We start from the raw sequence: 112,420 nt of genomic DNA on the forward strand, positions 1-112,420 counted from the left end.
GCTTCGTCAACGTCAACCTCCGCCCCTACTACGGGGAGGGCTCCAAGACGCTCGCGTACGAGATCTGCGAGCAGCTCGGCTGGCGCCTGCCGGACAACCTGGTCATCCCGATCGCCTCCGGCTCCCAGCTGACGAAGATCGACAAGGGGCTGCAGGAGCTGATCAAGCTCGGCCTGGTGGAGGACAAGCCGTACCGCATCTACGGCGCCCAGGCCGAGGGGTGCTCCCCGGTCTCCACCGCCTACAAGGCCGGGCAGGACGTCGTGCGCCCGCAGAAGCCCAACACCATCGCCAAGTCGCTCGCCATCGGCAACCCCGCCGACGGCCCCTACGTGCTGGACATCGCCCGGCGCACCGGCGGCGCGGTCGAGGACGTCACCGACGAGCAGATCGTGGACGCCATCAAGCTGCTGGCCCGCACCGAGGGCATCTTCGCGGAGACGGCGGGCGGTGTGACCGTCGGCGTCCTGAAGAAGCTGATCGAGAGCGGGCAGTTGGACCCGGCCGCCGAGACGGTCGTCCTCAACACCGGTGACGGGCTCAAGACCCTGGACGCCGTCGCCGCGACCTCCCGCCCCACGGCCACCATCCGCCCGAGCCTCGACGCGTTCCGCGCCGCCGGCCTGGCCGGCTGACCCCGACCGCCGACCGCCGACCGTCCCAGAACGAAGGTGAACCCCGCATCATGAGCGCGAACGTCCGCATCCCCACCATCCTTCGCCCCTACACCGGCGGCCGGGCCGAGGTGCCCGCCGCCGGCGGCACGCTGGCCGAGGTCATCGAGTCGCTGGAGAAGGACCACCCCGGTATCTCGGCCCGCGTCCTGGACGACACGGGCAAGCTGCGCCGCTTCGTGAACGTCTACGTCAACGACGACGACGTCCGCTTCTCCGAGGGCCTGCAGACCGTGGTGGCCGACGGCGCGTCCGTCTCGATCATCCCGGCGGTCGCCGGGGGCTGTTGAGCCGCGAGCGCCGCGGAACGGCCAGGGGTGCCGGGAGTTGCTCCCGGCACCCCTGTGTGCGTGAGGGGTAGTTGAAGGGCTGTACAGTTGCTCCGGAGGCTCGCAACCCCCTGCAACGCTCTGCGCAAACCCTCTTCACGGGGCGCCCTTGTCGGCGATTTATCGCCAAATTCCAGCGGTGATTGTCGTGTTGGCGACATATGTCCCGCCCGAGTTGCCCCGGATTGTTGGCCGTTCGAGCCGTTCTTCCCTTTTTCCGTGCCCGGATTTCTCGTCCGATTGACCTGTTGCAGACAGCGTCCGTGCAGATACATTCAGCCGCGGTCGACGCGTTCCGGCGCACGCCCCCTTGGCTGTAGGGGGTGAGGTCTGACCCGGGTCCGCGAGGTGCGGGTCTGTGAAGGGCCAGCAATAGGGGAGTTAGGAATGGCTCAGGGCACCGTCAAGTGGTTCAACGCGGAGAAGGGCTACGGCTTCATCGCGGTCGACGGTGGTGCGGACGTCTTCGTGCACTACAGCGCGATACAGATGGACGGCTACCGCACCCTCGAGGAAGGCCAGCGGGTCGAGTTCGAGATCTCGCAGGGCCAGAAGGGGCCGCAGGCGGACATGGTCCGCCTTGCCGCCGGCTGACGCCGCGCATCGGCCACGGAGCGCCACGTACGAACGCGCTCGAACATCACTGTCAAGGCCCGCCCCCTCCACAGGGGCGGGCCTTCGCGCGTTCCCCGGGCGCCGGCGGACGCCGGGGGATCTTCGGCGGCCCCGCGGGAGACCGGCCGAGCGGCTTGCACTCTCCTAGGGCGAGTGCTAATCATTGGCGTTAGCACTCTGACGTTGAGAGTGACAAAGGACCGAGTGGGTGAGGCCCGTTCGACCGCCGGAAAGGAACCGGCGGGAGGCAGGCCGTCCGTCGCGGGCGCCGGCGCGGTCCTGGAGTAATCCTTCCCCGCAGCCGTGTGCCGCGGGGGGACCCCAAGTCCGGGAGGACCACTTCACATGGCCAAGATCATCGCGTTCGACGAGGAGGCACGGCGCGGTCTCGAGCGCGGGATGAACCAGCTCGCCGACGCCGTCAAGGTCACCCTCGGCCCCAAGGGCCGCAACGTCGTCCTCGAGAAGAAGTGGGGCGCCCCCACGATCACCAACGATGGTGTGTCCATCGCCAAGGAGATCGAGCTCGAGGACCCGTACGAGAAGATCGGCGCCGAGCTGGTCAAGGAGGTCGCGAAGAAGACGGACGACGTCGCCGGTGACGGCACGACGACCGCGACCGTCCTCGCCCAGGCGCTGGTCCGCGAGGGCCTGCGCAACGTGGCCGCGGGTGCCAACCCGATGGCCCTGAAGCGTGGCATCGAGGCGGCCGTCGAGGCCGTTTCCGCCGCCCTGCTCGAGCAGGCGAAGGACGTGGAGACCAAGGAGCAGATCGCCTCCACCGCCTCCATCTCCGCCGCTGACCCCCAGATCGGCGAGCTCATCGCCGAGGCGATGGACAAGGTCGGCAAGGAAGGCGTCATCACCGTCGAGGAGTCCCAGACCTTCGGTCTGGAGCTGGAGCTCACCGAGGGTATGCGCTTCGACAAGGGCTACATCTCGGCGTACTTCGCCACCGACCTGGAGCGTATGGAGACCGTCTTCGACGACCCGTACATCCTGATCGTCAACTCCAAGATCTCCGCGGTCAAGGACCTGCTGCCGCTCCTGGAGAAGGTCATGCAGGGCGGCAAGCCGCTGCTGATCATCGCCGAGGACGTGGACGGCGAGGCCCTGTCGACCCTGGTCGTCAACAAGATCCGCGGCACCTTCAAGTCCGTTGCCGTCAAGGCCCCGGGCTTCGGCGACCGCCGCAAGGCCATGCTCCAGGACATCGCCATCCTCACCGGTGGCACCGTGGTGTCCGAGGAGGTCGGCCTCAAGCTGGAGAACGCCGGTCTGGAGCTGCTGGGCCGCGCCCGCAAGGTCGTCGTCACCAAGGACGAGACCACCATCGTGGACGGCTCCGGCGACGCCGACCAGATCCAGGGCCGGGTCAACCAGATCCGTGCCGAGATCGAGAACAGCGACTCGGACTACGACCGCGAGAAGCTCCAGGAGCGCCTCGCCAAGCTGGCCGGCGGCGTGGCCGTCATCAAGGCCGGCGCGGCCACCGAGGTCGAGCTCAAGGAGCGCAAGCACCGCATCGAGGACGCGGTGCGCAACGCCAAGGCCGCCGTCGAGGAGGGCATCGTCGCCGGTGGTGGCGTGGCCCTGCTCCAGGCGTCCAACGTCTTCGAGAAGCTCGAGCTCGACGGCGACGAGGCCACCGGTGCGGCGATCGTGAGGCTGGCCCTGGAGGCCCCGCTGAAGCAGATCGCGGTCAACGCCGGCCTCGAGGGCGGCGTCGTGGTGGAGAAGGTCCGCAACCTCACCCCGGGTCACGGCCTCAACGCCGCGACCGGCGAGTACGTCGACCTGATCGCCGAGGGCATCATCGACCCGGCCAAGGTGACGCGCTCCGCGCTGCAGAACGCGGCCTCCATCGCCGCGCTCTTCCTCACCACCGAGGCCGTCATCGCCGACAAGCCGGAGAAGGCCGCGGCCCCGGCCGGCGGCGGCATGCCGGGCGGTGACATGGACTTCTGATCCCGCGAGGGTTCAGCGGTACACGATCGAGGGCGGCACCCCGCACGGGGTGCCGCCCTCGGGCGTTCCCGGGAACCGGGGCTAGCCGACGGCGACCGGCGCGTCGAGCAGATCGCGCCAGGTCCGTACGGCCTCCGCGTCGACGGGGCCCGCCCAGCCGCCGGGGCGGACCGCGCCGCCGACGTGGAAGGCGTCGATGCCCGCGGCGAGCAGCCGGGGCAGGTGCTCGGCGCGCAGGCCACCGCCGACCATCAGCTGCGGATCGCCGGGCACGCCCTCGGCCGCCTCCGCGACCAGGACGCCCAGGCCGGCGTCGACGCCGCGGGCCGATCCCGCCGTGAGGTACGTGTCGTGCCCGGGCAGTCCGCGCAGCGCCGCGCGCAGCCCGGTGCGGTCCGCGCAGTGGTCGATGGCACGGTGGAACGTCCAGCGCGCCCCCGGGCCGACGGCGTCGGCCAGCAGCCGCACCGCCCCCAGGTCGGGCCCGCCGCCCGCGTCCAGGAAGCCGAGCACGAACTCGTCGGCGCCCTCGGTGCGCAGGGCGGCCGCCGCCGCGCACAGCGCGTCGACCTCCCGGGCGTCGCCCGCCGCGAAGTCGGCCCGGCCGCGCAGCATCACCCGCACCGGTACGTCCACCGCGGCACGCACGGCCGCGAAGACCTCCCGGCGCGGGGTGAGGCCGTCGGCGGACATGTCGGTGACCAGTTCGAGGCGGTCCGCGCCCCCCGTCTGGGCCGCGCGTGCGTCGTCGACGTCGAGCGCGATCACTTCGAAAATTGGTCTAGACATATATCCAGGATCCCACATGCCTCCGCCGGCCCGCGACCCCCGTACTCCACAATGGCCAGATGGCCGCCACCGATCCCGAGCTGCTGACGCACTGGAGCGCGCTGCTGCGCCGCTGCCAGACCGAGTCCGTCGACCCGAGGCCCTACGGCGAGGACCTGCTCGCCCGCTGGGCCGAGCCGCAGCGCCGCTACCACACCACCGACCACCTGGCCGCGGTGCTCGTCCACGTCGACTCCCTGGCCGAGTACGCCGAGGACATCGACGCGGTGCTGCTCGCCGCGTGGTTCCACGACGCCGTCTACCGCCCCGACCGCTCGGAGAACGAGGAGCGCAGCGCCCGCCTCGCCGAACGCGCGCTCCCCGAGGCGGGCGTCCCCGACACCATCACCGCCGAGGTCGTGCGCCTCGTCCGGCTCACCGTCACCCACCACCCCGGCGACGGCGACCGCAACGGCCAGGTGCTGTGCGACGCCGACCTCGCGGTCCTGGCCGGCGACCCCGTCGCGTACGCCGCCTACGCCGCCGCGGTCCGCGACGAGTACGGCTTCGTCCCCGACGACGCCTTCCGGGCCGGCCGCGCCGGTGTGCTGCGCCAGCTCCTCGCGCTGCCACGGCTGTTCCGCACCACCATCGGCTACGAACGGTGGGAGGACACCGCCCGCCGCAACCTCACCACCGAACTGGAACTCCTGCTCTCCGCCGATGACTCCGCGCCGCGGGACCGGTCTGCCCCTTGAGACGTGCCGTTCACCGCACCCACCGGAAGGCAGCACCGCCATGACCGATGACGCCGCACTGCGCACCGCCGTCACCGCCGCGTACCTCTCCCTCGCCGACCTCCTCGACACGGCGGGCGAGCAGCGGTGGGACACGCCGTCACTGTGCGAGGGCTGGCGGGTGCGCGAGGTCGTCGCCCACATGACCATGGCCGCGCGGTACACCGAGGACGAGTTCATGGCCGAACTGCGCGCCTGCGACTACGACTTCACCCGGCTGTCCGACGCCGTCGCCGCCCGCGACGCCGCGCTGCCGCAGGACGTGCTCGTCGCCGGGCTGCGCTCGCAGGTCATGCACCACTGGACCCCGCCGGGCGGCGGGGTCCGCGGTGCCCTCAACCACGTGGTGATCCACGGCCTCGACATCACCGTGCCGCTCGGCGGGGAGCGCACCGCCTCGGAGCCGGCCGCCACCGCCGTCCTGAACGACCTGACGTACGGCGGCGGCCACGCCCACTTCGGGGTGGCGATCGACGGCCGCGCGCTGCGGGCCACCGACCTGGACTGGTCCTACGGCTCCGGCCCCGGCCTGAGCGGTGCGGCCGGCGACCTGGCGTCCGCGCTGTGCGGGCGCACGCTCCCCGCGGGGCGCCTCACGGGCGATCCGCTCTGAGCGGCGCGGCGGCGGACCGGTCAGGATTCGAGAAGCCCCGGCCGCGGGGTCACGACTAGCGTGGCCGGGAGAGCGACGGCGGCACCGCCGCCGCCCCGGCAGGACCCACGACCTCAGGAGTGAGCCACCATGAGCGGATCTTCCACCCAGGGCATCAAGACCGTGCTGCACCCCGTATCGGACCTGGCGAAGGCCAAGGGGGTGTACGCCGCCCTGCTCGGCACGGCGCCGCAGCACGACGGGGAGTACTACGTCGGTTTCGAGGCCGAGGGCCAGCACATCGGCCTGGTGCCGAACGGCGGACCGCAGAGCATGACCTCGCCGGTGACCTACTGGCACGTGGCCGACATCGAGGCGAAGCTCGCCGAGGTGACGGCCGCGGGCGGCACGGTGAAGGAGCCGGTGCACGACGTCGGCGGCGGCCGCCTGGTGGCCACCTTCACCGACCCCGACGGCAACGTCCTCGGGCTGCTCCAGGACAGCTGAGCGACGTACTGTTCGATGTCGGCGGGCACCCGGCCCGAGGACCAGAGGGAGACCAGACACGATGAGCACGGACACGAGGATGGCCCCCTCCGTGCGTGGGCCGGCCGCGCCGCACGGTGCCGACAGCCATGATCTGATCCGCGTGCTCGGCGCGCGGGTGAACAACCTCAAGGACGTCAGCGTCGAGATCCCGAAGCGCCGGCTGACCGTGTTCACCGGCGTCTCCGGCTCGGGCAAGAGCTCGCTGGTCTTCGGCACGGTCGCCGCGGAGTCGCAGCGCCTGATCAACGAGACCTACAGCTCGTTCGTGCAGGGCTTCATGCCGACGCTGGCCCGGCCCGAGGTCGACGTCCTCGAGGGGCTGACGACCGCGATCATCGTCGACCAGCAGCGGCTGGGCGCCGACCCCCGCTCCACGGTCGGCACCGCCACCGACGCCAACGCGATGCTGCGGATCCTCTTCAGCCGGCTCGGGCAGCCGCACATCGGCTCGCCCAACGCGTTCTCCTTCAACGTCGCCTCGGTCCGCGCCAGCGGCGCGATCACCGTCGAGCGCGGCGCCAAGAAGACGGTGAAGGCGACCTTCAACCGCCTCGGCGGCATGTGCCCGCGCTGCGAGGGCCGGGGCACGGTCACCGACATCGACCTGGCCCAGCTCTACGACGACAGCAAGTCGCTCGCCGAGGGCGCGCTCACGGTCCCCGGCTACAGCATGGACGGCTGGTACGGCCGGATCTTCAAGGGCAGCGGCTTCTTCGACCCGGACAAGCCGATCCGCAAGTACACCAAGAAGGAGCTCCACGACCTCCTCCACAAGGAGCCGACCAAGATCAAGGTCGAGGGGATCAACCTGACGTACGAGGGGCTGATCCCGAAGATCCAGAAGTCGATGCTCTCCAAGGACGTCGACGCGCTGCAGCCGCACGTCCGGGCGTTCGTGGAGCGGGCGATGACCTTCACCGTCTGCCCCGAGTGCGACGGCACCCGGCTGAGCGAGTCGGCCCGGTCCTCGAAGATCGCCGGGATCAGCATCGCCGACGCCTGCGCGATGCAGGTCAGCGACCTCGCCGAGTGGGTCAGGGGGCTGGACGAGCCGTCCGTCGCTCCCCTGCTCACGGCCCTGGTGGACACGTTCGACTCGTTCGCCGAGATCGGTCTCGGCTACCTCTCGCTGGACCGGCCGTCGGGCACGCTGTCCGGCGGCGAGGCGCAGCGCGTCAAGATGATCCGCCACCTCGGCTCCTCGCTCACCGACGTCACCTACGTCTTCGACGAGCCCACCGTCGGCCTGCACCCGCACGACATCCAGCGCATGAACGGCCTGCTGCTGCGGCTTCGGGACAAGGGCAACACGGTCCTCGTCGTGGAGCACAAGCCCGAGGTGATCGCGATCGCCGACCACGTCGTCGACCTCGGCCCCGGCGCCGGCACGGCGGGCGGCACCGTCTGCTTCGAGGGCACGGTCGACGGACTGCGGACGGCCGGCACCGTCACCGGACGCCACTTCGACGACCGGGCCACGCTCAAGGAGAGCGTGCGCAAGCCCACCGGCACGCTGGAGATCCGCGGCGCGACGGCGCACAACCTGCAGAGCGTCGACGTCGACATCCCGCTCGGGGTGCTGGCCGTGGTCACCGGTGTCGCCGGCTCCGGCAAGAGCTCGCTCGTGCACGGGTCGATCCCGGCCGGTGAGGGCGTGGTCTCGGTCGACCAGGGCGCGATCCGCGGCTCGCGGCGCAGCAACCCGGCGACCTACACCGGGCTGCTCGAGCCGATCCGCAAGGCGTTCGCCAAGGCCAACGGCGTGAAACCGGCACTGTTCAGCGCCAACTCCGAGGGCGCCTGCCCGGTCTGCAACGGCGCCGGTGTCGTTTACACCGACCTCGCGATGATGGCGGGCGTCGCCACGACCTGCGAGGAGTGCGAGGGCAGGCGGTTCCAGGCGGCGGTGCTGGAGTACCGCCTCGGGGGCCGTGACATCAGCGAGGTGCTCGCCATGTCGGTGACCGAGGCGGAGGAGTTCTTCGGCGCGGGCGAGGCCCGCATCCCGGCCGCGCACGCCATCCTCGGCCGCCTCGCCGACGTCGGCCTCGGCTACCTCAGCCTCGGCCAGCCGCTCACCACGCTGTCCGGCGGCGAGCGCCAGCGGCTCAAGCTGGCCACGCACATGGCGGACAAGGGCGGCGTGTACGTCCTGGACGAGCCGACCGCCGGCCTGCACCTCGCCGACGTCGAGCAACTGCTCGGCCTGCTCGACCGGCTCGTCGACTCCGGCAAGTCGGTCATCGTGGTCGAGCACCACCAGGCGGTCATGGCCCACGCCGACTGGATCATCGACCTCGGCCCGGGCGCCGGCCACGACGGCGGCCGCATCGTCTTCGAGGGCACCCCCGCCGACCTCGTCGCCTCCGGCACCACCCTCACCGCCACCCACCTCGCCGCCTACGTCAGCGCCTGACCCCCCGTGCCCCCTGGGGCGCGGCATACGGCGCACCCGCACCGGGCCCCTCGGGGGCGCGGGGAACTGCGCGCCCAGCCACGGCGCACCCGCACGGGACCCGCGACGGTCAGGCCCCCGAGGGGCGCGGGGAACTGCGCGCCCCGCCACGGCGCACCCGCACGGGACCTGCGACGGTCAGGCCCCCGAGGGGCGCGGGGAACCGCGGGCCCAGCCACGACGCACCCGCACCGCACCCCCCCCCGCAAAAAAACCTACGCACCCGCGTCCGGAGGACGCCGCCGCTTGGGCCTGCGCAGCCCCGCCTCCGTCAGCCTGCGCAGCAACTCCTTGCTGCCGACCTCGACCGCCCCCGCGGCCACCGCGGACGCGTACCGCTCGCTCGGCAGGTCGTAGTGGTCCCCGTCGAACGCCCGACGCGGTGATCCGATCGCCGCGGCGAACGCGTGCAGCTCCTCGTACGAGGCGTCGCTGACCAGGTGCGACCACAGCCTGCCGTGACCCGCCCAGGTCGGCGGGTCGATGTAGAGGGTCACGGTCAGCGGGCCCCGCCCAGCGCGGCGGCCAGCGAGCCGACCGGGGCCACGACCTCGCCCAGCGATTCGCAGACCCAGTGCGGGTCGGGCCCCAGCTCGGGCTCGACGTCCAGGGCGTGCGGGTCCGCGCAGCGCGGGCACAGCGGCCACCGGCCCATCCGTTCCAGCAGGGCGTCCTTGACGTCCTGGGCGACCAGGCCCGCGACGAACGCGGCACCGTCCGGCCACTGCTCCACCCACCACCGGCGCTGCGCGACGGTGTCCTCGACGAGGGAGACGATCCCGGCGTCGGTCACGTCGGTGGCGGTGAGGTCGGCGAGGATGAGCGCGCGGGCGCTGTGCAGCGCGGCTTCCAGTGCGGCGGGGGCGTCGGGGGCGCCGGCGGAGCCGGGGACGTCGGAATCCATGCCCCTTATTGTCGCCCAGCGGCCGTCCGGACGTCCTTGACGCCGTCCGGCCCCGAAAATAGCTTTCGCGGTGTGGCCGAGAAGACGAAAGAAACCTTCAGCACCGGGGGGCTGGCCGCCAAGGTCCGGACCCTGGCTCCTTCCATGACCCGCTCGATGCTGCGCGTCGCGGAGGCCGTCGCCGCCGACCCGGCGGGCTGCTCCCGGCTCACCGTCACCGCGCTGGCCGTCCGTACCGGGACCAGCGAGGCCACCGTCGTCCGCACGGCACGGCTGCTCGGCTACCCCGGCTACCGCGATCTGCGCCTCGCCCTGGCCGCCTTCGCCGCCCGCGAGGAGGCCGGCGGCCGGCCCGCCGTCACCCCGGACATCGCCGTCGGCGACCCGCTGTCCGACGTCGTCGCCAAGCTCGCGGAGGACGAGCAGCGCTGCCTCGCCGACACCGCCGCGCAACTGGACGTCGCCCAACTGGAGGCCGCGGTCGGCGCGCTGGCCGCCGCCCGTCGCATCGACGTCTACGGCATAGGGGCCTCCAGCCTGGTCGCCCAGGACCTGGTGCAGAAGCTGCTGCGGATCGGCCTCATCGCGCACGCCCTGAGCGACCCGCACCTCGCCGTCACCAACGCCGTGCAGCTCCGGCAGGGCGACGTGGCCGTGGCCGTCACCCACTCCGGGCACACCCACGACGTGGTCGAACCGCTGCGTGCCGCCTTCGACCGGGGCGCCACCACGATCGCGATCACCGGCCGCGCCGACGGCACGGCCAGCCAGTACGCCGACCACGTGCTCCTCACCTCCAGTGGCAGGGAGAGCGAGTTCCGTCCGGCCGCGATGTCCAGCCGCACCAGTCAACTGCTGGTCGTGGACTGCCTGTTCATCGGCGTCGCGCAACGCACCTACGACGCCGCGGGACCGGCCCTGGCCGCCTCGTACGAAGCCCTGGCCCATCGCCACAGCCCCCGAAGGAACCACCCGTCATGACGCACCGCGAGCTCCGCCGCGAACTGGACCGGTTGACCACCGAGGCCTTCCGCCCCGACCTCGCCGACATCGACCGGCTCCCGACCCTCGACATCGCCCGCCTGATGAACACCGAGGACGGCACCGTCCCGGCCGCCGTCGCCGCCCGACTCCCCGCCATCGCCGCCGCGATCGACGGCATCGCCGCCCGGATGGGCCGCGGCGGCCGCCTCGTCTACGCGGGCGCGGGCACCGCCGGGCGCCTCGGCGTCCTGGACGCCAGCGAGTGCCCGCCGACCTTCAACACCACGCCCGGCCAGGTCATCGGGCTCATCGCGGGCGGCCCGCGCGCGATGTCCGACGCCGTCGAGGGCGCGGAGGACAACCGCGAGACGGCCGCAGCGGACCTCGACGCACTCGGGCTCGGCCCGGACGACGCGGTCGTCGGCATCTCCGCCTCCGGCCGCACCCCCTACGCGGTCGGCGCCGTCGAGCACGCCCGCGCCCGCGGCGCGCTGACGGTCGGACTGTCCTGCAACGCCGGCTCCCCGCTCGCCGCCGCCGCCGAACACGGCATCGAGGTCGTCACGGGCCCGGAGTTCCTCACCGGCTCCACCCGGCTCAAGGCGGGCACCGCCCAGAAGCTCGTCCTCAACATGCTCTCGACCATCACGATGATCAGGCTGGGCAAGACCTACGGAAACCTGATGGTCGACGTCCGGGCCTCCAACGAGAAGCTCCGCGCCCGGTCCCGCAGCATCGTGGCCCAGGCCACCGGCGCCCCCGACGACGAGATCGAGGCCGCCCTCACCGCCACCGGCGGCGAGGTGAAGCACGCGGTCCTCGTCCTGCTCGCCGGGGTCGACGCGGCGACGGCCGCCCGCCTCCTCACGGACGCGGACGGCCACCTGCGGGCGGCCCTCCTCGCGGCGGCACCCTCGAAGTAGCGCCGCCCGGGGCCTACCGCAGCGCCTCCGGCAGCGGGGCGGAGTGCAGGACGGCGAGGCCGGAGACGGCCCGGGTGAGGGAGACGTACAGGCGGCGCAGGCCCGTGCGCTCGTCGGGCTCGCCGTCGACGACGGCGGCGGGCTCGTCGAGGACGACGTAGTCGTACTCCAGGCCCTTGGCCAGGGAGGCGGGGACGAGAGTGAGCCGGACGTCCGGGGTGGTCTCCTCACCGGGGGAGAGGCAGGGCAGCCCGGCCGCCGACAGCGCCTCGGCCAGCACCGGGATGCGGGCGTCGGCGGCGATGAGGCCGGTGGAGCCCTCGCGGTCCAGGGCCTCGCGGCAGGCGGTGACCACGGCGGCGGTCAGTCCGTCCGCGGGCACCTGGGTGACGGAGAAGGCGCCGGGGTTGTCGCGGACGGACGTGGCCTCGGTCAGGCCGGGGGCGATGGCGGGCAGCAGCCGGGAGGCATAGGCGATGACCTCCAGCGGCACGCGGAAGCCCTGGGTCAGCTCCTCGACCCGGGAGCCCGGTTTGCCGAGGTGCGTCAGCGCCTCCTCCCAGGTGGCGGTGGCCCAGGGCGTGGTGCCCTGGGCCAGGTCCCCCAGGACGGTGGCGGAACCGGTGGAGCAGCGCCGCCCGACCGCCCGGTACTGCATGGGGGACAGGTCCTGGGCCTCGTCCACGACGACGTGGCCGAGCGAACCGGTGCGCTGCACCAGGTCGTGGGCCTCGTCGATCAGCACGGCGTCGGCCGCCGACCACTTCGCGGAGGCGACCCCCCGCGCCGGCTTCGCCCAGAGGATCTCCTTCTGCTCCTCCTCCGTGAGCAGGCCCTCCGCGCACCGCGCCAGGAACTCCGGCTCGGACAGCAGCCGCAGCACCGTCTTCGCCGGGTCCACCGGCGGCCAGACCTCCTTCACGGCCGCCTTGACCGCCGCGTTGCGCGCCACCGCGTCCTGCACGCGGTCGTCCGGCGCCTCGCCGGCCGCCTCCATCTGCACCAGCACGGCGTGCGCGATCCGCTGCGGCAGGGCCTCGCGGGCGGCGCCGTAGCGGATGTCGCGGTCCATCAGCTCACGGACCAGCTCCTCCAGCGCGTAGGCGGGAACCCGCCAGCGCCGCGAGCCGCGCACCACCACGACGGGCTCGGTGGGCATCCGGATGCCCGAGCGGACCGCCCGGCGCAGCACCTCCGCCATGCGCGCGTCGCCCTTCACCCCGGCGGCCGCCGCGCTGTCGGTGCCCCGGACGGGGACGTGCGCGACCAGGTCGTCGACCGTGGCCTGCTTGACGCTGAGCTCGCCGAGCGCGGGCAGCACCTGCTCGATGTAGTGCAGGAAGGAGGCGTTCGGGCCGATGACGAGCGTGCCCGTGCGGGCGAGGCGTTCGCGGTGCGCGTACAGCAGGTACGCCACCCGGTGCAGGCCGACGGCGGTCTTCCCGGTGCCGGGCGCGCCCTGCACGCAGACCGTGCCGCCGATCCCGGCGCGGACGATCTCGTCCTGCTCGGGCTGGATCGTGGCGACGATGTCCCGCATCGGTCCGACGCGGGGCCGCTCGATCTCCTGCTGGAGCAGCCTGCTGGAGGTCTGCGCCTCGCGGGGGTCGGTGAGGTGCTCGTCCTCGTACGCGGTCAGGTCGCCGGCGGTGTAGCCGAAGCGGCGGCGCAGCGCGACGTCCTGCGGGTCCTTGCGCGAGGCGCGGTAGAAGGGCTGGGAGACCGGCGCCCGCCAGTCGATGACCATCGGGTCGCCGTCGGCGTCGTGGACGTGGCGGCGGCCGATGTAGAAGCGGTGCTCGGCCTCCTCGCCGTCCGCGTCGTCCTTGGTGCCGTCGAGGTAGTCGAGACGGCCGAAGAAGAGCGGGGTGTGGGCGAGGTCCGCGAGGGCCTTGATGCGCGTGTCGATCTCCGCCTGGAGCACTTCGGCGTTCACCCAGTTGGCGGTGACGTCCTTGATGTCGAGCGCCTCGACGTCGGCGCGCATGGCGCGCAGGGCGGTGCGGGACGCGGCCAGGTGGGCGCGTTCGCGGTCGAGCGGATTGTCGGTCGTGAGGGATTGTTCCCCGGGCACGGGTTGCCTCCGGCGGCACGTAGGGCATGGCTCAGCCGGCCCCGGACCGGCGCGCGCGGGGGCGCGGGGGGCGGGGCGCTGTCCTGATACGAATGCGAGTAACACCATGACCCGGCCGGTTTCCGTCCGGCCGGCGGCACCGTCCCCAGGGGGGGCGGGCGGCAAGAGGAGGGATCCTACGCCGCCGGGACGGAGGGCGCGAACGGGTTTCCCGCCGCACCCGGGCACAGCTCTCCCCAAAGCATCACTTGTGCGTACATTGGGGGCATGGCACGAGCCCGCACATCCCGCGTCCGGGGCAGCACCGCCCTGACGGCGGACGCGGCGCACCGCCCCCCGCGGTACCTCCTCGGCAACGCGCTGCGTGCCGCCAAGGTCTACCTGACGAGCGCTGTCCGCATCGTCCTGCTGGGCCCCGACGGCACGCGCTACTGACGGCGGCCGTCAGAGCAGCTCGTCCGCGTCGACGATGCGGTACGCGTACCCCTGCTCGGCCAGGAAGCGCTGCCGGTGGGCGGCGAAGTCCTGGTCGATCGTGTCGCGCGCGACCACCGAGTAGAAGCGGGCCTCGTGACCGTCCGCCTTCGGCCGCAGCACCCGGCCGAGGCGCTGCGCCTCCTCCTGACGGGACCCGAAGGTGCCCGAGACCTGGATGGCGACCGTCGCCTCCGGCAGGTCGATGGAGAAGTTGGCGACCTTCGAGACCACCAGCACCGAGATCTCGCCCTGCCGGAAGGCCTCGAAGAGCTTCTCGCGCTGCGTGTTGGTCGTCTCGCCCTTGATGACCGGGGCGTTCAGGTGCTCGCCCAGCTCGTCCAGCTGGTCGATGTACTGCCCGATGACCAGCGTCTGCTCGCCCTGGTGCTTGGCCACCAGCGCCTCGGTGACCTTGCGCTTGGTCGCGGTGGTGGCGCAGTAGCGGTACTTCTCCTCGGCCTCGGCGGTGGCGTACGCCAGGCGCTCGGAGTCGGTGAGGTTGACCCGCACCTCCACGCAGTCCGCGGGCGCGATGTAGCCCTGCGCCTCGATCTCCTTCCACGGCGCGTCGAAGCGCTTGGGGCCGATCAGCGAGAAGACGTCCGACTCCCGGCCGTCCTCGCGCACCAGCGTCGCGGTCAGGCCGAGCCGGCGGCGGGCCTGCAGATCGGCGGTGAACTTGAAGACCGGCGCGGGCAGCAGGTGCACCTCGTCGTAGACGATCAGGCCCCAGTCCCGGGAGTCGAAGAGCTCCAGGTGCGGGTAGACGCCCTTCCGCCTGGTCGTCAGCACCTGGTACGTGGCGATGGTGACCGGGCGGATCTCCTTGCGCGTGCCGCTGTACTCGCCGATCTCGTCCTCGGTCAGCGAGGTCCGCTTCACCAGCTCGTGCTTCCACTGCCGGGCCGAGACGGTGTTCGTCACCAGGATCAGCGTCGTGGCCTTCGCCTCGGCCATCGCGCCCGCCCCGACCAGCGTCTTCCCGGCGCCGCAGGGCAGGACGACCACGCCCGAGCCGCCGTGCCAGAAGCCCTCGACGGCCTGCTTCTGGTACGGGCGCAGCGCCCAGCCGTTCTCCGCCAGCTCGATCGGGTGCGCCTCGCCGTCCACGTAGCCGGCCAGGTCCTCGGCGGGCCAGCCCAGCTTCAGCAGCACCTGCTTGATCTGGCCGCGCTCGGAGGGGTGCACGACCACGGTGTCCGGGTCGATCCGGGCGCCCACCAGGGGGGCCACCTTCTTCGAGCGCAGGATCTCCTCCAGCACCGGCCGGTCCGTGGAGGTCAGCACCAGGCCGTGCGCCGGGTGCTTGCTCAGCGTCAGCCGGCCGTACCGGTCCATGGTCTCGGCGATGTCCACGAGCAGCGCGTGCGGCACGGGGTAGCGGGAGAACTTCACCAGCGCGTCCACCACCTGCTCCGCGTCGTGCCCGGCGGCCCGCGCGTTCCACAGGCCGAGCGGCGTCAGGCGGTAGGTGTGGATGTGCTCCGGCGCGCGCTCCAGCTCGGCGAACGGGGCGATGGCCCGGCGGCACTCGTCGGCCAGCTCGTGGTCGACCTCCAGGAGCAGGGTCTTGTCGCTCTGGACGATCAGACAGGACACACAAACCTCCGCATAGGGGCGGGCCGGGGCCGGAACCGGGGCCGGGCTGAACTACCCATGGTCCCTCATCGCCCCGCGTTAACGCTCCGGTCCCCGTTTTCCATGCCCCTGCGGCCTGCGGCCGCCGTGACCGCGTCCGGGGTCCGTCCGGCTGCGGTCGGGCGTTCCGCCCCGGCGGACGGCTGCGCCGGGCCGTCGGGCTCGCGGGTCGCCGCGGGTTCCTCGCGCCCCTGGGGGGGGCTGGTGTCGCGGGTCGGGTGCGGGTGCGTCGTGGCTGGGCGCGCGGTTCCTCGCGCCCGTGCGGGGCTTGCCGCGGACGGGGGGCGCGAGCAGGGCGGTGGTGGGGCTGCCTACGCCAAGTCGTCGGCGAGTTCGGAGACGCCCGTGATGCGGTGCAGGGCGAACGTGCGGACCTCGTCCGCGGTGTGGTCGTAGGCGGTGACGAAGCCGCCCTCGACGCGGAGGGGGCCGATCACGCGCTGGCTGGCCGCGCCGTCCGCGTTGACGTAGCCGATCCACACGGATTCGCCGGTGAGCACGGCGGCCTGCATCGTGGCCAGGGTCTCCGCCGCGGCCGTGCGGGGCAGTCCCCGGTCGCCGCCCGCGGCGGGGCGCGGCACGCTCTCCCGGCGCACCGCCGTGGAGGCGCGGTCGCCTGCCCTGATCGCCTTCACCGCGGCCATGAGCAGCGTGCCGTCCGGGACCGGAGGGCCGTCGGTCACGGGGACGGGGGCGCTCCGCGGCGGCGTCCTGCGGGCGTCGGCGCGAGTGATCAGCACGTCCCCCTCGGCGGACTCCGCCGCCGGGGCCAGCCCCATCGCCCGCAGGCGTTCCAGCAGAGTGCCCGGGTCGGCCTGGGCGGCCAGTACGGTCGGTGCGAGGCGGCGCAGCCCGAGGCCCGCCGCCCGGCGATCCGCCAGCACCTCGCTGAGCAGGGCGTCGTCGTCGCAGCGCAGGTACGCCGAGGCCGCGCCCACCCGCAGCCGCCCGTGGCGGCGGGCCACGTCGTCGACGAGGTAGCTGAGCGGCTGAGGCACGGGGGTGCGCGAGTGCGCCGCCAGGAAGGCGTGCAGCTCGGCCGCCGTGCGCCCGGCGTCCAGGGCGCGCCGCACGGATTCGGGCGTGAAGCGGTAGACGGTCGCGCCGCCCTTGGACTCGATGTCCGCCAGCACGTGCAGCGTCTCCGCCAGGTGCGGCTGCAGCGGGCCCGGCGCGACAGCGGTCAGGTCGGCCTGCAGCAGTACGTGGTCCAGCGGTTCGGGCAGCAGCGGCCGCAGCAGCGCGGCGGCGCGCGCGGCCCGGTCGCCGGCCGCGGACAGCAGCGCCCGGCCGTGCGCCGCCAGCGCGCCGCGTCCCGTCACCCCCAGCAGTTCGGCCTCCGACGCCGTCCACCGCACGAGGTCGGCGCGCAGCCCGTCCATCGACGCACCGCCGCGCAGCGGCCGCTCCCAGCGCAGCCGCGCCAGCAGGGCGTCGGGTGTGGCGGAGGCGCCGGCCGGCAGTGCGGCGAGGAAGTCCAGCACCTGGCGGCGGACCTCGGGCGCGAGCGAGCGGTCCAGGTCGGGGCCGAGCGCTGCCAGGGCGCGGCCCTTGGCGTCCCGGGTGCCCACCACACCGGAGGTGCGGGTGGCCGTCAGCCAGGCCGTGACCAGCACGGCCCAGCGCTGCTCGGCCGGGAGCGGCAGCCATTCGTCGTACTCGGGCGTGGGCGCGTACGCCTCGTCCAGCTCGCCGTCCGAGGCGATCAGGCCTGCGGCGTAGGCGAGTTCCAGCCAGAACGCGGCGACCGGCTCCGCCACGTCCAGGGCCGTCGCCACCCGCTTCAGGTCGCGCACGCTCAGCCCGCCCGCGCGCAGTATCTGCGGGCCGCCGGTCTCCCACTGCTTGACCAGTTCCTCGACCGTGCGGATGGCCGTGAACGCCTGGCCGGCGGCGGTCGCGTCCACAGCCTGTGGATCGTGTGCCCGCGGTTCCACCGCCGGCGGCACCGGTTCGGGCGTGCGGTGCGCACGCCCGTCCCGCAGATGCAGGGCGACCTCACGGGGGAGGACGACGTTGCGGGCACCGGCCGGCAGCAGCAGCCCCCGCTCCAGCAGCCACCGCACGGGCGCGGGCGGGGTGCCGACGTCCGCGACCTCGCCGTACGGCGGGCCCCAGGTCAGCCTGCCCAGCACCGCGACGGCCTCCGACGGCGCCGCTTCCAGCAGCGCGGTCATCCGCGGCCGGTCCGCGAACAGCGCGGTCAGCGCGTCCACCGCGCTCACCGGGTCGTGGGTCGGCGGCAGCCCGGCCGTCTCCAGGATCTGCTGCAGGCGCCCCGGCGACATCCCCGACGTCGCCTCGGCCACGCTCGGGCCCAGCCCGGTCGGCGAAACGCTCCCCGCGGCCGGCGCCAGGATGTCCCGCGCGGTCCGCACCAGCCGCAGCCGGTCGTCCCCGCCCCACAGGAGCGCCTGCGTCCGCAGCGTCTCCAGCGCCCTGGGCAGCGCGTCGGCGGCTTCCGGTCCCATCAGCGACAGCAGCGTTCCGAGCGGCGCGCCGTCCGGTGCGACCGCGAGCGCCTCCGCCGCCTGCAGCGTGAAGCGGTCCAGCCGCTCCAGCGCCCGCACCACCGATGCCCGCGTCCCGGCGCGGGTCGCCAGCTGCGACAGGTCGTTCGGTACGGGACTCAGCAGGTCCGGACGCGCCCGGAGCAGCGCGGACAACGCCCCGTCGCCCCGGGCGCGGAGATCCTCCGCCAGCGTGCGCGGCGCAGCCGCGGGCCCTTCGGTGGTCATCTCACCCACATTAGCCGCGCCGCCCCCGTGCGTAATCCCCCAGCCGGTCCCGGCGGCCCTCCCTGACGCGGTCCATATCCCCTTCCCTCGCCTCCCGGGGATCCGCTGCGCGAGGTGTCGGGCGGGGGCGAGGCGGTAGTTTCGGGGGCATGGGTGCGGAGGGCGACCGGTTGGTGCTGGATTACCTGAGCAGGGTGGGGGACCTGGCGCAGACGGCGCTGCCCGCGGCCCGCCGGGCGGAGCTGGTGGCGCGGCTGCGGGAGGACATCGACCGCGAGCGCGGCCGCGGCGACAGTTCCGCGGCGGTCCGGCGGATCCTGAAGCGGCTGGGGTCGCCGGACGAGGTGGTGCGGGACGCCGCGGCGCTGCCGCATCAGCGCAGTGAGCCGCAGCCGCAGCCGGCGTCGCAGTCGGCGCCGCAGCCCGCCGTGGAGCCGGACTGGTGGCGGCTGGCGGAGGCGCGGCAGCCGGCGTTGCGTCCGGTGGTGCCGGGGGACGAACTGGCGGGGCTGCCCGGGATGACGGGCGGGGTGACGATCCCGATGACGCCCCCCGAGCCCGCATCCGAGCCGGAGCCGGACGAGGAGCAGGAGCAGGAGCAGGAGGAGGAACCGGGGAAGTCCGGCCGGGCCGGGGCGCCGCGGAGGCGGTCGTGGCGGCCGTCGGCGTGGCTGGAGACGCTGGCCGCGCTGCTGCTGCTCGCCGGGGCGGTGCTCGGTTCCTGGATCGCCCTGCTCGCCGGGTGGGCGCTCGCGTACTCCTCCCGCCGGCTGTCCCGCCGCGCGGCCCGGTTCGCCGCGCTGGGCCTGCCCGGGGCGGTGGCGGCGGGGACCCTGGTGTGGTTGTGGGGGCGGCTCGACGGCCGCTGGGGCGAGCCGATCCCGCAGGGGCACATGAGGGACGCGATCGGCGACGCCTTCCCCGTCGTTCTCCGCGTCGCGGCCGTGGCCTCGGCGCTGTTCCTGCTGTGGCGGGGGCACCGGGCGGGCCGTTCGGGCCGTTAGCCGCTGGTTAGGGTGTCTGCTATGCCCATAACCGTCGGCTTCGACCTCGACATGACCCTGATCGACTCCCGCCCCGGCATCCAGGCCGCCTTCGACCGCCTCTCCGGGGAGACCGGCGTCGCCATCGACTCCGCGCTCGCCGTCACCCGCCTCGGGCCGCCCCTGGAGCTGGAACTGGCCCACTGGTTCCCGGCCGAGGACATCCCGGCGGTGGCCGACCGCTACCGGGCGCTGTACCCCGAGTACGCGATCGTCCCCACGCCCGCCCTGCCCGGTGCCCGGGAGGCGGTGGCCGCCGTGCGCGCGGGCGGCGGGCGGGTCGTCGTGGTCACCGCGAAGCACGCGCCGAACGCCCGGCTGCACCTGGACCACCTCGGCATCGCCGTCGACGCGTTGCGCGGCTCACTGTGGGCCGAGGCGAAGGCCGAAGCCCTCACCGAGTACGGGGTGACCGTCTACGTCGGCGACCACGTCGGCGACGTCGTGGGGGCCCGTACGGCGGGTGCGCTGTCCGTGGCCGTCCCCACCGGGCCGGTCGGCGCAGACGAACTGCGCGCCGCGGGCGCGGACGTCGTCCTGGCGGATCTGACGGAGTTCCCCGGCTGGTTCGCCGGCTACGTCCCGGACGTCGTGGCCTGACGGCTCTGCGCGCGGGCCGACCGCAGCAATCCGGCCAGCGCCAGGGCGAAGCCGACGCCCATCAGCATGGACACCAGGTAGGCGGCGGTCGGCAGCGGGTCGGAGCCGAGCAGGAGAGGTGCCACGGTGGCGAGTGTGGCCAGCGCTCCGACGGCGAAGACCACGCCGCCGACGCGCACCAGCACATCGCCCGGTTTCCGGGTTTCGTTACTCACCGCACCAGGGTAGATCGCGGGAGGAAGACGCAGCGCACCGGCCGGATGACGACCACCGGGGAGAGAAGCCGACGGCGTCTTGTCACACGCCCCGGGGCCATTAGCCTTGGGGCAGCGGGTCTGCGAAGGGACCCGCTGTCTTGCTATCCAAGTGCTTTTTTCCTTCTACAGCGAGGACGAGGTCGGACGTGCCTACCGGCAAGGTGAAGTGGTTCAACAGCGAGAAGGGCTTCGGCTTCCTCTCCCGCGACGACGGCGGTGACGTCTTCGTCCACTCCTCCGTGCTGCCGGACGGGGTCGCCGTGCTCAAGCCGGGCCAGCGCGTGGAGTTCGGGGTGGTCGCCGGACAGCGTGGCGACCAGGCCCTCTCGGTGGTCCTGCTCGACCCCGCGCCCTCCGTGGCCGCCGCCCAGCGCCGCAAGCCGGACGAACTGGCCCCGATCGTCCAGGACCTCACGACCCTGCTGGAGGACGTCGCCCGCTCGCTGCAGCGCGGCCGGTACCCGGACAAGGAGCACGGCCACAAGATCGCGTCCGTGCTGCGGGTCGTCGCCGACCAGCTCGACGTCTGACCGAACCGCCGGCCGCCCGGCTGACCGGGCGACCGGGAGCGGGCGTCAGAAGTCCAGCGCGCCGGGGCCGAGGGGCGGTACCAGTCCCTCGGCCGCCGCCCGGGTGAGCAGGCCGCGGATCGCCGCGTAGCCGTCCTCGCCGAGGGCCGAGGTGAACTCGTTGACGTACAGCCCGATGTGCTGGTCCGCCACCTTCGGGTCCATCTCCTGCGCGTGCTCCATGACGTAGGAGCGGGAGGCGTCCGGGTCGTCCCAGGCCATGTGCACGGAGGTGTGCACCGCGTCGGCGAGTGCGCGCAGCCGGTCCCCGCCCAGCGAGCGCTTGGCGATGATCGCGCCCAGCGGAATGGGCAGGCCGGTGGTCTGCTCCCAGTGCTCGCCCATGTCGGCGAGCTTGTGCAGGCCGTAGTTCTGATAGGTGAAGCGCGCCTCGTGGATGACCAGGCCCGCGTCCACCCGGCCGTCGCGCACCGCGGGCATGATCTCGTGGAACGGCAGGACGACGATCTCGCCCACGCCGCCCGGCACTTCGGCCGCCGCCCAGAGCCGGAAGAGCAGGTACGCCGTCGAGCGCTCGCTCGGCACCGCGACCGTGCGCCCGCTGAGGTCGGCGCCCTTGCCGGAGCCCTCCTCGGCGGTCAGCACCAGCGGGCCGCAGCCCCGGCCGAGCGCGCCGCCGCCGGGCAGCAGCGCGTACTCGTCGAGGACGTACGGCAGCACGGCGTAGGACACTTTGAGCACGTCGAGTTCTCCGCGCTCGGCCATGCCGTTGGTGACGTCGATGTCCGCGAACGTCACGTCCACGTCCGGCGCGTCGGGCACGAGGCCGTGCGCGAGGGCGTGGAAGACGAACGTGTCGTTGGGGCAGGGCGAGTAGGCGATGCGCAGCGCGGCGGGTTCACTCATGCGGGTCTCCAACGTCCAGCAGGTCCGGCTGCTTCCTGAGGAGCGTGAACGCCTTCGTGAGCGCGTCGAGCGCGTCGGGCACCCGCCAGGACGCGCGGTCGCGCGGCCCGACCGGATTGGCGACGGTGCGGATCTCCAGCACCGGCACCCGGTGCGCCGTGGCCGCCTCGGCGACCCCGAAGCCCTCCATGGCCTCGCCCACCGCGCCGGGGTGCCGCTTGATCAGCTCGGCGGCCCGCTCGGCGGAGCCGGTCACGGTGGAGACGGTCAGCAGCGGTCCGTACTCGGCGCCGAGCGCCTCCGCGACGCGCCGCGACAGTTCCGGCGGCGGCCGGTGCGCGGAGGTGCCGTAGCCCAGTTCCGCGACCGGGATGAAGCCCTCGGGTCCCTCGGCGCCGAGGTCGGCCGCCACGATCGCGTCGGCGACCAGGGTCGAACCGATCCGCGCGACGGGCTCGAACCCGCCGGCGATGCCGGCCGACACCACCAGGTCGTACGGGGCGCTGGCCAGCGCCGCGGCCGTGCCGGCGGCAGCGGCCGCCGGGCCCACGCCCGCGGCCAGGACCGTGGCCGTCGGGGTGCGCAGGGCCATCCGCCGGCCGGGCAGCGGGTGCTCGGAGGGTCGGCTGCTGAGGGCGCGTACGACCGCGTCCCGTTCCGCCGCTACGGCGGTGACGACCAGAAGGCGGGGAGTCATCCGCGGCGCGCCGGTCAGTCCGCCATCTTCAGCTTGAACTGCCAGACGCCCAGATACTGCTGGGTACCGGCGGTCTCGATGACGTTCAGCGTGATCTGGTCGGCGGTCTGCCCGGTCTGGGCGTCCGAGAACAGCGTCTCCGCGTCGAAGGAGCGGTAGGTCACGTCCTTCAGCAGTCCGGACTTGCCGGAGGTGCCGCTCGCGACGATCCAGCCCTTCTCGCCGATCGCCGGGTCGACACCGACCCGCACCTTGTCCCCGGCGTGCACCGTGAGCGTCTTCTTCGGCGTGCCGTTCAGGCAGGCCAGGAAGACCTTCTCCGACAGCTTGTCACCATCGGCGTAACAGTCGGCGGTTGCCTCGGTGGTCACGGTATCGCCGCCGACGGTGACGGTCGCCAGGGGCGTCGGCTTCTCGCAGGCGGAAAGGGCGAGAAGCCCGAGGGACACGGCACCGAGGGCGGCGGCACGGCGGCGAATGCTCATGGGGGTGAGGCTACCGGGCGGCCGCGTCCGCGCTGCGCGGGGGTCGCCTCGTGTCCCCGCCACCTCGGGTTTTCGCCACCCGGCCGGCGCCCGGCCCGCCGCGGCACACGGCTGCCGCCGAAAACGCCAGGCCCTTTACACCGTCCGGGGGCGCGTCGCCCGGCCGCGCGAGGCGGAGACCAGGCCGCGGACCGAGAACGAGAAGCCGACGGCGACCAGGCAGGCGGCCACGGACATCCCGAGGGTGCCGTTGAGCGGCAGCACGATGCCGATGGCACCGCCGATCACCCACGCGAGCTGCAGCGCGGTCTCGGACCGGGCGAAGGCCGAGGTGCGCACCTCCTCGGGCACGTCGCGCTGGATCATCGCGTCCAGGGAGAGCTTGCTCAGCGCCTGGGCGACACCGGCGGCGGTCGCGACCAGCGCGATCGTCAGCAGCCCGTACCGGGCAGCCGCCACGCACGTCGCCGTCAGTGCGCCGACCAGCGCGAACATGATGATCCGCTCCGGGCCGCGGTCCCGCAGCCACGAGCCCAGCGCCGTGCCGAAGGCGTTGCCCACACCCGCGGAGACGGCGGCGACACCGAGCGAGACCGGGCCGGACAGGCCGCCGAGCGGGTGGTCGCGCAGCAGGAACGCGAGGAAGAGCGTCAGGAAGCCGGACAGCGCGCGCAGCGCCGCGTTCGCCTGCAGGGCGTGCAGCACGGGACCGCCGACGCTGCCCAGGCCGGGCCGCCGCCCCTTGCCCGGCCGCCTGCCCTCCTCGTCCAGGAAGGGCCCGCCGGCCGTGGCCGCCGCGCCCGCCGTGAGCTCCGCACGCGCCTCGCCCTTGGCGGAATCGACCTTGTGGGGGAGCGAGAAGGACAGCAGGGTGCCGCAGGCGAAGACCACGAAGGCCCCGTACAGCGGCGCGCCCGGCCCCAGCAGATGCAGCAGACCGCCGATCGGCGCGGCGGCGGCCGTGGCCAGCAGCCCGGCCAGCGTCACCCGCGAGTTCGCCTTCACCAGCGTCGTCCGGGCCGGCAGCAGACGCGGCACGACCGCGCTGCGCACCACCCCGTACGCCTTCGAGGCGACCAGCACCCCCAGCGCGGCCGGGTACAGCTCCAGCCCCGCCGTCGCCACCACGCTCGCCATCGTCCAGGCGAGGATCGCCCGTACGAGCATCGACACCGCCATCGCCGCGCGCCGCCCGTGCGGCACCCGGTCCAGCAGCGGGCCGATGACCGGCGCGAGGAGGGCGAACGGCGCCATCGTCACCAGCAGGTAGAGGGCGACCCGCCCGCGGGCCTCGCCCGTCGGCACCGAGAAAAAGATCGTGCTGGCGAGCGCGACCGTGATCAGCATGTCGCCCGCGCTGTTCACCGCGTGCAACTCGATCAGCTTCGCCAGGCCCGACTCGCCCGCGCCTCCGGCGTGTGTGTGGCGCCGGACACGGCGCACCACGGCGCCCGACGTACGCTGCGCGGCACGCGCGACAGCGGTCCCCGCCCTGCGGACCGGACCGGGGCCGGACGTCACTGTGCGTGCCACGCTGGCCAGTCTGCCCTACCGGGCGGCTTTCCGAACGGGGTGCGCACCGATAGCGTGCGATCGCGCAGAATGGAGTCAACAGGTGCGCCCGGGTTCGTTCGGGCCGGCAGCGTTGAAGCGGTCCTCGGGTCCGCTCCGCCACCGCCCGCCCGATGCTCGGCGGCGCACGCGTGAAACGGCGTAGGAGAGAATCGATTCTTGTGAGTGCTGCGATGCGAAGCCGTACCCCTGACCGCGTGTGCGCCGAAGCGGTCGACGTCGCCTTCGGGGCGGCCGTCGAGGCCTTCGGCCCCGAGGCGGTCGGCGAACACCTCGGAGCGGTGGCCGAGGGCGAGCGTGTCGTCACCCACCTCTTCGACTGCCGCGATGCGGGCTACCGGGGCTGGCGGTGGGCGGTCACCCTCACCCGCGCCTCCCGGGCCAAGGCCGTGACGCTCGACGAGACCGTGCTGCTGCCCGGCCCGGACGCCGTCCTCGCCCCCGAATGGGTGCCCTGGAGCGAGCGCCTGCGCCCCGGCGACCTCGGCCCCGGCGACCTCCTGCCCACCGACGCCGACGACCTGCGCCTCGAACCCGGCTTCTCCGGCGAGGACGTCCCGCCGCCGAACTCCCCCATCTCCGACGAGATGGCCGAGCTCGTCGAGGCCGAGGACGCCGAGGTCTCCGCCGGCCCGCCGGCGCTGCTGCCGATGGCGCCCACCGTCGGGACGATCGCCGCGGTCGCGGAGGAGATCGGCATGGGCCGCCCGCGCGTGCTCTCCCGCTACGGGCTGCACGTCGCCGCGGACCGCTGGGAGGACGAGTACGGCCCCAAGGCGCCCATGGCACAGTCCGCCCCCGCCCAGTGCGTCTCCTGCGGCTTCCTCGTCCCCCTCGCGGGGTCCCTCCGGCAGGCCTTCGGTGTCTGCGCCAACGAGTTCGCGCCCGCAGACGGCCGCGTCGTCTCCCTCGGCTACGGGTGCGGTGCCCACTCCGAGGCCGCGGTCATGCCGAAGACGCCGAGGCCGGCGCCGCCCGTCCTCGACGAGACGGCGGTGGAGCCGTTGCCGCTGCACCCGGACCGGCAGGGGTCCGTCGAGGAGACGACCCCCCAGGAGGAGCTGGGCCACAGCTAGCCCGCTGCGCCGGCTGTCCGGGGAGGTTTCTTCCCCGCCCGCCCGCCCGTGTGCCCTGTGAAGTCTGGGCGCCCCGGCGCGCGTGCGGGGGTGGGCCGGGTGCGGGGCCTCCGGGGCTGCACGTCCTGGACTGGGATATTTACGCGCGTTTCCAGCACCTGCTGATCCCGTCCCTGCCCGGATGGTGCGCACAAATATCCCGCACCGTCCAGAACATCCACCCCTCCGACCCCGCCCCCTCCGTCTCCATATGCGCCTGATCCCCGGTGGGGGGTATGGGGCGGTCCGGGTGACCCCGGTCGCCTGACTCCGCCCCCTCGGCCTGCCGCGAGAGGGCTGGCCCCGCGGACCGCGCCGGTGGGGGGATGAAGCGGGGTCGTGTCCCACGACGTGGTGTAGGGGATCAAGCGTTACGGGTTCCGGTACGAGGCCCATGGCGATCTCCGTAGATGCGGCAGCCCACGAAGCTTGCCGGTGAGGCAGGTTGAAGTCCCCGACTGGGGGAGCCACCGTCCCTGGCCTGCGGATTCCGGCGCCTTGATCCCCTACACCACCTGGCGGGACGCCATCGTGAAGCGGTCCGGGTGACCTCGGTCGCCTCACTCTTGCCCCGGCGGCCTGTCGCGCGATGGCTGGCCCCCTCGGACCGCGCTGCGCCAACGGGCGGCCCCAGGCACGGTCCGCTTCCACCCCCCACCGGGGATCAGGCGCGACAACCTACGGAGGGGGCGGGGTCGTAGGGGTGGGCGTTCTGGACTGTGGAGCATATTTGGGTGCATGACCCGGGGTGATCAGTTGAGAGCGCCCGAGGCACCGAAATGTGCTGTCCAGAATGCCCAGCCCCGGAGGCCCCGCACCCGGCCCCCACCACACGCGCGCCGGGGTCACTGACTTCACGGGGCACACGGGAGGGTGGGCGGGCGGGGAAAGACGGGGGCGTGCGTGGCGGCCGAGCCACGGTAGCGTCGGGCTCACAGACGTATCCGTGAGGGGAAGAGGCGACGTGAGCGGGACCGCGATGGACCGGGGCGCAGATCCGTTCGGGACGGGCCGGCTGCGACGGGCCGTGCTGGACGCGTGGGCGGCGTCGCCCGCCCGGTTCCGTGAGGACGCGAACGCGGAGGAGGACCTCGCCCTCGGCGGCTACCGCGACCGCCTCGTCGTGGAGCTGGCCCAGAACGCCGCGGACGCCGCGATCCGCGCCGGCGTGCCGGGCCGCCTGCGGCTGACGCTGCGGGAGGGCGTGCTCGCCGCCGCCAACACCGGTGCCCATCTGGACGCCGTCGGCGTGGAGTCCCTGTCGACGCTGCGCGCCAGCGCCAAGCGCGAGCCGGGCGACGCCGCCGCGGTCGTCGGACGTTTCGGCGTCGGCTTCTCCGCCGTGCTCGCGGTCTCCGACGAGCCCGCGATCCTCAGCCGCTCCGGCGGCGTGCGGTGGTCGCTGGCCGAGGCCCGTGACCTGGCGAACGAGACCGGCGGCCGTTCCCCGGGACTCACCGACGAGCTGCGCCGCCGTGACGGCCACGTGCCGGTGCTGCGGCTCCCGCTGCCCGCCGAGGGCACCGCGCCGGACGGCTACGACACCGTCGTGGTGCTGCCGCTGCGCGACGGCGCGGCCGCCGACCTGGCCGGCCGCCTGCTCGCCTCGATCGACGACGCGCTGCTGCTGACCCTCCCGGGCCTCGGCGAGGTCGTCGTGGAGACGCCGGAGGGCGTGCGCACGCTGACCCGCCGCACGGACGACGGCCTCACCGTGATCGACGACAGCGCGAACGGCACGACCCGCTGGCGCACCGTGACCGACGCCGGCGAGCTGGACCCGGCGCTGCTGGCCGACCGGCCGGTCGAGGAGCGGCTGCGCCCGGTGTGGTCGGTGACCTGGGCCGTGCCCGTGGGTGTCGAGGGGGAGCCGGAGCGCCCGCGCACCGCGCCGTTCGTCCACGCGCCGACGCCCACGGACGAGCCGCTGGGCCTGCCCGCGCTGCTGATCGCCTCACTCCCGCTGGACCCGACCCGGCGGCACGCCGCGCCGGGCCCGCTGACCGCGTTCCTGGTGGGCCGGGCCGCCGAGGCGCTGGTGCGGCTGCTGGCCGACTGGCGACCGGTCGGTCCGGGCATCGTGGACCTCGTACCCGGCCCGCTCGGCAAGGGCGAGCTGGACGCGGAGCTGCGCCGCCGGGTGCTGGAGCTGCTGCCGCGTACCGCGTTCCTGCCGCGCGCGGCGGACGTGTCGGCCGGCCCGGACGAGGAGGACAGCCTGCCGGCCGCGCTGCGCCCGGTGGAGGCCGAGGTCGTCGAGGGCGCGGGGGCGGAGACCGTCCGTGTGCTGGCCGAGGTCTTCCCGACGCTGCTGCCCCCCGGCCTGGAGCGCCGCCCCGAGCTGCGTGTGCTCGGCGTGGCGCGGCTGCCGCTGGGCGACGCCATCGACCGCCTCGCCGGCGTGGAGCGCCCCGCGCCCTGGTGGCGCAGGCTCTACGACTCGCTGGCCGGCACCGATCCGGACCGCCTCAGCGGTCTGCCGGTGCCGCTCGCGGACCGGCGTACGGTCGTCGGCCCGCGCCAAGTGCTGCTGCCGCTGCCCGAGATGGACAGCGTGTACGGGGACGGGGACCAGGCCGCGGCCGGCACCGCCCTGCCCGCGGCCTCCGAACTGGCCCGGCTGGGACTGAAGGTGGCCGACCCGGACGCCACGCACCCGCTGCTGGAGAAGCTCGGCGCCACGCCGGCGACCCCCCGCGCGGTCCTGACGACCCCCCAGGTGCGGGCCGCGGTGGCGGGTTCCCTGGAGGCCGACGAGGTCTGGGACGACAACGCCCTGGACCCCGAGGAGTTGGCCGAGGTCGTCCTCGGTCTCGTCCGCGCCGCGAACCTCGCCCCCGGGGACGAGCCGTGGCTCTCGGCGCTCGCCCTCACCGACGACGAGGGCGAACTCGCCCCCGCCGGCGAGCTCGTCCTGCCCGGCAGCGCCTTCGAACAGGTCATCCGCGAGGGTGAACTCGCCGCCGTGGACCAGGATCTGGCCTCCCGTTGGGGTGAACAGCCGCTGACCGCGGTCGGCGTGCTGGCCACCTTCGCCCTGGTCCGCGCCACCGACGTGGTGCTCGACCCGGACGAGCTGGAGCCCCGGGAGAGCGACTGGGCCGAGCCGGACGACGCCGGTCTGCTCGACGCGGTCGACGTGTGGTGCGAGGACGTCCTCGACCAGCTGCCGGACACCGACGTGCCGCCGGTCGCCACCGAGATCGTCGCCGTCCGCGACCTCGACCTCGTCGACGACGACGCCTGGCCGCAGGCGCTCGCCATGCTCTCCGTTCCGCCGCTGCGCGACGCGATCACCCAGCCGGTGCGGGTGCTGCTGCCCGACGGCACGACGGAGTCGGTGAGCCCGTACACCGCCTGGTGGCTGCGCGACCATCCCGTCCTGGACGGGCGGCGCCCGGTCGGCCTGCGTGCCGCGGGCAGCGACCCGCTGCTCGCCGGGCTGTACGACGAGGCCGAGGCCGGCGCCGTCGACGACCAGGTGCTGCGCGCCCTCGGTGTGCGCACCTCCGCCGCGGCCCTGGTCGACGAACCCGGCGGCGCCGCCGAGCTGCTCGCCCGGCTCGTCGACCCGCGCCGCACCGTCACCCCGGCCCAGCTGCACCGGCTCTATGCGGAGCTGGCCGCCCTCGACCCCGAGCAGGTGACGCTGCCCGACGACCTGCGCGCGGTCGTGGACAGCCGGTACCCGGAGATCGTCGAGGCCTCCGACGCCCTGGTGGCCGACGCTCCCGACCTGCTGCCGCTCGCCGCGGGCCGCCCGCTGCTGCCCGTGCCGCCGGTGCGTGCCGCCGCCCTCGCCGAACTGTTCCAGGTGCGCCGGCTCAGCGAGGCCTTCGCCGCCCCCGTCGTCTCCGAGGGCGAGCCCCACGACGTCGCCGAGGCGGTGCGCGAGCTGCTGCCCGGCGCGCCCCTGACGTACATCGAGCACGAGGAGCTCGTCGTCGAGGGCCCCGACGGCACCCGCGTCGCACTCGACTGGCGCTGGATCGACGGCACCCTGCACGCCGCCACCCTCGAAGGCGTCGCCGCCGGCCTGTCCTGGGCGGCCGGCGCCTGGCAGCGCCGCTTCGAGGTGGCCGCGCTGCTGGAGGACGAGTCCCGCACGGAGGAGCTGGCCCGCGACCGCTGGTTCGACTGAGTCCGGGGCCCCCCGGTTTCCGCGAGCCGAATCGGACGTGTATACGATGCGACCGCCATTCTCGGCGTTCACTCGGGGCCATGCCCCTCGTTCCACAATGTGGGGACACATGCGTATACGTACCGCCGCGGTCGTGCTCGGCACGGCTGCGGCTCTTTCCGTTCTGGCTGTTCCGGCGGCCAGCGCCGACACGGCCAAGGCGGCCACGATCGGCAAGGTCGTGATCAACGGTGGCAAGCCCATCGTGCTGGGCACGGCCAACAAGACCTTCACGGCCTCGCTCACGGCCAGCGACGACTCCGGGATCGCTCTCGCGGGTATCGCCTTCCTGCACAACGCCGCGGGCGACGAGCTCGAGACCACGGACGCCGACCCGGTGTGCAAGGCCGTGAACAGCACGACCTCGACCTGCACCGTGACCTTCAAGGTCAACGCCAAGCGCGACCTCGGCAGCAACGCCGCGGCCGGTACCTGGTACGCCTACGGCGTCGTGATCCCGAAGGACGCCGACCTCGACACGGGCGCGGGCGTCGTCAGCAAGGACAAGGCCGCCACCACCAAGGTGCTGCGTGCCACGAAGCTGACGGTCAACGCCGCGCCCGAGCCGGTCAAGAAGGGCAAGACCCTCACCGTCACCGGTTCGCTGACCCGTGCCGACTGGAAGACGGCGAAGTACACCGCCTTCGTCGGCCAGAAGGCCGTGCTCCAGTTCCGCAAGGCGGGCACGACGAAGTTCGTCAACGTCAAGACCGTCACGTCGAGCAAGACGGGCGCGCTGAAGACCACGGTCAAGGCGGCCAAGGACGGCTACTGGCGCTACGTCTACACCGGCAGCACCACCACCGCCGCGGTCTCCGCCGCCGCGGACTACGTCGACGTCAAGTGACGTCGGGGCGCCGGGTGTACCGGCGGGGGCCTCAGGCGTCCGCCCGGGCCACCCGGCGCCACACCACTTCCAGCACCGCCGACGCCGCGACCGCCACGGCGACGGCGGTCCAGGGCCCCTGGGTGCCGACGAGGCGCAGGGCGAAGAAGTCCTGGAGCCAGGGGACGGCCAGGACGACGAGGAAGGCCGCGCCCATGGCGAGGACCAGCACGATCCGCCACCAGGTGTAGGGGCGGGCGACGATGGCCAGCACCCACATGGCGATGAGGAACAGGGTCAGCGTGGCCGCGCTGGTCTCGGCGTCGAGCGCGCCGGCCCCCTGGTAGTGGTGGCGGGCCAGCATGTACGTCACGAAGGTGGCGACGCCCGCGATCACCCCGGCGGGCAGCGAGTACCGCATCACCCGCCGTACGAACTGCGGTTTGGCCCGCTCCTTGTTGGGGGCCAGGGCCAGGAAGAAGGCGGGGACGCCGATGGTCAGGGTGGACAGCAGCGTCAGGTGCCGGGGCAGGAACGGGTACGGGGCGTGCCAGATGACCACCAGCAGGGCGAGCAGCACCGAGTAGACGGTCTTGGTGAGGAACAGCGTCGCGACCCGCGTGATGTTGCCGATGACGCGGCGGCCCTCGGCGACGACCGAGGGCAGGGTCGCGAAGCTGTTGTTCAGCAGCACGATCTGCGCGACGGCCCGGGTGGCCTCGGAGCCGGATCCCATGGCGACCCCGATGTCGGCGTCCTTGAGCGCGAGCACGTCGTTGACCCCGTCGCCGGTCATCGCGACGTTGTGGCCGCGCGACTGGAGCGCCGCCACCATGTCCCGCTTCTGCTGCGGCGTGACGCGCCCGAAGACCGTGCCGCGGTCCAGGACGGCCGCCATCTCGCCGCGGTCGGCCGGCAGCCCGCGGGCGTCCACCGGGGCCTGGGCGCCGGGCAGGCCCAGCTTGCCCGCGACCGCGCCGACCGAGACCGCGTTGTCGCCGGAGATGACCTTGGCCTGCACCTGCTGCTCGGCGAAGTAGCGCAGCGTGTCCCCCGCGTCGGGGCGCAGCCGCTGCTCCAGCACGACCAGCGCGGCCGGGGTGACGGAGGCCGTGACCGCTGAGTCGGCCAGCCCCTTGCGGGCGCGGGCGAGCAGCAGGACGCGCAGTCCCTTGGCGTTGAGGTCGTCGATCTCGGCGAGGGCGCGGTCGCCGCCGGGGAGCAGCACGTCGGGGGCGCCGAGCAGCCAGGTGCTGCTGTCGCCGTCCGGCCCGGTGAACGCGGCGCCGCTGAACTTGCGGGCGGAGGAGAACGGCAGCGCTTCCGTGACGTGCCAGCCGTCGCCCGGGGCGGGAAAGGCCTCGGCGACGGCGGCGAGCGTGGGGTTGGGCCGCGGGTCGGAGGCGCTGACCGCGCCGAGGACCTGCCGTACGTAGGGCTCGGGGAGGCCGTCGAGCATGCGCAGTCCGGAGACGTCCATGCCGCCCTCGGTGAGCGTGCCGGTCTTGTCGAGGCACACCACGTCGACGCGGGCGAGCCCTTCGATCGCGGGCAGTTCCTGCACCAGGCACTGCTTGCGGCCCAGCCGGACCACCCCGATCGCGAAGGCCACCGAGGTCAGCAGCACCAGCCCCTCGGGGACCATCGGCACGATGCCGCCGACCATGCGGCGGACGGCCTCGCGCCAGTCGTCGCCCTCCAGTACCAGCTGGCTGACGATGAGGCCGATCGCGGTCGGGACCATCATCCAGGTCACGTACTTGAGGATCTGGCTGATGCCGCTGCGCAGTTCGGAGTGGACGAGGGTGAAGCGGCTGGCCTCCTCGGCCAGTTGCGCGGCGTAGGCCTCCCGGCCGACCTTGGTGGCGGTGAACGCGCCGCCGCCGGCGACGACGAAGCTGCCGGACATCACGGGGTCGCCGGGGTGCTTGACCACCGGGTCGGCCTCACCGGTGAGCAGGGACTCGTCGATCTCCAGGTTCTCGGCCTCGGCGACCTCGCCGTCGACCACCACCTTGTCGCCGGGCCCGAGCTCCACCAGGTCGCCGAGGACGATCCCGGAGGTGGGGACGCGCGTCGCGACGCCGTCCCGGCGGACCACCGGTCTGGCCTCGCCGATGACGGCCAGGCCGTCCAGGGTCTTCTTGGCGCGCCACTCCTGGAAGATCCCGATGCCGGTGTTGGCGATGATCACGAAGCCGAAGAGCCCGTCCTGGAGCGGGCCGACCACCAGGATGATGAGGAAGAGCACGCCGATGATGGCGTTGAAGCGGGTGAAGATGTTCGACCGCACGATCTCGGCCAGCGAGCGCGAGGAGGTCACCGGGACGTCGTTGACCTCGCCCCGCGCCACCCGTTCCGCGACCTCGGCGCCCGTCAGCCCCCGCAGCGCCGGCGGCACGGCGCCCGCCGCGTCCCGCGCCTGAGTCCCCATGCGGTCCGTCATGAGTTCGACGGTACGTGTCGATCGTCACGGACGCGTCGCGAGCCCCGGCGTCTCCGGGATGTCCCGGGGTGGGCGTACGCCCGGAGGCGGAGGTCAGGCGCGCTCGGCGTGCTCCGGCTCGCCCGTCTGCTCGGCGGCCCTGGACCGGGCGATCGCGTCCCGGCGGGCGCGGACATACCAGAGGCCGATCAGGCCGAGGCCGCCGCCGGCCAGGCAGGTCCAGATGAGCCACGCGTGCCCGTGGTCGGCGTACCAGCCGTAGAAGGGCAGCTGCACGACGAAGAGCGCGAACCAGACGACGGTGCCGATGGTGACGGTCGCGACGTCGTTGGCCTCCAGCGGCGCCGGTGCCTCGCGCAACGGTGTCGCCGTGCCCTCGGTCGGCCGGGCCGTGCCGGTGGTGCCGGCCGTGTTGTCGGGGTTGCCGGGCTCGCTGCTGCTCATACCGCACAGCCTACTCATGCCCGCCAGCGGGTCTACGCGCGGAGATAGCGTTTGGTCCGTTCATATGTTCATACTGAATCCATCTGCGCATGGCGTGATTCGTTCGTAGGAACATCCAAGTAAGCGACTTCACCCTCCTCCCCCCCACGCAAGGACCCGCATGTCCCCGTCGACCACCGCGAAGGTCGTGTCCAGCTCCCCGCCCCCGCCCCCGGCGGCCGCCCACGGCGCGCTCGACCGGTACTTCCGCATCTCCGAGCGAGGGTCCTCGATCCCCCGCGAGATCCGCGGCGGACTGGCCACCTTCTTCGCGATGGCCTACATCATCGTCCTGAACCCGATCATCCTCAGTTCGGGCGTGGACAAGTACGGCCACCACCTCGACAACGGCCAGCTCGTCACGGCCACCGTGCTGACGGCCGCGTTCACCACGCTGCTGATGGGCGTCATCGGCAACGTGCCGATCGCGCTCGCGGCCGGCCTCGGCGTGAACACCATCGTCGCGCTGCAGCTCGCGCCCCGGATGAGCTGGCCGGACGCCATGGGCATGGTCGTCCTCGCCGGTCTGGCGATCATGGTGCTGGTCGCCACCGGTCTGCGCGAGCGGGTCATGAGCGCGGTCCCGCTGGGGCTGCGCAAGGCGATCGCCATCGGCATCGGCCTGTTCATCGTGCTGATCGGCCTGGTCGACTCCGGCTTCGTCTCCCGCATCCCGGACGCCGCGCACACCACCGTGCCGCTGCAGCTCGGCGGGAACGGGCACCTGCTCGGCTGGCCGGTGCTGATCTTCATCCTCGGCGTCCTGGTCACGCTGGCGCTGCTGGCCCGCAAGGTGCCCGGCGCGATCCTCATCAGCATCGTGGCGATGACCGTGCTCGCGCTGATCGTGGACGCGGTCGCGGACGTCAAGCCGGGCGCGTGGGGCCTGACCGTGCCGCACTGGCCCGGCAACCCCGTCTCGACCCCCGACTTCGGGCTGCTCGGCAAGGTGAGCCTGTTCGGCGGCTTCGGCGAGGTCGGCATCGTCACCGGCCTGCTCTTCGTCTTCACCGTGCTGCTGAGCTGCTTCTTCGACGCGATGGGCACCATCCTCGGCGTGAGCGACGAGGCGCACCTGCTGGACGAGAAGGGCGACCTGCCCGGGATGAGCAAGGTGCTGATGGTCGACGGCATCGCGACCGCCGCCGGCGGTCTGACGTCCTGCTCGGCCAACACCTGCTACGCGGAATCCACGGCCGGCGCCGGCGAGGGCGCGCGCACCGGGCTCGCGTCGGTCGTCACCGGCCTGCTCTTCGTGGTGGCGCTGTTCCTCACCCCGCTGGCCACCATGGTCCCCGCCCAGGCCGCGACCCCCGCGCTGGTGGCGGTGGGCTTCCTGATCATGGCGGGCGGTGTCCGGGACATCGACTGGAGCGACGTCACGATCGCCGTCCCGGCGTTCCTGACGATGCTGCTGATGCCCTTCACCTACTCGATCACCAATGGCATCGGCATCGGCTTCATCACCTTCTGCCTGCTGCGGCTGGCGACGGGGCGCGGCCGTGAGGTGCCGGTGGCGCTGTACGTGGTGGCGGGCGTCTTCGTCTTCTACTACCTGATGCCGGCGCTGGGGCTGGCGTAGCCCTCCGCGTAGAACTGCTCGGTCTCGTCGACGGAGGCCTTGAGCCGCTCGTCGAAGTCGTCGCGGATGAGCGTCCGGACTATGTAGTCCTGGACGCTCATTCCGCGTTTCGCGGCGTGAGCCTGGAGACGGTCCAGCAGGTCCCCGTCTATGCGCATGCTGAGCACTCTCGAAGCCATGGGGTCAGGGTCCGCGTCGATCGGTCGTGCGTGCGTCGATTTCGGGTCGGAACTCACCCGGATGGGTGAGTTCGCTCACGAATGCGTTTGGCGCGGACGCCGCGTTTTCCTTAGCATAAGTAATGAGCTAGTCTAACTAACGTGACCGAACTGTCCGAGGACGACCGCACGGCGGTGAGCACGCTGCGCGTCGCCGTGATGCGGCTCTCCCGCCGTCTGCGCCACCAGAGGGTCGACGAGTCGCTGAGCCCCACGGAGATGGCGGTGCTGGGCACCCTGGCCCGCTGCGGCTCCGCCACACCGGGGGAGCTGGCCCGCAAGGAGCACGTCCAGCCGCCGTCGATGACCCGCATCGTCGCCATGCTCGAGTCCAAGGGGCTGGTCAGCAGGGACCCGCACCCGGAGGACCGCCGTCAGGTCGTCGTCCGGCAGACCGAGGCGGCCGAGGCGATGCTCGAGGAGAGCCGCGTCAAGCGGAACGCCTTCCTCGCGCTACTCGTCGAGGGGCTCGACGACGACGAGCGCGCCGTGCTGCGGGCCGCGGCCCCCGTCCTGGAGAAGCTCGCTCATTCCGACATCAGCCCTCGATGAGGAGGCGAAAACCGATTGAGTTCGGCAGCCGCATCTGACGCCGCACCCGAACCGACCATCCCCGACCCCGCGCCGGGCGGCCCGTCCGCCGACGCCGCGCCGCCGGACCGGGCGGCCGAACCGACGGCGGCCGAACCGACGGAACCGGCGGAGGCCGCCGATCCCGCCGATCTGGTGAACCCGGCGGGCGCCGACACCGCCGCGGGCGCCACCGAGGCGTCCCGCGCCGCCGGCCCCCCGACCGCCTCCAGCGGCGGCACCTTCAGCTCGCTGCGCAACCGCAACTACCGGCTCTTCGCCTCGGGCGCGCTGATCTCCAACACCGGGACGTGGATGTCCCGGATCGCGCAGGACTGGCTCGTGCTGAGCCTGACCGGCTCCTCCTTCGCGGTGGGCATCACCACCGCCCTGCAGTTCCTGCCGATGCTGCTGTTCGGCCTCTACGGCGGCGTGATCGCGGACCGCTACCCCAAGCGACGGATCCTGCTGGGCACCCAGGTGACCATGGGCGCGCTCGGCCTGCTGCTGGCGGCGCTCACCCTGTCCGGCTCGGTGCAGGTGTGGCACGTCTACGCGATCGCGTTCGGCCTCGGCATGGTGACGGTGGTCGACAACCCGGCGCGGCAGGCCTTCGTGGTGGAGATGGTCGGCCCGGCCGACGTGCGCAACGCCGTCTCGCTGAACTCCGCGAACTTCCAGAGCGCCCGGCTGGTCGGCCCGGCCGTCGCCGGTGTGCTGATCACCGCGGTCGGCAGCGGATGGGCCTTCCTCTTCAACGGCCTGTCCTTCCTGGCGCCGCTCGCCGGTCTGCTGCTGATGCGCGTCTCCGACCTGTACGCCGTGCCCACCGCCCCGCGCGGCAAGGGCCAGCTGCGCGAGGGACTGCGCTACGTGGCCGGCCGGCCCGAGCTGATCTGGCCCATCGTGCTGGTCGGCTTCATCGGCACGTTCGCCTACAACTTCCCGATCTGGCTGACCGCCTTCGCCGACCACGTCTTCCACGGCGACGCCGGGATGTACGGCCTGTTCAACTCCGTGCTCGCGGTCGGCTCCGTGGTCGGGGCGCTGCTGGCCGCCCGTCGCGGCAGCACGCGGCTGCGGCTGCTGGTGGGCGCCGCGTTCGCCTTCGGCGCGCTGGAGGTGGTGGCCGCGCTGGCGCCCACGTACTGGGTGTTCCTGGTGCTCATGCTGCCGATCGGCATGGTCGGGCTGACGTTCAACACGACCGCCAACGCCAGCGTGCAGCTCGCGACGGACCCGGCGATGCGCGGCCGCGTCATGAGCCTGTTCATGATGGTCTTCGTCGGCGGCACCCCCGTCGGCGGGCCGCTCGTCGGGTGGGTGACCGACCAGTTCGGCGCCCGGATCGGCTTCCTGTCCGGCGGCCTGGTCGCGGCCCTGGCGGCGGTCTCCGTGGGCCTGTTCCTCGCCCGGGTGGGCGGGCTCCGGCTCAAGATCGACCTGCACCGCGGCAAGGACCACAAGCTCATCGAGCTCGTACCGAGGGAGTCGGTGGCCGCCTGAGCGCGGCGCGGGCCCGGGCGGGGATCAGGCCGCGGCCAGGGGCCGGCGCTGATTGCGGAACTGCCGCATCAGCTCGGCCCACACCAGCAGTCCCGTGACCGGGGCTGCGGCGGCGAAGAGCATGTGCACGTAGTCCTCGCCCAGGCTCGACGACGCCCACAGGCTCCACGCGAGCGCGGCCCCCACGCCGACGGCGGTCAGGAACCACGAGGGCAGCTCGCGCCGCTCGTCGACGATCGCGGCGGCCGCCCCGAGGCCGCCGCCGATCACCAGGCCCATGACCAGCACCGCCCGGGTCCAGTCGGGGGCCCCGATGACGCCCTGCAGCACGGGCTTCGCGTGCAATTGGCGATAGGTGATCAGCAGGCTGGCGACGTAGACCGTCGCGAGCGTCCCCAGGCTGAGCACTCTGACGAGCTGACCGAGCACACCGCGCTCTCGTCCGGACATGACGTATCCCCCCACCGCCGGAACTCGGCCGAAATGGCCGGTAATTGGTCTACAGAATGCCGGAAAGCGGACGTACGGCACAGGGGGATCGCGGAAATCCGGTCGGGCCGGTGCCCCGGGTCCGTCAGGACCCGCCCGCCCCGGCGTCGTACCGCTCGCGGGCCTCGAAGACCTCCTCGATGTGCTCCTCCGCCCAGTCCTTCACGGCGGAGAACAGCAGGGCCAGGCTCCCGCCCAGCGGCGTCAGGGCGTAGTCGACCCGCACCGGGACGGAGGGTGTCACGGTCCGCGAGACCAGGCCGTCGCGCTCCAGCGTGCGCAGGGTCTGCGTGAGCATCTTCTGGCTGACGCCCGGGATGCGGCGGCCGAGGTCGCTGTAGCGGTGCGGGCCGTCCCTGAGCGCGGAGAGCAGCAGGCCGGCCCACTTGTCGCTGATCCGGGAGAGCAGCTCGTTCGTCGGGCAGCCCTTCATGAACGCGTTGTAGACCGCGCGGGCCTCCTCGCGCCGCTGGGCCGCGGTGGTCGTCGCCATGGGGCTCCCTCCGGACTTCCCGGTACGGTACGCACTTCCGAGTACGTACTTACCAGAAGAGAGTAGCTCTCCCTAGGTTGGCGGTGGCGGCATCAGCCGCCGCACACCGTCGAGAACAGGGAGTTTCCGCCATGCGCGCTGTTGTGATCAGGAGGTTCGGCGGGCCCGAGGTGCTGGAGGTCATCGAGGCGCCGCTGCCGGAACCGGGACCGGGCCAGGTCCGGGTGCGGGTCGCCGCGGCGGGCCTCAATCCGGCCGATCTCGCCGCACGGGCCGGACTGTTCGGACCCGCGGAACTGGCGCCCGGCGAGTTCCTCGGGCTCGGCTGGGACGTCGCCGGGACGGTGGACGCGCTCGGCAGCGGGGTCTCCGGGCCCGCCGAGGGCACGGCCGTGGTGGGCCTGGTGAGCGGGTCCGGCCGGCGGTTCAAGGCCCACGCCGAGTACGTCGTGGTCGACGCGGACGCCGTCGCCGCGGCCCCCTCGTCCGTCGGCCTCGTGCACGCCGCGACCCTGCCGGTCAACGCCCCGACCGCCGACCAGGCACTCGGCCTGCTCGGCGCCCGGCCCGGCGACCGCCTGCTGGTCACCGGCGCCGCGGGCGCGGTCGGCGGCTTCGCCGTGCAGCTGGCCCACCACGCGGGGCTGCGCGTCGTCGCCCTGGCCCGTGCCGACGACGAGCCGCTGCTGCGTGAGCTGGGTGCGGACGAGGCCGTGGCGTCCCTCGACGGCGTCCGGGCCGACGCCGCCCTCGACGCGGCGGTGCTCGGCTCCCCCGTACTGGCCGCCGTCCGGGACGGGGGCGCCTATGTCACCGCCCGGCCCGGCGCGGTCCCCGCCGCCGAGCGCGGCATCCGCGTCGCCGCCGTCCAGGTCCGCCCGGACGGCGCCCGCCTCGCGGAACTCGTGGCGCTCGCGGACCGGGGCGTGCTCACCACGCGGGTCGCCGACACCTACCCCCTGGCGGATGCCGCCAAGGCGCACGCGCGCCTCGCGGAGGGCGGCCTGCGGGGAAGGCTCGTACTGGTGCCGTGACCGTTCGCGGCGACCGGGGCGCCTCCTCGCTTCGAGTGCGTGTGCGGCCGAGGCGCGCCGGCCCGTATCCGTTCGGCCCGGAGCCGGACACCGCGGAGCCGGTCCCGAGGCCCCGCCCCGCCGTCACAGTCCGTCGGCCAGGACCTCCGCGAGGTGCCGGGCGCGTACGCCGGCGAGCTGGTCGATCTGGGTGCGGCAGGAGAAGCCGTCGGCGAGGACGGCGGTGCCGGGGCGGGCGGTGCGCAGGGCGGGGAGGAGCTGCTCCTCGGCGCAGGCGACGGAGACGTCGTAGTGGCCGCGTTCGAAGCCGAAGTTGCCCGCGAGACCGCAGCAGCCGGCGGAGAGTTCGCCGGTGAGGCCGGCACGGGCGCGCAGCCGGCGGTCGGGGGCGTCGCCGAGGACGGCGTGCTGGTGGCAGTGCGTCTGACCGGCGACGGGCGCGCCGAGCCGGGGCGGGGTCCAGCCGGGGGCGAACTCCTCCAGGGTCTCGGCGAAGGTGCGTACGGAGGAGGCCAGTGCGCGGGCGTCGTCGGTGCCCAGGAGTTCGGGCAGGTCGGTGCGGAGCGCGGCCGCGCAGCTGGGCTCCAGGACCACGACCGGCAGTCCGGCGTCGAGGACCGGGCGCATCCGGTCCACCGTGCGCCGCATGACGGTGCGGGCCTGGTCGAGCTGGCCGGTGGAGACCCAGGTCAGACCGCAGCAGACGGCCCGCGGCGGGAGGACCGGACGCAGCCCCGCGGCCTCCAGGACGCGTACCGCGGCCCGGCCGGTGCCGGGGGAGAGGCGGTCGGTGAAGGTGTCGGGCCACAGGACGAGATCGCCGGGGGCCGGGGGGCCCGGCCGGCCGCGCGTCCGCCGCCACCAGCGCGTGAAGGACTCCTCCGCCAGCCGTGGCAGTGCCCGCTCCGGCGCGATGCCGGCCGCCCGCCGGGCCAGTGCGGCCGCCGGGCGGATCCGGGCCAGCGCGTTGAGCACGCCCGCGAACGGGCCGGCCGCGCGCAGCCACACCGGCAGCCGGCCCATCGCGTAGTGCGCGGCGGGCCGCGGCCGCCCCCGGTAGTGGTGGTGCAGGAACTCGGCCTTGTAGGTGGCCATGTCGACGCCCACCGGGCAGTCGCTGCGGCAGCCCTTGCAGGACAGGCACAGGTCCAGCGCGTCCAGGACCTCGGCCGAACGCCACCCGTCCGTGACGACCTCGCCCGCCAGCATCTCGTGCAGCAGGCGGGCCCGGCCGCGCGTGGAGTGGCGCTCCTCGCCCGTCACGCGGAACGAGGGGCACATCACCCCCGCGTCCGGCGGCGTGGCGTCGCGGCACTTGGCGACGCCGACACAGCGGCGCACGGCCGCCGCGAAGTCCCCGCCGTCGTGCGGGTACCCGAAGGCCACCTCGACGGGCTCCTTGGGCAGCACGGCGAAGCGCAGGCCGGTGTCCAGCGGTTCGGGCCGCACCAGCATGCCGGGGTTGAGTCCGCCCGCCGGGTCGAGCAGGTCCTTGAACCGGCCGAACAGGCCGACCAGTTCGGGCCCGTACATCCGCGGCAGGAGTTCCGCGCGCGCCTTGCCGTCGCCGTGCTCCCCGGACAGCGAGCCGCCGTGCGCCACGACGAGACCGGCCACGTCCTGCGAGAAACGCCGGAACCGGGCCACGCCCGCGTCCCGCACCAGGTCGAAGTCGATGCGCACGTGGATGCAGCCGTCGCCGAAGTGCCCGTACGGGGCACCGCGCAGCCCGTGCTCGGCCAGCAGGGCGCGGAAGTCCCGCAGATAGGCGCCCAGCCGGGCGGGCGGGACGGCGCAGTCCTCCCAGCCGGGCCACGCCTCGGTGCTCTCCCCCGGCCGGGTCCTGATGCGGGTGGCGGTCCCGGCCGCGTCCTCCCGCAGCCGCCACAGGGCGCGCTGCGCGGCGGGATCGGTGACCACGACCGAACCGGCGGCCCCGTCGGCGCCCGCCAGCCCGCGCAGCGCCTGCGCCTCCCCGACGCCCGGCATCTCCACGAAGAGCCAGGCCGCGCCCGCGGGCAGCAGTTCGGCCCGGCTCCTGGTGGCGCTGTCCACCAGGTCGGCGGCCATCCCCTCGACCGTGAGCGGACCGTACGGCAGCAGACCCGGCGCCGCGTCGGCGGCGGCGCCCTCGTCCGGGTACCCCAGGACGACCAGCACCCGCACCGGCGGCGCGGGCACCAGGCGCACTTCGGCCTCGGTGACCACCGCGAGCGTGCCCTCGCTGCCGGTCAGGGCGCGGGCCAGGTCGCGGCCCCGCTCGGGCAGCAGCGCGTCCAGGGCGTAGCCGGAGATCCGTCGGGGCAGGTCCTGCGGGTAGCCGGTGCGCAGCAGCGCCAGATGCGCGTCGGTGAAGGCCCGCACGTCCGCCCGGAGCGGGTCGCGGGTGCGCAGCGTGGCGCCGCCGTAGGTGAGCGCCTCCAGCCCGCGCACATTGTCCGCCGTGGTGCCCCAGGCCACCGAGTGCGCGCCGCAGGCGTTGTTGCCGATCATGCCGCCGAGGGTGCAGCGGCCGTGGGTGGACGGGTCGGGGCCGAAGGTCAGCCCGTGCGCGGCGGCCGCCCGCCGCAGGTCGTCCAGGACGACGCCGGGCTGCACACGGGCCGTCAACGCGTGCGGGTCCAGTGACACGATCCGGTGCATGTGCCGGGTGAAGTCCAGGACCACCCCGGTGCCCGTCGCCTGGCCGGCGATCGACGTGCCGCCGCCGCGCGGCACCACCGGCACGCCGTGCTCGCGGCACACCGCGAGCGCCGCGGCCACGTCCTCCGTGTCGCGCGGCGCCACCACGGCCACCGGGACGCGCCGGTAGTTGGACGCGTCCATGGTGGTCAGCGCCCTGCTCTGGGCGTCGAACGCGACCTTGCCCCGCACGTGCCGCTCCAGCGCCCGGCGCAGATCCTCCGTCATGTCCCCAGCCTGCCCCACCCCGGCTCATGTCTCACCGCGTGGACTACTCCCCGAAACCGCCTCGTAACGCACTACGCTGCGAATGTGGCCGAGATCCAGATCCCCGCTGACATCAAGCCCGCCGACGGACGTTTCGGTTCGGGCCCCTCCAAGGTGCGGCCGGAGGCGCTCGACGCGCTGGCCGCGACCGGCACCTCGCTGCTGGGCACCTCTCACCGGCAGGCGCCGGTGAAGAACCTGGTCGGTCAGGTGCGCGACGGCATCAGGCAGTTGTTCTCCCTCCCCGAGGGCTACGAGGTGGTGCTCGGCAACGGCGGTTCCACCGCGTTCTGGGACATCGCCACCCACGGCCTGATCGAGCGGAAGTCCCAGCACCTGAGCTTCGGCGAGTTCTCCTCGAAGTTCGCCAAGGCCGCCAAGATCGCGCCCTGGCTGGACGAGCCGACCGTGATCGCCACCGACCCGGGCTCCCACCCGGACGCGGTCGCCGAGGCGGGCGTGGACGTCTACGCCCTCACCCACAACGAGACCTCCACCGGTGTCGCGATGCCCCTGCGGCGCGTCGCGGGCGCCGACGACGGCGCGCTCGTCCTGGTGGACGCCACCTCAGGCGCCGGCGGCCTGCCGGTGGACGTCACCGAGACCGACGTCTACTACTTCGCCCCGCAGAAGTCCTTCGCCGCCGACGGCGGCCTGTGGCTGGCGCTGTTCTCCCCGGCCGCGCTGGAGCGCGCGGAGCGGATCGCCGCCTCCGGCCGCCACATCCCGGCGTTCTTCGACCTGCCGACCGCGATCGACAACTCGAAGAAGAACCAGACGTACAACACCCCCGCGCTGACCACCCTCTTCCTGCTGAACCAGCAGCTGGAGTGGATCAACGGCCAGGGCGGTCTGGAGTGGGCCGTCTCCCGCACCGCCGACTCCTCCTCGCGCCTGTACACCTGGGCCGAGAAGTCCGAGCACGCCACGCCGTTCGTCACCGACCCGGCCAAGCGCTCCCAGGTCGTCGGCACGGTCGACTTCGCCGACGGCATCGACGCCGCCGCCATCGCCAAGGTGCTGCGCGCCAACGGCATCGTGGACACCGAGCCGTACCGCAAGCTCGGCCGCAACCAGCTGCGCGTCGCGATGTTCCCGGCCGTCGACCCGGCCGACGTGGAGGCGCTGACCGCCTGCGTCGACTACGTCGCCGAGCGGCTCTGACCCCAGCCGCACGCGAAAGCCGGTGGGCACGGGTGCCCGCCGGCTTTCGCGCGCTCAGGACGGGCGACCGCCCCGGCGCAGCAGCCGGCGGCCCGCGAGGACGACCGCGGCCAGCGCGGCGATGGTCAGGGCGCCGACCGTGAACTGCCCCACCGACCGCTGCCCGCCGCCGTCCCCCGGTGCCTGCGCCCCGCCGCCCGTGGCGGACGACGAACCGGACGGCGGGGCGCCGGCCTTGCGGACGTCGTCGGGACGGTCGTCCCCGGTCAGGAGGACCCGGTAGACCTCGCTGTCCTGGCCCTCGCTGCCGTACATCAGGGCGCGTCCGTCGGTGGTGAAGGTCACGGACTCGCCCTGCCGCTGCAGCGGAACGTGCATCTGGTCGATGCGGTGCGGGGTGCCGTCCGCCCAGCGGTACATCAGGGCGCCGAAGTAGCCGCGCAGCACCAGGCGGCTGCCGTCCGGGGAGAAGGCGCCGTCGGTGATCCACAGCGGGATGTCGGTGGTGCGCCGGAAGATGTTCGTGCCGGAGGCGGTCATCCGCGCCGGGCCCTCGTAGAGCGCGCCGCCGTCCTCGTTCTTGCTGGCGATCCAGATCCGGCCGGTGCGCGGGTCGACCATCATGGCCTCCGCGTTCCGCGGCCCGGCGTCGTACTTCACGACGTACTGGGTGGCCCGCACCGTCTGGTCGGCCAGGCGCTTGGGCTCCGGGAAGCGGTAGATCCACACGTACGGCCAGCTGCCGCCGAGGTTGTCGCCGATGTCGCCGACGTAGATGTCGCCGTCCGGGCCGATGGAGATGGCCTCCACGTCGCGCGGGCGGCCGATGCCGCGCAGGGTCACGGTGGCGACGGTCTTGCCGGTCGCTGAGTCCACGGCGTAGACGTACGGGCCGTCGTCGCTGTCGTTGTGCGTCCAGTAGACGCCCTTGTGGAGCCGGCTGGCGGCCAGGCCGCTCGACTCGGTGATCCGCGGGTCCGTCATGGTGAAGGCCAGGGACTCGCCGTCGTCGGCGGCCGCGGTGCCGGCGATGCCGGGGACGCCGAGGAGCGGGACCGTGACGAGTGCCGAGGCCGCGGCCGCGGCGAGCAGGGGGCGCATGCGCATGCGCCCAGCCTGCCAGGTGCGCGGCTCAGCCGACGTCGAGGGCGCCGTCCGGCCGCGCTGGAGCCGCCTTTCGCATGCGCCTGTGGTGGTCTTGCCTTGCGCGGCGGCGCGTCCGGGACGTGCAGCGGTGTGCGGGGCGGGCGGCACCTCCGCGCCGTGCTTCGGCGCTGCGGCGAGCAGGGGGCGCTTGTGCGTGCGACCTGCCTGCGGGCGCTGTCCGACGGCGCTGGAGCCGCCTTTCGCGTGCGCCTGTGGCGGTCTTGCCTTGCGCGGCGGCGCGTCCGGGACGTGCAGCCGGGTGCCCGTCGTGCTCCCGCGCCGCCGCGCGGGACCCGCACGGGTCCAGTCGGTGCGCGGCGAGGGAGGTGATCCAGGCGAAGGGGCCCCGCCAAGGTGGCCGTTCCGCACCAGAAGCGACGACCCCGGGTGCGGAACGGCCCCCTCGGCAGGGCCGCTTCGGGCGCGGGGAGATGGGCCGCCTCCCGCCCGGCGGGGAGTGCCTATCATCTCGTCCATGTCCCGACTGTCCCGCGCACCCTTCCCATCCCGTGCGCCTCGCACCTCGTGGATGTTCGTCGGCGACTCCATGACCATCGGCAGCGCGGGCGACCTCACGTGGCGCTACCGCATGTGGCGGCACCTGAGCTCGCTCGGCGAGCCGTTCGCGATCGTCGGCCCGCGCACCGCGCTGTACGACGCGACGGCCGACGCCGCGGTCTCCCACGCCTACGGCGACCCCGCCTTCCCGCGGGAGGCGCGCCGCCACCTGGCCGGCTGGGGCGAGGGCTGGCTGCACATGGCGCCGCTGATCGAGGACGCGGTGCGCGAGCACCGGGCGGACGTGCTGCTGGTCTCCCTCGGGCTGATAGACCTCGGCTTCTACACCGACCCCGCGCAGACCGAGGACAACCTGCGGCTGTTCGTCGAGCGGGCGCGGGCCGCCAACCCCCGTGTCGCCGCCGTGCTGTTGCCGGTCATCCCCAACACCCGCTGCGCACAGGACCCCGGATTCGCCGCGCAGTGCGAGGAGTTCAACACCCGCACCGCCAAAGCCGTCGCGGACCTGGCCACGTCCGCGTCGCCACTGCTGCTGGCCTCCCGCCCGGCCGGCTGGGACCTCGCCCGGCACACCTACGACGGCACCCACCCCAACGCCGCGGGGGAGCACCTGCTCGCCGCCGCCTTCGCCGACGCGATGCACCAGGCGTGGGGCACCGGGGGGCCCTACCGGGGCGCTCCGGCGGACCCGGCGGCCACGGCGAACGGCGCTTGATTCGAGCGCACTCGAAGAGCTTGGCTGGTGGCCCATGGAGTACACACAGCTCGGACGCACCGGACTCAAGGTCAGCCGGCTCGTACTGGGAACGATGAACTTCGGCCCGCAGACGGACGAGGCCGACAGCCACGCGATCATGGACGCCGCCCTGGACGCCGGCGTCAACTTCTTCGACACCGCCAACGTCTACGGCTGGGGCGAGAACAAGGGCCGCACCGAGGAGATCATCGGCACCTGGTTCGCCAAGGGCGGCGGCCGCCGCGAGAAGACGGTCCTCGCGACCAAGGTGTACGGCAACATGGGCGCCGACGGCACGCCCTGGCCCAACGACGACAAGCTCTCCGCGCTCAACATCCGCCGCGCGTGCGAGGCGAGCCTGAAGCGGCTGGGCACCGACCACATCGACCTCTACCAGTTCCACCACGTCGACCGTGCGACGCCGTGGGAGGAGATCTGGCAGGCCGTCGACGTCCTGGTGCAGCAGGGCAAGGTGCTCTACGCCGGGTCGTCGAACTTCGCCGGCTGGCACATCGCCCGCGCCAACGAGGCCGCCGCGCGCCGCGGTTCGCTCGGCCTGGTCAGCGAGCAGTGCCTGTACAACCTGGCCGAGCGGCGCGCCGAGATGGAGGTCATCCCGGCGGCCGAGGCCTACGGCCTGGGCGTCATCCCCTGGTCGCCGCTGAACGGCGGGCTGCTGGGCGGCGCGCTGCGCAAGGAGCGCGAGGGCGGCGGCTCCCGCTCGACCTCCGGCCGCGCCGCCGACTCGCTGAAGGACAGCGCGGTGCGCACCCAGGTGCAGTCGTACGAGGACCTGGTCGACAAGGCGGGCCTGCAGCCCGGCGACGTCGCCCTGGCCTGGCTGCTGACCCGGCCCGGCGTGACCGGACCGATCGTCGGCCCGCGCACCCGCGAGCAGCTCGACTCCGCGCTGCGCGCGGTCGAACTGGAGCTGCCGGAGGACCTGTTGGCCGACCTCGACGGCGTCTTCCCCGGCACCGGTCCGTCCCCGGAGGCCTTCGCCTGGTGAGCCCGGCCCGCGGCCCGGGCGGCCCCGGTGCGGACGCCGTCCGTGCCGGGGCCGCCCCGTCCGGCGCAAGCGCCCGGTCCGGTCGCAGATTCACCCGGTCGGGCGCACGATGAGGGTATGACGACAGCCAAACAGATCATGCATCCAGGCGCCCGTGCGATCCCGGCGACCGAGAGCCTCGACCGGGCCGCGCAGCTCATGCGCGAACTCCACGTCGGCGCGCTCCCCGTCCATGGATCGGACGACCGGATGATGGGCATCATCACGGACCGCGACATCGTCGTGAAGTGCGTGGCGGCCGGCCGTGATCCGTCGAAGGTCACCTGCGGGGACCTCTGCGAGGGCACCCCGCGGTGGATCGACGCCGAGGCGGACGTCAACGACGTGCTCAGCGAGATGGAGACCCACCGCATCAAGCGGCTGCCGGTCGTCGAGAACAAGAAGCTCATCGGGATGATCACCGAGGCCGATCTGGCCCGGCACCTCACCGACGAGCAGATCGCCGAGTTCGTCGCGAACGTCTACGCCGAGACCTGATCCGCACCGGGCCCGGGGGCGCCGCCGTCAGCGGACCAGCGCGCTCACGACCACCACGACCACCAGCAGGGCGAGGGCGGCGGTCATCACTCGGGTTCGGGTCTTCGGGTTCACACTCCGAGGTTAACCCCAGCGGTTCAGTGCCCCAGCGGGCAGGTCCGCAGTCTCTCGTAGCGGGGCTGGGCGCCCGGCACCCCAGGTGCGGGCGGATGGCTCCGCACGAGGGCGATGGCGTCGGCCGTCCACACGGTGCCCCGGAAGGCGCCGAGCGCGTCGGTGAAGGGCCGCAGGCCAACCCGGCCGCGGTTGCCGCGCTGGCGGGCGAGGGTCAGATGGGCGTGGAAGCGGCCGTGCTCGTCCTCGTAGGAGACGCCGGCCCGCCGGGCGGCCGCCTGGGCGGCCTCCGCCAGACGTGCCGTGCTCCGGCCGTCCCGGCCGAGATCCCCGTCCGGCCCCGCCTCGTCCAGTCCCGCCCACAAGGTGCGGTCCCCGAAGCGGCCACCCCCGGCCAGACCGGCGCGGTACGGCTGATGGCGCCGGGCCGCCCGGTCCAGGCGCTCGACGAGCCCGGGGACCAGGTCCGGCCCGACCTCGCCGAGGAACGCCAGCGTCACGTGCCACCCGGCCCGTTCCGTCCACCTCAGCCCGTCGGCGTCCGGCAGGGCACGCAGCGCGTCCACCGCGGCACCGAGTTCCGCCAGCGCCGCCCTGGGGGGCACGACCGCCACGAACAGCCTCATGCTCCCCAGGGTGCCGCCATGCGCCCTAGCTCGCGATGTCGCCGTACCCCTCGACGTCGCGCGGGTCGCGGGGGCCCGGGCCCACGTAGCGGGCCGACGGGCGCACCAGACGCCCGGTGCGCTTCTGCTCCAGGATGTGCGCCGACCAGCCGGCGGTGCGGGCGCAGCTGAACATCGAGGTGAACATGTGCGCCGGGACCTCGGCGAAGTCCAGCATGATCGCCGCCCAGAACTCGACGTTCGTCGCCAGTACGCGGTCGGGGCGCCGTGCGTGCAGCTCCTCCAGCGCGGCCTTCTCCAGCGCCTCGGCGATCTCGAAGCGGGGCGCGCCCAGTTCCTGGGCGGTGCGCCGCAGCACCCGCGCACGGGGGTCCTCGGCCCGGTAGACGCGGTGGCCGAAGCCCATCAGGCGCTCGCCCTTGTCGAGGGCCTGCTTGACGTACGCCGTGGCGTCGCCGGTGCGCTCGATCTCCTCGATCATGCCGAGCACCCGTGAGGGCGCGCCGCCGTGCAGCGGGCCGGACATCGCGCCCACCGCGCCCGACAGGGCGGCGGCCACGTCGGCGCCGGTCGAGGCGATGACCCGGGCGGTGAAGGTGGAGGCGTTCATGCCGTGCTCGGCGGCGGACGTCCAGTAGGCGTCCACGGCCTTGACGTGCTTGGGGTCGGGCTCGCCGCGCCAGCGGATCATGAAGCGCTCGACGACCGTCTCGGCCTTGTCGATCTCGCTCTGCGGCACCATCGGCAGCCCTTGGCCGCGGGCCGACTGCGCCACGTAGGACAGCGCCATGACCGCGGCCCGCGCCAGGTCCTCGCGCGCCTGCTCGGCGTCGATGTCCAGCAGCGGTTTCAGGCCCCAGACCGGGGCCAGCATCGCCAGCGCCGACTGCACGTCGACGCGGATGTCCCCGGAGTGCACGGGGATCGGGAAGGGCTCGGCCGGCGGCAGCCCGGGGTTGAAGGCGCCGTCGACCAGCAGGCCCCACACGTTTCCGAAGGAGACGTGGCCCACGAGGTCCTCGATGTCCACGCCTCGGTAGCGGAGAGCGCCGCCTTCCTTGTCGGGTTCGGCGATCTCCGTTTCGAAGGCGACGACTCCCTCGAGTCCGGGTACGAAGTCGGACATCAGGCGGCTCCTCTTGATGCGGTCGACGATCGGCGGGGGCGGTGCTTGTGGCACGGGGTGTGGCACGGAGTGCCCGAACGATATCTCCGGGTGTCCGTCGGCGCTGTGAGCCCACGGATACCCGGCCTGTAAGTCTGTCCCCTCCCGCTGACGGCGTGAAGCGTGAGGTGGGGCACATACTTTGCGGCACACCGTGCCGCGGGGGCGGGCGCCGTGCTGCAAGATGTGCGGGTGCAGCACCTCCACCACGATCCCGCCGCCATGCGCAAGCAGTACCGCGCCCGCGGACTGGCCGAGGCCGAGCTGGCCGCCGACCCGTACACGCAGTTCGCGCGCTGGTTCGCCGACGCCGTGAACGGCGGCATCGACGAGCCCAACGCCATGGTCGTCTCCACCGCGGACGCCGAGGGGCGGCCCAGTTCCCGGACCGTCCTGCTGAAGAGCTACGACCACCGCGGCTTCGTCTTCTTCACCAACTATCGGTCCAGGAAGGGCCGAGAGCTCGGCGAGCGGCCGTACGCCTCGCTCCTCTTCCCCTGGCACCCGATCGCCCGGCAGGTCATCGTCGGCGGCCGGGTGGAGCGCGTGACGCGGGAGGAGACCGAGGCGTACTTCCGCACCCGGCCGCACGGCTCCCGGGTCGGGGCCTGGGCCAGCGAGCAGTCCTCCGTGGTCGGCACACGGGAGGAGCTGGAGCGCCGGTACGCGGAGCTGGCCGAGCGCTGGCCCGAGGAGACGGAGGTGCCGGTGCCGCCGCACTGGGGCGGCTTCCGGGTGATCGCGCGGACCGTGGAGTTCTGGCAGGGCCGGGAGAACCGGCTCCACGACCGCCTGCTGTACGAGGCGGACGGCGACTGGACGGTGCGGCGGCTGGCGCCGTAGGCCCCGCCGGGGCGAGGCCCGCAGACGCAGGCGACCCGCGGGCTGCTCCCTGGACGGAGGCCGTCCAGGCATCGGCCGGACGAATCCGACGAGCCCGCGGGTCGGGTGACTGCGATGGATTGGCCCGCGTCGCGCATCGCGCGCAGGCGAGGAGCGCGGTGCTAGCCCGCAGCCACCTCACGCGTCCGATGGGAACTCATTCTCCGGACCACCTCCCTTCGTGTGTGCCGCCACTCTAAGAAGCGGTCCGTCGCGCCACAACCTATTTTTTTGCGTCTCCCGTCACCCTTTAATGCACCCGCCGCCGGTGCGCACCGATTTCGGCGAACTGGCTGTGTCCTGGGTCACATCCGGGTTGAATGTTCCGACGTGCAGTCATTCGATGCGACGCCGCAGCTGCTCGCCGCGCTCCTCGACGGCATGGAGGCCGGACTCTGTGCCTTCGACCGCGACGGAGTGATCACGCACTGGAACACCGAGGCCGTGCGCATCCTGGGGTGGACACCCGAGGAGGCCGTCGGCCGCAAGGGCTTCGCCGGCTGGGCGGCGCGCACGGCCGACGCCGAGGAGGTCCGCTCCCGGCTGCTCGCCGTGATGGACGCCGCCGGGCGGCAGGTGCACGAGTTCGCGCTGCTGACCAAGGACGGCCGCCGGGTGCTGGTGCGCACCCAGTCCGCCGCCGTCCAGGGCGCCGACGGCCGCCCGGCCGGGGTCTACTGCGCGTTCTCCGAGGTGCACGCCCAGATCGACCTGGAACGCTCGATCGCCCTGAGCGAGGCGCTGTTCGACGACGCCTCCTCCGGTGTCGTCCTGGTCGACGCGGACCTGCGCCCCGTCGTCGTCAACGCGTACGCCGCCAGGGTGCTGCACACCAGCCGGGACGCGCTCCTCGGGCGGCCGCTGGGTGACTTCCTCGACCAGGGCGTGGAGGAACTGGAGTCCGCGATGCAGCACGTGCTCGCGGAGGGCGCGCCTCCGGCGCCGTCCGAGCTGTGGGTGGGCCTGCGTGAGGAGGGCGGCACGCGCTGCTGCTGGCGCAGCAGCTTCGTGCGGCTCGGCTCGCCGCTGGGCGAGGAGCCGGTGCCGCTGGGGGTGGGCTGGCTGTTCCACGACATCACCGACGCCAAGGTCGCCGAGCGGGAGGCGGCGGTGCTGCGCTTCCGCAGCAACCAGCTGCAGCGGGCGGCCCGGGCGGTCGCCGAGTGCCGGGAGCCGATGGAGGCCGCCACCTGCTACGTGGACTTCGCGCTCGCGGGCTTCGCCGAGAACGCGCTGCTGGACGTGCTCACCGGGGACGGGACCCGGCTGGTGCGCGCCGCCGCCACGCCCTCCGGCGGCTCCGGTCCCTGCCTGCCCGTGGCCGGTGGTATCCCCGTGCGCTACGGGGAGGGCCATCCCGCGCTCCAGGCGGTGGCCCGCACCGGGGCCGTGCGCGCCTCCTTCGGCGCGCTCGCGGGCTCAGAACCGGCCTCCCGCGCCCAGATCGACGCGTGGTCCGCCGCCCGCCGCTGGCCCGACGGCACGGTGCACGGCCTGTGCGCCGTGCTGCGCAGCCGCGGCCGCACCCTGGGCACGCTCACCTTCCTGCGCGGCATGGGGCGGCGCCCCTTCGACCGCGTGGACGCGGCCTTCGCGGAGGACGTGGCGCTGCGGGTGGCCGCGGCCCTGGACCTGGCGCCGCGGGGGCGGTAGGCCCGGGGCCCGGGTGGGGACATGCGCTCAGTGGCGGTAGAAGATCCGGTCCCGGTACGCGTCGAAGACCGCCGCGTTCCACTCGTGGCCGCCGTCCACGTTGCCCGAGCGCAGCATCGGAGGGGTGGTCCCGCGCTCCGCGAGCCGCTGCGCCGCCGTCGCGACGACCGCCTGCATCAGCGCGCTGGTGACCACGGTGGAGGCGGGCCCGAAGGGCGCCGGGACGGCCGCGTGGGACAGCTCGGCGTCGCCGAGGGCGATCTTGCTGTCGAGGACGATGTCGCAGTGGTCCTTCAGGAACGTCCCGCTGGAGTGCCGCGACCGGGTCTCCTTCGCGTACGCGACCGAGGTGACGCCGATGACCTTGACCCCCATCGCCCGCGCGTCCCGCGCCATCTCCACGGGCAGGGCGTTGCGTCCGGACAGGGAGACGATCACCAGCACGTCGCCCGCGCGCAGCGGCGAGGTGCGCAGCACGACCCCGGCGAGGCCGTCGACCTGTTCGAGGGCGCTGCCGAGGGTGGCCGGGACGACGTCCACGCCGACCGCGCCGGGCACCGCGAGCAGGTTGACCAGGGCGAGCCCGCCGGCGCGGTAGACGACGTCCTGGGCGGCGAGCGAGGAGTGCCCGGCCCCGAAGGCGAAGACCCGCCCCCCGCCGGCCACGGCGTCCGCGACGGCGGTGGCGGCCGCCTCGATTCCCTCGGACTCCTCGTCCCTCACGCGCCGCAGGAGTGCGATGGCGGCGTCGAAATATGTGGCGGCCAGATCGGTCATGCCGGCAACCGTGGTGCGCGCGGCGTCCGCCTGTCAACCGCAGGGGACCGGTTGTCGGTCCGATGCGTCAGAATTGAGGCCAGGGCCACGCACGAGCCACCGAGGGGCACGCATGTCCGGACTCATCGACACGACGGAGATGTATCTCCGTACCATCCTGGAGCTGGAAGAGGAAGGCGTGGTCCCCATGCGCGCCCGAATCGCCGAGCGGCTGGACCAGAGCGGTCCGACCGTGAGCCAGACCGTCGCACGCATGGAGCGCGACGGTCTGGTGCACGTGGCCGGCGACCGGCATCTGGAGCTGACCTCGGAGGGCCGCCGCATCGCCACCCGCGTGATGCGCAAGCACCGGCTGGCCGAGTGCCTGCTGGTCGACGTGATCGGCCTGGAGTGGGAGCACGTGCACGCGGAGGCCTGCCGCTGGGAGCACGTGATGAGCGAGGCCGTCGAGCGCCGCGTCCTGGAGCTGCTGCGGCACCCGACGGAGTCGCCGTACGGGAACCCGATCCCGGGCCTGGAGGAGCTGGGCGACAAGGACGGCGCGGACCCGTTCCTGGATGAGGGCATGGTCAGCCTGAGCGAGCTGGAGAGCGGGCTCTCCGAGGCGAGTGTGGTCGTGCGGCGGATCGGCGAGCCCATCCAGAACGACGCGCAGTTGATGTACACGCTGCGGCGGGCCGGCGTGCAGCCCGGCGCGGTGGTGTCCGTGACCCCCTCGGCGGGCGGTGTGCTGGTCGGCAGCGGCGGCGAGGCCGCGGAGCTGAGCAGCGAGACCGCCTCGCACGTGTTCGTCGCCAAGCGGTAGGCGTCGCGTCCGGCGCTCCGGCGGGCGGGCGCTTCGCCGGGCCCTCGTGGTGGGAGGGACTCCGGCGCCTCCCCGTGCGCCGGAATCCCGTCCTCCCCCCCGGTTCCCCCGTTCCCCCCCCGTTCCCCCTGGTCCCCGTGGAGGCCACCCGGATCCCCGAGCTGTCCGGGTGGCTCCCCGCTGCCCGTCTTCCCCGCCGGGCCGCGTCCCGCTGAAGTCCTCCCCTCGGCACGCGCCGACAATCCTTGAGCGCTGTCACTCGAAAGAGCGGTGTTGCGCGTGTGAAGAGGCTTCTCGAACAGAAATTCGATAGCGTGGGGTCCTGAGAACGTCACGCACCAGGGGGCGCCACATGGCCAGGCGTAGGGAAATCACCGGAGCGGACGGCCTTCCGCTCACCGCGTGGGAGCACGCCGGTGGGCCGGGAGCGGCCTCCGGCCCCGCCGTACTGCTGCTGCACGGGCTGATGGGCCGTGCCTCGCAGTGGGCCGGCACCGCCCGGCGGCTCGTCGGCCGCCACCGCGTCGTCGCGCTGGACCAGCGCGGGCACGGCGGCAGCCCCAAGCCCGAGGGGCCGTACACGCGGGAGGCGTACGTCGGCGACGCCGCCGCCGCGATCGAGCAGCTGGGGCTCGGCCCGGCCGTCGTCATCGGGCATTCGATGGGCGCCCTGACCGCGTGGCAGCTCGCCGCCCGCCGGCCGTCCCTGGTGGGCGCCGTAGTGCTGTGCGACATGCGCGCGGCGGCCGTCGGGGAGGCCGATCAGCGCTCCTGGGAGGACTGGTTCCGTGCCTGGCCGGTGCCCTTCGCCAGCCTGGACGCGGTGCGCCGGTGGTTCGGCGAGGAGGATCCCTGGACGGAGGGCCGCCGTCCGGCCCGCGGGGAGTTCTTCGCCGAGGTGATGGAGCAGGCCGCCGACGGCTGGCGCCCGGTGTTCGACCGGCGTCACATGCTGCGCTCCCGTGAGCCCTGGGTGCACGACGCCCACTGGGACGAACTGGCCCAGGTCGCGTGCCCCGCCCTCGTGGTGCGCGGCCTGGACGGCGACCTCGGCCGCGCGGAGGCCCAGGAGATGGTCCGTGTCCTGCCCCGGGGCGCGTACGCGGAGGTTCCCGACGCCGGGCACCTGGTCCCCTGGGACCAGCCCGAGGCCTGGCACACGGCGATCGAGGGCTTCCTCGCGGACGTCGCGGAGGCGCCGGTGTGCCGCGCGGGCTGACGCCGCGCGGCAGGGTTCAGGCGAAGACGACCGTGCGGTGTCCGTTGAGCAGCACGCGGTGCTCGCTGTGCCACTTCACGGCCCGCGCCAGGGCCTGGCACTCCACGTCCCGGCCGACGGCGACCAGTTGATCGGGCGTCAGGTCGTGGCCGACGCGTTCGACCTCCTGCTCGATGATCGGCCCCTCGTCGAGGTCCGCCGTCACGTAGTGCGCCGTGGCGCCGATGAGTTTCACGCCGCGGGCGTGGGCCTGGTGGTAGGGGCGGGCGCCCTTGAAGCTCGGCAGGAAGGAGTGGTGGATGTTGATGATCCGCCCGGACAGCTCCTTGCAGAGGTGGTCCGAGAGGACCTGCATGTAGCGGGCGAGGACGACCAGCTCCACGCCCTCCTTCTCCACCAGCGCCAGCAACTGGGTCTCGGCCTCGGCCTTGGTCTCCTTGGTCACCGGGATGTGGTGGAAGGGGATGCCGTAGGAGCCGACCAGCTCCGCGAAGTCGGTGTGGTTGGACACGACGGCGGCGATCTCGACCGGCAGCGCGCCGATGCTGGTGCGGAAGAGCAGATCGTTGAGGCAGTGGCCGTACTTGCTGACCAGCAGGACGATCCGCATCCGCTCACCGGACGGCGTGATCTGCCAGTCCATGCCGTAGGCGTCCGCGACGGCCGCGAAGCTGGCCCGCAGCTTCTCCGCTCCCACCGGGTGGTCCGACGTGAAGTGCACCCTCATGAAGAACAGTCCCGTGTCCCGGTCACCGAACTGCTGGCTGTCCTCGATGTTGCACCCGGTCATGAAGAGGTAGCTCGACACGGCGTGCACGATGCCCGGCTTGTCGGGGCAGGACAGCGTGAGGATGTACTGCTCGGACGGCTGCTGCGACTCGTCGACGGCGTTCACGGGCCTAGCCTCGCACACGCGGTGCCGGCTGATCCAAGACGTCCACGGGCCGGTCGCCGGGCAGTCCCGTCAGGCGGTGCGCATGTAGATCTTGAGCACGTCCAGGGAACGCGGCGGCGTGTCCGGGTCCTCGCCGTCCGCGGTCGCCAGGCGCACGTGCGCCTCGCGGGCCGCGCGGACCGCCTCGGCCCAGGCGTGGTGCTCCAGGTACGCCGAGATCGGCGCGTCGGCGCCCACCTGGTGCAGGATCTTCAGGACCCGCAGCACGGCCACGTCGACGAGCGCGGCCTCCTGCGAGTCGCGGAAGACCGTTCCGACGTACTTCTCGGCGGACCAGTTGTCGAGCCAGGTGTCCTCGACCAGGCGGTAGACGGCGTCCGTCACGTCCCCGTAGCCGGGCCGGCCGGCCAGCCAGGTCTCCTGGTGGAAGACCGGGTCGCTGATCATGTGCAGCGCGGAGCGCACATTGGCGCGCCAGCGCCACCACGGCATGTCGTTGAGCGGCATGTCTCCCATCGTGGAGGAGCGGACACGCCGGCGGGAAGACTTCTCGGCACTCTGCACAGTGCACGATCGTACGTGCTCCAGATAGGAGCACATTATTTTCACCCTCCCGTGGCTCTGCGTTCCCTTGCGTTCACCCTGGAGTTGCGGAAGGAGCGGAATCGTCCCGTTCCATGAGTGATTGGCGTTCGCGAACGGCCGTCCCCCTCGTCAGCGCGGCGGCCGGCGTCGCTCTGCTGGTCGGCTGCGGCGTGCTCCCGGGGGGGACTGGGGGTTCGACCGGACCCATTGTCGTGATGACGTGGGCCCCACAGGGAACCAATGCGACCAACATGCCGGGTATGCCGGCCATGGCGAGTACCTTCGCCAAGTACGTCAACGCCAAGGGCGGTATCGGCGGACGTGAGCTGAAGGTCGTCAACTGCAACGAGCACAACACCTCGCTGGGCGCGCAGGATTGCGCGCAGCGTGCCGCGGACGAGGGCGCTGTCGCGGTCGTCGGTTCGTACAGCCAGTACGGCGCGGCGTTCACCTCCACGCTGGAGGCCGAGGGCATCCCCTACATCGGCGGCTACGGCGTCACGCAGGACGAGTTCGAGAGCCCGCTGTCGTACCCGATCAACGGTGGCCTGACCACGCTCATGGCCGGCAACGGCCGTCAACTGGCGGGCAAGTGCGACAAGGTGAGCCTGGTCCGCCCCGACACGGCGGCCGGCGACCTGTTCGCCCGTTTCCTCGACACGGGCCTGCAGGACGCCGGGCGCACGAAGGCGACGGACCTGCGCGCCAAGGAGGACTCCACCGACTACAACGCGATCGCCCGGCAGGCGGTCGGCGAGAACAAGGCCGGCGAGTGCGTCAGCGCGGCCCTCGGCGACAAGACCGCCGGCTTCTTCGACGCGTTCCGCCGCACCACCACCCATGACGCGCTGACCGGCAAGGACGAGAAGCCGAAGGCCCTGATCGCCTCCGTGCTCGGCAGCGTGCAGCAGTCCACGCTCGACAGCACCGGCGGCGCGAGCAGCCCGCTGGAGGGCGCGTACGTCACCGGCTGGTACCCCCCGGCCTCCGACGCGCGCTGGGCGACGATGCGCGAGGCGATCAGCAAGTACGCCTTCGGCAACAACGACATCGACCCCGACGACCCCGGCGTGCAGACCACGTGGATCGCCTACACGGCCTTCGCCGAGGTCGTCGACGAGATCGGCCGGGACGCGCCGATCACCGCCGCCACGGTGAAGCAGGCGTTCGACCAGGCGCACGGGATCTCCACCGGCGGGCTCACCCCGCCGCTGGGATGGCGTGAGCAGGACGCCGCCTCGATCATCGACCAGCCGCGCATGGTCAACGGCAAGGTGACCTACCAGAAGGTCGTCAAGGGCCAGTTGGTCGCCGTGAGCAGCGGCTTCGTCGACATGACGAAGACGCTGGAGAACGCCCCCCGCGACTGAGCGCGGGCGCCCGGACCCGGACGGCGCCGGTACCGCATCGCGAAAGCCCCGGAGCCGTGTGCTCCGGGGCTTTCGCGCGGGCCGCCGCGCCCGGTCAGATCTGGGTGTACTGGTGCTCGGTGAGGTTGTACTTCTTGGCGATGGAGTTCCACAGGCCGACGGCCGTCTTCTTGGCGTGCGTCGCGTTGCCGCTCTCGTTGTTGCCGGCGGCGGTCTGCGGAGTGTTGCGGGCCTTGCCGTGCTTGCACAGGTGCTTGCCCTGCTTCACCTGGTCGGCCCAGGCCGCGTAGTGGTTGTCGGCGGCGGCCGAGGCCGTCCACGCCTTGTTGAGGGCGTCCACCAGCTCCTGGTGACGGGGCAGCTGGTCCACGGAAAGGGTCTTCAGCCGCGCCATGAGCTCGCCGCGCTGCTTGGCCGCCGCCCGCAGGTCTGCGGCCGCCTGGTCGAGGTCGTCGCACTTGGTGATGTTCGCCACCGCGTTGATGACGGAGGTGCGGCTGCCGCCGCTCTGCCTCAGCAGCTGGTCCAGCTGCTTGGCCTGGTTCTCCGCCGCGTCCGCGCCGCCCCCGGAACCGTCGGGCGCCGTGGAGGAGGAGGGGACCTGGCTCGAGCTCGCCGCAGGGGTGCCGTCGTCGCCGCCGCTCATGAGCGCGCCGGCGGCGAGGCCGGCTATCGCGCAGCCGCCCACCACGATGCCTATGAGGGCCATCGGGGACAGCTTGCGGCTCCGCCGGGGCTCCTCGTAGCCGTCGTACGCGTCGTACGACGGGGCCGGGGGCGGCTGCTGGTACACCGGCGGCTGGTAGGCGGGCTGCGGCTGGAGGTGCTGCGGCTGCGCCGGGCTGTCCTGGCGGTACAGGTGGCCGAAGTCGTCCTGCGGCTCCGGCTGGGCCTCCTGCGGGTAGCCGTACGCCGGTGCCGCCGGGGACTGGGGTTGCGGCAGGTACTGCGCCTGCTGCGGGGACAGGTCCTCGTAGCGGGGCAGGTGCTGCGTCGCGTCCGCGGCACCCGGGGCGCCGGGCCGGACATCGAACGCCGACTGGGGCGCCGCCGGGAACGGGGGCAGCAGCTGGGTGGCGTCGGCCTGGCCCTGGAACTGCGGCAGGGGCTGTCCGGCGTCCTGCGCGGCCGGGGGCTGGGCCTGCGGGTAGGGCGGGAACATCTGCGTCGCGTCGCTGTCCGGTACGGGCGCCTGGTGCCCGTAGTAAGGGTCCTGCTGCGCCGGCTGCCGGCCCCAGGGCTGCCCGCCGGCCGGCCCGCCGCTCCACGTCGGGGGCAGCTCGGGCTCAGGTGCGCGCCCCTGCGCGGGCAGCACCACGCCCTCGTGCACCTCCGGATACGCCTCGTCACCGCGTCCGCCGTGCATCACCGCTACCTCTGCCTTCTCCGTCGACACGGAATCGTCGGCTCACGCTACCGGGTCGGCTTCGCAAGGCACCACGCCGCGGGGGGTCCACGAAGTCCCCGCCGGGTGCCTCGGCGCAGAACAAGGTGCCCGCGGTGGTGGGTTGATGTCGTTCGCATAACAATTCGGGTTCGCCCTCCGGTCGTCCGGAGGGCGAACCCCGGTCAGGCCGCCGCCTCCTGCTCCTCCAGGCGGGCGTCGAACTCCCGGACCGCGGATTCCGCCGCGTACGGCTGGAGACGCGTCCGCAGGTCCTCCAAGTACTCCGCCCCGCGGTTGGAACGCAGCGTGGACAGCAGTTCCACGGCCTGCGCCCCGGTGTGGCAGGCCTGTTCGACCTCGCGCTGCTGCACCTGCGCCTGGGCCAGCACCAGGAGCCCGATCGCGCGTCGGCGGGCCTTCTCCGGACCCAGGGCGGACAGCGCCTCCTCGGCGCGGCGCGCGGCCTGCGGCGCCTGGTTGAGGTCGCGGTGGCAGTGCGCCAGTTCGTCGGCGAGGTAGGCCTGATTGAAGTGGGCGATCCAGTCCGGGTCGTCCTCCGGGGCCGAGCGCTCCAGTGCCTCCACGGCCTGCCCGGCCACCGCGCCGCAGGCCCGTGCGTCGCCCATCAGGGCGTGGCCGCGTGCCTCCGCGGCGTAGAACATGGCCTGCGCGGTCGCGGTGACCTGGCCCCGGGCGCCCTCCTGTGCGGCGCGGGCGAGTTGGGCGATCTCGCGCGGATTGCCGAGCTGCGCGGCGAGGTGGCTCATCCCGGCCGCGAGCACGTAGCCCCCGTACGCCCGGTCGCCGGCCGCCTGGGCCAGCCGCAGCGCCTGGATGTAGTAGCGCTGGGCGAGTCCGGGCTGCCCGGTGTCGACCGCCATGTAGCCGGCGAGCTCCGTCAACCGCGCGACGGCGGAGAAGAGCTGACGTCCCGTCGCCTCGCGGTAGGAGCCCGCGAGGAGCCCGGAGACCACGCTGTTGAGGTAGTGCACCACCACCGGGCGCACGTGGCCGCTGCCGAACCGGTGGTCGAGCTCGTTCAGCGCCCGGGTGGTGGCCCGGACGGCCTCCACGTCGGACATGCCGACCCGCGGGCCGCCGGTGCGCGCGACCTGCGTGTCGGCGCGGGTGATCAGCCAGTCACGGCTCGGCTCGACCAGCGCGGAGGCGGCCACCGACGAGCCGGTCAGGAAGTCGCGGCGCCCCACGTCGCTGCGCCACAGCTCGCAGACCTGCTCGATCGCGCCCAGGACGGTGGGCGAGAAGTGCAGGCCGACACCGGTCGCGAGGTTCTTGCCGTTGGCCATGCCGATCTCGTCGATCGTCACGGTGCGGCCCAGCTTGCGGCCGATCGCCTCGGCGATGATCGCCGGGGCCCGGCCCCTGGGCTGCTGGCCGCGTAGCCAGCGGGCCACCGAGGTCTTGTCGTAGCGCAGGTCGAGGCCGTGCTCCGCCCCGCACATATTGACCCGGCGGGCCAATCCGGCGTTGGAGCAGCCGGCTTCCTGGATCAGTGCCTGCAGCCTTTCGTTGGGCTGACGTGCGACGAGCGGTCGTGCGGCCACGGGCTCCCCCTCATAGCTGCCGCTTGTGCGGGACCTCAAGATCCCTTGCTTGAAGATCCCTTCCCGGTACGCGCCTCTCGGATTCGCCGCAAACGCCATAATTTGCGGCGGGATGCATGCCTACACACCCAAGAGTGATTACCCGGATCATGTACGACCCTCTACCGCGCGCCCCCGCTCGTGCACCCGTGCGCCCGCCATGACCCGCGAGGTGGACGCGTCACCGCCCGTAACCCGTGCTCAGCGCCGCAGTTGTGATGGTCGTGGAAGACACCGTGGACGACACCCTCACAGCCTCCCGGCAGACCGCCGGCCAACTCCTCGACGCCGCGGTCCGTTACGCGGAGGAGCGGCACTGGGATGTGCTCCCCGGAGCCTGGCTCACCGACGGGACCGGTCCGGCCGCGGCTTACGCCGGCCGGCGCACCCCGTACTGCTCGTGCGGCGCGCCCCGCTGCCCGGCGCCCGGCGCGCACCCCCTCACGGCCGACTGGATCGGGCAGGCGAGCGGGAGCGCCGCCGCCGTGCGCCGGATGTGGCTGGCCCAGCCGGACGCCTCGATCCTGCTGCCGACCGGCCGCTCCTTCGACGCCATCGACGTCCCGGAGGTCGCCGGCTGTCTCGCGCTCGCCAGGATGGAGCGGATGGAGTTGCCGCTGGGCCCGGTGATCGGCACCCCGGACCGGCGGCTGATCTTCTTTGTGCTCCCCGGCGCCGGGGCGAAGGTGCCCGACCTGCTGCGGCGGCTCGGCTGGTCGCCGTCCTCACTGGACCTGGTCGTGCGCGGCGAGGGCGACTGGATCCCGGCCCCGCCCACCCGGCTGGCGGGCGGCCAGACCGTCCAGTGGGCCCGCAAGCCCACCGCGGTCAACCGCTGGCTGCCCGACACCGGGGAACTGCTCAGCCCCCTCGCCTACGCGTGCGGGCGGACCAGGTAGCCGCCGCGCTGTCGGCGCGGCGGCATAGGCTGGGCTGATGCCGAACGAACCCGCCACGCCGCCCGCCGTGCGCGTCCAGGGACTCTGGAAGCGCTTCGGGCAGCAGATCGCTGTCGCCGGGATCGATCTGACGCTGCCCGCCGGTCACTTCGTCGGGCTCGTCGGTCCCAATGGCGCGGGCAAGACCACGACGCTGTCCATGGTCACCGGGCTGCTGCGGCCGGACGACGGCACGGTCGAGGTCGCCGGCGCCGACGTCTGGCGCGACCCGGTCGCCGTGAAGTCCCGCATCGGCGTGCTGCCGGAGGGGCTGCGGCTCTTCGAGCGGCTCACCGGGCGCGAGCTGCTCGCGTACACCGGACGGCTGCGCGGCATCCCCGGGGCCGAGACCGACCGCAGGGCGGCCCAGCTGCTCGACGTCCTGGACCTCGCCGGGTCCGCGAACAAACTGGTCGTCGACTACTCGACCGGCATGCGCAAGAAGATCGGGCTCGCCGCGGCGCTGCTGCACAACCCCGAAGTGCTCTTCCTGGACGAGCCGTTCGAGGGGGTCGACCCGGTCTCCGCCCAGGTGATCCGCGGCGTCCTGGAGCGCTACACCGCCTCGGGCGCGACCGTGGTCTTCTCCTCCCACGTCATGGAACTGGTGGAGAGCCTGTGCGACTGGGTCGCCGTGATGGCGTCCGGCCGGATCGTCGCGCAGGGACGGCTCGCGGACGTCCGCGGGCAGGCGGCGACGCTGCAGGACGCCTTCCTCACGCTCGTGGGGGCCCACGACCGCGCGGAGGGCCGCGAGCTGGACTGGCTCGGCGGAGGCGGGACCGGTGCGGCCGGGACCGGCGGGTCCGGGACCGGCAAGGCCGGCGGCCGGGGAGCGGGACGGCCGTGACGGGGACCTTCGTACGGCTCAAGCTGTCCGTCATCCGCAACGGACTGCGGCAGTCGACCGGCCGCACGGTGGGCTGGATCGTCGGCACGCTCGCCGCCCTGCTGTACGCGCTCGGCCTCGCCACCGGGCTGGTCGTCCTGCACGGCAACGACTACGCGCCGGTGGCGGCCGTCGGCGCCGGGACCGTGCTGGCCGTCGCCTGGGCGGCGATGCCGCTGTTCGTCTTCGGCGGCGACGACACCCTCGACCCCACCCGGCTCGCGATGCTGCCGCTGCGCCCCCGCCCGCTGATCGTCGCGCTGCTGGTCTCCTCCCTGGTGGGCGTCGGACCGCTGCTGACGGTGCTGGTGGCGACCGGCGCCGCGGTGGCGGTGGCCCACGGGGCGGGGTCGGTGGCGGCGGCGATCGTCGCCGTGCCCCTCGTGGTGGTGCTGTGCGTGACGCTGTCGCGGGCCGTCGCGGCCGCCAACACCCGGTTGCTCACCAGCCGCAGGGGGCGCGACCTGGCGCTGCTGAGCGGCGTGCTCGTCGCCGTCGGCGCGCAGTTGGTCAACCTCGGGGCCAACGCGCTGGCCTCCGGCAAGGGTCTGGAGCGGCTCGAGGGCGTCACCTCCGTGCTGCGCTGGCTGCCGCCCGCCTCGGCCCTCGACGCGGTGCACGCGGCCGGTACCGGGGCGTACGGGCTCGCCGTCGTCCAACTCCTGTGGACCGCGGCGGTGCTGGCCGGCGTCCTGGTCTGGTGGCACCGCAGCCTGGACCGGCTGATGACCCGTCCCGACTCCTCCACCCTCCAGGCCTCGGGGCCGGCGCGGGTGCGCACCACGCGCAGGCTGTTCCCCGAGGGACGCACCGGCACGGTCATGGAGCGCCAGTTCCGCTACGCCTGGCGCGACCCGCGCACCAAGGCCGCGTGGGCCACCGCGCTGGCCGTGGGACTGCTGCTGCCGGTGGTCTCCGCCGTGCAGCACGGCAGCGTGTACTCCGCGTGCTGGGCCGCCGGACTGCTCGGCCTGCAGATGTACAACCAGTTCGGCATGGACGGCTCCGCCTTCTGGACCGTCGCGGCGACGATCTCCTCCCGCGAGGACGCCTACGCCGAACTGCGGGCCCGCGCGCTGGCGATCGCGGTCGTGGCCGTCCCGTACGTCGCCGTGGTCACGGTCGGGGCGGCGCTGCTCCTGCACCGCCTCGACGCGGCGCCGGAGACGCTCGGGCTCTCCTTCGCGCTGCTCGGCGCGCTGATCGCCACAGGCGCGTGGGCCAGCGTCCGCTTCCCGTACTCCATGCCCCGGGAGAACCGCTTCGGCAGCTCCGCCGCCCCGGGCCAGGGCAGCCTCGTCTGGCTCAGCCTCGTCGGCGGCGCGGGCACGGGGACCGTGCTCACCCTCCCGGTGCTCGGCCTGCTGATCTGGCTGCACGTCGCGGACCGCCACGGCGCGCTGTGGCTCGTCCTGCCCGTCGGCTGCGTCTACGGCGCGCTGCTCGCGGCCGCGGGCGTGCGGGCGGCTGCGCCGCGCATGCAGGGGCGGCTGCCGGAGATTCTGGCGGCGGTCAGCAAGTAGCGCTTCGCGCGGGCGCGGGCGCGGGCGCGGTGCCGGTGTGGTGGGTCGCGCCCCTCGGGGGTGTCAGAGGCGGGAGAGGGAGGCGGTGGCGAGGAGGACGTCGCGGATGGCGTCGGGGTCGCCGCCGCGGCCCGCGGCGATGCGGGTGGGCGGCAGGTGGCCGGCGGCGAGCTGGCAGAAGTCGATCTGGTCGACGGCGAGCTCGGCGACGACGTTGTCAGGCGAGCCGATGGCGCCCGGGGAGTCGAGGCAGATGTACCAGTGCCCGCCGCCGGTGCCCTCGACGTGCAGGTCCAGGGTGCGGCCGGGGGCACCGGCGCGCACCAGACGCGCGGGGGAGTCCGCGAGCCCGGCCTGGCGCAGGCCCGCGAGCGCCAGCGGCAGCATGCGCGCGGCGAGGTCGATCATGCTGTTGAGGTGCGCCGGCGCGGGCGGCCCGTACTCGGGGTAGTCCAGTGCCTGGGCGATGTCCTCGGCGTGGATCCAGCACTCGAAGGCGCGGTCGATGAGGGCGTCCCGCATGGGCACCACGATGTCCGTGAAGTCGACGGGCAGGCCGCCGGTGCCGGTGCCCGCGAAGGACAGGGTGCGCACGATGTCCCGGGTCTGGGTGCGCCACTTGGTGCGCACGAAGCCGCGCGTGTGGTGGCGGCAGCGCTCTCCCGCCAGTTCGGTGCGCTCCAGGCGGGTGCGGGGCGCCCCGGGTCCGAGCGGGTCGTCGAGGCCGAGCGCGGTGGCGACGACGCCGTCCACCGAGCCGAGGTGGGCCAGCACCCCGCAGAGCGTCAGTTCGCGTTCGCCGCCCGCCCAGACCAGCCGGACCGGCAGATCCCACTCGTGCTCGCCGAGGTCGGACAGGAGCGCGTCGAGCCGTGCGGTCTCCGCGTCGTAGGGCGCGGCCCAGTGGGGGACGGGGATGCGCGCGGGGCGTCGTCCGAGGCAGCCCTCAAGGACGCGGGCGCGCAGCAGCGGGTCGAGGTCGAGGGACTCCTCCTGGTGGAGGAGTTCGACGGCCCGGCGCAGCCGCAGCGCCTCGTCCGCGCACGGCGCGCACGAGGTGAGGTGCTCGTCCACGGCGACCGACTCGTCGCGCGAACAGGCGGACAGCGCCCAGGCGCCCAGGAGGGAGCGGAGCACGCGGTGGTCGTACCGGGGCTGTTCGGGCTGCATGGTCACGCTTTCCGGGAGCGGGCCGTCCTCGGCGGCACCGCGGGGCGTCGGCACACGGGGCGGGGTGGTCCCGTGCGGGGAGTTGTCGCCGTCCTCGGCGGGTCCGGTCACAGGGCACGCCCCTCGGGGGCGGGGTCCTGCATCGCGGTGGAGAGCAGCTGCAGCCCGAGCCGCAGCCGGCGGCGGGCCTCGTCGTCGGTGACGCCGAGGTCGACGGCGGCCTCGCGGTAGTCCATGCGGCGGCGGTAGGCGAGGTCGAGCGCCTGGCGCAGGGGCTCGGGCATGGAGGTCACGATGTAGTCGGCGCGGGCGGCGGTGTTCGCCTCCCTGAGCCGGGTCTCGACCTCCTCAGGGGTGCCCTCGCCGTGGTTCTCGGACAGCCGCAGGCGGTGGACGGCCTGCTTCTGCGTGAGCCCGGCGATCCAGGAGCGCAGCGAACCCCGCTTGGGGTCGTAGGCGTCCGGGTTCTCCCAGATGTAGCCGAAGACCTCGCGGGTGATCTGCGCGGCGGCCTCCTCGTCGTCCATGACGCGGTGGGCGAGGTTGTGCACGAGGGAGGCGAAGCGGTCGTACAGCTCTCCGAGGGCGGCTTCCTCGCCGCGGGCGAGGCGTTGCTGCATCTTGCGGTCCCAGCGGGTTGGTGCGGATGCCGCCATGCGTCGTCCCCCCTCTTCACCTTTGTCGCCGTCGCCCGACTCCGGTCGTCCTGCCTCGCATCGAATGTATCCGCCCGCTGCTGTCGTGTACGCCGCCTTGCGGCAAGCTTCTGCCGAAACTGATCAATTCTGGTAGTGCGTTATCCGCGTGTGACCGAAAGATTGCGAGGAAGTGGCGTGGGCAGGGCATAGGGTCAACAGAATCGGTGACGTGAGAAGGGCCAGACAGTGGCGTTGAAGGTGACGCACGACGAACGGGACGGCTGGACGATCCTGACCGTTTCCGGCGAATTGGACCTCGTGACCGCCCCCGCCGTACGGCAGCACGTGCACGACGCCGTCGCCGACGGACGGCACAGCCTCGTACTGGACCTGGCCGGTGTGGACTTCTGCGACTCCAGCGGGGTCGGCGTGCTCATCGCCGCGCGCCGCCTGATGCGCTCCTGCGCGGGGCGGCTGCGGCTGATCCTGCCCTCCGACGTGCGGGGGAACGACGCCGCACACGTCAACAAGGTGCTGGCCGCGCTGGGAGTGCGGCGGCTGTTCGAGGTGTTCCCCGACATCGAGGCCGCGACCGACGACGAGGCGGGGCCGCTGTCGGCCTGACGCGCCGGCCGCCCGCCCTCGCCGGCGCTCACGCCGGAGGTCCTACGAGTCCGCGGGAGCCGGGCCCAGTGTCGTGGTGCCGATCGCCGCGCGGTGGCCGAGCCCCGTGCGGTAGGCGTCCAGCGCGGCCTCCACGCGTCCGGCCCGCCGCAGCAGATCGCCCAGCAGCCGGCAGATGTCCGCCAGGTCCCCGGCCGCGCCCGCGCGTTCCAGCAGGGCCAGGGCGGAGACGTAGTGCTCCTCCGCGGCCTCCGGGTCGCCCCGCTCCTCGGCGAGCAGCCCCAGCAACCGGTGCGCCCCGCCCGCGTGGACCGCGCCGCGCCAGGGGCCGAGCTGGTCCAGCAGCCGGGTCAGCATCTCCTCGGCCTCGGTGGGCTTGCCGCGCCGGCGCAGCACGTCGGCGAGTTCGACCTCGACCTGCACGGTGAACAGCACCGAGCGCCCGGCCGCCAGCATGTCGCGGGCGGTGCGCAGTTCGCGCTCGGCCTGCTCCAGATCGCCGTCCTGGGAGTGGACGTAGCCGCGCATCCAGTGGCAGTGCGCCAGGTCCGTGTGCAGTTCCAGGCGCTGGAAGATCTCCTGGGCCTTGGCGAGCGAGGCCTCGGCCTCCCCGGTGCGTCCCGCGACGATCAGTGTGCGGGCGATGCTGCGGTGCATCAGCGCGACGAGGGCCGGGTCGGCCGCGTCGGGGGCGAGGTTGAGGGCCTGCTCCGCGGCGTGCGCGGCACGGGCGTAGGCACCCAGGTCGGTGTACGGGCCGATCGCCGCGACGTGCAGCATCAACAGGGCGTCGGGATCGGGCCGGCCGCTGGACGCCGCCTCCGTCTCCAGCCGTGCGATGCCCTCTTCCAGCAGGTGGGAGGCGTACCGCACCTCGCCGGCCAGCAGGTGCGAGACCGCCCGGCCGCGCAGCGCGGTGGCCCGGCGGGCCGGGGCCGCTTCGGGGTCGGCGTCGAAGAGACGCCCGGCGTTCTCGAAGTGGGCGCGAGCCTCCATGAGTTCGCCCGCGTCGAGAGCGGCCTCGCCAAGGCGCAGCCGCACCTGAGGATCGTTCAGGTCCTCGTCCAGGACATCCTGCGTTCGGTCCCGGTCGTCCTGTGCGCCCACCGTGCCCCATTCCCTCCGGATCTCTTGCGGAGGAGGGTACGCGGCTTTGCGCCGGCCATGCCTCACGCTTTCGTAAAGCACGTCCGCGGCCGGCAGATGGACGCCCTCGCGCGGCGGCCCGCGGCGCGCGGTTCCGCCCTCGCTTCCCACTCCGGTACGGGCCGGAGGTGCATCCGCGCGGGAAACGGGCAGGGGTTCGGGAGCGCGGGACGGCCCGTCGCGGACGGTGAGACGGCGCACGCGGAGCGTCCGGCCATAATGCGCCTTGCGGCATTTAGTGAGGTATGTCGGATTCGTCAGGGATAAGTGGTGACCAGTGTCGATATCGGGTTGTGTCCGAGGCGTGACTCGTCACGCCACGGAGTCGGGCGTCGCCTCGGGTACGCTCCATCGGGTGCGTGTGGTGCAGGAGCGCGACGTGAGCGGTCGAAGCGCGGCCCAAGGGCCGGGCAGGCGACCGACGTCGGGCTGTGCGTATTCGCCCCGTAATGAGCCCCGCACAGTATGCAGCACCCCTCCCTCTTCGCGCTGGAATATGCCCGAAGCGCTTGTTGGGGTGACTGTCGGTCAATCATGCTGTGTCGCGAAGGGGTCACGCTTGGTGACCTTGCCGAGGCGCGAGGCGATGAGTCCGCCGGTTCGGATGGTGTGAGCAGTGCAGATGCTCCAGGTTCAGCTAGAGGTAGGTCCCGACCCGGCCGAGGTGGGCCGGGCCCGCAGCTGGGCGCGCTCGCGTCTGGTCGGCTCCGGCATAGGGGCCGACGAGCCCGTCGCGGAGACGTTGATCCTGCTGATCTCCGAACTGGTCACCAACGCGGTGGTCCACACGGGCTGCCCCGCGGTACTGCGGATGCTCTTCCGGTCCTCCGGTGCCTCGCAGGGCCAGGAGAGCGACACCGTGCGGGTCGAGGTGGCCGACGCCAGCGACGCCCCGCCGCGACCGCGGCACGCGGACAAGGACGAGACGGGCGGACGCGGCCTGGAACTCGTGGACGGCCTGGCGGACCGCTGGGGCTGGCAGCGCGAGGGCGCGGGCAAGCAGATCTGGTGCGAGATCGACCGCTGCGCCCGGGGGCAGGCGATCGTGCCGCCGCAGGCGACCGGCGGGCTGATCGGCCGCCCGGCGTTCTGAGGACCGCAGCGGTACGTCCGCGGCTCCCCCGGAGGCGCCCCCGCCCTCTGCGCACGCAGGGCCTCAGCCGGCCGCCGTGTCCCGGAAGGTGCGCCGGTAGGCGGTCGGCGAGACGCCGAGCGCCGCCTGCAGGTGCTGCCGCATCGAGGCCGCGGTGCCGAACCCCGCGTCGCGGGCGACCTGGTCGACCGACAGGTCGCTGGACTCCAGCAGGTGCCGGGCCCGTTCGACGCGCTGCTGCACCAGCCACTGACCGGGGCTGATCCCGACCTCCTCGCGGAACCTGCGGGTGAAGGTGCGCACGCTCATCGACTCCTTCCCGGCCAGCTCCCGCAGGGTCAGCGGGCGGTCCAGACGGCTCAGCGCCCACGCCCGCGCGGTCGCCGTCGTGGCCAGTTGCGGTTCCGGGACGGGCCGCTGGACGTACTGGGCCTGGCCGCCCTCGCGGTGCGGCGGCACGACGGTGCGCCGGGCACTGGCGTTGGCGACGGCGGAGCCGTGGTCACGGCGCAGGAGGTACAGGCACAGGTCGATGCCGGAGGCGACGCCCGCCGAGGTCAGGATGTGCCCGTTGTCGACGTACAGGACGTCCGGCTCCACCCGTACCCGGGGGTAGAGGCGCTGGAAGTGCTCGGTGCTGGACCAGTGCGTGGTGGCGCGCAGCCCGTCGAGGTAGCCGGCCGCGGCGAGGAAGTACGAGCCGGTGCAGATGGAGACCAGCCGGGCGCCCGGGCGGATGCGGGCGAAGGCCGCCGCGAGGCCGGGGGAGAGCCGGCCGTCGGAGTGGGCGCTGTCGTGCTCGTGCGCCGCCGGGACGATGACGGTGTCGGCCTCCTCCAGGATCTCCGGACCGTGGGGGACGGCGATCTCGAAGTCGGCTTCGGCGCGTACGAGGCCGGGGCCGCCCGGGGTGCAGGTGCGCACCTCGTACAGGTCCGTGCCGTCGGGGGTTCTCGCTCCGCCGAAGATGCGGTGGGGGATGCCGAGTTCGAACGGGATGACCCCGTGCTGCACCAGAACGGCGACGCGGTGCCGCTTCACCGGGGTGGTCGGCTCCGTGGCGGGTTCCGTGGCGGGCTCCGGGTCGGGTCCTGCGGCGGGTACGTCGGTCTCCAAGGGCGCGGCCATGGCCCGATCCTTCCACATCATGGCCATCCGGCCACTCGTTGCGGGCGAACCCGTGCCGGATGCTCGTCTGGTGACGCAGACTCCGGAGCTTCCCGCCCAGCCCCTGAGGGACCTCGCCCTCCCTGCCCCCCGTCCGTCGCGCGGGCCCCGTGTGCACCGCGCCTGGTACGTCGCCGTCGCCGGCTTCGTCACGCTCGTCGGCGCGGCGGGCTTCGCCTCCCTGCCCGGTCTGCTGATCGAGCCGCTGCACAGCGAGTTCGGCTGGTCGCGCGGCATGATCGGGTTCGCGGTGTCGGTGAACCTGGCGCTGTACGGCCTCACCGCGCCGTTCGCCGCCGCGCTGATGGACCGGTTCGGCATGCGCCGGGTGGTCGTCGTCGCGCTCCTCGCGATCGCCACCGGCGCGGGCCTGACCGTCTTCATGCGGCAGAGCTGGCAGTTGGTCCTGCTCTGGGGCGTGCTCGTCGGACTGGGCAGCGGCTCCATGGCGCTGGCCTTCGCCACCACCGTCACCAACCGCTGGTTCGACAAGCGCCGCGGCCTGGTCACCGGCATCCTGACGGCGGCGGGCGCGGCCGGCCAACTGGTCTTCCTGCCGGTGCTGTCCGTGATCGTCGAGCACGCGGGCTGGCGTTCCGCCACGCTCACCGTCGCCGGTGCCGCGCTGCTGGTCGCGCCCTTCGTGTGGCTGCTGCTGCGCGACCACCCGGCCGACGTCGGGCTCGCGCCCTACGGCGCGGCGCGGTTCGTGCCCAAGCCGCCCCCGGTGACCGGCGCGGCCGTCCGTGCCCTGCGGGCGCTGGCCGGGGCCGCGAAGGGCGGGCCGTTCTGGCTGCTCGCGGGCACCTTCGCGATCTGCGGGGCGTCGACGAACGGACTGGTCAAGACGCACTTCGTCCCCGCCGCCCACGACCACGGCATGCCGGTGACGGCCGCCGCGTCGCTGCTCGCCGTCATCGGTGTCTTCGACATCGCCGGTACGGTCGCCTCCGGCTGGTTCACCGACCGCTTCAGCCCACGGCGCCTGCTCGCCACCTACTACGGGCTGCGCGGACTGTCGCTGATGTTCCTGCCGGTGCTCATGGCGGGCACCGTGCAGCCGCCCATGGTGCTGTTCATCGTCTTCTACGGGCTCGACTGGGTCGCCACGGTCCCGCCGACCATCGCCCTGTGCCGTGAGTTCTACGGTGCCGACAGCGCCATCGTGTTCGGCTGGGTCCTCGCCTCCCACCAACTCGGTGCGGCCCTGGTGGCCTTCCTCGGCGGCGCGGCCCGCGACGCCTTCGGCTCCTACGACATGGTCTGGTACTCCTCCGGGGCGCTGTGCGCGATCGCCGCGCTCATGGCGCTGGTGATCCGCCGGGGCACCCCCCAGACGCCCCTGGCGGCCTCATTGGCCGCCTGAGGGACCCGCCCGGCCCCTGGGGGCGGCCGGGCGGCCGTCCCTCCCAGGCGTAGCGTGATCGTCATGGGGTGGGGGAGATCGTCCGGGAGAGTGCCCGGCAGAGAGTCCGGCAGTCCGTGGGACGACGCCGGGAGGGCGGCAGCCGTCACGGCCTACTGCGCGGTGGGGGCGGTGGCGCTGACGGTATGGACGGTCGCCGCCCCGGCAATGGAGTCGTCCTACGGACCGTCCGGGGGCGGGCTCGTCGTCTGCCTGTTCCCGGTCCTGCTCGTCGCCCTCTGGGCCGGTGGTGTGGCCGCCTCCCTGCTGCACGCCTTGCCCGCCGCCGCTCTCGGACACGCTCTGTCGCGCCGCACCGGGCTGCCCCGTGCGCTGTGCTGCCTCGCGGCCGAGGTGGCGCTCGCCGCCGTACTCGCCGCGCCGGCCCCGTCGTCGGGGCTGCCCTACCTGACGGCGTGGTGCTGGATCGCCGCGGCCGGCGCCGCCCCGGTGCTGGCCGCCTCCTTCTTCGCCGTCCGCCCGAACCCGCAGGGCAGGACCGGATGGCCGCGCCGGAAGCAGGTGGCCTTCCAGATCTCCGTCGTCGGCGTCGCGCTGGTCGGAGTCGTCTTCGCGGGCGGCCTGATGGCGTACGGGACGGGCCTGGTGAAGGAGTACGAGCCGCCGGTCCTGGACTCGGGCGCCGACTACGCGGGTACCTGGCACGACGAGTTCGACGGCGTCATCCGGTTCTCGGCCGACGGCACCTTCACCGCGCAGGGCATCCGCGAGTACGACGCGGACGCGTCGGGCCTGTACAGCCACTACGTCAGCCGTTCCGGACCCGGGACGTGGCGGTACGTCGACGAGGACGAGGGCGGGGTGCCCGGCGGCCTCACGCTGGCCTTCGGCGACGGCGGCTCCGAGATGGGCCAATGGTCGTCACGGGGTACCCAGGCCCGACCGGTGCTCTACCAGGAAGTGGGCGACCCGGATCGGGCGATCCTGTACCTGCTGAGGAAGGACCCCGCCCCGTGATCGCGGGTGCCGTGGAAGGCGGGCCGGCCGGCTGAGGGGGAGAGCGCCGACCGGTCCGCCGGAACGGGGGTGGTGCCGGGACAGCGCCGGTGCGGACGGCGCGTTGCTATCCGTGTGCGCGGTGTACGCGGTGTGCGCGGTGTGCGCGCACGCCGTGGCGCCCACACCCCTTCGATACCCACCGTGTCGGTACGGCTACCGTCTGGCAACGGATTTGGCGATCCGTCGTGCGTCGATGGCCATTTCGCGGAGGTTGCCGCTGATCGGGTTGGTGAAGCCGGTGAAGTACAGGCCGGGCGCGTTCTTGGGGCTGCGACCGCCGTGCACCGAGGGCCGCCCGCGGTCGTCGAGCACGCCGAGGTGGCCGACCAGCGGTTCCAGGCCCCGCCGGTAGCCGGTCGCCGCGACGACGGCCTCCGGGGTGAGCCGGGTGCCGTCGGCGAGCAGGACCTCGCGGCCGTCGAAGCCCTCGACGGCGGCCACCGGTTCGACCTTGCCCGCCTGCACGGCGGCGATGAGCCCGACGTCCTGGACCGGGATGGCGCCCTCGCGCACCCGGGAGTACAGGCCGGTCCGCGGGCGCGGCATTCCGTGGGCCGACAGATCGGGCACCGAGAGCCGTTCCACGTAGGGCGCGATGCCGTCCACCAGCCGCGTCGGCAGGCGGCGCACCATGATGCCGGTGCGCTGCGCGGGCCACCCGGCCGTGGAGCGGCGCATGATGTGCGGAGGGGTGCGCACCGCCAGGCGCACCCGGGCCGCCCCGGCCTCCACCAGGTCGACGGCGATCTCGGCGCCGGTGTTGCCGACGCCGACGACGAGGACGTCCCGGCCCGCGTAGGCCGTGCCGTTGCGGTAGCCGGACGCGTGCAGCAGCTCGCCGTCGAAGGTGTCGAGGCCGGGCCAGTCCGGCAGGTGCGGGGTGTGGTTGAAGCCGGTGGCGACCACGACGCTGCGGGCGGTCAGCTTGCGGCCGCCGGTGGCCGGGAGCGCCCAGCCCGCCGCGGGGTCCTCCGTGCGCTCGATGCGGGACACCTCGATCCCGGTGGCGACGTCGAGGTCGTGGAACTGCGCGTACTGCTCCAGGTAGCGCACCAGGTCGTCACGGCCCACCCAGCGGCCGTAGGACCGCGGGATGGCCAGGCCCGGCAGCGCGGACAGCCGTCTCGTGGTGTGCAGATGCAGCCGTTCGTAGTGGCCGCGCCAGGACGCCCCCACGGCGCCGGAGCGTTCGACGACCAGGGTGCGTACGCCGCGGTGCCGCAGTGAGGCCGCCACGGCCAGCCCGCCGGGCCCGGCGCCGATGACGATGGCGTCCGGTGCGGCCGCGCCCGGTATCGGGGCGACGGCGGAGGCGGAGGGGTCGGTCATGTCGTACTCCTGTGGCTGGCCGGGGGCGAGGTCACTCCGGAAGGTAGCGCGCTTCGCCGCCGGCACCTTGCCAAGGAGTACCCGTATCCGGCCAATTGGTGCACCGTCCCGGGGGACTTCGGCTGTCCGGCGGGGTCGCCGGGCAGCGGCACGGACCCCGCGTCCGGCTTCCCGCGGCGGTTGGTTGAATGTGGCCGTGCAGGAACCCGTGCTGGCACCCGTCGAGTTGCAGGCCTTCGGCCTGCTGCTCAGGCCCTGGGAGGACACCCCGGGCGATTTCGCCGCGGCCCTGCGCGGTCTGAGCGACCCGGACTTCCGGCGCTGGAACTCCGCGGTCGTGCCCCGGCCGGACGAGAGCGGCGCGCGCGACTTCCTGCGCCGGCGGCGCGAGGGGTGGGGTGCGGGCGACCTCGCCTCCTTCGCGGTGACCGAGGACGGCGCCGTGCTCGGGCAGGCCGCCATCGGCATGATCGACCGGCCGATGCGTACCGCCCGGGTCAGTTACTGGCTGCTCCCCGAGGCGCGCGGCCGCGGGGTCGCCTCCCGGGCCCTGGAGACCGTCACCCGCTGGTCCTTCCGCGACCTCGGCCTCCACCGCCTGGAACTCGGCCACGCGGTCGGCAACGAGCCCTCCTGCGCCGTCGCCGGACGCTGCGGCTACCCCCTGGAGGGTGTCCTGCGCGGGGCGATGGTCGACATCTCCGGCCGGCTGCGCGACGTGCACCTGCACAGCCGCCTCGCCACGGACCGCCCGCCCGCCTCCCGGGCCTGAGGCGACCGCGGGCCCCGCGCGCCGGCGCGCCCCTCGCTCGACCGAACGGGTGCCCCCGGCGCGGCCGCACGCGGCGCTGCCGTCGCGCGATCCCCGGGGACCGCGGGGACCGCGGAGAAATGAAACGCGGGCGCCGTTCCGGCAACCTCCCCCGAGGACCGGTCGGCGCCCGCGTCAGTGCAGGCAGGACTACGTGGCAAGGACATAAAAAGGGCCGCGAGCGGCGGGAATCAGCGGGTCGGCTTCTTGCCCGTCACTCCCAGGTGCACGAGCAGTGCCAGATTCGGCTTCAACTCGGCCTGTTTGACGCCCCAGCTCTGGAAGCCCTTCTGGTGCCCGGCGACCGCCGCGAGCATGGCCACGAGGGACCCGGCGACGGCTGCCGGAGTGATGTCCTTGTCGACCCGGCCCTTGCTCTGGAGCTCCTTGACCGAATCCGAAAGGGAGTTGGTGAGGGGGTTGAGGATCTTCATGCGGATCTTGTAGAACCGCTTGTCCCCTTCGGCCGCACCCAGATCCACGACCCGCAGGATGGCGTCGTGCTTGCGCCAGAAGGAGAGGAAGCCCTCGACGAGTTCCTCCGCCGCGGTGGCCCCGGCCTTGCCGACCCAGGAGCGACCGGCCACGAGGTCCGTCAACGCGGCGCCCTCCTTGGCCATCTCCTCGGCAAGCTCGAGCACGGCGCCCTCGACGTCGGGGAAGTATTGGTAGAACGTTGCGGGGGAGGTACCCGCCATCCGGGCGACGTCGATGACCTTGACGTCCCGGTACGGCGACGTGCTGAGCATTTCGCTGAGGCAGTCGAGCAGCTTCTGCCGCGTCGCCTGACCCCGACGTCCTGCCACACGGCCGTCGACGGTGCGAACTTGTCCTGTCATGCCGTCAGTTTACGGGCTGGTGATCAGCGCGCGATTCGGTGCCTGCAAATGGGGAAGGCCATGTGTTCGATTTTTCCTCGGGCGGGGTTGAGGATCGGCCGATAACGTGTCAAGTCAGACACTCCGTCGATCCATGCGAATCACCGCGCGAATCACGACACGAATCGAGGACCAGATGGCCGGATACGCCGACGGCGTGCCCTGCTGGGCGGACGCCATGCTCAACGACCTGGAGGCGGGAAAGCGCTTCTACGGCGAGCTGCTCGGCTGGAGCTTCGGGGCGACCGATCCGGAGTGGTCCTCCTACACCCAGGCGTACGGTCCGGGCGGCAAGAACGTCGCCGCGCTGTCGCCCAAGCCCGACGGCCGTATGCCGACGGTCTGGAACCTCTACCTCGCCTCGTCCGACATCCAGGACACGGCCCGCAGGATCCGCGACGCCGGCGGTCAACTCATCATGGAACCCGCGGCGGTTGGGTCCTTCGGCTCCATGCTGACCGCGGCCGACCCGACCGGGGCGGTCTTCGGGGGGTGGCAGGCCGGCACGCACCCGGGCTTCGGGACGACCGGCCAACCCGGCTCCTACATCTGGTCCGAGATCTTCACCCGTGACGCCGCGAGGACCGACGCCTTCTACGAGGAGGTCTTCGGATACCGCGGCAAGGAGATCTTCGAGAAGTCCGAGGCCGCCGCGAAGGCCGGCACCGGGGCCGCCGGGGACGCCGCGGCCACCGATTTCCGGATCTTCGTCCCCGCGGGCCGGGACGTCGCGGTCGCCAACGCCGTGCTCGGCCGCTTCCGGATGAGCGGGCGGTACCCCGACGAGATGCCCCCGCACATCCTCGTCTATTTCGCCGTCGAGGACGCCGACCGGGCCGCCGAGACCGTCGTACGGCTCGGCGGCCGCGTCACACGCGGCCCGCTGGACTCCCCTTTCGGCCGGTTTCTGCTGGTGAGCGACGACCAGGGAGCCCAGTTCGGGCTCATCGACCCCACCACGACGGTCGGCGAGAAGCCGTCCTGACAAACGGCCGATCCGCAAGCGAATCTCAGGTAATCGCGTGTCGACACCGCCCCGGGTTCGCAACTGATACTCATCCCAGGAAGAATCAGGGGACGACCCCGGGACGGGGGGAACCCACGGGGAGGTGGCAGGGCAGTGGTGCAGCAGCTGACGCAGCACGATCCGAGACGGATCGGCCCTTTCGAGGTGCTGGGCCGGCTGGGCGCGGGTGGCATGGGCCTGGTCTACCTCGCCCGCTCGGCGTCCGGTCGGCGCGTGGCGATCAAGACCGTACGCGCCGAGCTCGCCGAGGACCAGCTGTTCCGCGTGCGCTTCGCCCGTGAGGTCGAGGCCGCCCGCGCGGTGAGCGGTTTCTACACGGCTGCGGTGGTCGACGCCGACCCCAGGGCCGCCGTGCCCTGGCTGGCCACGGCGTTCGTGCCCGCGCCCTCCCTCGAGGAGATCGTCAACGAGTCCGGGCCGCTGCCCGTCCAGGCCGTGCGGTGGCTGGCGGCCGGTATCGCGGAGGCGCTGCAGTCCATCCACGGGGCGGGCCTGGTCCACCGCGACATGAAGCCGTCCAACGTGCTGGTGGTCGAGGACGGCCCGCGCGTGATCGACTTCGGCATCGCGAGCGGGGTGTCCAACACGCGGCTGACGATGACGAACGTGGCCGTGGGCACACCCGCGTACATGTCGCCGGAGCAGGCGAAGGACTCGCGCAGCGTGACCGGCGCGAGCGACGTCTTCTCGCTCGGCTCCACGCTGGTCTTCGCGGCCACCGGGCACGCGCCCTTCCACGGCGCCAACCCCGTCGAGACGGTCTTCATGCTGCTGCGGGAGGGCCCGGACCTGGCGGGGCTCCCGTCGGACCTGCGGCCGCTGATCGAGGCCTGCATGCGGATGGAGGCCGAGCGCCGGCCCAGCCCGGCGGACCTTCAGGCGCAGCTGGCGCCGCACCTGTTCTCCTCGGCGGGCGACGACACCGGCACCGCCTCCGCCTGGTTGCCGCCCGCGGCGGTGGGCCTCATAGAGGAACGGCGCAGCGGCGGCCGGGCAGGCGGTCCTGGCGGCCTCGGTGCGCCCGCGGTGCCCCCGATGCCGGCCAAGCCGCCCGCGGCCCCCGTACAGCCCCCCAGGGCCCCCGCGGAGGCTCCCGGCGGCCCGGTGCAGCTCGCGGGTTCCGCGCCGATAGGGCCCGGGATGCGGGTCGCGGAGCGCAGGAACCAGACCGCCGCGGCACCGGCGGGCGACGGACTCGGCTGGTCCGGCCGCGGCGGTGCCGCGGGCGCCCCGGCGGCCGTGCCCGGTCAGGGCCAGGGCGGCGGGGCACAGCCGCCCGCCGGACCGCACGGGGAGTGGCGCCCGTGGCGTTTCCGCATGTCCAACGATGTGTGGGGCACGCCCGTCGTCTCCGGGGGCCGGCTGTACGTCACCTCCTTCGAGGTGCACGCCCTCGACGTCGCCACCGGGCGGCGGCAGTTCAAGACCCGCGACGTGGCCTGGACGATGGCCGTCTCCGAGGGCCGCATCCACGGCTCCGACGGGCCGAGCCTGTACGCCCTGGACGCGGCCGACGGCACCGAGCGGTGGCGTACGGGGGTCGACGGCTGGATCTACTCGCTGCGGGCCGAGGCGGGCAGCGTCGTCACCGGCACGCGCGGCGGCGGCGTCCAGGTCTGGGACGCGTCGAGCGGACGGCTGCGCTGGGAGCGCGGCGGCGCGCAGACGGAGTTCGAGACCCCGGAGTCGGGGCCGAGCATCACCGGCGGCGTCGTCTACTTCCACGGCGGCGGCCGGCTGCACGCGCTGGACGTCTCGACCGGCGCCGAGCGGTGGTCGTACCCGACCGGCGACGGCGGCGCCATGCCGACCCGTCCGGTCGTCGAGGACGGCTCGGTGTTCGCGACCGCGGGCAACCGCGTGCTGGCGCTCGACGCCCGAAGCGGCGCCGAGCGGTGGCGCTTCGACGCCCCCGCGGTGATGTTCGGGCCTCCCGCGTACGTCCCGGGCCCCGGCGTCTCCGGCGGCGGCGTCTACGTCGCCGACTACCTCGGCACCGTCTACGCCCTCGATCCCGCCGACGGGCGGGACCGCTGGCGGGTCGCCACCGAGCAGCGGCAGAGCGTCGAGCCCGTGCTGGTGGCGGGGGGTTCCGTCATGCTCGGCGCGGGCAGCGCGCTCTACACGCTCGACGCGGTCTCCGGCACCCCGAAGTGGCGTTTCGCGGCGCAGGGCGAGATCGTCGGCTCGCCCGTCGTCGCCGACGGGCGCGTCCACTTCGGTTCCAAGGACCACTGCCTCTACACCGTCGACGCCGGCGGCGGGCAGTTGCGCTGGAAGCTGGAGACGGGCGGCGAGATCACCGGCTCCCCGGTCGTCGCCGACGGTGTCGTCTACGCCAGCAGCAAGGACCGTTGCGTCTACGCCCTCAACGCGGTCAAGGGCACGGAAGCGGCCACGCGTCGCGCCTGAGCCCCGTGCGGCCGCGGGCGGTTCGCCCGCCGGCCGCGCGGTGCCGCCCGGCACCCGGCCTGATGAGCGGCCGTCGCTGCCTCACACGGAAGGGGCGGGCGACGGCCGCCGTTATGCAACTTACGCCCCACACGCCACAGGCGCCACGCGGGGGGTCGTGGGACCCGTGGCCCGCTGTGCCGGTCCTGTGACCGATCCGCCCGTTACGTACGGGCGGTGAGGAGCGTTGCCCTTTCGGCTCCTCCCGGACGCGCCCGCCCTGCCCGCGGGCACACGGACGCGTCCCGCACCGACGAAGGGACAACGTCATGGCGACACCCCGGCAGTACGAGCACGAGCAGGCCACGGCCGGCCAGGGGCGGCAGGCCCCCGTCGTGCTCCCGCAGCGGAGGGCTGCCGCCATCGACCCCACGCCCGTGATCGACGCGGGCCGCCTCGCGCGGCTCCCCCGCGGCCTCGGCGACCAACTGCGGCGTACGCACAACATCTGATGCGTTGGCGTGCCGGGGATCCGTTACACCCGAAGTGAGTTGCGCCGACGAGAAGACGTGAGTGTCCCTCCCGCCGGGCGGGAGGGACACTCGGTCACGCGGATGGTGAGACCGTGATCAGGGGGAGTGCCAGTTGTCGGGGCTCACGATCGTCTGGTGCCAGTTGTCCGGGCTGTCCGCGGCGGCGGCCGGGAGCGCCGCGACGAGGACTCCGGCCGCGACAGCGGCGAGGACGACGGCAGCCTTGCGTACGAGCTTCATGACGCCTCCGTGGGGAAGCCGGGTGCTGGTCCCGGTGGTCACATTCGTACAAGGGTGTGCGGCGGGCCGGCCCCTGAGCGCACATCGTGCGTGGGGCCAACGCGCCTGGCAAACCTATCGTGTTGGGGCCAGTGGGCCGCAAGTGCCGCGTCCGGCCGGACTCCCGGTGGCGCCCGGCGCACGACAAGGACCGACTGCGGCGCCCCCTCCACGCCGCAGTCGGTCCTTGTTCCCCGTGCTGTTCCCCCCGTGACGCTCCCCCCGGTGCGTCCTGGGTCCTGTTCCCCCTCGGCGGTGCTTCCCCCCGCGGCCTCCCCGGCCGTCGTGCGTCCCCCGTGTCCCCCCTGAACGGCTTGTCTCAGGAGGAGTGCCAGTTGTCGGGCTTGACGGTGCCGTCGTCCTTGGTGGTGGGCTCCTCGGTCGTCTCGTCCTCCGTGACGGGGACCTGCTGCTCCTCGTCCACCGTGCCGGTCTCGGGCGTGGCCTCGCTCATGCTGTCTCCTTCGTCCTCACGGAAACCGGTTGCTGCGAAGCCCGCCTGGCGACGACCCCCGTGCGTCACCAGGCGGGTGCTTCTCGCACTGATGGAATCGTGACAGGGTCCGATAATCAACCGATAAACGGAACTGTTGATGTCCTGTGCCGGTGGTGTTGCGTGGACGGGACGTCAGATGGCGACCGCGGACTCCGAGGGGCCGCCCAGCAGGCGCCGGACCTCGCCCGCCTCCGGGGATCCCAGGGCGGTGAAGTGCTGCAACGCGTCGTACCAGCAGGCGCGGGCCCGGTCGCTCTGGCCGATACCGGCGAGCGCCTTGCCGAGCACCGTGAGGGCGGTCGCCTGCCGCATCGTGCCGCCCACGTTCCGCAACAGGACCAGCGACTGTTCGGCGACGGAAGCGGACTGCCGGTGGGCTTTGGCGGCCAAGTGGACCTCCGCCATGCGGAAGAGGGTCATGCCCTCCCAGAACTGCTGCCGGGCGTCGCGGAAGAGCGCCAGGGCCTCACCCAAGCGGGCGAGCGCCTCCGCGTGACGCTCGGCGGCCGCCAGCGCGATGGCCAGCGCGTACAGGCCGTTGCCCAGCCGGAAACCGGCCCCCAGTTCGCGGTAGATCGCCAGTGCCTTCTCGGCGGAGTCGATGGCCGAGGGCGTGTCCTCCAACTCGACCTGGGCACGCGAGAGGTTGCTGAGCGCAGCGGCGCCTCCCTGCCGGTTGCCGTCGGCCTCGAAGGCCGCGATCGCTGTCGCGTGGTAGTCGGCGCATTCCTGGAAGCGGCGCGTCGCCAGCGCGATCATGCCGCGCAGGTTGGGCGCGTAGCTCGCGGTGAGCAGGTCCCCGGCGGCGACTCCGAGCACCTGGGCACGTTCCGCCTCGCGATCGGCCTCCTCGAAACGGCCCGTCAGCCAGTTGAGCTGACCGAGCAGCACGCGGGCCCTGCCCTCCACGAGCGGCTCGCCGCAGGCGCTCGACGTGGCGACGAGGGCGCGCGTGGACTGCTCGAATTGGCGCGCGTAGATGCCGGACTCCATCAGGTCCTGGGCGGTGAAGAGCAGGTCCACGGCCCGCCGCATCGGACCCTCGCAGCCACCGCCCGCGGCCTGCTGGACGGTGGCGAGCAGGCTGGGCGCCTCGTCGAAGAGCCAGTCGAGGCCCTCCTGGCGGGACGTGAAGACCAGGCCGGGGCGGCCGACCGGGCTGAGGTGGTCCAGGACGCGGTCGCCGGGGTTCTCCAGCTCGTACGTGCGGGCGGCCGAGGCGAGGTAGAAGTCGAGCAGCCGGGACAGGGCCGCGCAGCGGGCGTCGTCGCCCTCGTGGCGTTCGGCGCAGTCGCGGGCGTACAGGCGCAGGAGGTCGTGGAAGCGGTAGCGGGCGGGCCCGGCGGACTCGATGAGGCTGATGTCGACCAGGGCCTCGAGCAGTTCCTCCGCGTCGTAGACGTCCATGTCGAGGACGGCCGCCCCCGCGTCCAGGGAGATGTCCGGGCCGTCGGCGAGGGCCAGCAGGCGGAAGGCGCGGGCCTGTTGCGGGGTGAGCTGGCCGTAGCCGAGTTCGAAGGTGGCCTTGACGGCGAGGTCGCCGGCCTTGAGTTCGTCCAGGCGGCGGCGTTCGTCGCTGAGCTTGCGGGCGAGGAAGGCGACCGTCCAGGTGCGTCGGGTGGCCAGGCGGGACGCGGCGATGCGGATGGCGAGCGGCAGGAAGCCGCAGGCGCCGACGACGTCGAGGGCGGCCTGGCGTTCGCCGGCGACGCGCTCCTCGCCCACGATGCGGGTGAAGAGCTGCAGCGCCTCCTCGGGGCTCATGACGTCGAGGTCGACCAGATGCGCCCCCGCCAGGTCGACCATCCGGGCCCGGCTGGTGATCAGCGCGGCGCAGCCGGGCGTGCCGGGCAGCAGGTGGCGGATCTGGGCGGCGTCGTGGGCGTTGTCCAGCAGGGCCAGCACGCGCCGGCCGGCGAGCGTGGAGCGGTAGAGCGCGGCCCGGTCGGCCAGGGACTCGGGGATGGCGGCGTCGGTGACGCCGAGCGAGCGCAGGAAGGACGCGAGCACCGTCTCCGGCTCGGTGGGGCGGGGGCCGGTGCCCTGCAGGTCGACGTAGAGCTGCCCGTCGGGGAAGACCCCCGCGACGGCGTGCGCGACGTGGACGGCGAGCGTGGTCTTGCCGACGCCGCCGATGCCGGCGACGGCCGAGACCGCCATGACGCCGCCCTCGGCGGAGGCGCCGGCCAGACGGTCGCCGAGTTCGCGGACGAAGGCGGCGCGACCGGTGAAGTCCGCGACGGTGGCGGGAAGCTGTGCCGGGCGCACCGGCTCGGCGGCCGACTCGGCCTGCGGCACGGGCGGCGGCAGCAGCGCGGGGTCGGCCTCCAGGATGCGCTGGTGGAGGTCGGTGAGCTCGGTACCGGGATCGACGCCCAGCTCGTCGTCGAGCAGTCTTCGGGTGTCGGCGAAGACGCCCAGCGCCTCGGCCTGCCGCCCACCGCGGTACAGCGCCAGCATCAGCAGGGCGCGCGGCCGCTCGCGCAGCGGGTGCTCCGCGGACAGCACGGTCAGCTCGGAGACGGCCTCGGCGTGGCAGCCCGCCTGGAGGTCCAGGTCCAGGCAGGTCTCGGTGATCTGCAGCCGCCATTCCAGCAGCCGGATGCGCTGGGTCTCGGCGTACGGGCCGGGCAGCCCCGCCAGCGGCTCGCCGTCGAACAGGGCCAGGGCCGAGCGCAGTTCGGCGCGCGCCGCGGCCGGGTCGCCGGCGCCGCGGGCCTTCTCCGCGGCGGAGCAGTGCTGTTCGGCGCGGAAGAGGTCGAAGTCGTCGCCGGGGCGCAGGAGATAGCCGCCGTCGACGGTGGCCAGGGCGTCCGCGCCGAGGGCCTTGCGGAGCCGGAAGGCGTAACTGCGCAGCGCGGCCAGGGCGGTGGGCGGGGGCTCCTCGCCCCACAGGGCGTCCACCAGTTCCTGCGCCGTCGCGGTGCGGCCGCCGCGCAGCAGCAACGCGCCCAGGAGCGCCCTTTGCTGGGGCGGCCCGGCGGGGACGGGCTGTCCGCCGCGCCAGGCCCGCACCGGGCCGAGGACCGCGAAGCGCAGCGCTCCGCCGGGGTCCGTACCGCTTCCCATGCCTGCCCCCAGGTACCGACTGCCGTTCGCGAACAGCGCGTATATCGATCGTTCATCGCGAACCGGAACAGTGTCCGCAGACGACAGTTCCGGTCTTTCGGATCTGCCGACTGTGCCAGTTTGCCGTGCCAACCTGTTCGCGGTCACCTATGGGTGACTTTCGGGGGGCGCGCTCCGAGGGGTAACGGGGAATGTTCGCCGTCTTTTCGCATGTTCTGTACTCATATGCCGTTGGCGTGGCCGACGTTCGTCACAGGGAGGTGAAGGGCCGCCGATGTGCTCACGATGCGGACGGGAGGCGGTGAGCGGTGCCCGGGCCCGGATCGGTGGCCCCGTGGTGAGCGTGTACCGCCTGCCGGGCCCCGCGCTGCGCCGCCGCGCGCTGCGGCAGCCGGACGGCCGCCCCTACGTCCCGTACGACTGCGACTTCGCCGGCCTCGACCGGCGCGCCCGCGCGGTCGCCGCGGGCCTGGGCCGCCTGCTGCCGCCCGGCAGCCGCGTGCTGCTGGACTACCCCCAGGGTGTGGATCTGGCGGGCGCCTTCTACGGCTGCCTGTACGCGGGCATGGCCGCGGTGCCGCTGGTCGCGGGCGGCCCGGACGGGCCGGGGACCGTCGCCGAGGCCGTCGAGCGGTGCCGTCCCGCGGCGGTGCTCACGGGGGCCGACGCGTGGACCGCCCTGGCGGTCGACCGCACCCGCACCCAGGTCGTCGAGGCCGACGGCCGCCGCATGGCGGGGGAGCCGGTGCCGCGCCTGGCGGAGGAATGGCGGCCGGTGGGGGTGCTGCGCACCGCGCCCGCGTACGAGCGGTACGTCGCCGACGGGCTCGGCGGGGGACGGATGGAGCCCGCGCTGCGCCACGGCGACCTCGCGGACGTCGCGGGCGAGCTGACCGCCGCGGCCGGCACGGGCACCTCGGAGGACGGTCTCGGCTGGATCGCCTCCGTCCACGGTGTGGAGGACGCGGTCTGGCGCATGCTGCTGCCCGTGCATGCCCTCCGCCGCCCCAGGCCGCTCGGCCCCGCCTGACCCCGGGAGCGCGCCGCCCCCCTCCGTCGCAGCCGTCCCGGCCGTGGCGCGGGGCGGTGGGCGGCGAGCCGCCGGCGTCGTCGGTGGCACCGCTGTCGCCGGCCCGCATGGAGGAGTTCGCCCGCTGTTCGCCCGGCGGTCAAGACGTGCCCGGCGGTCGCCTGATGGGCTGGTCTCCCGCACAGTGGGAGGAGCGCGGACGATGGGTCTGATCAACGAGTTGTGGCTGGCCGGCAAGGTCCCGGCCCGCGACGGGCTGTACCGGGCGGACGGCACGGTGCTCGGCGTGGACATCGACGGCCCGCGGCTGTCGGCGTTCCGGATCGGCGAGCCCTTCGACGTGGCGGCGCTGCTGGCAGGCGAGCCGGGGCTCGCCACATCGGTCGATCCCCACCCGGCGGGCACCGCCGAACTCCCGGACGGCACGGGGTACGTGTGCTGCGGCGACGGCACGCACTGCTCGGAGGGCTTCTTCGCCCGGCTGGACTCCGACGGCAACCTGGTGTGGGTCGTCGCGCTCGGTCAGTCCAAGCCCTTCGTCCGGGCCGAGGCCAGGGGGACGCACGCCACCTTCACCAACAGCCTGGGCCACGCCCTCACCGTGGACCTCACGGCCCCGGCGTTCGCCACGCGTTGACGCCGAGGCGGGTGCCTGCCACGTCCCGGAAGAGCCGTTCGCCCCGTCTTCGCACCAGTGCGGGATTACGGCCACCCAAACGCCAACCGCGGCTAACGGGGCCGAAATCGACGGTTCCCTTCCGGCCGCTACCGTGCGGGCGCATGACGGTGCGGAAGGCGCGGCGGCGACCTCGATCGATCTCCAGGGCCCTCCCCCGTCCCCTGCCGGGATGGCGGACCGTCCGGGGCCGGGTGGCGGTCGTCCTCGCCGTTCCCACCTGCCTGCTGCTCGCCTTCGTCGGCCTCGCCGTCGAACTGCGCGCCGAGGACTACAGCGACGCCCGCACCACCCGTTCCGAGATCGAACTGTCGCTGCGGCTGCGGTCCCTGGTCCACCAGCTGCAGCTGGAACGCGGCTTGACCAACGGCCTGCTGGGCGGTGAGACCCGGTACGGCAGGCAACTCACCGCCACGCGCGAGCTCGTCGACGTCCAGCTGCACGACCTGCGCGACCAGCCCGCCGTCGAGGACGTGATCCAGACGCGACTGGGCCGGCTCGCCGGAACGCGCGCCGACGTGGACTCCGACATCGCCGGGCGGGACGCGACGATCACCTTCTACACCTACGCCGTCACGGGCCTGAACGCCGTCGACCCGGCGGCCGGGACCGCCACCCGCGGCGACCGGCAGCTGCGCGACGGCGTCGCCGCGCTCGAGGCGCTGGCCCAGGCCAAGGAGGCGCTCGCCAACGAGCGCAGCTCGCTCAACGGCGTCTTCGCCTACGGCGCGTTCCGCCGCGCCGAGTACCTGGAGTTCATCCAGGAGCGCGCCGAGCGCCTGGCCGCGATCCGCCGCTTCCGCCAGGTCGCCACCCCGGACCAGCGGCTCCTGCTGGACCAGGCCTTCGGCACCACCGCCGCCAACGACACCTTCACCTACGAGCAGCTGGCCGAGCGCGGCGTCGACGGCTCGCGCCTGAACGTGGACTCCCGGGCGTGGTGGAAGGGCACCGGCATCCTCAACGACGCGCTGTACTCGGTGCAGCGCCAGGTCGGCGCCGACGTGACGTCCCGCACCCGGACGCTCAGCGACGAGGCGGCCGCCTCGCTGACCCTCTACGCCGTCATGGGTGTGCTCATCCTCGGCATCGTCAGCGCCGCCGCCGCGCTCGCCTCCCGTTCGATCACCCGCCCCCTGGCCGCCCTGGCCGGCGCGGCGGACGACATCGCCCGCCGGCGGCTGCCCGAGGCGGTCCTGCGCATCCAGCAGGCCCGTTCCACGGGCGCCTCCCCGCCGGAACCCGCCGAACCCGCGGGTGTGCTGGTGCGGCACGGCGCGGCCGAGATCGCCGAGGTGGCCACCGCCCTCGGCAACGTCGAGCGCACCGCCCTCGACCTCGCCGCGGAACAGGCGCGGCTGCGCGCCAACACCACCGAGTCGCTGGCCAACCTGGGCCGCCGCAACCAGGGCCTCATCCGCCGCCAGCTGGGCCTGATCACCAAGCTGGAGAGCCGGGAGCTCGACCCGGACGAACTCGCCGAGCTCTTCGAACTGGACCACCTGGCCACCCGCATGCGCCGCAACGCCGAGAGCCTGCTGGTCCTCACCGGCCAGCACACCGCCCGGCCCGTCGCCCGCCCGGCGACCGCGCTGGAGGCCGTCCGGTCCGCCGTCGCCCAGGTCGAGCAGTACCGGCGGGTGATGGTCGCGCAGGTCGAGCCGGGCAGCCTGCGCGGCCATGTGGTCACCGACGTCGCCCACCTGCTGGCCGAACTCATCGAGAACGGGCTGACCTTCTCCCCGCCCGAGGAGTCCGTCGACGTGCACGGCTGGCGCGACGAGGCGGCGGGGGACTACTGCTTCGCCGTCGTCGACCACGGGGTCGGCATGAGCGCCGCCGACCTCCAGCGGTTCAACGCGCTGCTCGTCGACAGCGGGGACGAGATCTTCCTGTCGGCCCCGACCCGCTTCCTCGGCCACCATGTCGTGGGCCGGCTCGCCCGCCGCCAGAACATCGAGGTGCGTCTCTTCGACACGCCCGAAGGGGGCGTCTCCGCCCTGGTGGTCCTGCCCCCCGGACTGCTCGCCCCCGACGAGCAGGAGCCGCCGCCCCCGGCGCCCAAGCCCGGGATCTCGGTACTGCTCAACGCCTTCCGGGCCGGGGTCGCCCGCGCCGAGACCGGTTCCCCCTCCGCACCCGCCTACGCGGCCGCCCCCCGTCCGGCCCCGTACAGAACCCCAGAAGGAACGCCATCGTGACCACCGCCGTCCAGAACTTCGGCTGGCTCGTATCCGACTTCGTACGGACCACCGACGGTGTCACCGACGCCGTCGCGGTCTCCTCCGACGGCCTGCTGATGGCGGCCTCCGAGCGTCTGACCCGCGACCGCGCGGACCACTTGGCCGCCGTCGTCTCGGGCATCACCTCGCTCGCCCAGAACGCGGCCTCCACGCACGGTTTCCACGGCATGAAGCTGGTCATGATCGAGATGCTGGGCGGCTTCATGATGGTCGGCCGCATCCGTGACGGCAGCTGCCTCGGCGTCCTCGCCGCCGAGGGCTGCGACGTCGGCCTCGTCGGCTACGAGATGTCCGTGCTGGCCGACCGCGCCGGGGAACTGCTCACCCCCGCCCTGGTCACCGAGCTCCGCAACGCCCCGGTCGGCGCCGCCGGCTGACCCCGGGCCGTGCGCGCGTCCGTCGAACCAGCCGGGCGGCGGCTTTCCCGCGCCCCCCGGAGGGCCTAGGGTCGGCCCACACACGGGAGGTGCGACGACGCCATGCGGATCGCCACGACGATCTTCCTGACCGACCATTCCGTCCCCGCCGTCCGGCTCGCCCGGGAGCTGGAGGAGCGCGGCTTCGACGGGCTGTACCTGCCGGAGCACACCCACATCCCGGTCAGCCGGCGCACCCCGGCGCCGATGGGCGAACCCCTGCCGCCGGAGTACGGCCGCACGCTGGACCCCTTCGTGGGGCTCGCCGCGGCCGCGGCCGTCACCGAGCGGCTGCGGCTCGGCACCGGGATCACCCTGGTCGCCCAACACGACCCCATCGTGCTGGCCAAGCAGGTCGCGAGCCTGGACTTCCTGTCCCGCGGACGGTTCACCCTCGGTGTCGGCTTCGGCTGGAACGTGGAGGAGGCCGCGGACCACGGCGTGGACTGGCCCCGCCGCCGCGACCTGGTACGCGACCGGATGGCCGCGATGCGGGCCCTGTGGGCGCCCGAACCCACCGCCTACCAGGGCACGTACACGAGCGTCGAGGCGAGCCACGCGTGGCCCAAGCCGGTCTCCGGCCCCCGCCCGCGCACCCTGGTCGGGGGCGCCGCCGGGCCCGTGCTCTTCCGGCACATCACCGAGTACGCGGACGGCTGGCTGCCCATCGGCGGTGGCGGGCTCAAGGAGACCCTGCCGGAGCTGCGCCGCGCCTGGGCGGAAGCGGGCCGCGACCCGGCCGGTCCCCAGGTCGTGCCGTACGCCGTCCGCCCGAACCCCGGAAAGCTCGCCCACTACCGCGATCTGGGCCTGGCGGAGGTCGTGCTGCAGCTGCCCTCCGTGGGGACCGCGGACGTACTGCGCACGCTGGACGACTACGCGCGCTATCTGTGAGCCTCAGAGCACGTCGGCCAGTTCCTGCAGCAGCCGCCGCTTGGTGCGCGCCCCGACCGCGGACCACACCGGTTCGCCGTCGCGGAAGACCATCAGCGTCGGCACCGACAGCACGCCGTAGGCGCTCTGTGCCCACGGGTTGTGGTCCACGTCCAGCTGGACGACCTTCAGCCGTCCCTCCTCCTCCCGGGCGAGCTCGCGCAGCACGGGCTCGATCTGACGGCACGGCGGGCACCAGTCGGCGCCGAACTCCACGAGCACCGGCAGGCCGGCGCCCAGCACCTCGGCGGCGAACGTCGCGTCGGACGCCTCGGCCAGGTGGCCGGGGTCCCGGTCCGGTCCCGGTCCCGGCCCCGTTCCCGGTTCTGCGTCCGTTCCGGTCGTGGTCATCAGGTACTCCCCTCGCAGGTGAACTGGCAGCGCGGTTCGGGAGCCGTCGCCGACTCGGCCCGGGCCAGCTGCTCGGCGATCCGGTCCCGCGCCTCGGTGAGCCGGGCGAGTCCGTCGTCCAGCTCCGCGAGCTTGCGCCGGTAGGCCTCCAGGGACGCCGGGCACGAGTCCCCCTCGGGATGGCCGGCCCGCAGACAGTCCACGAAGGGGCGGGTGTCCTCCAGTTCGAAGCCGAAGTCCCGCAGGAGCTGGATCTGCCGCAGCAGTCTCAGGTCCGCCTCGTCGTAGGCCCGGTAGCCGTTGCCGGCCCGCCGGGCCCGCAGCAGTCCGAGCGATTCGTAGTACCGCAGGGCGCGCGGGGTGGTGCCGGCCCGTTCGGCGAGTTCTCCGATCCGCATGCCCCGACGGTAGACCCTGACGCCGACGTCAAGGCCAGCGCGGAAATTCCCGTCCGGCGGCAATCGCCCCGGTGATCTACGTGACAGCGCCCACTGACGGAGGGCGCACCTATGCTCGGAGAATGACGCACACCCCGCCCACCGCCAACAGCATGCGCCGTGCGCTCAAGCGTGCCCGTGACGGCGTCGCACTCGACACCGCCGAGGCCGCGGTGCTCCTCCAGGCCCGGGGGGACGACCTGGCCGATCTGATGGAGAGCGCCGCCCGGGTGCGGGACGCGGGGCTGGAGGCGGCGGGGCGTCCCGGCGTCATCACGTATTCCAAAAGTGTGTTCATCCCGTTGACGCGGCTGTGCCGGGACAAGTGCCACTACTGCACCTTCGTCACGGTGCCCGGCAAGCTGCGCCGCGCCGGCCACGGGATGTTCATGTCCCCGGACGAGGTGCTGGACATCGCCCGCCGCGGCGCCGAACTCGGCTGCAAGGAAGCCCTGATCACCCTCGGGGACAAGCCCGAGGACCGCTGGCCCGAAGCGCGCGAGTGGCTGGACGCGCACGGCTACGACGACACCCTGGCCTACGTCCGCGCCATGTCGATCCGGATCCTGGAGGAGACCGGACTGCTGCCGCACCTCAATCCCGGGGTCATGAGCTGGACGGACTTCCAGCGGCTCAAGCCGGTCGCGCCGTCGATGGGCATGATGCTGGAGACCACGGCGACCCGGTTGTGGTCCGAGCCGGGCGGGCCGCACTACGGCTCGCCCGACAAGGAGCCGGCGGTGCGGCTGCGGGTGCTGGAGGACGCGGGGCGCAGCTCGGTGCCGTTCACCAGCGGGCTGCTGATCGGGATCGGCGAGACGTACGAGGAGCGCGCGGAGTCGCTCTTCGCGCTGCGCCGGGTCGCGCGCTCGTACCACGGCATCCAGGAGCTGATCATCCAGAACTTCCGCGCCAAGCCGGACACGGCGATGCGCGGGATGCCGGACGCGGAACTGGACGACCTGGTCGCCACGGTCGCGGTCGCCCGGCACATCATGGGGCCGGCCGCGTGCCTGCAGGCGCCGCCGAACCTGGTGGACGCGGAGTACGCGCGGCTGATCGGGGCCGGCATCGACGACTGGGGCGGGGTCTCCCCGCTCACGCCTGACCACGTCAACCCCGAGCGCCCCTGGCCGCGGATCGACGAGCTCGCCGAGCACTCGGCGGCGGCAGGCTTCGCGCTGCGGGAACGCCTGTGCGTCTACCCGGAGTTCGTCACCCGCGGCGAGCCGTGGCTGGACCCGCGGCTGCTGCCGCACGTCCGGGCGCTGGCCGATCCGGAGACCGGACTGGCCCGTGAGGACGCGGTGGTGCGGGGCCGTCCGTGGCAGGAGCCCGACGAGGCCTTCACCGCCACCGGCCGCACCGACCTGCACCGCACCATCGACACCGAGGGCCGCACCGGCGACCGCCGCGACGACTTCGACGAGGTGTACGGCGACTGGGAGGCGCTGCGCGAGCAGGCCGCCCCGGGATTCGTCCCGGACCGCATCGAGGCCGATGTCCGCACCGCGCTCTCCGTCGCCGCCGACGACCCGACCAAGCTCACCGACGCCGAGGCGCTGGCGTTGTTCCATGCCGATGGTGCGGCGTTGGACGCGCTGGCGCGGATCGCGGACGACGTGCGGCGGGACACCGTGGGCGACGAGGTGACCTATGTGGTCACCCGGAACATCAACTTCACCAACGTCTGTTACACCGGCTGCCGTTTCTGCGCCTTCGCGCAGCGCCGTACCGACGCGGACGCCTACACCCTGTCGCTGTCGCAGGTCGCCGACCGGGCCGAGCAGGCCTGGCAGGTCGGCGCGACCGAGGTGTGCATGCAGGGCGGTATCCACCCGGACCTGCCGGGCACCGCCTACTTCGACATCGCCCGCGCGGTCAAGGAGCGCGTGCCGGGCATGCACGTGCACGCCTTCTCGCCGATGGAGGTGGTCAACGGCGCCACCCGCACCGGGATGTCGATCCCCGAGTGGCTGGCCGCGGCCAAGGACGCCGGTCTGGACTCCATCCCCGGCACCGCCGCGGAGATCCTCGACGACGAGGTCCGCTGGATCCTGACCAAGGGCAAACTGCCCACCGCCACCTGGATCGAGGTCGTCAAGGCCGCACACGCCCTGGGACTTCGCTCCTCGTCGACCATGATGTACGGGCACGTCGACCAGCCCCACCACTGGCTCGCCCACCTGCGGCTGCTCGCCCGGATCCAGCAGGAGACCGGCGGCTTCACCGAGTTCGTCACCCTGCCCTTCATCCATACCAACGCCCCGGTCTACCTGGCCGGCATCGCCCGCCCCGGCCCCACCGGACGCGACAACCGCGCCGTCACCGCGATGGCCCGCCTGCTGCTCCACCCGCACATCACCAACATCCAGACCAGCTGGGTCAAACTCGGCGCCGACGGCGCCGCCGAGATGCTCCGCTCCGGCGCCAACGACCTGGGCGGCACCCTGATGGAGGAGACCATCTCCCGCATGGCCGGCTCCAGCTACGGCTCCTACCGCTCCATCCGCGACCTGGTCGCCATCGCCGAGGCCGCCGGCCGCCCCGCCCGCCAGCGCACCACCACCTACGGCCAGGTCCCCGCCGAACGCATCACCACCGGCCTCGCCTCCGACGGCCACCTCCCCGAACTCCTGCCGGTTCTGGAGGACTGACTCCCCCCGGACGTCCGGCATGTGCCCGGAACGCCGCCGCGAGTGACCGACCACATTCCTTCCGTGGTCGGGAACCGACCGTTCGTGGTCGATTACAGTGCTGGCGGCGAACGGCGAAGGAGGCAGTGGCATGGGCGGGGCCGTATGGGGGCGCGTCGAGCAGCAGGACTTCCGCAGCCGGGTCCGCGGGTGCCTGCTCGGGGGCGCGATGGGCGACGCGCTCGGCGCGGGGATCGAGTTCGACTCCCTTGCCGCCATCCGGGAGGCGCACGGCGAGAAGGGCGTCACGGACTACGTCCCCGCCTACGGCCGGCGCGGCGCGATCACCGACGACACCCAGATGACCCTCTTCACCGCCGAGGGGCTGATCCGCGCCCAGGTGCGCCGCGACACCGGCACCTGGCACCCGCCCACCGACATCCACCGGGCGTACCGGCGGTGGGCCGCCACCCAGAGCGACTGGGGCCCCGACGAACGCCGCAAGGACATCGGGTGGCTGGCCCGCGAGGAATGGCTCTACTCCCGCCGCGCACCCGGCCGGGCCTGCCTCACCGGGCTCGGCGACGACCGGATGGGCACCCTGGACCAGCCGAAGAACCCCACCTCCAAGGGCTGCGGCACCGTGATGCGCTCCGCGCCCTTCGGGCTGCTCGTCGGCTGGGAGCCGCAGCTCGTCCTGCAACTCGCGCTCGAATGCGCCGCGCAGACCCACGGCCACCCCACCGGGGTCCTGGCGGCGGGCGCCTTCGCGGTGATCGTCCACGGGCTGGCCCGCGGCGAGGCCCTGGACGGCGCGGTGCAGCAGGCACTCGCCCTCATCGCGCGGCGCCCGGGGCACCAGGAGACCTCCGCCGCCCTGCAGGCCGCGCTGGGCGCGGTACGCCAGGGCCTGCCCGACGCCGCGCGGGTGGAGGCCCTCGGCGAGGGCTGGACCGCCGAGGAGGCCCTCGCCATCGGTGTCTACTGCGCGCTGGTGGCCGAGGACATCCGGCACGGCCTGCTGCTCGCGGTCAACCACTCAGGCGACAGCGACTCCACGGGATCGATCTGCGGCAACCTGCTGGGTGTCCAGCACGGTGAGACCGCCCTGCCGCCGGCCTGGCTCGCCGAGTTGGAGGGCCGGGGCACGATCCTCCAGCTCGCGGACGACTTCGCCATGGAGATGACGCAGTCCCCGGCCCTGCACGGGCCGGGGGGCGTCTCGGCGGCGTGGCTTGAGCGCTACCCCGCCGCCTGATCCCGCCGCCTGAGCCCGGCGGAGGACCGGCCGGGCAGCCCGGCAGCCCGGCGTCAGGCCGTGGCCGGTGTCTCGGGCACGGCCTCGGCGGCCGCGCCGTCCCCGTCGTCGTCGGAGTTGATCCGGGCCAGGACGGCGTCCCGCTCCGGGGTGTCCTCGGGCCTGACGAAGCCGATGAGCACGTACAGGACGAGCGAGACGGCCAGCGGCGTCACGATCTGGATCTGCAACTGGACGCCGTCGAGGCCGTAGTTGGTCAGCCAGAAGGCGAACAGCCCCGCCGCCCACGACACCAGGGCCGCGGTCGGGCCGGACTTGCGGAACGGCCGCAGCAGACCCAGCATGAACGGGATGGCGATCGGGCCCATCAGACCCGCCACCCACTTGATGACGACCGTGATGATGTCCTTGAAGGCCGGCGAGTTGACCTGGGTGGCCACCGCCATCGACAGGGCGAGGAAGGCCACGGTGGTGACCCGGGCGGCGACCAGCCCGGCCCGATCGCTCCAGGAACGCGCAGCCTTGGACAGCACGGGCGCGATGTCGCGGGTGAAGACGGCGGCGATCGCGTTGGCGTCGGAGGAGCACATGGCCATCGTGTGCGAGAAGAAGCCGACGACGACCAGGCCCAGCAGGCCGTGCGGCAGCAACTGCTCGGTCAGCAGCGCGTAGGAGTCGGAGGCGTCCGGCTTCTGCGCCTGCACCAGCAGCGGGGCGACCCACATCGGGAAGAACAGCACGAGCGGCCAGACGAACCACAGCAGCGCCGACAACCGGGCCGAGCGCGTGGCCTCGCGGGCGTTGGCGGTGGCCATGTAGCGCTGGGCCTGGTTCCACATGCCGCCGTTGTACTCGAAGGTCTTGATGAACAGGTACGCCAGCAGGAACGTCAGCGTGTACGGGCCGGCCGTCGGGGCGGTGTGGTTGTCCGGCAGCTTGTCCCACACGGTCCACAGTCCGCTGATGCCGCCGATCTTCCCCAGCACCGCGATCAGCATCGCCAGCCCCGCGAGCAACTGGATGACGAACTGCCCGAGCTCGGTGAGGGCGTCGGCCCACAGGCCGCCGACGGTGCAGTAGACGGCGGTGACGGCGCCGGTGATGAGGATGCCCTGGTTGAGGGAGACGCCGGTGAAGACCGACAGCAAGGTGGCGATGGCCGCCCACTTCGCGCCGACGTCCACGATCTTCAGCAGGACACCGGAGACGGCGAGCGCCTGCTGCGTGGGCACGTTGTAGCGGTTCTTCAGGTACTCCAGCGGGGAGGCCACATGGAGCCGGGAGCGCAGCCGGTTGAGCCGCGGCGCGAAGAGGCTCGCGCCGATGGCGATGCCGATGGCGATCGGGAAGGACCACGTCACGTACGAGGTGACGCCGTAGGTGTACGCGATGCCGGCGTAGCCGGTGAACATGACCGCGCTGTAGCCGGACATGTGGTGCGAGATGCCGGACAGCCACCACGGCATCCGGCCGCCGGCGGTGAAGAAGTCGCCGACGTTGTCGACACGTTTGTGGGACCACAGGCCGATGACGACCATCACGCCGAAGTACGCGACCAGTACGGCCCAGTCGAGACTGTTCATGCCTTGTTGCCCCCTTCAGGGGTCCGCCTTGTGAACGGGTGCGTACTTCGCCGGTACGTCCGTCGCGGGGCGGCGCCCCAGATTGAACCGCGCGGTAGGGGCATGGTCAAGACCAGTCGCGTTCAAGAGTATGAACCACGATCAGATGGCAGAATTGTTTTACTTGTTCTTGACCTTACTTGACGTTGTCGTGAACACGCCCGGCGGCTCACGATGGGCGGGTACTTCGCCGGAACGACCCGTTGTCCTCCCCCGATGCCGGCGCATCGCTCTGCCCGCGTCCACCGGCGGGCCGCGGCCTCCTCCCAGGGAGGGGGGCGGCGGGGGCGGGCATGGGAGGTCCGGGGCAGCAGTGAGCCCCCTCGGCCAGGACGGCGTGCCGGTCGAGAGGGCCCGTGCGGGTACTGCGTGGTGCTCAGTCCAGGTCGAAGGCTCCGCGGCTGACGTCCGTGACGAACGCCGACCAGGCATCGGGGGAGAAGCCGAGGGTAGGGCCGTCGGGGTCCTTGGAGTCGCGGACGTCGACGGCGGACAGGTGGCGGGACGCGACCTCGACGCAGGCCCCGTTCCCTTGGGAGCGGGAGGACTTGACCCACGCCTTGGTGTTTCCGAGCTGAATAGCCATGATCGCTCCGAGCTTTCTCATTCGTGCAGCTCTGACGTGATCGAAGCTACTCGCCAACATCACCTGCCACAGCCGCCGTTAGCTCCAACGGGTGGCATATTCCAAGTTCACCTTCCGCCTCGCGGTGGCGCGGGTGTACGCTCCGGGGCCGCTGGTGCGCGAGGGTGGGTTGGGCCTGTGTCCCTCGCGCCCGCCCCCGGCCTGACGCACCGTCAGCGCGCGTACTCCTTGGCCGCGTCCGCGATGAACAGGCGGCTCGCCTCGGCGCTCAGCGCCTGCGCCCTCAGGTGCTCGTACATGACGCTGTAGCCGTGCACGTCGGTCGGCTTCTCCAGGTAGAGGTCGCTGGTGACGCCCTCGATGTAGACCACGCTGGAGTCGGTCGCGTCGGCGAACTCCAGGATCGCGAAGTTCCCGGACATGCCCGGGTGCGCGCCGGCCTCGTAGGGCAGCACCTGCACGGTCACGTGCGCCTGGGTGCTCATCTGGGCCAGGTACTCCAGCTGTTCGCGCATCACGTCCCTGCTGCCGACGACGCGGCGCAGCGCGGACTCGTCCATGACGACCCAGAAGCGCAGCGGGATGTCCGGGTCCGTGACGCGTTCCTGCCGGCGCAGCCGGATCTCGATCCGCTTCTCGATCTGCTCGGGGGTGGCCTCCGGGAGGGTGCCCTCGATGACCGCCGAGGCGTAGTTCCGGGTCTGCAGCAGGCCGGGCACCACCAGGGAGTCGTACACCCGCAGCGACTCGGCCTCGGTCTCCAGGCCGATGTAGACGCTGTAGGGGACGTCGCCGAAGGCGTGCCACCAGCCCTGCTGGCGGGACTCGCGGGCCATGTTCATCAGCGAGTCGACCAGGCGGGCGTCGTCGACCCCGTACACGCCGCACAGGTCGCGGACGTCGCGCTGGCTGATGCTGCGACGGCCGTTCTCCAGGCGGCTGATCTTGGACTGCGAGACGAGCAGCCGGGCCGCCACCTCCTCGGCCGTCATCCCTTTCTGTTCGCGCAACTTGCGCAGTTCCGACCCGAGTCGGCGACGCCTGACGGTGGGATTGACGTTGGCGGCCACGGGATGCGCACCTCCGGTTGCGAGCGGCTGCTGTTCTGCGCTGAGTTCCGCGCTGACGTGTACTGCTGGTCAGCAGACTGCCACTATCGGTCATCCCACCGCTGGGAAATGGTCGTATGCTGCGCTCTTCAAAAGAGCCGACAAACGGCAACGGCACGCGGGCCGGAGGACCGGGCGAACCGGTTCCCCGCCCCGCGTGCCGTTGGCGCGCTGGCTGTGCTGTCGTCGGTGCCGGGGCCCTGACCCCGGCACCGCGGGTTCAGCGGGCGCCCGCCCGCACCATGCCGTGGCCCGTCGCCCGGTCCGGTGCGGGGCGCCCCTGGGCCGGGGCGCGTTTGGGCGGTGCGGCGGCGCCGTTCTGCACGTCCATCACGGCGTGCGCGACGAGGCCGCCCATGGGGTCGTACCGGATCAGGTCACGCAGACGCGATCGCGAGGACCGGCCCTCGTTGCCCGGGTACAGATGCTTGCCGAGGCCCACGGCATGGGCGATCGCGGCGAGGGCGGCGGTCCGCGGGTCCGGTGGCACACCGGTGCGGATCGCGCTGTCCAGCCGGGCCCTGATCTCCCGGCTGACCTCGCTGTCGGTCGCCTGATAGCGCGTGGTCGGCAGCACCCCGCACATCTGACCCGGTACGGCATGCACCATGCCGCACCGCTCCAGGTGCGCGAGATACGTCTGGCGCAGCCCCAGGCGGGGCCCGCCGATCCAGTGGACGGCGCGCACCGGGCTGCCGCGTCGGCGCAGCAGTTCGAGCGCGGAGTCCAGGGTCGGATCTCCTGTCGGCCGTGGGTGCACCACGGCGATACGATCCCCGTCAGGGGCTATTCGTCCTGCGAGGGCCAGCTCCACTAGCTGGGCCCCGGCAAGACCGAGGTCAAGAGACTGCGGCTGCGCCGTGGTACCCGTGGCCGGGTCCAGGGCGAGCAGCAACAGCTCCTCCGGAAGTGTTCTGCGGCTCCTGCCCATCCATGCCTCCCCGCGTGGATGAATGACAGGGTGACGCCTCTCACACCGGCCTGTCGAGAGCGCCTTGCCCGTTCGTGCGGGAACCGACTCATATGTCGTTTGCGTCTTGGACCGGGGCGGCGCCGTCGTGGGGACGGCCGAGGCGCCCCGTCGGCGGGTCCCTCTGAGGCTGATCGGCCGGGGCCTGGAAACTGGTGTAAGGGTGAGCGGGGCGCCGCGGCGGCGCTCCGCACGACGTGTGGAGGAGGTCTGCGTGGCGGGCGAGTCCCCCGGCAGGGCGGATCAGCAGAAGTCGTCGGGGGAGGCGACCGGGCGCGGGGCGGTGGATCCGAGGCTCGCCGTCCTCCGAGGGGGGCCGGCGGAAACGTCTCCGGACGCCCCGGAGCACGCGCCGGAGCCGCCCGCGGCGGACCGGGCGGACACGGAGGCGGAACCCGAGCGGCGTAGTTCCGGTACGCCGGACGGCGGAGCGGCTGTGGACGGTGTCGCGGAGGCGACTGCGCAGGACGCGGAGGAGGCCTCCCCGGCGGACGACGGTGAGGGGCCCGCGGAATCCCGTACCGACGCCGCAGGCGCGTCGGGCGCCCCCGCGGCCGTGCCCGCGGATGCCCGGTCCGGGCAGGACCGCCGGGAGGACACGACCGCCCCCGGCGCCGAGCCGGCCGACGGCCCCGAGGACGCCCCTGAGGACGCCGGTGCGGCAGCGGAGGCCGCCGACGGCTCCGAGGGGCCGGACGACGCTCCGGAGGGCGCCACAGCGGCGTCTGAGGAGCCCGCCGACGCGGCGGGCGACACCGACGGCTCCGCCGGCGCGGACGCGGACGACACCGACGCGACCGACGCGGGCGACGACGACGTCGCGGACGAGACCGACGCGGACGAGACCGACGCGGACGAGGCCGACGCGCCCGCTGCCGGAGCGGACCGCGAGGGCACCGGCGACGAGCCCGCGGCCGCGGAGGACGACGAGGCCCCCGCCGGGGACGACTCCGGGGACACCGGCCAGGCGACGGCCCCCGCCGCGGACGACGGCCCCGAGGACGGCTCCCAGGACGCCCCGCGCCGTGTCAACGGCGGAGGGGGCGCGTTCGGGGGCCCCGGTGGTGGTCCGCGGACCGGCGAGGGCACCATGACGCTCCGCGCGCCGCGCGCGGACGGCGCGGACGCGCCGCCCCGGGAGGGAACGCTCACCCTCAGGGCGCCCGGCGCCCCGGCCGCCCCGGCCGCCGCGCCGGAGAAGGACCGGGCGCGCGACGCCGGCGACGCCGGCAAGGCCGTCGTACGCCCCTCCGCCGCCGCTCCCGTCGCGACGCCGGCCCGGCCCGGCGGAACGTTTGTCCCCCTGGTCGGCGACGAACGTCCGGCCGAGGACCTGGGCTCGCGTACGAAGCAGATGCCGCTGCCGCTGCCGCTGCCGCCCGAGCCGGACGAACCGCTCAAGCTGCTGGCGGAGCTGACCAACACCCCGCCGCCGGCCGAGACCCCGCTGCGCACCACCGTGCGCCGGGTGAAGATCTGGACCCCGGTGGTGCTGCTGCTGGCGGTGGTCTTCGTCCTGGTGCAGGCGCTGCGCCCGCTGCCCGCGCCGGCGCTGACGCTGACGGCGAAGTCCTCGTACACCTTCGAGGGCGACGAGCTCTCGCTGCCGTGGCCCGCGCAGGGCCAGGCGGTCGTGGAGGCCGAGGGCCTGGGCCGGCTGGGCGCGTTCGGGCAGGAGAAGCCCGTGCCGATCGCCAGCGTCGCGAAGGTCATGACGACCTACGTGATCCTGCGCGACCACGCCATCAAGAAGGGCGGCGAGGGCGAGACGGTCCCGGTCGACGAGAAGGCCGAGCAGCAGTTCGTCAGCGGCCAGGCGGAGCAGGAGTCCGTGGTCAAGGTGACCGCCGGGCAGAAGCTCAGCGAGTACGAGGCGCTGGAGGCGGTCATGCTGCCGTCGGCGAACAACGTCGCCCGCCTGCTGGCCCGCTGGGACGCTGGGTCTGAGGCGGCGTTCGTGAAGAAGATGAACGCCACCGCCAAGCAGCTCGGCATGCGGAACACCCACTACACCGACCCCAGCGGTCTGGAGGCGACCACCGTCAGCACGGCGAGCGACCAGGTGAAACTGGGCCACGCCGCCATGAAGGACCCGGTGTTCGCGGAGATCGCCACCAAGATCCAGTACACGGACATCAACGGCGACGTCCAGAAGAACTACAACCAGCTCGCCGGCTACAACCACGTCGTCGGCATCAAGACCGGCACCAGCACCAAGGCCGGTGGCAACCTGCTCTTCGCGGCGGTCCGTGAGATCGGCGGCACGAAGCAGCTGATCATCGGGGCGATGCTGGGGCAGCACAAGGCGCCCATCATCGACACGGTGCTCGACCGCAGCAGCACCCTGCTGCAGGCCGCGCTGGACACCCTCACCTCGGACACCGTGATCAAGAAGGGTGACGTCGTCGGCTACATCGACGACGGCCTCGGCGGCCGGACGCGCGTCGTGGCCGCCAAGGACGTCACCGCGATCGGCTGGACCGGGCTGAAGGTCGACATCTCCGTGGTCGGCGCCAAGACCGGCATTCCGCACAAGGCGCCGGCCGGAACCGCGATCGGCACCCTCACCGTCGGCAACGGCGACAGCAGCATCAAGGTCCCGGTCACGCTCGGACGCGACCTGACCGAGCCGTCCTTCGGTTCGAGGCTCACCCGCCTCGGCTGACCAGGCTCCCCGCGCAGGCGGGCCGGCCGGACCGCTACACGTGGTCCAGCCGGCCCGCCTTCGCCTCATCCACCAGTGAGCGGAACTGGTCGGAACTCATCCGCACGCGCTGCCCGAAGTCGTCGGTCAGGACGACCCTCTGCTCGGGCGGCGCGCTCTCGTCCACGTACAGCGTGGGGCAGCCGCAATCGCAGTTGCCGCAGAACACCGCCACTTGTTCCATCGGTCCACCTCCAGCGTCATTTCCGTGTACCGGGCGTCAGGAGCGGCATACCCAGGGTGACGGCGGTTCAGGCGGACAACTCGCGTTCCAGTGGTGTCCGGAAGCGGGGGGTGACGCGTGTGCCGCCCAGCCAGCCGCTCAGCCGGGCCGCCTCCTCCCCGACCGCCGCGGCCGCCTCGCGGCCGGGGTCGGTGAACAGGCGGTGCACGACGGTGCCGTCCGCGCGCTGGGCCCATCCGCCGACGACCCGGCCGTTCCACCACACCGTGGGGCCGATGTTGCCCGAGCGGTCGAAGAGCGCCGCACGGTCCGCGGGGTCCTCGGGCAGGTACCAGTCGCGCCCCCGCCAGCCCATCGGCGTCGGGTCGAGCGCGGGCAGCAGCGCCGCCCACGGCCCGGGGTCCGGCTCCGGCCCGGTGTCCTGCGGCAGGACGTAGCCGGTGCCCTCCGCCAGTCCGACCGGCTCGGCGCCGATCGCCTTCAGCGCCGCGCGGACCTCGGTGAGCGTCCACCCGGTCCACCACTTCAGATCGGCCTCGGTGCCCGGCCCGTAGGCCGCCAGCCAGCGCCGCGCCAGCTCCGCCCGCGCCTCGCCGGCCGGTGTCCGCGGCGGGACCGCGCCGGCGGCCCAGCGGTACTGACTGCTCGTCCAGCCGCCCAGCGGGCGCCGCCGTACGATCCGGCCCTCGGCGGCGAGCACCCGAAGGACCCGGCTCGACACGTTCTGCGTGGCCTCGTACGGCTTGCCGCGGGCCACCACCACCTGTTCGCGCAGACGCGGGACCCGTTCGGCCAGTTCCGCGGCGGTGGCCTCCGTGCCCCCGGCGAGTGCGGTCAGGACGGCCCCCTCGACCTCCGCCAGCCACCGCTCGTCCCAGCCGCCGCCCTCGGCGAGGAAGGTCAGCAGTTTCCGGCGTTCGGCGGCGGCGATCGCGTGGGCCGCCGCCTCGTGGACCACCGGTCGTGCGGCGGCCGTGACCACGAACATCGTCCGGCGCATCGCGAGCAGCCGGATCAGGCTGCGTTCCTCGTAGAGGGCGTGATCGATCGCCGCCGGGTCCGGGACGCGCATCCGCGCCGCGGCGGACAGGTAGACCGTGGCCGGGTCCGTACCGTGCAGGGCGACGAGCGACTCCGTGGCCTCCTCCGGCCGTTCCGAGCGCCCCCCGGCGGTCAGCCGCTGCCGCGCGGCCATCCGGTGCCGCCGCTCCCGCGCCCCGATGTCGCGCCGTGCGCCCATGGCTCACCCCCGTCGTGGTCCGGCGGCGCCCGGCCGGGCGCCGCGACCTCATCGTGGCACGGGCCACCGACAGCGCCCCCGGTGCCATGTGACGCGGATCACATCGCCCTCGCCGGAAGTTCCCGCCCAACCCGCGTAAGACGCGGGGCCGTTGACGCTCTCACCCGCGACGGAAGGCACACCGGACCGCGGCACGGCACCCCCGGAGGACCCAGCCATGCTCACCGACATCGACCACATCGTCCAGGCCCGCCTGCACACCCCGGAGTCCGGGCCGGAGGGCCACGAGATCACGGCGACCCTGCGCTACCACCGCGACGACCCGCTCGCGGCGCGAGTGGCCTTCCCGGCCTCGGTGTCGCTCGACGGCGCCGAGGTGACCTGGGTCTTCGGCCGCGGCCTGCTGACCACGGGGCTGTACGAGCCGGCCGGCGAGGGGGACGTCCACGTCCGCCCCGCCGGCCCCGACCGCACGGTGCTGGAGTTCCGCGCCCACCAGGGCGTCGCCCTGGTGGAGGTCGCCACCACCGACCTGCGGATCTTCCTGGCCCGCGTCTACGAGGCCGTTCCGCCCGGCCACGAGTTCCGCGGCGTCGACATGGACGCCGTGGTCGCCTTCCTCCTCGGGGAGGAGTGAGGCGGCCACGGCGCGGGTGCGGGGCGGCCGGGTTCAGTCCGCGAGGGACCGGAAGCCGCGCAGCCGCAGGGAGTTGCCCACGACGAACACCGACGAGAAGGCCATCGCGGCGCCCGCGATCATCGGGTTGAGCAGGCCCGCGGCGGCCAGCGGCAGTGCCGCCACGTTGTAGCCGAAGGCCCAGAAGAGATTGCCCTTGATCGTGCCCAGGGTGCGGCGCGACAGCCTGATGGCGTCCGCGGCGACCCGCAGGTCGCCCCGGACCAGGGTCAGGTCGCTCGCCTCGATGGCGGCGTCCGTTCCCGTGCCCATGGCCAGCCCCAGGTCCGCCTGGGCCAGGGCGGCCGCGTCGTTGACGCCGTCGCCCACCATGGCGACCGAGCGGCCCTGCGCCTGGAGCCGCCGGACGACGGCGACCTTCTCCTCCGGCATGACCCCGGCGACGACGTCGGCCGCGTCGATGCCGACCTCGGCGGCCACCGACCGGGCGACGGCCTCGTGGTCCCCGGTCAGCAGCACCGGGGTGAGTCCGAGTCCGCGCAGCATGGCCACGGCCCGGGCGCTGGTCGGCTTCACCGCGTCCGCGACGACCAGCAGGGCGCGCGGCCGTCCGTCCCAGGAGACGGTCACCACGGTGCCGCCCAGCGCCTCGGCCTCCGCCTTGGCGAGGACCAGCTTCTCCGGCAGCGGTGCGGGCGGCGCCTGGCGGCCGACGGTGACGGCGCGACCGTCCACGGTGCCCTGGACACCGAGCCCGGGCAGCGCCCGGAAGTCCGCCACGTCGGGCAGGTCGCCGGCGCGCTCCAGGGCGGCCGTGGCGACGGCCCGCGCGATGGGGTGCTCCGAGGCGTGCTCCAGGGCGCCGGCCAGCCGCAGGACCTCCTTCTCCCGCTCGCCGTCGGCAGTGTGCACGCCGGTGAGGGTCATGACACCGGTGGTGACCGTTCCGGTCTTGTCGAGCACGATGGTGTCGACCCGGCGGGTGGTCTCCAGCACCTCGGGCCCCTTGATCAGGATGCCGAGCTGCGCGCCGCGTCCCGTGCCGACCATCAGGGCGGTCGGCGTGGCCAGCCCCAGCGCGCACGGGCACGCGATGATCAGGACGGCGACGGCCGCGGTGAACGCCGCGACGGGGCCCTCGCCCAGCGCCAGCCAGACGCCGAGGGTGCCCAGGGCCAGCAGGATCACGACGGGCACGAAAACCGCGGAGATGCGGTCGGCCAGCCGCTGGGCGGCGGCCTTGCCGTTCTGGGCGTCCTCCACGAGCCGCGCCATGTGCGCGAGCCGGGTGTCCGCGCCGACCCGGACGGCCTCCACGACCAGCCGGCCGCCGGCGTTGACGGTCGCGCCGGTGACGGTGTCCCCGGGACCGACCTCGGCGGGCACCGACTCACCGGTGAGCAGGGCCGCGTCGACGGCCGACGTCCCCTCCCGTACGACGCCGTCGGTGGCGATCTTCTCGCCGGGACGGACCACGAACAGGTCGCCCACCGCGAGGTCCGCGGTCGCGATCCGCGCCTCGCGCCCGTCGCGCAGCACGGCGACGTCCTTGGCGCCCAGCTCCATCAGGGCGCGCAGCGCGGCGCCCGCACGGCGTTTGGAGCGCGCTTCGAAGAAACGCCCGGCCAGGATGAAGGCGGTGACGCCGGCGGCGACCTCCAGGTAGAGGTTGGCGGAGCCCTCGCCGCGGGCGACGGTCAGCTCGAAGGGGTGCTTCATGCCGGGCATCCCGGCCTCGCCGAAGAACAGCGCCCACACCGACCAGCCGAAGGCGGCGAGCGTGCCCAGCGAGATCAGCGTGTCCATGGTGGTGGCGCCGTGCCGCAGATTGGTCCAGGCGGCCCGGTGGAAGGGCCAGGCGGCGTACGTGACGACCGGCGCGGCCAGCGTCAGCGAGAGCCACTGCCAGTTGGTGAACTGCAGGGCCGGGACCATCGCCATGGCGATCACGGGCACGGCCAGGGCGACGGCGGTCACGAGGCGCTGCCGCAGGGTGGTGAGCTCGTCGGGCGCGGACGGCGCGGACGGCGCGGAGGGGTCGGCCGCGGCGTCGCCGGGCGACGCGGCGCGGGCCGGCGGCGCGGGCAGGGCCGCGGTGTAGCCGGTGGCCTCCACGGTGGCGATGAGGTCCGTCACGCCGATGCCGTCGCCGAACGCGACCTTGGCCTTCTCGGTGGCGTAGTTGACGGTGGCCGTGACGCCGTCCATCCGGTTGAGCTTCTTCTCCACCCGTGCGGCGCAGGAGGCGCAGGTCATCCCGCCGATCTCGAGTTCGAGCTCGGTGACCGCGGCCGCGGCGGCCGGCGGGAGGACCTGCGGGCGATCCGCGGGAGTCATGCCCTGCCGACCAGCTCGTAGCCCGCCTCGTCGACGGCGGCGCGGACCGCGTCGTCGTCCAGCGGGGCCGCGGAGACGACCGTGAGCAGACCGGTCTTGGCGTCCACCTCGATCCCGGTCACGCCGGGGAGGGCGGAGACCTCCTTGCTGACCGCGGACTCGCAGTGACCGCAGCTCATTCCGGAGACGCTGTAGGTGACAGACATGGATTCTCCTTGTGCGTAAGTGCGTGTTCCGGTGTGCGGCGAGGATCGCGCCGTCGCCCACCTGATGACCCCATCATACCCCCTAGGGGTATGAGTGACGTAAAGCGCGGGCCGGCGTGCGTCCGGGCGTACGGGCCGGCGGCGGCCGGCTGCGGTGAAGGGTGCCGGGCCGGCCGGACCTGCGGCCGCGCGATGTCCGCCCGGGGCGATCACGCATGCGGTGCCATGACGCGCGATTCCTGCGCGAAGCATTGATGCGACGCTCGATTCCGCTGTAGCGTCACCGGGGTCGCGTCATCGGCCGCACAGGAGGCAGCGCCCATGTCCATCGACCGCACCCGGCTGCGCGCGCTGCTAGCCCGCGAGACCGCCGACGCCGTCGCCCGCAACCCGAAGTCGCGTGCCGCCTACGAAGCGGCCGACCACCTCTTCGGGCGGGTGCCGATGACGTGGATGAACAAGAACGCCGGTGCCTTCCCCCGCTACCTCGCCGGGGCCCGCGGGGCCCGCGTCACCGACATCGACGGCCATGAGTACGTCGACTTCTGCCTCGGCGACACCGGCGCCATGGCCGGGCACTCCCCGGAGCCCGTCGCCGCCGCCGTCGAGCGCCGCTTCCGCGAGCAGGGCGGTGCCACCGCGATGCTGCCCACCGAGGACGCCGAATGGGTCGGCGCCGAACTCGCCCGCCGCTTCGGCCTGCCGCGCTGGTCGTTCTCGCTCACCGCCACCGACGCCAACCGGTGGGCCATCCGGCTCGCCCGGGCGGTCACCGGCCGGAGGAAGATCCTCTTCCACAGCTACTGCTACCACGGCAGCGTCGACGAGTCGCTGATCGTCACCGGCCCCGGCGGACGCGGCGGCGTCAGCCGCCCCGGCAACGTCGGCGCGCCCTGCGACGTCACCGCGACCAGCCGCGTCGCGGAGTTCAACGACCTGGAGGGCCTGGAGCGCGAACTCGCCCACGGGGACGTCGCCGCCGTCCTGATGGAGCCCGCGCTCACCAACATCGGCATCGTGCTGCCCGAGCCCGGCTACCTCGACGGGGTCCGCGCGATCACCCGCCGGCACGGCGTCCTGCTGATCAACGACGAGACGCACACCTTCTCCGCGGGTCCCGGCGGCGCCACCGCCGCCTGGGGCCTCGCCCCGGACATCCTCACCATCGGCAAGGCCATTGCGGGAGGCGTCCCCGCCGGCGCCTACGGCCTGTCCGCCGAGCTCGCCGACCGGCTCCTCGGCCGCGGCGACCTCGACCTCGTCGACATGGGCGGCGTCGGCGGCACGCTCGCGGGCAACGCCCTGTCCGTGGCCGCCATGCGCGCCACCCTCGAACACGTCCTCACCGACGCGGCGTTCGAGCGGATGGCCGCTCTCGCCGCCCGCTTCGCGGACGGGGTCGCCGACGCCGTCGTCAAGCACGGCCTGCCCTGGTCCGTCAGCACCCTCGGCGCCCGCACGGAGTACCGCTTCGCCTCGCCCGCCCCGCGCACCGGCACCGCGTCCGCGGCCGTCGCCGACCCCGCTCTGGAGGACTTCCTGCACCTGTGGACGGCCAACCGGGGCGTGCTCATGACGCCGTTCCACAACATGGCCCTGATGTGCCCGGCCACCACCGCCGCCGACGTCGACACCCACACCGCCCTCTTCGCCGACGCGCTGGCGGAACTGGCAGGCTGACCCCGTGGACGACATCGACCGCGCGATCCTCCGCGAACTCCAGACCGACGGCCGCATCCCCTACGCCGACCTCGGCCCCAAGGTCGGGCTCTCCCCGTCCGCGGCGCGCCAGCGGCTGCAGCGGCTCGTCGAAGGAAAGGTCGTGCAGGTCGTCGGCGTCACCGACCCGATGGCGATGGGCGGGCAGGCCATGGCGCTGCTCGGCCTGCGCGTCGACGGCGACCCTCGGGCGGTCGCCGACACGCTGTCCGCCCGCGACGAGGTCGTCTACGCCGTGCTGACCGCCGGGCCCTACGCCCTGTTCGCCGAGGTCGTCTGTCCCGGCCCGCCCGAGCTGCTGGACTTCGTCAACGACGTCGTACGGCCCCTCGACGGCGTGGTGGGCGTCGACACCTTCCCCTACTTCGGCATCCACACCCACCGCTTCCTGTGGGACGTGGGCTGACGCCGGCCGGTCAGCCCTTCGGCACGACCCGCAGCGCGCGGTACTCGTATCCGTCCTGGAGGAAGCCCGGGGCCTCCCACTCCAGTACCACCGGCTGACCCGCCGACAGCGTCCGGAAGCCGGCCATCTCGATGTCGCTGTAGTGCGCGAAGCAGCCCCCGGGGGTCTCGGCGCAGTCCAGCACGCCCCAGCCCTCTTCGTCGCTCCACTCGCGTACGGTCGCGTTCGCCATACAGCCGAGCGTAAGCGCCCGCGCGGTACCCGGCCCGCGCTGTTCACCCGCACCGCCGCGGCACCGCCCCGGACGTGACGGAGCCCGGGGGCGCATCCGGCTCCCGGGCTCCGGGGATACCGCCCGATTGCGCACACCGGCGGCGGCCAAGAGCCGCGGATCGTGGTGAGGCCCCGCGTGCTCCGCCTGTGCGCCACCGCGCCACGGAGAGGCGCAGAGGGGACGTGAACCCCCAACTGCCACCCCTGGACCGGCTTCGACGTCCAGTGTCAGCTTGCGCTCTCTTGGGGCTACCCGAACAGGTGGCCGAGGACGGCGTCGCCCACGCGCCGGTCCGTGACCTCCGCGCCGTTGGCCTCCTCGCGGGCGAACTTGACGGCCTGCGCCGGGATGTCCTCGTAGTCCACCTCGACCTGCGCCGGGTGCCTCTCGGTGGCCTCCGCATTCCCGTGGAGCGGGGCACCTTCCTGGTGCGGATCGTGCGCACCGGCTCGGTCTTCCGGCAGTCCGCGGACGGGGCCGGGTGCCAGGACCCCGCGGTGTCGGGCACCGGGAGCTTGCGCACGAAGGTGTGCAGGTCCGTCAACTGCTTCTCCGGGAGGAGCGGATACTGCGCCGGCACCTGCGCCGGCACCACGAGGCGGTCCACCACCGCATCCGCGCCGCGGCGGATGCGGAAGGCGCAGAGCCGGACGTCAGGCCGCGGACGACAGGTCCTGCTCGGCCCAGATGGTCTTGCCGTTGTCCTCGTAGCGCGTCCCCCAGTGCCGGGTGAGCGAGGCGACGATGAACAGACCGCGGCCGTTCTCGTCCTGGAGCCGGGCGTGCCGCAGGTGCGGGGCGGTGTCGGCGGCGTCGGACACCTCGACGGTGAGGTTGAGGTCGAGGATCAGGCGCAGCCTGATGGGCCCGACGGCATGGCGGACGACGTTCGTGGCGAGCTCGCTGACGACCAGGTCCGTGACGGGGACGTGCTCCTCCAGCCCCCAGTGCGCCAGCCGTTCCCGTGCCGCCTCCCGGGCCTGCGGGACCGAGGCGGCCTCGGCCGGGAAGGTCCAGGTGGCGATGCGGTCCGGGTCGATGCCGCGCAGCCTGGCCACCAGCAGTGCCGCCCCGTCCTGCGGGGTGCCGCGCAGCAGCCGGTACGCGACCGCGTCGCAGATCTCCATCGGCGCGGTCGTGGGGTCGGACACCACGTCGCACAGCCGGCTGAGCCGCTCGCCGGCCTCGGCCGGGTACCGGTTGGCGACGCTGTCCGAGTACAGCGTCAGCAGGCTGCCGTCGCGCAGCTCGGTGGTCACCATCTCGTGCGGGGCGCCGCGCCCCAGCGGTGCCCCGCGCGGCACCTCGAGCGTGCTGACGGCGCCCCCCGGGGTGGTCAGCAGGGGCCCGTCGTGCCCCGCGGAGGCGGCCGAGCACTGCCGGGTGATCGGGTCGTACGTCACGTACAGGCAGGACGCGGTGAACGGCGCCCGCCCGTGGTGCAGGGTGGCCGGGTCCGCCTCCTGCTCGCGGGCCAGGTTCTGGGCCACGTCGTCCAGGTGGGTGATCAGCTCGTCGGGCGGCAGGTCCATCGCGGCGAGGGTGGAGGCGGCGGTGCGCAGCCGTCCCATCGCGACCGACGCGTGCAGGCCCTCCCCGGGCACGTAGCCGATGACCAGCCCCACCCGGCAACTGGACAGCGGGAGCACGTCGAACCAGTGGGCGCCGTACCGGCCCGGCAGGTAGCAGTGCGCGGGCTCCACCGCCGCGACCTTCGGTGGTGTGCGCGGCAGCAGGCTGCGCTGGAGGGCCGTCGCGATCGTGTGCTCACGGGTGAAGCGGCGGGCGTTGTCGAGGCAGAGCGCGGTGCACGCGGCGAGCTGCGTGGCCAGCGCCAGGTCCTCGTCGTCGAAGGCGCCCGGGTGCGAGCCGTTCCGGTAGAAGCTGGCCAGGCCCATCACCAGCCCGTGCACGGTCAGCGGCGTCACGATGAGCGAGCGCATCCCGCTCTGGGCGATGAACTCCGCCCGCACCCGGTCGTGGAGCAGCCACCCGCCCTCCTGCGGGAGCACGCCGACCAGCCGCGGCTGCATGTCGTTGAGTGCCTGCGTGTACGGGGTCGGGAACGCGAAGTAACTGGCGCCGCCCATCGGGTAGGCCCCGACGTGCCCCTCCCGGGCCTTGAACCCGGCCCGCCGCATCGGCAGCGTGGTGGCGATCGGGCCCATGGGGGCGTCCCCGCTGAGCACCGACTCCAGCAGATCGACGGCGACGGCGTCGGCGAAGCCGGGAACGGCCACGTCGGCGAGCTCCTGGGCGGTCCGCAGCGCGTCCAGGGTGCTGCCGATTCTCGCGCGGGCGACGTTCAGCAGGTCCATGCCCCGCCGGACCCGCCCCTGCCCCGTCACGTCATGGAACACGCAGGCCGCGCCGATGGTGTGTCCCCCGCCGTCCTGCAGGTGGTACCCGGCGACGTCGTACTCGTGCCGGTGCTCGGGGTCGCCCCCTGGGTACGCGGCGACGGGACGTTCCACCAGCGCGCCGGTGGTCCGCAGCGCCTCGCGCACCACCGGTGACAACGGGATGCCGGAGTCCAGCTCCTCCAGCTGCGCCCCGATCACGGACCGTGCCGGCATGCCGCGCATCCGCAGTGACGCGGGGTTCGCGCGCAGCACCCGCAGATCGGCGTCGTACACCTCGAGCCCCGCCCGCGACTGGTCGAACAGGGCTTTCTCGAAGCTGCCCGTGGCCTCCGCCACGGGGCCGGCGCTCATGTCCGCGCCCGGCCGTCTCGTCGTCGCGGCGCCATGGATGACCTCGGCTCCTCGGGTACGGCTGAAACCACGCTCTCAGTAAATACACCGCACGCCGGGCTCCGCCACCGGAGTGGGACGGGCGGGGCGCACGACTGAAAGACGCTTTGCGGGAGCCGCATTGTCCCCGACGTCCGCAGGATGAAAGAGCGCGAAATGCGGTCGTGGGGAACCGGACTACGCTGAAAAGAATGAGTAAGCGCCGTGATCGCAAGAGCCGTCCCGAGAGCCATGGCAATGAGGCGTACACGCATCCCGCGGCCGGCTGGGGAGCGGCGAAGAGCGTGACGCGTGTGCTCCTGCGCGAACGCGCCCTGATCGACGGGCCGCGCGCGATCTTCCTGATGAACCACGAGAACGGCGGCTTCGACTGCCCCGGATGCGCCTGGCCCGACGACACCAAGGGCCTCAGGCTCGACATCTGCGAGAACGGCATCAAGCACGTCACCTGGGAGATGACCCCCAAGCGCGTCACCCGAGAGTTCTTCGCCGCGCACACCGTCTCCGAGCTCGACGGGTGGAGCGAGTTCGCCCTGGAGGACCAGGGCCGGCTGACCGAACCGATGGTCTACGACCCGGACACCGACACCTACGTCCCCATCTCCTGGCAGGGCGCCTTCGACCTGATCGGACGGACACTGCACGACCTGGACAGCCCGGACGAGGCGGCTTTCTACACGTCCGGACGGCTGGGCAACGAGGCCACGTTCCTCTACCAGTTGATGGCCCGGGAATTCGGCACGAACAATCTGCCGGACTGCTCCAACATGTGCCACGAGGCCTCCGGGCGCGCCCTGCAGGCGGCCCTGGGAACGGGAAAGGGAACCGCCGACCTCAAGGACTGGGAAAGCGCCGACGCGCTTTTCATCATGGGCGTCAACGCGGCCTCCAATGCCCCGCGCATGCTCACCGCCCTGGCCGAGGCGTACCGGCGGGGCGCTCAGATCGTGCACGTCAACCCGCTCGTCGAAGCGGCCGCGACGCGGACCATCGTCCCGCACGAGATGACCGACATGGCGCTGTTCAAGCCGACCGGGACCAGCACCCTCAATCTCCAGGTGCGCAGCGGCGGCGACATGGCGCTCCTGAGGGGCATCGCCAAGGCGGTCCTGGAAGAGGCCCGGCACGACCCCAAGGCGGTCGACCGGGAGTTCGTCGACCGCTACACGGACGGTTTCGAGGAGTACCGGGCCGTCTGCGAGGCGACCACGTGGGACGAGCTGGAACGCCAGTCGGGCCTCCCGCGCGCCGACATCCTCAAGGCCGCCGACGTCTACTCCCGCTCCGACCGGACCCTCATCAGCTGGTGTCTGGGGGTGAGCCAGCACGAACACGGGGTCGACACCGTCCGGGAGATCGTCAACGTCCTCCTCCTGCGCGGCAACCTGGGCCGTGAGGGCGCCGGACCCTCGCCCGTGCGCGGTCACAGCAACGTCCAGGGCAACCGGACCTGCGGCATCGACCACCGGCCCACCGCGCAGTTCCTGGACCGCCTCGCCGGCGTCTGCGGCATCGACCCGCCCCGCGAACACGGACTCGACACGGTCGGCACCGTCCGGGCCATGCACGAGGACCGCGTGAAGGTCTTCATCGGCATGGGCGGCAACTTCGTCCTGGCCGCGCCGGACACCGCCTACACGCGGGAGGGCATGGCGCGCTGCGAGCTGACCGTGCACGTCAGCACCAAGCTCAACCGCAGCCATCTCGCCCACGGCCGGCGCGCGTTGATCCTGCCGTGCCTGGGACGGACGGAGAGGGACTTCCAGCAGCGCGGCATTCAGGCGACCTCGGTCGAGGACTCCATGAGCATGGTGCACCTCTCCGTCGGCATGAAGAAGCCGGCCTCCCCGCACCTGCTCTCCGAGCCCGCGATCATCGCCGGCATGGCCCGCGCCGCCCTCCCCGGCAGCACCACTCCGTGGGAGAGCTGGATCGAGGACTACGACCGCATCCGCGACACCATGGCCCAGGTCCTGGACGGCTTCGAGGACTTCAACCGCCGCGTCCGCCTGCCCCTCGGCTTCCGTATCCGCCAGCCCGCACGCGAACTGGTCTTCCTCACCCCCAGCGGCCGCGCCGAGTTCTCCGCCGCGCCGCTGCCGGACACCGTCCCCCGGGACGGCGCCCTCGTCCTGCAGACCATGCGCTCGCACGACCAGTGGAACACCACCATCTACTCCGACGACGACCGCTACCGCGGCATCACCGGACTGCGCACCCTGGTGTTGATGAACGCCGACGACATGCGCGCCCGCGGCATCCGCGACCGCTCCCTCGTCGACATCACCAGCACCTCCAAGGACGGCACGCGCCGGCAGCTGACGGGCTACCAGGCCATCGCCTACGACCTCCCCGCGGGCTGCGCCGCCGGTTACATGCCGGAGATGAACGTGCTCATCGGGGCGGCCGACTACAGCACGCAGAGCGACCAGCCGCTGATGAAGAGCGTGCGGGCGCACATCGTCCCCTCCTCACCCCCCGACGCTCCCAGGCCCGTCGCCGCTGAGCCGGCCGGTGCCGTCCCGTGAGGCCCCCGCGTGGCCCACGGAGGTCACGCCCACCCCGCGCCACCGGAAGGGTCCCCACCGGTTGCTAGGGTGCCCGGGTG

The 112,420-nt window shown here is 73.3% G+C and carries 100 protein-coding genes and 1 pseudogene (2 of these 101 running past the window's edge); 54 read left to right on the top strand and 47 right to left on the bottom strand.

Annotated features, from left to right (window positions below):
- The 4 genes from thrC to groL form a co-directional block, all read left to right on the top strand.
- Positions 1–635, top strand: the 3' portion of a protein-coding gene (thrC, locus tag ACIP98_RS02495; protein ID WP_319662955.1) for a threonine synthase. 658 nt of this gene lie to the left of the window's left edge; the window shows 635 of its 1,293 coding nt (coding positions 659–1,293); its start codon lies beyond the left edge, outside the window; its stop codon occupies positions 633–635.
- A 50-nt stretch (positions 636–685) separates the two neighbouring features.
- Positions 686–964, top strand: coding sequence for a ubiquitin-like small modifier protein 1 (locus ACIP98_RS02500; protein WP_319662956.1), 279 nt, complete (start codon positions 686–688; stop codon positions 962–964).
- 426 nt (positions 965–1,390) lie between these two features.
- Positions 1,391–1,597: a cold-shock protein gene (locus ACIP98_RS02505; protein ID WP_005486335.1), complete on the top strand. Its 207-nt coding sequence runs from the start codon at positions 1,391–1,393 to the stop codon at positions 1,595–1,597.
- Positions 1,598–1,963: 366 nt separating this feature from the next.
- A complete protein-coding gene (groL, locus tag ACIP98_RS02510) occupies positions 1,964–3,586 on the top strand; it encodes a chaperonin GroEL (RefSeq protein WP_319662957.1) in 1,623 nt (540 codons plus the stop codon).
- 81 nt (positions 3,587–3,667) lie between these two features.
- Here the strand turns inward: groL and ACIP98_RS02515 are convergent, their stop codons facing one another.
- Positions 3,668–4,375, bottom strand: a complete 708-nt coding sequence (locus ACIP98_RS02515) for a copper homeostasis protein CutC (protein ID WP_319662958.1) — start codon at positions 4,373–4,375, stop codon at positions 3,668–3,670.
- Positions 4,376–4,434: 59 nt separating this feature from the next.
- Between ACIP98_RS02515 and ACIP98_RS02520 the strand changes: the two genes are divergently transcribed.
- The 4 genes from ACIP98_RS02520 to ACIP98_RS02535 all read left to right on the top strand — a co-directional run bounded on the left by ACIP98_RS02520 (position 4,435) and on the right by ACIP98_RS02535 (position 8,708).
- Positions 4,435–5,112 carry a hypothetical protein gene (locus ACIP98_RS02520; RefSeq protein ID WP_319662959.1) on the top strand — a complete coding sequence of 226 codons (678 nt, stop codon included), beginning with the start codon at positions 4,435–4,437 and terminating at the stop codon, positions 5,110–5,112.
- A gap of 40 nt (positions 5,113–5,152) precedes the next feature.
- Positions 5,153–5,764: a maleylpyruvate isomerase family mycothiol-dependent enzyme gene (locus tag ACIP98_RS02525; protein WP_401973290.1), complete on the top strand. Its 612-nt coding sequence runs from the start codon at positions 5,153–5,155 to the stop codon at positions 5,762–5,764.
- 129 nt (positions 5,765–5,893) lie between these two features.
- Positions 5,894–6,250 (top strand): VOC family protein, encoded by a 357-nt coding sequence (locus ACIP98_RS02530; RefSeq protein ID WP_319662961.1) that lies wholly within the window; start codon positions 5,894–5,896, stop codon positions 6,248–6,250.
- Positions 6,251–6,311: 61 nt separating this feature from the next.
- Positions 6,312–8,708 (top strand): ATP-binding cassette domain-containing protein, encoded by a 2,397-nt coding sequence (locus ACIP98_RS02535; protein ID WP_401973292.1) that lies wholly within the window; start codon positions 6,312–6,314, stop codon positions 8,706–8,708.
- A gap of 254 nt (positions 8,709–8,962) precedes the next feature.
- On the opposite strand, the gene ACIP98_RS02540 is transcribed toward ACIP98_RS02535, so the two are convergent.
- Together ACIP98_RS02540 and ACIP98_RS02545 are read right to left on the bottom strand one after the other, a co-directional pair.
- The gene (locus tag ACIP98_RS02540; protein ID WP_319662963.1) at positions 8,963–9,244 is read right to left on the bottom strand and encodes a DUF4031 domain-containing protein; all 282 of its coding nucleotides are present in this window, start codon (positions 9,242–9,244) and stop codon (positions 8,963–8,965) included.
- 2 nt (positions 9,245–9,246) lie between these two features.
- On the bottom strand, positions 9,247–9,651 hold the full coding sequence (locus ACIP98_RS02545; RefSeq protein WP_401973295.1) for a hypothetical protein: 405 nt from the start codon (positions 9,649–9,651) through the stop codon (positions 9,247–9,249).
- 72 nt (positions 9,652–9,723) lie between these two features.
- On the opposite strand from ACIP98_RS02545, the gene ACIP98_RS02550 reads away from it, so the two are divergent.
- A complete protein-coding gene (locus ACIP98_RS02550) occupies positions 9,724–10,632 on the top strand; it encodes a MurR/RpiR family transcriptional regulator (protein WP_401973296.1) in 909 nt (302 codons plus the stop codon).
- Positions 10,629–11,558, top strand: coding sequence for an N-acetylmuramic acid 6-phosphate etherase (gene murQ, locus ACIP98_RS02555; RefSeq protein ID WP_401973298.1), 930 nt, complete (start codon positions 10,629–10,631; stop codon positions 11,556–11,558). The genes ACIP98_RS02550 and murQ overlap by 4 nt, the downstream gene beginning before the upstream one ends.
- 13 nt (positions 11,559–11,571) lie before the next feature.
- On the opposite strand, the gene ACIP98_RS02560 is transcribed toward murQ, so the two are convergent.
- Positions 11,572–13,740, bottom strand: a complete 2,169-nt coding sequence (locus tag ACIP98_RS02560) for a HelD family protein (RefSeq protein ID WP_401973299.1) — start codon at positions 13,738–13,740, stop codon at positions 11,572–11,574.
- Between the two features lie 159 nt (positions 13,741–13,899).
- Here ACIP98_RS02560 and ACIP98_RS02565 point away from each other — a divergent pair, with 159 nt between their 5' ends.
- Complete coding sequence (locus ACIP98_RS02565; RefSeq protein ID WP_319662968.1) at positions 13,900–14,067, top strand: hypothetical protein; 168 nt, start codon at positions 13,900–13,902, stop codon at positions 14,065–14,067.
- A 9-nt stretch (positions 14,068–14,076) separates the two neighbouring features.
- On the opposite strand, the gene ACIP98_RS02570 is transcribed toward ACIP98_RS02565, so the two are convergent.
- Positions 14,077–15,708, bottom strand: a complete 1,632-nt coding sequence (locus tag ACIP98_RS02570) for a DNA repair helicase XPB (RefSeq protein WP_319662969.1) — start codon at positions 15,706–15,708, stop codon at positions 14,077–14,079.
- A gap of 350 nt (positions 15,709–16,058) precedes the next feature.
- Positions 16,059–18,485, bottom strand: coding sequence for a helicase C-terminal domain-containing protein (locus tag ACIP98_RS02575; protein WP_319662970.1), 2,427 nt, complete (start codon positions 18,483–18,485; stop codon positions 16,059–16,061).
- Between the two features lie 149 nt (positions 18,486–18,634).
- Here ACIP98_RS02575 and ACIP98_RS02580 point away from each other — a divergent pair, with 149 nt between their 5' ends.
- Positions 18,635–19,489 carry an HAAS signaling domain-containing protein gene (locus tag ACIP98_RS02580; RefSeq protein WP_319662971.1) on the top strand — a complete coding sequence of 285 codons (855 nt, stop codon included), beginning with the start codon at positions 18,635–18,637 and terminating at the stop codon, positions 19,487–19,489.
- 21 nt (positions 19,490–19,510) lie between these two features.
- Positions 19,511–20,128: a haloacid dehalogenase-like hydrolase gene (locus ACIP98_RS02585; protein WP_319662972.1), complete on the top strand. Its 618-nt coding sequence runs from the start codon at positions 19,511–19,513 to the stop codon at positions 20,126–20,128.
- Here the strand turns inward: ACIP98_RS02585 and ACIP98_RS02590 are convergent.
- The gene (locus ACIP98_RS02590) at positions 20,104–20,343 is read right to left on the bottom strand and encodes a hypothetical protein (protein WP_319662973.1); all 240 of its coding nucleotides are present in this window, start codon (positions 20,341–20,343) and stop codon (positions 20,104–20,106) included. The genes ACIP98_RS02585 and ACIP98_RS02590 overlap by 25 nt on opposite strands.
- 188 nt (positions 20,344–20,531) lie before the next feature.
- Between ACIP98_RS02590 and ACIP98_RS02595 the strand changes: the two genes are divergently transcribed.
- A complete protein-coding gene (locus ACIP98_RS02595; protein ID WP_319662974.1) occupies positions 20,532–20,915 on the top strand; it encodes a cold-shock protein in 384 nt (127 codons plus the stop codon).
- 45 nt (positions 20,916–20,960) lie between these two features.
- Here the strand turns inward: ACIP98_RS02595 and ACIP98_RS02600 are convergent, their stop codons facing one another.
- From ACIP98_RS02600 to ACIP98_RS02615, 4 genes are all read right to left on the bottom strand, one after another.
- Positions 20,961–21,821, bottom strand: a complete 861-nt coding sequence (locus ACIP98_RS02600) for a 1,4-dihydroxy-6-naphthoate synthase (RefSeq protein WP_319662975.1) — start codon at positions 21,819–21,821, stop codon at positions 20,961–20,963.
- Entirely contained in the window at positions 21,814–22,518 is a 705-nt protein-coding gene (locus ACIP98_RS02605; protein WP_401973302.1) for a futalosine hydrolase, read from the bottom strand. Before ACIP98_RS02605 ends, ACIP98_RS02600 begins: the two co-directional genes overlap by 8 nt.
- 14 nt (positions 22,519–22,532) lie before the next feature.
- A complete protein-coding gene (locus ACIP98_RS02610) occupies positions 22,533–23,003 on the bottom strand; it encodes a hypothetical protein (protein WP_319662977.1) in 471 nt (156 codons plus the stop codon).
- Positions 23,004–23,138: 135 nt separating this feature from the next.
- A complete protein-coding gene (locus tag ACIP98_RS02615; protein WP_401973304.1) occupies positions 23,139–24,536 on the bottom strand; it encodes an MFS transporter in 1,398 nt (465 codons plus the stop codon).
- 212 nt (positions 24,537–24,748) lie between these two features.
- On the opposite strand from ACIP98_RS02615, the gene ACIP98_RS02620 reads away from it, so the two are divergent.
- From ACIP98_RS02620 to ACIP98_RS02630, 3 genes are all read left to right on the top strand, one after another.
- Positions 24,749–25,651, top strand: coding sequence for a DUF3027 domain-containing protein (locus ACIP98_RS02620; protein WP_319662978.1), 903 nt, complete (start codon positions 24,749–24,751; stop codon positions 25,649–25,651).
- 1,018 nt (positions 25,652–26,669) lie between these two features.
- Entirely contained in the window at positions 26,670–29,831 is a 3,162-nt protein-coding gene (locus ACIP98_RS02625; RefSeq protein ID WP_401973442.1) for a sacsin N-terminal ATP-binding-like domain-containing protein, read from the top strand.
- A 109-nt stretch (positions 29,832–29,940) separates the two neighbouring features.
- Complete coding sequence (locus ACIP98_RS02630; RefSeq protein ID WP_401973306.1) at positions 29,941–30,717, top strand: calcium-binding protein; 777 nt, start codon at positions 29,941–29,943, stop codon at positions 30,715–30,717.
- 31 nt (positions 30,718–30,748) lie between these two features.
- Here the strand turns inward: ACIP98_RS02630 and ACIP98_RS02635 are convergent, their stop codons facing one another.
- Together ACIP98_RS02635 and ACIP98_RS02640 are read right to left on the bottom strand one after the other, a co-directional pair.
- Positions 30,749–33,142, bottom strand: a complete 2,394-nt coding sequence (locus ACIP98_RS02635) for an HAD-IC family P-type ATPase (RefSeq protein WP_401973308.1) — start codon at positions 33,140–33,142, stop codon at positions 30,749–30,751.
- Between the two features lie 93 nt (positions 33,143–33,235).
- Positions 33,236–33,586: a DUF2530 domain-containing protein gene (locus ACIP98_RS02640; RefSeq protein WP_401973310.1), complete on the bottom strand. Its 351-nt coding sequence runs from the start codon at positions 33,584–33,586 to the stop codon at positions 33,236–33,238.
- Between the two features lie 160 nt (positions 33,587–33,746).
- Here ACIP98_RS02640 and ACIP98_RS02645 point away from each other — a divergent pair, with 160 nt between their 5' ends.
- Positions 33,747–35,207 (top strand): NCS2 family permease, encoded by a 1,461-nt coding sequence (locus ACIP98_RS02645; RefSeq protein WP_319662980.1) that lies wholly within the window; start codon positions 33,747–33,749, stop codon positions 35,205–35,207.
- Here ACIP98_RS02645 and ACIP98_RS02650 read toward each other — a convergent pair.
- The gene (locus ACIP98_RS02650; RefSeq protein WP_319662981.1) at positions 35,177–35,386 is read right to left on the bottom strand and encodes a ribbon-helix-helix protein, CopG family; all 210 of its coding nucleotides are present in this window, start codon (positions 35,384–35,386) and stop codon (positions 35,177–35,179) included. The genes ACIP98_RS02645 and ACIP98_RS02650 overlap by 31 nt on opposite strands.
- Before the next feature lie 198 nt (positions 35,387–35,584).
- Here ACIP98_RS02650 and ACIP98_RS02655 point away from each other — a divergent pair, with 198 nt between their 5' ends.
- Complete coding sequence (locus ACIP98_RS02655; RefSeq protein ID WP_401973444.1) at positions 35,585–35,977, top strand: MarR family winged helix-turn-helix transcriptional regulator; 393 nt, start codon at positions 35,585–35,587, stop codon at positions 35,975–35,977.
- A 171-nt stretch (positions 35,978–36,148) separates the two neighbouring features.
- On the top strand, positions 36,149–37,501 hold the full coding sequence (locus ACIP98_RS02660) for an MFS transporter (protein WP_401973445.1): 1,353 nt from the start codon (positions 36,149–36,151) through the stop codon (positions 37,499–37,501).
- 24 nt (positions 37,502–37,525) lie between these two features.
- Here ACIP98_RS02660 and ACIP98_RS02665 read toward each other — a convergent pair whose 3' ends face one another.
- Both ACIP98_RS02665 and ACIP98_RS02670 read right to left on the bottom strand, forming a co-directional pair.
- Positions 37,526–37,951 carry a hypothetical protein gene (locus ACIP98_RS02665; RefSeq protein ID WP_401973313.1) on the bottom strand — a complete coding sequence of 142 codons (426 nt, stop codon included), beginning with the start codon at positions 37,949–37,951 and terminating at the stop codon, positions 37,526–37,528.
- 124 nt (positions 37,952–38,075) lie between these two features.
- Positions 38,076–38,483, bottom strand: coding sequence for a helix-turn-helix domain-containing protein (locus ACIP98_RS02670; protein ID WP_319662985.1), 408 nt, complete (start codon positions 38,481–38,483; stop codon positions 38,076–38,078).
- A 131-nt stretch (positions 38,484–38,614) separates the two neighbouring features.
- Between ACIP98_RS02670 and ACIP98_RS02675 the strand changes: the two genes are divergently transcribed.
- Positions 38,615–39,517, top strand: coding sequence for an NADP-dependent oxidoreductase (locus tag ACIP98_RS02675; RefSeq protein ID WP_401973315.1), 903 nt, complete (start codon positions 38,615–38,617; stop codon positions 39,515–39,517).
- 123 nt (positions 39,518–39,640) lie between these two features.
- Here ACIP98_RS02675 and ACIP98_RS02680 read toward each other — a convergent pair whose 3' ends face one another.
- The gene (locus tag ACIP98_RS02680) at positions 39,641–42,427 is read right to left on the bottom strand and encodes an FAD-binding and (Fe-S)-binding domain-containing protein (protein WP_401973316.1); all 2,787 of its coding nucleotides are present in this window, start codon (positions 42,425–42,427) and stop codon (positions 39,641–39,643) included.
- A gap of 84 nt (positions 42,428–42,511) precedes the next feature.
- Here ACIP98_RS02680 and serC point away from each other — a divergent pair, with 84 nt between their 5' ends.
- Positions 42,512–43,630: a phosphoserine transaminase gene (gene serC / locus ACIP98_RS02685; RefSeq protein ID WP_319662988.1), complete on the top strand. Its 1,119-nt coding sequence runs from the start codon at positions 42,512–42,514 to the stop codon at positions 43,628–43,630.
- A gap of 54 nt (positions 43,631–43,684) precedes the next feature.
- Here serC and ACIP98_RS02690 read toward each other — a convergent pair whose 3' ends face one another.
- Complete coding sequence (locus tag ACIP98_RS02690; protein ID WP_401973447.1) at positions 43,685–44,731, bottom strand: hypothetical protein; 1,047 nt, start codon at positions 44,729–44,731, stop codon at positions 43,685–43,687.
- A 574-nt stretch (positions 44,732–45,305) separates the two neighbouring features.
- Here ACIP98_RS02690 and ACIP98_RS02695 point away from each other — a divergent pair.
- From ACIP98_RS02695 to ACIP98_RS02705, 3 genes are all read left to right on the top strand, one after another.
- On the top strand, positions 45,306–46,010 hold the full coding sequence (locus tag ACIP98_RS02695) for a GDSL-type esterase/lipase family protein (RefSeq protein WP_319663079.1): 705 nt from the start codon (positions 45,306–45,308) through the stop codon (positions 46,008–46,010).
- Positions 46,011–46,044: 34 nt separating this feature from the next.
- Positions 46,045–47,040: an aldo/keto reductase gene (locus ACIP98_RS02700; RefSeq protein ID WP_401973318.1), complete on the top strand. Its 996-nt coding sequence runs from the start codon at positions 46,045–46,047 to the stop codon at positions 47,038–47,040.
- 117 nt (positions 47,041–47,157) lie between these two features.
- Positions 47,158–47,577 carry a CBS domain-containing protein gene (locus ACIP98_RS02705; RefSeq protein ID WP_319662990.1) on the top strand — a complete coding sequence of 140 codons (420 nt, stop codon included), beginning with the start codon at positions 47,158–47,160 and terminating at the stop codon, positions 47,575–47,577.
- 137 nt (positions 47,578–47,714) lie between these two features.
- Here ACIP98_RS02705 and thpR read toward each other — a convergent pair whose 3' ends face one another.
- Both thpR and ACIP98_RS02715 read right to left on the bottom strand, forming a co-directional pair.
- Complete coding sequence (gene thpR, locus ACIP98_RS02710; protein WP_319662991.1) at positions 47,715–48,317, bottom strand: RNA 2',3'-cyclic phosphodiesterase; 603 nt, start codon at positions 48,315–48,317, stop codon at positions 47,715–47,717.
- A 25-nt stretch (positions 48,318–48,342) separates the two neighbouring features.
- The gene (locus ACIP98_RS02715; protein ID WP_401973321.1) at positions 48,343–49,443 is read right to left on the bottom strand and encodes a citrate synthase 2; all 1,101 of its coding nucleotides are present in this window, start codon (positions 49,441–49,443) and stop codon (positions 48,343–48,345) included.
- A 261-nt stretch (positions 49,444–49,704) separates the two neighbouring features.
- Here ACIP98_RS02715 and pdxH point away from each other — a divergent pair, with 261 nt between their 5' ends.
- Together pdxH and ACIP98_RS02725 are read left to right on the top strand one after the other, a co-directional pair.
- Positions 49,705–50,325 (top strand): pyridoxamine 5'-phosphate oxidase, encoded by a 621-nt coding sequence (gene pdxH / locus ACIP98_RS02720; protein ID WP_319663080.1) that lies wholly within the window; start codon positions 49,705–49,707, stop codon positions 50,323–50,325.
- A gap of 369 nt (positions 50,326–50,694) precedes the next feature.
- Positions 50,695–52,017, top strand: coding sequence for a PAS domain-containing protein (locus tag ACIP98_RS02725; protein WP_319662993.1), 1,323 nt, complete (start codon positions 50,695–50,697; stop codon positions 52,015–52,017).
- A gap of 27 nt (positions 52,018–52,044) precedes the next feature.
- On the opposite strand, the gene ACIP98_RS02730 is transcribed toward ACIP98_RS02725, so the two are convergent.
- Entirely contained in the window at positions 52,045–52,794 is a 750-nt protein-coding gene (locus ACIP98_RS02730; RefSeq protein WP_319662994.1) for an SIS domain-containing protein, read from the bottom strand.
- A gap of 112 nt (positions 52,795–52,906) precedes the next feature.
- On the opposite strand from ACIP98_RS02730, the gene ACIP98_RS02735 reads away from it, so the two are divergent.
- On the top strand, positions 52,907–53,599 hold the full coding sequence (locus ACIP98_RS02735; RefSeq protein WP_319662995.1) for a metal-dependent transcriptional regulator: 693 nt from the start codon (positions 52,907–52,909) through the stop codon (positions 53,597–53,599).
- Positions 53,600–53,951: 352 nt separating this feature from the next.
- A complete protein-coding gene (locus tag ACIP98_RS02740; protein WP_401973323.1) occupies positions 53,952–54,818 on the top strand; it encodes an alpha/beta fold hydrolase in 867 nt (288 codons plus the stop codon).
- A 16-nt stretch (positions 54,819–54,834) separates the two neighbouring features.
- Here ACIP98_RS02740 and purU read toward each other — a convergent pair whose 3' ends face one another.
- Positions 54,835–55,713, bottom strand: a complete 879-nt coding sequence (gene purU, locus ACIP98_RS02745; protein WP_319662997.1) for a formyltetrahydrofolate deformylase — start codon at positions 55,711–55,713, stop codon at positions 54,835–54,837.
- Between the two features lie 69 nt (positions 55,714–55,782).
- Positions 55,783–56,229: a hypothetical protein gene (locus ACIP98_RS02750; RefSeq protein ID WP_319662998.1), complete on the bottom strand. Its 447-nt coding sequence runs from the start codon at positions 56,227–56,229 to the stop codon at positions 55,783–55,785.
- Positions 56,230–56,390: 161 nt separating this feature from the next.
- Here ACIP98_RS02750 and ACIP98_RS02755 point away from each other — a divergent pair, with 161 nt between their 5' ends.
- The gene (locus ACIP98_RS02755) at positions 56,391–57,668 is read left to right on the top strand and encodes an ABC transporter substrate-binding protein (protein ID WP_319662999.1); all 1,278 of its coding nucleotides are present in this window, start codon (positions 56,391–56,393) and stop codon (positions 57,666–57,668) included.
- A 94-nt stretch (positions 57,669–57,762) separates the two neighbouring features.
- On the opposite strand, the gene ACIP98_RS02760 is transcribed toward ACIP98_RS02755, so the two are convergent.
- Positions 57,763–59,064 (bottom strand): hypothetical protein, encoded by a 1,302-nt coding sequence (locus ACIP98_RS02760; RefSeq protein WP_401973324.1) that lies wholly within the window; start codon positions 59,062–59,064, stop codon positions 57,763–57,765.
- Between the two features lie 173 nt (positions 59,065–59,237).
- Entirely contained in the window at positions 59,238–60,620 is a 1,383-nt protein-coding gene (locus tag ACIP98_RS02765; protein WP_319663001.1) for a transcriptional regulator, read from the bottom strand.
- Positions 60,621–60,877: 257 nt separating this feature from the next.
- Here ACIP98_RS02765 and ACIP98_RS02770 point away from each other — a divergent pair, with 257 nt between their 5' ends.
- The 3 genes from ACIP98_RS02770 to ACIP98_RS02780 are packed head-to-tail and all read left to right on the top strand — an operon-like array spanning position 60,878 to position 64,009.
- Positions 60,878–61,558 (top strand): bifunctional DNA primase/polymerase, encoded by a 681-nt coding sequence (locus tag ACIP98_RS02770; RefSeq protein WP_401973449.1) that lies wholly within the window; start codon positions 60,878–60,880, stop codon positions 61,556–61,558.
- A gap of 37 nt (positions 61,559–61,595) precedes the next feature.
- Positions 61,596–62,447, top strand: coding sequence for an ABC transporter ATP-binding protein (locus tag ACIP98_RS02775; RefSeq protein WP_319663003.1), 852 nt, complete (start codon positions 61,596–61,598; stop codon positions 62,445–62,447).
- A complete protein-coding gene (locus ACIP98_RS02780; RefSeq protein WP_401973325.1) occupies positions 62,444–64,009 on the top strand; it encodes a transporter in 1,566 nt (521 codons plus the stop codon). Before ACIP98_RS02775 ends, ACIP98_RS02780 begins: the two co-directional genes overlap by 4 nt.
- A gap of 63 nt (positions 64,010–64,072) precedes the next feature.
- Here the strand turns inward: ACIP98_RS02780 and ACIP98_RS02785 are convergent, their stop codons facing one another.
- Together ACIP98_RS02785 and ACIP98_RS02790 are read right to left on the bottom strand one after the other, a co-directional pair.
- Positions 64,073–65,290, bottom strand: coding sequence for a zf-HC2 domain-containing protein (locus ACIP98_RS02785; RefSeq protein WP_319663005.1), 1,218 nt, complete (start codon positions 65,288–65,290; stop codon positions 64,073–64,075).
- Positions 65,287–65,835, bottom strand: coding sequence for a sigma-70 family RNA polymerase sigma factor (locus ACIP98_RS02790; RefSeq protein ID WP_319663006.1), 549 nt, complete (start codon positions 65,833–65,835; stop codon positions 65,287–65,289). The genes ACIP98_RS02785 and ACIP98_RS02790 overlap by 4 nt, the downstream gene beginning before the upstream one ends.
- A gap of 228 nt (positions 65,836–66,063) precedes the next feature.
- Here ACIP98_RS02790 and ACIP98_RS02795 point away from each other — a divergent pair, with 228 nt between their 5' ends.
- Positions 66,064–66,441 (top strand): STAS domain-containing protein, encoded by a 378-nt coding sequence (locus tag ACIP98_RS02795; protein WP_319663007.1) that lies wholly within the window; start codon positions 66,064–66,066, stop codon positions 66,439–66,441.
- Between the two features lie 42 nt (positions 66,442–66,483).
- Here ACIP98_RS02795 and ACIP98_RS02800 read toward each other — a convergent pair whose 3' ends face one another.
- Positions 66,484–67,629 carry a tetratricopeptide repeat protein gene (locus ACIP98_RS02800; protein WP_401973327.1) on the bottom strand — a complete coding sequence of 382 codons (1,146 nt, stop codon included), beginning with the start codon at positions 67,627–67,629 and terminating at the stop codon, positions 66,484–66,486.
- A gap of 574 nt (positions 67,630–68,203) precedes the next feature.
- Between ACIP98_RS02800 and ACIP98_RS02805 the strand changes: the two genes are divergently transcribed.
- Entirely contained in the window at positions 68,204–68,680 is a 477-nt protein-coding gene (locus tag ACIP98_RS02805; protein ID WP_319663009.1) for an ATP-binding protein, read from the top strand.
- A 63-nt stretch (positions 68,681–68,743) separates the two neighbouring features.
- On the opposite strand, the gene ACIP98_RS02810 is transcribed toward ACIP98_RS02805, so the two are convergent.
- Positions 68,744–69,808, bottom strand: coding sequence for a helix-turn-helix domain-containing protein (locus ACIP98_RS02810; protein WP_319663010.1), 1,065 nt, complete (start codon positions 69,806–69,808; stop codon positions 68,744–68,746).
- 70 nt (positions 69,809–69,878) lie between these two features.
- On the opposite strand from ACIP98_RS02810, the gene ACIP98_RS02815 reads away from it, so the two are divergent.
- Both ACIP98_RS02815 and ACIP98_RS02820 read left to right on the top strand, forming a co-directional pair.
- On the top strand, positions 69,879–71,213 hold the full coding sequence (locus ACIP98_RS02815; protein ID WP_401973329.1) for an MFS transporter: 1,335 nt from the start codon (positions 69,879–69,881) through the stop codon (positions 71,211–71,213).
- A 90-nt stretch (positions 71,214–71,303) separates the two neighbouring features.
- Positions 71,304–72,230: a hypothetical protein gene (locus tag ACIP98_RS02820; protein WP_401973331.1), complete on the top strand. Its 927-nt coding sequence runs from the start codon at positions 71,304–71,306 to the stop codon at positions 72,228–72,230.
- Positions 72,231–72,425: 195 nt separating this feature from the next.
- Here ACIP98_RS02820 and ACIP98_RS02825 read toward each other — a convergent pair whose 3' ends face one another.
- A complete protein-coding gene (locus ACIP98_RS02825) occupies positions 72,426–73,601 on the bottom strand; it encodes a flavin-containing monooxygenase (RefSeq protein WP_401973333.1) in 1,176 nt (391 codons plus the stop codon).
- 196 nt (positions 73,602–73,797) lie between these two features.
- On the opposite strand from ACIP98_RS02825, the gene ACIP98_RS02830 reads away from it, so the two are divergent.
- Positions 73,798–74,373, top strand: a complete 576-nt coding sequence (locus ACIP98_RS02830; protein WP_319663014.1) for a GNAT family protein — start codon at positions 73,798–73,800, stop codon at positions 74,371–74,373.
- 230 nt (positions 74,374–74,603) lie between these two features.
- Here ACIP98_RS02830 and ACIP98_RS02835 read toward each other — a convergent pair whose 3' ends face one another.
- A complete protein-coding gene (locus ACIP98_RS02835; RefSeq protein ID WP_319663015.1) occupies positions 74,604–75,251 on the bottom strand; it encodes a TetR/AcrR family transcriptional regulator in 648 nt (215 codons plus the stop codon).
- Between the two features lie 133 nt (positions 75,252–75,384).
- Between ACIP98_RS02835 and ACIP98_RS02840 the strand changes: the two genes are divergently transcribed.
- From ACIP98_RS02840 to ACIP98_RS02850, 3 genes are all read left to right on the top strand, one after another.
- Positions 75,385–76,275 carry a VOC family protein gene (locus tag ACIP98_RS02840; protein WP_401973335.1) on the top strand — a complete coding sequence of 297 codons (891 nt, stop codon included), beginning with the start codon at positions 75,385–75,387 and terminating at the stop codon, positions 76,273–76,275.
- A gap of 135 nt (positions 76,276–76,410) precedes the next feature.
- Positions 76,411–78,729 carry a PQQ-binding-like beta-propeller repeat protein gene (locus ACIP98_RS02845; RefSeq protein ID WP_319663017.1) on the top strand — a complete coding sequence of 773 codons (2,319 nt, stop codon included), beginning with the start codon at positions 76,411–76,413 and terminating at the stop codon, positions 78,727–78,729.
- Positions 78,730–79,037: 308 nt separating this feature from the next.
- Positions 79,038–79,220, top strand: coding sequence for a hypothetical protein (locus ACIP98_RS02850; RefSeq protein ID WP_319663018.1), 183 nt, complete (start codon positions 79,038–79,040; stop codon positions 79,218–79,220).
- Positions 79,221–79,337: 117 nt separating this feature from the next.
- On the opposite strand, the gene ACIP98_RS02855 is transcribed toward ACIP98_RS02850, so the two are convergent.
- The 3 genes from ACIP98_RS02855 to ACIP98_RS02865 form a co-directional block, all read right to left on the bottom strand.
- Complete coding sequence (locus ACIP98_RS02855) at positions 79,338–79,481, bottom strand: hypothetical protein (protein ID WP_319663019.1); 144 nt, start codon at positions 79,479–79,481, stop codon at positions 79,338–79,340.
- A 358-nt stretch (positions 79,482–79,839) separates the two neighbouring features.
- Positions 79,840–79,974, bottom strand: a complete 135-nt coding sequence (locus ACIP98_RS02860) for a hypothetical protein (RefSeq protein ID WP_319663020.1) — start codon at positions 79,972–79,974, stop codon at positions 79,840–79,842.
- Positions 79,975–80,148: 174 nt separating this feature from the next.
- The gene (locus tag ACIP98_RS02865; protein ID WP_401973337.1) at positions 80,149–83,085 is read right to left on the bottom strand and encodes a BTAD domain-containing putative transcriptional regulator; all 2,937 of its coding nucleotides are present in this window, start codon (positions 83,083–83,085) and stop codon (positions 80,149–80,151) included.
- A gap of 337 nt (positions 83,086–83,422) precedes the next feature.
- On the opposite strand from ACIP98_RS02865, the gene ACIP98_RS02870 reads away from it, so the two are divergent.
- From ACIP98_RS02870 to ACIP98_RS02890, 5 genes are all read left to right on the top strand, one after another.
- Positions 83,423–84,115, top strand: a complete 693-nt coding sequence (locus ACIP98_RS02870; protein ID WP_319663022.1) for an AMP-binding protein — start codon at positions 83,423–83,425, stop codon at positions 84,113–84,115.
- 202 nt (positions 84,116–84,317) lie between these two features.
- Entirely contained in the window at positions 84,318–84,752 is a 435-nt protein-coding gene (locus tag ACIP98_RS02875; protein ID WP_319663023.1) for a hypothetical protein, read from the top strand.
- 143 nt (positions 84,753–84,895) lie between these two features.
- Positions 84,896–86,992, top strand: coding sequence for a nitrate- and nitrite sensing domain-containing protein (locus tag ACIP98_RS02880; protein ID WP_401973339.1), 2,097 nt, complete (start codon positions 84,896–84,898; stop codon positions 86,990–86,992).
- A complete protein-coding gene (locus tag ACIP98_RS02885; protein WP_319663025.1) occupies positions 86,989–87,411 on the top strand; it encodes a roadblock/LC7 domain-containing protein in 423 nt (140 codons plus the stop codon). The genes ACIP98_RS02880 and ACIP98_RS02885 overlap by 4 nt, the downstream gene beginning before the upstream one ends.
- 102 nt (positions 87,412–87,513) lie before the next feature.
- Entirely contained in the window at positions 87,514–88,344 is an 831-nt protein-coding gene (locus ACIP98_RS02890; RefSeq protein ID WP_401973340.1) for an LLM class F420-dependent oxidoreductase, read from the top strand.
- A gap of 3 nt (positions 88,345–88,347) precedes the next feature.
- Here ACIP98_RS02890 and ACIP98_RS02895 read toward each other — a convergent pair whose 3' ends face one another.
- Complete coding sequence (locus ACIP98_RS02895) at positions 88,348–88,734, bottom strand: thioredoxin family protein (RefSeq protein ID WP_401973342.1); 387 nt, start codon at positions 88,732–88,734, stop codon at positions 88,348–88,350.
- Positions 88,734–89,132 carry a MerR family transcriptional regulator gene (locus ACIP98_RS02900; RefSeq protein WP_319663027.1) on the bottom strand — a complete coding sequence of 133 codons (399 nt, stop codon included), beginning with the start codon at positions 89,130–89,132 and terminating at the stop codon, positions 88,734–88,736. The genes ACIP98_RS02895 and ACIP98_RS02900 overlap by 1 nt, the downstream gene beginning before the upstream one ends.
- Positions 89,133–89,254: 122 nt before the next feature.
- On the opposite strand from ACIP98_RS02900, the gene ACIP98_RS02905 reads away from it, so the two are divergent.
- Both ACIP98_RS02905 and ACIP98_RS02910 read left to right on the top strand, forming a co-directional pair.
- Positions 89,255–91,828, top strand: a complete 2,574-nt coding sequence (locus tag ACIP98_RS02905) for a bifunctional FO biosynthesis protein CofGH (RefSeq protein ID WP_401973344.1) — start codon at positions 89,255–89,257, stop codon at positions 91,826–91,828.
- A gap of 130 nt (positions 91,829–91,958) precedes the next feature.
- The gene (locus ACIP98_RS02910) at positions 91,959–93,065 is read left to right on the top strand and encodes an ADP-ribosylglycohydrolase family protein (RefSeq protein WP_319663029.1); all 1,107 of its coding nucleotides are present in this window, start codon (positions 91,959–91,961) and stop codon (positions 93,063–93,065) included.
- A gap of 53 nt (positions 93,066–93,118) precedes the next feature.
- Here ACIP98_RS02910 and ACIP98_RS02915 read toward each other — a convergent pair whose 3' ends face one another.
- The 4 genes from ACIP98_RS02915 to ACIP98_RS02930 all read right to left on the bottom strand — a co-directional run bounded on the left by ACIP98_RS02915 (position 93,119) and on the right by ACIP98_RS02930 (position 97,313).
- Positions 93,119–94,648: a sodium:solute symporter family protein gene (locus ACIP98_RS02915; protein WP_401973346.1), complete on the bottom strand. Its 1,530-nt coding sequence runs from the start codon at positions 94,646–94,648 to the stop codon at positions 93,119–93,121.
- Between the two features lie 415 nt (positions 94,649–95,063).
- The gene (locus ACIP98_RS02920; RefSeq protein ID WP_319663031.1) at positions 95,064–95,273 is read right to left on the bottom strand and encodes a DUF397 domain-containing protein; all 210 of its coding nucleotides are present in this window, start codon (positions 95,271–95,273) and stop codon (positions 95,064–95,066) included.
- A 212-nt stretch (positions 95,274–95,485) separates the two neighbouring features.
- Positions 95,486–96,343 (bottom strand): helix-turn-helix transcriptional regulator, encoded by an 858-nt coding sequence (locus ACIP98_RS02925; RefSeq protein ID WP_319663032.1) that lies wholly within the window; start codon positions 96,341–96,343, stop codon positions 95,486–95,488.
- Between the two features lie 259 nt (positions 96,344–96,602).
- Positions 96,603–97,313 (bottom strand): GPP34 family phosphoprotein, encoded by a 711-nt coding sequence (locus ACIP98_RS02930; protein ID WP_319663033.1) that lies wholly within the window; start codon positions 97,311–97,313, stop codon positions 96,603–96,605.
- A 475-nt stretch (positions 97,314–97,788) separates the two neighbouring features.
- On the opposite strand from ACIP98_RS02930, the gene ACIP98_RS02935 reads away from it, so the two are divergent.
- Positions 97,789–100,017, top strand: a complete 2,229-nt coding sequence (locus tag ACIP98_RS02935; RefSeq protein ID WP_401973348.1) for a D-alanyl-D-alanine carboxypeptidase — start codon at positions 97,789–97,791, stop codon at positions 100,015–100,017.
- Positions 100,018–100,051: 34 nt separating this feature from the next.
- Here ACIP98_RS02935 and ACIP98_RS02940 read toward each other — a convergent pair whose 3' ends face one another.
- Both ACIP98_RS02940 and ACIP98_RS02945 read right to left on the bottom strand, forming a co-directional pair.
- The gene (locus ACIP98_RS02940; RefSeq protein WP_319663035.1) at positions 100,052–100,240 is read right to left on the bottom strand and encodes a hypothetical protein; all 189 of its coding nucleotides are present in this window, start codon (positions 100,238–100,240) and stop codon (positions 100,052–100,054) included.
- Between the two features lie 67 nt (positions 100,241–100,307).
- A complete protein-coding gene (locus tag ACIP98_RS02945) occupies positions 100,308–101,480 on the bottom strand; it encodes a winged helix DNA-binding domain-containing protein (RefSeq protein ID WP_401973350.1) in 1,173 nt (390 codons plus the stop codon).
- Between the two features lie 217 nt (positions 101,481–101,697).
- Between ACIP98_RS02945 and ACIP98_RS02950 the strand changes: the two genes are divergently transcribed.
- On the top strand, positions 101,698–102,117 hold the full coding sequence (locus ACIP98_RS02950; protein WP_319663037.1) for an SsgA family sporulation/cell division regulator: 420 nt from the start codon (positions 101,698–101,700) through the stop codon (positions 102,115–102,117).
- A 33-nt stretch (positions 102,118–102,150) separates the two neighbouring features.
- Here the strand turns inward: ACIP98_RS02950 and ACIP98_RS02955 are convergent, their stop codons facing one another.
- Entirely contained in the window at positions 102,151–104,454 is a 2,304-nt protein-coding gene (locus ACIP98_RS02955) for a heavy metal translocating P-type ATPase (RefSeq protein WP_401973351.1), read from the bottom strand.
- Entirely contained in the window at positions 104,451–104,660 is a 210-nt protein-coding gene (locus ACIP98_RS02960) for a heavy-metal-associated domain-containing protein (RefSeq protein ID WP_319663039.1), read from the bottom strand. Before ACIP98_RS02960 ends, ACIP98_RS02955 begins: the two co-directional genes overlap by 4 nt.
- A gap of 321 nt (positions 104,661–104,981) precedes the next feature.
- Here ACIP98_RS02960 and ACIP98_RS02965 point away from each other — a divergent pair, with 321 nt between their 5' ends.
- Both ACIP98_RS02965 and ACIP98_RS02970 read left to right on the top strand, forming a co-directional pair.
- A complete protein-coding gene (locus tag ACIP98_RS02965; protein WP_319663040.1) occupies positions 104,982–106,340 on the top strand; it encodes a transaminase in 1,359 nt (452 codons plus the stop codon).
- Between the two features lie 4 nt (positions 106,341–106,344).
- Entirely contained in the window at positions 106,345–106,785 is a 441-nt protein-coding gene (locus ACIP98_RS02970; protein WP_319663041.1) for an Lrp/AsnC family transcriptional regulator, read from the top strand.
- 10 nt (positions 106,786–106,795) lie between these two features.
- On the opposite strand, the gene ACIP98_RS02975 is transcribed toward ACIP98_RS02970, so the two are convergent.
- From ACIP98_RS02975 to ACIP98_RS02985, 3 genes and pseudogenes are all read right to left on the bottom strand, one after another.
- A complete protein-coding gene (locus ACIP98_RS02975) occupies positions 106,796–107,017 on the bottom strand; it encodes a cold shock domain-containing protein (protein ID WP_319663042.1) in 222 nt (73 codons plus the stop codon).
- Positions 107,018–107,307: 290 nt separating this feature from the next.
- Positions 107,308–107,678, bottom strand: a pseudogene (locus ACIP98_RS02980) (hypothetical protein); the annotation flags it as partial.
- 34 nt (positions 107,679–107,712) lie between these two features.
- Positions 107,713–109,773 carry a SpoIIE family protein phosphatase gene (locus ACIP98_RS02985; RefSeq protein ID WP_319663043.1) on the bottom strand — a complete coding sequence of 687 codons (2,061 nt, stop codon included), beginning with the start codon at positions 109,771–109,773 and terminating at the stop codon, positions 107,713–107,715.
- A 230-nt stretch (positions 109,774–110,003) separates the two neighbouring features.
- Here ACIP98_RS02985 and ACIP98_RS02990 point away from each other — a divergent pair, with 230 nt between their 5' ends.
- Complete coding sequence (locus tag ACIP98_RS02990) at positions 110,004–112,340, top strand: FdhF/YdeP family oxidoreductase (RefSeq protein WP_401973352.1); 2,337 nt, start codon at positions 110,004–110,006, stop codon at positions 112,338–112,340.
- A 77-nt stretch (positions 112,341–112,417) separates the two neighbouring features.
- Positions 112,418–112,420 carry the start of a metallophosphoesterase family protein gene (locus ACIP98_RS02995; protein WP_401973353.1) on the top strand. It continues 1,503 nt past the right edge of the window, so only the first 3 of its 1,506 coding nucleotides appear in the window; the start codon lies at positions 112,418–112,420; its stop codon lies off the right edge, out of view.

The organism is Streptomyces sp. NPDC088354, assembly GCF_044753585.1.
Lineage (GTDB): Bacteria > Actinomycetota > Actinomycetes > Streptomycetales > Streptomycetaceae > Actinacidiphila.

Excerpts from the sequence above, each read along its gene's own strand:
- ACIP98_RS02565 (WP_319662968.1), top strand. The coding sequence starts at position 13,900 with ATGGCACGAGCCCGCACATCCCGCGTCCGGGGCAGCACCGCCCTGACG.
- ACIP98_RS02645 (WP_319662980.1), top strand. The coding sequence starts at position 33,747 with ATGTCCCCGTCGACCACCGCGAAGGTCGTGTCCAGCTCCCCGCCCCCG.
- ACIP98_RS02895 (WP_401973342.1), bottom strand. The coding sequence starts at position 88,734 with ATGACCACGACCGGAACGGACGCAGAACCGGGAACGGGGCCGGGACCG.
- ACIP98_RS02640 (WP_401973310.1), bottom strand. The coding sequence starts at position 33,586 with ATGAGCAGCAGCGAGCCCGGCAACCCCGACAACACGGCCGGCACCACC.
- ACIP98_RS02730 (WP_319662994.1), bottom strand. The coding sequence starts at position 52,794 with ATGACCGATCTGGCCGCCACATATTTCGACGCCGCCATCGCACTCCTG.
- ACIP98_RS02650 (WP_319662981.1), bottom strand. The coding sequence starts at position 35,386 with ATGGCTTCGAGAGTGCTCAGCATGCGCATAGACGGGGACCTGCTGGAC.
- ACIP98_RS02940 (WP_319663035.1), bottom strand. The coding sequence starts at position 100,240 with ATGGAACAAGTGGCGGTGTTCTGCGGCAACTGCGATTGCGGCTGCCCC.
- ACIP98_RS02585 (WP_319662972.1), top strand. The coding sequence starts at position 19,511 with ATGCCCATAACCGTCGGCTTCGACCTCGACATGACCCTGATCGACTCC.
- ACIP98_RS02965 (WP_319663040.1), top strand. The coding sequence starts at position 104,982 with ATGTCCATCGACCGCACCCGGCTGCGCGCGCTGCTAGCCCGCGAGACC.
- ACIP98_RS02835 (WP_319663015.1), bottom strand. The coding sequence starts at position 75,251 with ATGACAGGACAAGTTCGCACCGTCGACGGCCGTGTGGCAGGACGTCGG.
- ACIP98_RS02810 (WP_319663010.1), bottom strand. The coding sequence starts at position 69,808 with ATGGCCGCGCCCTTGGAGACCGACGTACCCGCCGCAGGACCCGACCCG.
- ACIP98_RS02665 (WP_401973313.1), bottom strand. The coding sequence starts at position 37,951 with ATGTCCGGACGAGAGCGCGGTGTGCTCGGTCAGCTCGTCAGAGTGCTC.
- ACIP98_RS02580 (WP_319662971.1), top strand. The coding sequence starts at position 18,635 with ATGGGTGCGGAGGGCGACCGGTTGGTGCTGGATTACCTGAGCAGGGTG.
- ACIP98_RS02690 (WP_401973447.1), bottom strand. The coding sequence starts at position 44,731 with ATGCGCCCCCTGCTCGCCGCGGCCGCGGCCTCGGCACTCGTCACGGTC.
- ACIP98_RS02855 (WP_319663019.1), bottom strand. The coding sequence starts at position 79,481 with ATGAAGCTCGTACGCAAGGCTGCCGTCGTCCTCGCCGCTGTCGCGGCC.
- ACIP98_RS02960 (WP_319663039.1), bottom strand. The coding sequence starts at position 104,660 with ATGTCTGTCACCTACAGCGTCTCCGGAATGAGCTGCGGTCACTGCGAG.
- ACIP98_RS02530 (WP_319662961.1), top strand. The coding sequence starts at position 5,894 with ATGAGCGGATCTTCCACCCAGGGCATCAAGACCGTGCTGCACCCCGTA.
- ACIP98_RS02740 (WP_401973323.1), top strand. The coding sequence starts at position 53,952 with ATGGCCAGGCGTAGGGAAATCACCGGAGCGGACGGCCTTCCGCTCACC.
- ACIP98_RS02630 (WP_401973306.1), top strand. The coding sequence starts at position 29,941 with ATGCGTATACGTACCGCCGCGGTCGTGCTCGGCACGGCTGCGGCTCTT.
- ACIP98_RS02575 (WP_319662970.1), bottom strand. The coding sequence starts at position 18,485 with ATGACCACCGAAGGGCCCGCGGCTGCGCCGCGCACGCTGGCGGAGGAT.
- ACIP98_RS02790 (WP_319663006.1), bottom strand. The coding sequence starts at position 65,835 with ATGGCGGCATCCGCACCAACCCGCTGGGACCGCAAGATGCAGCAACGC.
- ACIP98_RS02865 (WP_401973337.1), bottom strand. The coding sequence starts at position 83,085 with ATGGGAAGCGGTACGGACCCCGGCGGAGCGCTGCGCTTCGCGGTCCTC.
- murQ (WP_401973298.1), top strand. The coding sequence starts at position 10,629 with ATGACGCACCGCGAGCTCCGCCGCGAACTGGACCGGTTGACCACCGAG.
- thpR (WP_319662991.1), bottom strand. The coding sequence starts at position 48,317 with ATGAGGCTGTTCGTGGCGGTCGTGCCCCCCAGGGCGGCGCTGGCGGAA.
- ACIP98_RS02670 (WP_319662985.1), bottom strand. The coding sequence starts at position 38,483 with ATGGCGACGACCACCGCGGCCCAGCGGCGCGAGGAGGCCCGCGCGGTC.
- ACIP98_RS02520 (WP_319662959.1), top strand. The coding sequence starts at position 4,435 with ATGGCCGCCACCGATCCCGAGCTGCTGACGCACTGGAGCGCGCTGCTG.
- groL (WP_319662957.1), top strand. The coding sequence starts at position 1,964 with ATGGCCAAGATCATCGCGTTCGACGAGGAGGCACGGCGCGGTCTCGAG.
- ACIP98_RS02715 (WP_401973321.1), bottom strand. The coding sequence starts at position 49,443 with ATGTCCGACTTCGTACCCGGACTCGAGGGAGTCGTCGCCTTCGAAACG.
- ACIP98_RS02505 (WP_005486335.1), top strand. The coding sequence starts at position 1,391 with ATGGCTCAGGGCACCGTCAAGTGGTTCAACGCGGAGAAGGGCTACGGC.
- ACIP98_RS02890 (WP_401973340.1), top strand. The coding sequence starts at position 87,514 with ATGCGGATCGCCACGACGATCTTCCTGACCGACCATTCCGTCCCCGCC.
- ACIP98_RS02695 (WP_319663079.1), top strand. The coding sequence starts at position 45,306 with ATGTTCGTCGGCGACTCCATGACCATCGGCAGCGCGGGCGACCTCACG.
- ACIP98_RS02735 (WP_319662995.1), top strand. The coding sequence starts at position 52,907 with ATGTCCGGACTCATCGACACGACGGAGATGTATCTCCGTACCATCCTG.
- ACIP98_RS02675 (WP_401973315.1), top strand. The coding sequence starts at position 38,615 with ATGCGCGCTGTTGTGATCAGGAGGTTCGGCGGGCCCGAGGTGCTGGAG.
- ACIP98_RS02635 (WP_401973308.1), bottom strand. The coding sequence starts at position 33,142 with ATGACGGACCGCATGGGGACTCAGGCGCGGGACGCGGCGGGCGCCGTG.
- ACIP98_RS02975 (WP_319663042.1), bottom strand. The coding sequence starts at position 107,017 with ATGGCGAACGCGACCGTACGCGAGTGGAGCGACGAAGAGGGCTGGGGC.
- pdxH (WP_319663080.1), top strand. The coding sequence starts at position 49,705 with ATGCGCAAGCAGTACCGCGCCCGCGGACTGGCCGAGGCCGAGCTGGCC.
- ACIP98_RS02955 (WP_401973351.1), bottom strand. The coding sequence starts at position 104,454 with ATGACTCCCGCGGATCGCCCGCAGGTCCTCCCGCCGGCCGCCGCGGCC.
- ACIP98_RS02680 (WP_401973316.1), bottom strand. The coding sequence starts at position 42,427 with ATGACGGAGGATCTGCGCCGGGCGCTGGAGCGGCACGTGCGGGGCAAG.
- ACIP98_RS02905 (WP_401973344.1), top strand. The coding sequence starts at position 89,255 with ATGACGCACACCCCGCCCACCGCCAACAGCATGCGCCGTGCGCTCAAG.
- ACIP98_RS02825 (WP_401973333.1), bottom strand. The coding sequence starts at position 73,601 with ATGACCGACCCCTCCGCCTCCGCCGTCGCCCCGATACCGGGCGCGGCC.
- ACIP98_RS02910 (WP_319663029.1), top strand. The coding sequence starts at position 91,959 with ATGGGCGGGGCCGTATGGGGGCGCGTCGAGCAGCAGGACTTCCGCAGC.
- ACIP98_RS02880 (WP_401973339.1), top strand. The coding sequence starts at position 84,896 with ATGACGGTGCGGAAGGCGCGGCGGCGACCTCGATCGATCTCCAGGGCC.
- ACIP98_RS02775 (WP_319663003.1), top strand. The coding sequence starts at position 61,596 with ATGCCGAACGAACCCGCCACGCCGCCCGCCGTGCGCGTCCAGGGACTC.
- ACIP98_RS02600 (WP_319662975.1), bottom strand. The coding sequence starts at position 21,821 with ATGAGTGAACCCGCCGCGCTGCGCATCGCCTACTCGCCCTGCCCCAAC.
- ACIP98_RS02920 (WP_319663031.1), bottom strand. The coding sequence starts at position 95,273 with ATGGCTATTCAGCTCGGAAACACCAAGGCGTGGGTCAAGTCCTCCCGC.
- ACIP98_RS02840 (WP_401973335.1), top strand. The coding sequence starts at position 75,385 with ATGCGAATCACCGCGCGAATCACGACACGAATCGAGGACCAGATGGCC.
- ACIP98_RS02560 (WP_401973299.1), bottom strand. The coding sequence starts at position 13,740 with ATGGTGTTACTCGCATTCGTATCAGGACAGCGCCCCGCCCCCCGCGCC.
- ACIP98_RS02770 (WP_401973449.1), top strand. The coding sequence starts at position 60,878 with ATGGTCGTGGAAGACACCGTGGACGACACCCTCACAGCCTCCCGGCAG.
- ACIP98_RS02525 (WP_401973290.1), top strand. The coding sequence starts at position 5,153 with ATGACCGATGACGCCGCACTGCGCACCGCCGTCACCGCCGCGTACCTC.
- ACIP98_RS02950 (WP_319663037.1), top strand. The coding sequence starts at position 101,698 with ATGCTCACCGACATCGACCACATCGTCCAGGCCCGCCTGCACACCCCG.
- ACIP98_RS02610 (WP_319662977.1), bottom strand. The coding sequence starts at position 23,003 with ATGAGCATTCGCCGCCGTGCCGCCGCCCTCGGTGCCGTGTCCCTCGGG.
- ACIP98_RS02750 (WP_319662998.1), bottom strand. The coding sequence starts at position 56,229 with ATGGGAGACATGCCGCTCAACGACATGCCGTGGTGGCGCTGGCGCGCC.
- ACIP98_RS02985 (WP_319663043.1), bottom strand. The coding sequence starts at position 109,773 with ATGAGCGCCGGCCCCGTGGCGGAGGCCACGGGCAGCTTCGAGAAAGCC.
- ACIP98_RS02875 (WP_319663023.1), top strand. The coding sequence starts at position 84,318 with ATGGGTCTGATCAACGAGTTGTGGCTGGCCGGCAAGGTCCCGGCCCGC.
- ACIP98_RS02515 (WP_319662958.1), bottom strand. The coding sequence starts at position 4,375 with ATGTCTAGACCAATTTTCGAAGTGATCGCGCTCGACGTCGACGACGCA.
- ACIP98_RS02850 (WP_319663018.1), top strand. The coding sequence starts at position 79,038 with ATGGCGACACCCCGGCAGTACGAGCACGAGCAGGCCACGGCCGGCCAG.
- ACIP98_RS02535 (WP_401973292.1), top strand. The coding sequence starts at position 6,312 with ATGAGCACGGACACGAGGATGGCCCCCTCCGTGCGTGGGCCGGCCGCG.
- ACIP98_RS02945 (WP_401973350.1), bottom strand. The coding sequence starts at position 101,480 with ATGGGCGCACGGCGCGACATCGGGGCGCGGGAGCGGCGGCACCGGATG.
- ACIP98_RS02990 (WP_401973352.1), top strand. The coding sequence starts at position 110,004 with ATGAGTAAGCGCCGTGATCGCAAGAGCCGTCCCGAGAGCCATGGCAAT.
- ACIP98_RS02705 (WP_319662990.1), top strand. The coding sequence starts at position 47,158 with ATGACGACAGCCAAACAGATCATGCATCCAGGCGCCCGTGCGATCCCG.
- ACIP98_RS02655 (WP_401973444.1), top strand. The coding sequence starts at position 35,585 with ATGCGGCTCTCCCGCCGTCTGCGCCACCAGAGGGTCGACGAGTCGCTG.
- ACIP98_RS02860 (WP_319663020.1), bottom strand. The coding sequence starts at position 79,974 with ATGAGCGAGGCCACGCCCGAGACCGGCACGGTGGACGAGGAGCAGCAG.
- ACIP98_RS02915 (WP_401973346.1), bottom strand. The coding sequence starts at position 94,648 with ATGAACAGTCTCGACTGGGCCGTACTGGTCGCGTACTTCGGCGTGATG.
- ACIP98_RS02620 (WP_319662978.1), top strand. The coding sequence starts at position 24,749 with ATGCGAAGCCGTACCCCTGACCGCGTGTGCGCCGAAGCGGTCGACGTC.
- ACIP98_RS02605 (WP_401973302.1), bottom strand. The coding sequence starts at position 22,518 with ATGACTCCCCGCCTTCTGGTCGTCACCGCCGTAGCGGCGGAACGGGAC.
- ACIP98_RS02900 (WP_319663027.1), bottom strand. The coding sequence starts at position 89,132 with ATGCGGATCGGAGAACTCGCCGAACGGGCCGGCACCACCCCGCGCGCC.
- ACIP98_RS02625 (WP_401973442.1), top strand. The coding sequence starts at position 26,670 with ATGGACCGGGGCGCAGATCCGTTCGGGACGGGCCGGCTGCGACGGGCC.
- ACIP98_RS02700 (WP_401973318.1), top strand. The coding sequence starts at position 46,045 with ATGGAGTACACACAGCTCGGACGCACCGGACTCAAGGTCAGCCGGCTC.
- ACIP98_RS02755 (WP_319662999.1), top strand. The coding sequence starts at position 56,391 with ATGAGTGATTGGCGTTCGCGAACGGCCGTCCCCCTCGTCAGCGCGGCG.
- ACIP98_RS02500 (WP_319662956.1), top strand. The coding sequence starts at position 686 with ATGAGCGCGAACGTCCGCATCCCCACCATCCTTCGCCCCTACACCGGC.
- ACIP98_RS02930 (WP_319663033.1), bottom strand. The coding sequence starts at position 97,313 with ATGGGCAGGAGCCGCAGAACACTTCCGGAGGAGCTGTTGCTGCTCGCC.
- ACIP98_RS02545 (WP_401973295.1), bottom strand. The coding sequence starts at position 9,651 with ATGGATTCCGACGTCCCCGGCTCCGCCGGCGCCCCCGACGCCCCCGCC.